The organism is Pseudomonas sp. D(2018) (genome assembly GCF_005502555.1).
GTDB classification, from domain to species: Bacteria; Pseudomonadota; Gammaproteobacteria; order Pseudomonadales; family Pseudomonadaceae; genus Metapseudomonas; species Metapseudomonas resinovorans.
On sequence record NZ_SCOK01000002.1, the window covers coordinates 110,561 to 222,107 of the forward strand.

At 63.8% G+C, this 111,547-nt stretch carries 107 protein-coding genes (2 of these 107 cut by a window edge); 68 read left to right on the forward strand and 39 right to left on the reverse strand.

Translation table 11 applies throughout. The annotated features are described in order from the left end of the window. The 11 genes from FFS60_RS02195 to FFS60_RS02245 form a co-directional block, all read left to right on the forward strand. Positions 1-167 carry the 3' portion of a class I SAM-dependent methyltransferase gene (locus FFS60_RS02195; RefSeq protein ID WP_256658025.1) on the forward strand. It extends 595 nt beyond the left edge of the window, so 167 of the gene's 762 nt are visible here — the last part of the coding sequence; its start codon lies off the left edge, out of view; its stop codon occupies positions 165-167. A gap of 114 nt (positions 168-281) precedes the next feature. Further along, positions 282-1,130 carry a bifunctional 2-polyprenyl-6-hydroxyphenol methylase/3-demethylubiquinol 3-O-methyltransferase UbiG gene (locus tag FFS60_RS02200; protein WP_137821003.1) on the forward strand — a complete coding sequence of 283 codons (849 nt, stop codon included), beginning with the start codon at positions 282-284 and terminating at the stop codon, positions 1,128-1,130. A 12-nt stretch (positions 1,131-1,142) separates the two neighbouring features. Beyond that, positions 1,143-2,345 (forward strand): acyltransferase, encoded by a 1,203-nt coding sequence (locus tag FFS60_RS02205; RefSeq protein WP_137821004.1) that lies wholly within the window; start codon positions 1,143-1,145, stop codon positions 2,343-2,345. Continuing rightward, complete coding sequence (locus FFS60_RS02210) at positions 2,338-3,252, forward strand: GDP-mannose 4,6-dehydratase (protein WP_137821005.1); 915 nt, start codon at positions 2,338-2,340, stop codon at positions 3,250-3,252. The genes FFS60_RS02205 and FFS60_RS02210 overlap by 8 nt, the downstream gene beginning before the upstream one ends. Continuing rightward, positions 3,249-4,220, forward strand: a complete 972-nt coding sequence (locus FFS60_RS02215; protein WP_137821006.1) for a GDP-mannose 4,6-dehydratase — start codon at positions 3,249-3,251, stop codon at positions 4,218-4,220. Before FFS60_RS02210 ends, FFS60_RS02215 begins: the two co-directional genes overlap by 4 nt. A 3-nt stretch (positions 4,221-4,223) precedes the next feature. After that, positions 4,224-5,660 (forward strand): mannose-1-phosphate guanylyltransferase/mannose-6-phosphate isomerase, encoded by a 1,437-nt coding sequence (locus tag FFS60_RS02220; protein ID WP_137821007.1) that lies wholly within the window; start codon positions 4,224-4,226, stop codon positions 5,658-5,660. Beyond that, positions 5,661-6,458, forward strand: a complete 798-nt coding sequence (locus tag FFS60_RS02225; RefSeq protein WP_137821008.1) for an ABC transporter permease — start codon at positions 5,661-5,663, stop codon at positions 6,456-6,458. Continuing rightward, positions 6,458-7,720 carry an ABC transporter ATP-binding protein gene (locus tag FFS60_RS02230; RefSeq protein ID WP_137821009.1) on the forward strand — a complete coding sequence of 421 codons (1,263 nt, stop codon included), beginning with the start codon at positions 6,458-6,460 and terminating at the stop codon, positions 7,718-7,720. Before FFS60_RS02225 ends, FFS60_RS02230 begins: the two co-directional genes overlap by 1 nt. Next, positions 7,717-9,105: a glycosyltransferase family 1 protein gene (locus tag FFS60_RS02235; RefSeq protein WP_137821010.1), complete on the forward strand. Its 1,389-nt coding sequence runs from the start codon at positions 7,717-7,719 to the stop codon at positions 9,103-9,105. The genes FFS60_RS02230 and FFS60_RS02235 overlap by 4 nt, the downstream gene beginning before the upstream one ends. Then, positions 9,089-10,225, forward strand: coding sequence for a glycosyltransferase family 1 protein (locus FFS60_RS02240; RefSeq protein WP_137821011.1), 1,137 nt, complete (start codon positions 9,089-9,091; stop codon positions 10,223-10,225). Before FFS60_RS02235 ends, FFS60_RS02240 begins: the two co-directional genes overlap by 17 nt. Beyond that, positions 10,226-11,377, forward strand: coding sequence for a glycosyltransferase family 4 protein (locus tag FFS60_RS02245; protein WP_137821012.1), 1,152 nt, complete (start codon positions 10,226-10,228; stop codon positions 11,375-11,377). Between the two features lie 43 nt (positions 11,378-11,420). Here the strand turns inward: FFS60_RS02245 and FFS60_RS02250 are convergent, their stop codons facing one another. Further along, complete coding sequence (locus FFS60_RS02250) at positions 11,421-12,506, reverse strand: endonuclease/exonuclease/phosphatase family protein (RefSeq protein WP_137821013.1); 1,086 nt, start codon at positions 12,504-12,506, stop codon at positions 11,421-11,423. 88 nt (positions 12,507-12,594) lie between these two features. Between FFS60_RS02250 and FFS60_RS02255 the strand changes: the two genes are divergently transcribed. Further along, positions 12,595-12,843 (forward strand): CDGSH iron-sulfur domain-containing protein, encoded by a 249-nt coding sequence (locus FFS60_RS02255; protein ID WP_081668109.1) that lies wholly within the window; start codon positions 12,595-12,597, stop codon positions 12,841-12,843. Positions 12,844-12,856: 13 nt separating this feature from the next. After that, entirely contained in the window at positions 12,857-13,660 is an 804-nt protein-coding gene (locus FFS60_RS02260; RefSeq protein ID WP_137821014.1) for an ABC transporter substrate-binding protein, read from the forward strand. Here FFS60_RS02260 and FFS60_RS02265 read toward each other — a convergent pair. From FFS60_RS02265 to FFS60_RS02285, 5 genes are all read right to left on the reverse strand, one after another. Then, complete coding sequence (locus FFS60_RS02265; protein WP_028629700.1) at positions 13,654-14,091, reverse strand: VOC family protein; 438 nt, start codon at positions 14,089-14,091, stop codon at positions 13,654-13,656. The genes FFS60_RS02260 and FFS60_RS02265 overlap by 7 nt on opposite strands. Before the next feature lie 123 nt (positions 14,092-14,214). Then, positions 14,215-14,877 (reverse strand): YciC family protein, encoded by a 663-nt coding sequence (locus FFS60_RS02270; RefSeq protein WP_028629699.1) that lies wholly within the window; start codon positions 14,875-14,877, stop codon positions 14,215-14,217. A 75-nt stretch (positions 14,878-14,952) separates the two neighbouring features. After that, positions 14,953-15,432, reverse strand: a complete 480-nt coding sequence (locus tag FFS60_RS02275) for a YbaK/EbsC family protein (protein WP_137821015.1) — start codon at positions 15,430-15,432, stop codon at positions 14,953-14,955. 43 nt (positions 15,433-15,475) lie between these two features. Next, positions 15,476-16,201 (reverse strand): ABC transporter substrate-binding protein, encoded by a 726-nt coding sequence (locus FFS60_RS02280; RefSeq protein WP_137821016.1) that lies wholly within the window; start codon positions 16,199-16,201, stop codon positions 15,476-15,478. A 163-nt stretch (positions 16,202-16,364) separates the two neighbouring features. After that, on the reverse strand, positions 16,365-16,937 hold the full coding sequence (locus FFS60_RS02285) for a cysteine hydrolase family protein (RefSeq protein ID WP_371926348.1): 573 nt from the start codon (positions 16,935-16,937) through the stop codon (positions 16,365-16,367). 78 nt (positions 16,938-17,015) lie between these two features. On the opposite strand from FFS60_RS02285, the gene FFS60_RS02290 reads away from it, so the two are divergent. Together FFS60_RS02290 and FFS60_RS02295 are read left to right on the forward strand one after the other, a co-directional pair. Beyond that, on the forward strand, positions 17,016-17,495 hold the full coding sequence (locus FFS60_RS02290; RefSeq protein ID WP_137821018.1) for an NYN domain-containing protein: 480 nt from the start codon (positions 17,016-17,018) through the stop codon (positions 17,493-17,495). A gap of 25 nt (positions 17,496-17,520) precedes the next feature. Next, a complete protein-coding gene (locus tag FFS60_RS02295; RefSeq protein ID WP_028629694.1) occupies positions 17,521-18,132 on the forward strand; it encodes a PolC-type DNA polymerase III in 612 nt (203 codons plus the stop codon). Between the two features lie 16 nt (positions 18,133-18,148). Here FFS60_RS02295 and FFS60_RS02300 read toward each other — a convergent pair whose 3' ends face one another. Further along, positions 18,149-18,625: an Lrp/AsnC family transcriptional regulator gene (locus FFS60_RS02300; RefSeq protein ID WP_028629693.1), complete on the reverse strand. Its 477-nt coding sequence runs from the start codon at positions 18,623-18,625 to the stop codon at positions 18,149-18,151. Positions 18,626-18,786: 161 nt separating this feature from the next. On the opposite strand from FFS60_RS02300, the gene yedA reads away from it, so the two are divergent. From yedA to FFS60_RS02340, 8 genes are all read left to right on the forward strand, one after another. Further along, entirely contained in the window at positions 18,787-19,704 is a 918-nt protein-coding gene (gene yedA / locus FFS60_RS02305; RefSeq protein WP_028629692.1) for a drug/metabolite exporter YedA, read from the forward strand. Positions 19,705-19,765: 61 nt separating this feature from the next. Next, positions 19,766-21,094 (forward strand): DEAD/DEAH box helicase, encoded by a 1,329-nt coding sequence (locus FFS60_RS02310; RefSeq protein ID WP_137821019.1) that lies wholly within the window; start codon positions 19,766-19,768, stop codon positions 21,092-21,094. 208 nt (positions 21,095-21,302) lie between these two features. After that, entirely contained in the window at positions 21,303-22,127 is an 825-nt protein-coding gene (locus tag FFS60_RS02315) for a response regulator transcription factor (protein ID WP_028629690.1), read from the forward strand. Between the two features lie 399 nt (positions 22,128-22,526). Continuing rightward, positions 22,527-23,645: an ABC transporter ATP-binding protein gene (locus FFS60_RS02320; RefSeq protein WP_137821020.1), complete on the forward strand. Its 1,119-nt coding sequence runs from the start codon at positions 22,527-22,529 to the stop codon at positions 23,643-23,645. A 55-nt stretch (positions 23,646-23,700) separates the two neighbouring features. Then, positions 23,701-24,846, forward strand: coding sequence for a PotD/PotF family extracellular solute-binding protein (locus FFS60_RS02325; RefSeq protein WP_028629688.1), 1,146 nt, complete (start codon positions 23,701-23,703; stop codon positions 24,844-24,846). 97 nt (positions 24,847-24,943) lie between these two features. Further along, positions 24,944-25,855, forward strand: a complete 912-nt coding sequence (locus tag FFS60_RS02330; protein ID WP_051246751.1) for an ABC transporter permease — start codon at positions 24,944-24,946, stop codon at positions 25,853-25,855. Continuing rightward, positions 25,855-26,667 carry an ABC transporter permease gene (locus FFS60_RS02335; RefSeq protein ID WP_137821021.1) on the forward strand — a complete coding sequence of 271 codons (813 nt, stop codon included), beginning with the start codon at positions 25,855-25,857 and terminating at the stop codon, positions 26,665-26,667. The genes FFS60_RS02330 and FFS60_RS02335 overlap by 1 nt, the downstream gene beginning before the upstream one ends. Positions 26,668-26,686: 19 nt before the next feature. After that, entirely contained in the window at positions 26,687-28,153 is a 1,467-nt protein-coding gene (locus FFS60_RS02340; RefSeq protein WP_137821022.1) for an aldehyde dehydrogenase family protein, read from the forward strand. A gap of 85 nt (positions 28,154-28,238) precedes the next feature. On the opposite strand, the gene FFS60_RS02345 is transcribed toward FFS60_RS02340, so the two are convergent. The 5 genes from FFS60_RS02345 to FFS60_RS02365 form a co-directional block, all read right to left on the reverse strand. Next, on the reverse strand, positions 28,239-28,700 hold the full coding sequence (locus tag FFS60_RS02345; RefSeq protein WP_137821023.1) for a PAS domain-containing protein: 462 nt from the start codon (positions 28,698-28,700) through the stop codon (positions 28,239-28,241). A gap of 4 nt (positions 28,701-28,704) precedes the next feature. Continuing rightward, complete coding sequence (locus FFS60_RS02350) at positions 28,705-29,712, reverse strand: response regulator (RefSeq protein WP_028629683.1); 1,008 nt, start codon at positions 29,710-29,712, stop codon at positions 28,705-28,707. A gap of 88 nt (positions 29,713-29,800) precedes the next feature. Next, complete coding sequence (locus FFS60_RS02355; protein ID WP_137821024.1) at positions 29,801-30,166, reverse strand: VOC family protein; 366 nt, start codon at positions 30,164-30,166, stop codon at positions 29,801-29,803. Positions 30,167-30,243: 77 nt separating this feature from the next. Then, entirely contained in the window at positions 30,244-31,482 is a 1,239-nt protein-coding gene (locus tag FFS60_RS02360) for a TIGR03862 family flavoprotein (protein WP_137821025.1), read from the reverse strand. 182 nt (positions 31,483-31,664) lie between these two features. After that, positions 31,665-32,588, reverse strand: coding sequence for a histone deacetylase (locus tag FFS60_RS02365; RefSeq protein WP_137821026.1), 924 nt, complete (start codon positions 32,586-32,588; stop codon positions 31,665-31,667). A 70-nt stretch (positions 32,589-32,658) separates the two neighbouring features. Between FFS60_RS02365 and FFS60_RS02370 the strand changes: the two genes are divergently transcribed. The 4 genes from FFS60_RS02370 to FFS60_RS02385 are packed head-to-tail and all read left to right on the forward strand — an operon-like array spanning position 32,659 to position 36,326. Further along, the gene (locus FFS60_RS02370) at positions 32,659-33,219 is read left to right on the forward strand and encodes a GNAT family N-acetyltransferase (RefSeq protein WP_137821027.1); all 561 of its coding nucleotides are present in this window, start codon (positions 32,659-32,661) and stop codon (positions 33,217-33,219) included. Beyond that, the gene (locus FFS60_RS02375; RefSeq protein ID WP_137821028.1) at positions 33,216-34,820 is read left to right on the forward strand and encodes a nitroreductase family protein; all 1,605 of its coding nucleotides are present in this window, start codon (positions 33,216-33,218) and stop codon (positions 34,818-34,820) included. Before FFS60_RS02370 ends, FFS60_RS02375 begins: the two co-directional genes overlap by 4 nt. Before the next feature lie 31 nt (positions 34,821-34,851). After that, positions 34,852-35,721, forward strand: coding sequence for an acyl-CoA thioesterase II (gene tesB / locus FFS60_RS02380; RefSeq protein ID WP_028629678.1), 870 nt, complete (start codon positions 34,852-34,854; stop codon positions 35,719-35,721). Next, positions 35,718-36,326, forward strand: a complete 609-nt coding sequence (locus tag FFS60_RS02385; protein WP_256658027.1) for an HAD family hydrolase — start codon at positions 35,718-35,720, stop codon at positions 36,324-36,326. Before tesB ends, FFS60_RS02385 begins: the two co-directional genes overlap by 4 nt. 169 nt (positions 36,327-36,495) lie before the next feature. Here FFS60_RS02385 and FFS60_RS02390 read toward each other — a convergent pair whose 3' ends face one another. From FFS60_RS02390 to FFS60_RS02400, 3 genes are all read right to left on the reverse strand, one after another. Further along, positions 36,496-37,365, reverse strand: coding sequence for a neutral zinc metallopeptidase (locus FFS60_RS02390; protein WP_137821029.1), 870 nt, complete (start codon positions 37,363-37,365; stop codon positions 36,496-36,498). A gap of 69 nt (positions 37,366-37,434) precedes the next feature. After that, positions 37,435-38,289: a PhzF family phenazine biosynthesis protein gene (locus FFS60_RS02395; RefSeq protein WP_137821030.1), complete on the reverse strand. Its 855-nt coding sequence runs from the start codon at positions 38,287-38,289 to the stop codon at positions 37,435-37,437. Positions 38,290-38,350: 61 nt separating this feature from the next. Then, positions 38,351-38,785: a DUF411 domain-containing protein gene (locus tag FFS60_RS02400; RefSeq protein ID WP_028629674.1), complete on the reverse strand. Its 435-nt coding sequence runs from the start codon at positions 38,783-38,785 to the stop codon at positions 38,351-38,353. Positions 38,786-38,925: 140 nt separating this feature from the next. On the opposite strand from FFS60_RS02400, the gene FFS60_RS02405 reads away from it, so the two are divergent. Beyond that, on the forward strand, positions 38,926-39,312 hold the full coding sequence (locus FFS60_RS02405; protein ID WP_137821031.1) for a DUF4345 domain-containing protein: 387 nt from the start codon (positions 38,926-38,928) through the stop codon (positions 39,310-39,312). Between the two features lie 128 nt (positions 39,313-39,440). Here FFS60_RS02405 and trmA read toward each other — a convergent pair whose 3' ends face one another. Further along, positions 39,441-40,535 carry a tRNA (uridine(54)-C5)-methyltransferase TrmA gene (gene trmA / locus FFS60_RS02410; protein ID WP_137821032.1) on the reverse strand — a complete coding sequence of 365 codons (1,095 nt, stop codon included), beginning with the start codon at positions 40,533-40,535 and terminating at the stop codon, positions 39,441-39,443. Next, positions 40,535-41,827 (reverse strand): NCS2 family permease, encoded by a 1,293-nt coding sequence (locus tag FFS60_RS02415; protein WP_137821033.1) that lies wholly within the window; start codon positions 41,825-41,827, stop codon positions 40,535-40,537. The genes trmA and FFS60_RS02415 overlap by 1 nt, the downstream gene beginning before the upstream one ends. A 195-nt stretch (positions 41,828-42,022) precedes the next feature. Here FFS60_RS02415 and FFS60_RS02420 point away from each other — a divergent pair, with 195 nt between their 5' ends. Further along, positions 42,023-42,589: a DJ-1 family glyoxalase III gene (locus FFS60_RS02420; RefSeq protein WP_137821034.1), complete on the forward strand. Its 567-nt coding sequence runs from the start codon at positions 42,023-42,025 to the stop codon at positions 42,587-42,589. A gap of 658 nt (positions 42,590-43,247) precedes the next feature. Here FFS60_RS02420 and FFS60_RS02425 read toward each other — a convergent pair. Next, the gene (locus tag FFS60_RS02425) at positions 43,248-44,456 is read right to left on the reverse strand and encodes an MFS transporter (protein ID WP_137821035.1); all 1,209 of its coding nucleotides are present in this window, start codon (positions 44,454-44,456) and stop codon (positions 43,248-43,250) included. 292 nt (positions 44,457-44,748) lie between these two features. On the opposite strand from FFS60_RS02425, the gene FFS60_RS02430 reads away from it, so the two are divergent. The 8 genes from FFS60_RS02430 to FFS60_RS02465 all read left to right on the forward strand — a co-directional run bounded on the left by FFS60_RS02430 (position 44,749) and on the right by FFS60_RS02465 (position 53,929). Continuing rightward, the gene (locus FFS60_RS02430) at positions 44,749-47,577 is read left to right on the forward strand and encodes a xanthine dehydrogenase family protein molybdopterin-binding subunit (RefSeq protein ID WP_137821036.1); all 2,829 of its coding nucleotides are present in this window, start codon (positions 44,749-44,751) and stop codon (positions 47,575-47,577) included. Next, the gene (locus FFS60_RS02435) at positions 47,570-48,109 is read left to right on the forward strand and encodes a (2Fe-2S)-binding protein (RefSeq protein WP_137821037.1); all 540 of its coding nucleotides are present in this window, start codon (positions 47,570-47,572) and stop codon (positions 48,107-48,109) included. Before FFS60_RS02430 ends, FFS60_RS02435 begins: the two co-directional genes overlap by 8 nt. Before the next feature lie 2 nt (positions 48,110-48,111). Continuing rightward, positions 48,112-49,335 carry a cytochrome c gene (locus FFS60_RS02440; RefSeq protein ID WP_137821038.1) on the forward strand — a complete coding sequence of 408 codons (1,224 nt, stop codon included), beginning with the start codon at positions 48,112-48,114 and terminating at the stop codon, positions 49,333-49,335. Positions 49,336-49,352: 17 nt separating this feature from the next. Further along, the gene (locus FFS60_RS02445; protein WP_137821039.1) at positions 49,353-50,324 is read left to right on the forward strand and encodes an XdhC family protein; all 972 of its coding nucleotides are present in this window, start codon (positions 49,353-49,355) and stop codon (positions 50,322-50,324) included. 152 nt (positions 50,325-50,476) lie between these two features. Next, complete coding sequence (locus FFS60_RS02450) at positions 50,477-51,058, forward strand: NTP transferase domain-containing protein (RefSeq protein WP_028629664.1); 582 nt, start codon at positions 50,477-50,479, stop codon at positions 51,056-51,058. A 273-nt stretch (positions 51,059-51,331) separates the two neighbouring features. Further along, positions 51,332-52,768, forward strand: a complete 1,437-nt coding sequence (locus tag FFS60_RS02455; RefSeq protein ID WP_028629663.1) for a cytochrome ubiquinol oxidase subunit I — start codon at positions 51,332-51,334, stop codon at positions 52,766-52,768. 3 nt (positions 52,769-52,771) lie between these two features. After that, the gene (gene cydB / locus FFS60_RS02460; RefSeq protein ID WP_028629662.1) at positions 52,772-53,779 is read left to right on the forward strand and encodes a cytochrome d ubiquinol oxidase subunit II; all 1,008 of its coding nucleotides are present in this window, start codon (positions 52,772-52,774) and stop codon (positions 53,777-53,779) included. A gap of 9 nt (positions 53,780-53,788) precedes the next feature. Then, complete coding sequence (locus tag FFS60_RS02465) at positions 53,789-53,929, forward strand: DUF2474 domain-containing protein (protein ID WP_036997560.1); 141 nt, start codon at positions 53,789-53,791, stop codon at positions 53,927-53,929. Between the two features lie 130 nt (positions 53,930-54,059). Here FFS60_RS02465 and FFS60_RS02470 read toward each other — a convergent pair whose 3' ends face one another. Beyond that, on the reverse strand, positions 54,060-55,184 hold the full coding sequence (locus tag FFS60_RS02470) for a class I SAM-dependent methyltransferase (RefSeq protein WP_137821040.1): 1,125 nt from the start codon (positions 55,182-55,184) through the stop codon (positions 54,060-54,062). A gap of 83 nt (positions 55,185-55,267) precedes the next feature. On the opposite strand from FFS60_RS02470, the gene FFS60_RS02475 reads away from it, so the two are divergent. Further along, positions 55,268-56,044, forward strand: coding sequence for a ferredoxin--NADP reductase (locus FFS60_RS02475; RefSeq protein WP_028629660.1), 777 nt, complete (start codon positions 55,268-55,270; stop codon positions 56,042-56,044). 117 nt (positions 56,045-56,161) lie between these two features. On the opposite strand, the gene FFS60_RS02480 is transcribed toward FFS60_RS02475, so the two are convergent. Both FFS60_RS02480 and ccoN read right to left on the reverse strand, forming a co-directional pair. Then, on the reverse strand, positions 56,162-56,407 hold the full coding sequence (locus FFS60_RS02480; RefSeq protein WP_028629659.1) for a hypothetical protein: 246 nt from the start codon (positions 56,405-56,407) through the stop codon (positions 56,162-56,164). Beyond that, positions 56,400-57,836 carry a cytochrome-c oxidase, cbb3-type subunit I gene (gene ccoN / locus FFS60_RS02485; protein WP_137821041.1) on the reverse strand — a complete coding sequence of 479 codons (1,437 nt, stop codon included), beginning with the start codon at positions 57,834-57,836 and terminating at the stop codon, positions 56,400-56,402. The genes FFS60_RS02480 and ccoN overlap by 8 nt, the downstream gene beginning before the upstream one ends. A 292-nt stretch (positions 57,837-58,128) precedes the next feature. Between ccoN and FFS60_RS02490 the strand changes: the two genes are divergently transcribed. The 3 genes from FFS60_RS02490 to FFS60_RS02500 all read left to right on the forward strand — a co-directional run bounded on the left by FFS60_RS02490 (position 58,129) and on the right by FFS60_RS02500 (position 62,100). Beyond that, on the forward strand, positions 58,129-59,799 hold the full coding sequence (locus FFS60_RS02490; RefSeq protein ID WP_137821042.1) for a nitrite/sulfite reductase: 1,671 nt from the start codon (positions 58,129-58,131) through the stop codon (positions 59,797-59,799). After that, entirely contained in the window at positions 59,796-60,272 is a 477-nt protein-coding gene (locus tag FFS60_RS02495) for a DUF934 domain-containing protein (RefSeq protein WP_137821043.1), read from the forward strand. The genes FFS60_RS02490 and FFS60_RS02495 overlap by 4 nt, the downstream gene beginning before the upstream one ends. 274 nt (positions 60,273-60,546) lie before the next feature. After that, positions 60,547-62,100: a TerC family protein gene (locus tag FFS60_RS02500; protein ID WP_137821044.1), complete on the forward strand. Its 1,554-nt coding sequence runs from the start codon at positions 60,547-60,549 to the stop codon at positions 62,098-62,100. A gap of 254 nt (positions 62,101-62,354) precedes the next feature. Here the strand turns inward: FFS60_RS02500 and mscL are convergent, their stop codons facing one another. Beyond that, on the reverse strand, positions 62,355-62,765 hold the full coding sequence (gene mscL, locus FFS60_RS02505; RefSeq protein WP_028629654.1) for a large-conductance mechanosensitive channel protein MscL: 411 nt from the start codon (positions 62,763-62,765) through the stop codon (positions 62,355-62,357). A gap of 210 nt (positions 62,766-62,975) precedes the next feature. On the opposite strand from mscL, the gene FFS60_RS02510 reads away from it, so the two are divergent. The 3 genes from FFS60_RS02510 (at position 62,976) to radA (ending at position 64,987) form a co-directional block, all read left to right on the forward strand. Continuing rightward, positions 62,976-63,221, forward strand: a complete 246-nt coding sequence (locus FFS60_RS02510) for a YdcH family protein (protein ID WP_028629653.1) — start codon at positions 62,976-62,978, stop codon at positions 63,219-63,221. A 79-nt stretch (positions 63,222-63,300) separates the two neighbouring features. After that, positions 63,301-63,579: a hypothetical protein gene (locus FFS60_RS02515; protein WP_028629652.1), complete on the forward strand. Its 279-nt coding sequence runs from the start codon at positions 63,301-63,303 to the stop codon at positions 63,577-63,579. Between the two features lie 43 nt (positions 63,580-63,622). Next, a complete protein-coding gene (gene radA, locus FFS60_RS02520; RefSeq protein ID WP_028629651.1) occupies positions 63,623-64,987 on the forward strand; it encodes a DNA repair protein RadA in 1,365 nt (454 codons plus the stop codon). Positions 64,988-65,033: 46 nt separating this feature from the next. Here radA and FFS60_RS02525 read toward each other — a convergent pair whose 3' ends face one another. Beyond that, positions 65,034-65,402 (reverse strand): PilZ domain-containing protein, encoded by a 369-nt coding sequence (locus tag FFS60_RS02525; protein ID WP_028629650.1) that lies wholly within the window; start codon positions 65,400-65,402, stop codon positions 65,034-65,036. A 199-nt stretch (positions 65,403-65,601) separates the two neighbouring features. Between FFS60_RS02525 and FFS60_RS02530 the strand changes: the two genes are divergently transcribed. From FFS60_RS02530 to FFS60_RS02540, 3 genes are all read left to right on the forward strand, one after another. After that, entirely contained in the window at positions 65,602-66,108 is a 507-nt protein-coding gene (locus FFS60_RS02530; protein ID WP_028629649.1) for a DUF3015 domain-containing protein, read from the forward strand. 154 nt (positions 66,109-66,262) lie between these two features. Further along, positions 66,263-68,329 (forward strand): carbon starvation CstA family protein, encoded by a 2,067-nt coding sequence (locus FFS60_RS02535; RefSeq protein WP_028629648.1) that lies wholly within the window; start codon positions 66,263-66,265, stop codon positions 68,327-68,329. Positions 68,330-68,342: 13 nt separating this feature from the next. After that, complete coding sequence (locus FFS60_RS02540; protein WP_028629647.1) at positions 68,343-68,546, forward strand: YbdD/YjiX family protein; 204 nt, start codon at positions 68,343-68,345, stop codon at positions 68,544-68,546. Between the two features lie 162 nt (positions 68,547-68,708). On the opposite strand, the gene glyA is transcribed toward FFS60_RS02540, so the two are convergent. Together glyA and FFS60_RS02550 are read right to left on the reverse strand one after the other, a co-directional pair. Next, positions 68,709-69,962 (reverse strand): serine hydroxymethyltransferase, encoded by a 1,254-nt coding sequence (glyA, locus tag FFS60_RS02545; RefSeq protein WP_028629646.1) that lies wholly within the window; start codon positions 69,960-69,962, stop codon positions 68,709-68,711. Between the two features lie 124 nt (positions 69,963-70,086). Continuing rightward, positions 70,087-74,226, reverse strand: a complete 4,140-nt coding sequence (locus FFS60_RS02550; protein ID WP_036997568.1) for an EAL domain-containing protein — start codon at positions 74,224-74,226, stop codon at positions 70,087-70,089. A 340-nt stretch (positions 74,227-74,566) separates the two neighbouring features. On the opposite strand from FFS60_RS02550, the gene ettA reads away from it, so the two are divergent. The 3 genes from ettA to gdhA all read left to right on the forward strand — a co-directional run bounded on the left by ettA (position 74,567) and on the right by gdhA (position 78,407). Next, complete coding sequence (ettA, locus tag FFS60_RS02555) at positions 74,567-76,234, forward strand: energy-dependent translational throttle protein EttA (protein WP_028629644.1); 1,668 nt, start codon at positions 74,567-74,569, stop codon at positions 76,232-76,234. Positions 76,235-76,287: 53 nt separating this feature from the next. After that, positions 76,288-76,818, forward strand: a complete 531-nt coding sequence (locus tag FFS60_RS02560) for a hypothetical protein (protein ID WP_028629643.1) — start codon at positions 76,288-76,290, stop codon at positions 76,816-76,818. Between the two features lie 254 nt (positions 76,819-77,072). Further along, positions 77,073-78,407 carry an NADP-specific glutamate dehydrogenase gene (gene gdhA / locus FFS60_RS02565; protein WP_028629642.1) on the forward strand — a complete coding sequence of 445 codons (1,335 nt, stop codon included), beginning with the start codon at positions 77,073-77,075 and terminating at the stop codon, positions 78,405-78,407. A 102-nt stretch (positions 78,408-78,509) separates the two neighbouring features. Here gdhA and FFS60_RS02570 read toward each other — a convergent pair whose 3' ends face one another. Beyond that, entirely contained in the window at positions 78,510-79,730 is a 1,221-nt protein-coding gene (locus tag FFS60_RS02570; protein WP_137821045.1) for an RtcB family protein, read from the reverse strand. A 172-nt stretch (positions 79,731-79,902) separates the two neighbouring features. After that, positions 79,903-81,756 carry a DUF4105 domain-containing protein gene (locus FFS60_RS02575; protein WP_137821046.1) on the reverse strand — a complete coding sequence of 618 codons (1,854 nt, stop codon included), beginning with the start codon at positions 81,754-81,756 and terminating at the stop codon, positions 79,903-79,905. Between the two features lie 164 nt (positions 81,757-81,920). On the opposite strand from FFS60_RS02575, the gene FFS60_RS02580 reads away from it, so the two are divergent. The 6 genes from FFS60_RS02580 to FFS60_RS02605 all read left to right on the forward strand — a co-directional run bounded on the left by FFS60_RS02580 (position 81,921) and on the right by FFS60_RS02605 (position 87,218). Further along, positions 81,921-82,244: a TraR/DksA family transcriptional regulator gene (locus FFS60_RS02580; protein WP_028629639.1), complete on the forward strand. Its 324-nt coding sequence runs from the start codon at positions 81,921-81,923 to the stop codon at positions 82,242-82,244. Between the two features lie 88 nt (positions 82,245-82,332). Then, positions 82,333-84,843, forward strand: coding sequence for a Lon protease family protein (locus FFS60_RS02585; protein WP_137821047.1), 2,511 nt, complete (start codon positions 82,333-82,335; stop codon positions 84,841-84,843). Between the two features lie 211 nt (positions 84,844-85,054). Further along, on the forward strand, positions 85,055-85,396 hold the full coding sequence (locus FFS60_RS02590) for a hypothetical protein (protein WP_137821048.1): 342 nt from the start codon (positions 85,055-85,057) through the stop codon (positions 85,394-85,396). A gap of 194 nt (positions 85,397-85,590) precedes the next feature. Next, a complete protein-coding gene (locus FFS60_RS02595; RefSeq protein WP_137821049.1) occupies positions 85,591-86,085 on the forward strand; it encodes a TIGR00645 family protein in 495 nt (164 codons plus the stop codon). A gap of 123 nt (positions 86,086-86,208) precedes the next feature. After that, the gene (locus tag FFS60_RS02600) at positions 86,209-86,514 is read left to right on the forward strand and encodes a DUF6482 family protein (RefSeq protein WP_028629635.1); all 306 of its coding nucleotides are present in this window, start codon (positions 86,209-86,211) and stop codon (positions 86,512-86,514) included. A gap of 86 nt (positions 86,515-86,600) precedes the next feature. Continuing rightward, positions 86,601-87,218 carry an FKBP-type peptidyl-prolyl cis-trans isomerase gene (locus FFS60_RS02605; RefSeq protein WP_028629634.1) on the forward strand — a complete coding sequence of 206 codons (618 nt, stop codon included), beginning with the start codon at positions 86,601-86,603 and terminating at the stop codon, positions 87,216-87,218. Positions 87,219-87,359: 141 nt separating this feature from the next. Here FFS60_RS02605 and FFS60_RS02610 read toward each other — a convergent pair whose 3' ends face one another. Together FFS60_RS02610 and FFS60_RS02615 are read right to left on the reverse strand one after the other, a co-directional pair. Beyond that, positions 87,360-87,602 carry a hypothetical protein gene (locus FFS60_RS02610; protein ID WP_028629633.1) on the reverse strand — a complete coding sequence of 81 codons (243 nt, stop codon included), beginning with the start codon at positions 87,600-87,602 and terminating at the stop codon, positions 87,360-87,362. A 128-nt stretch (positions 87,603-87,730) separates the two neighbouring features. Next, positions 87,731-88,699: a polyprenyl synthetase family protein gene (locus FFS60_RS02615; RefSeq protein ID WP_137821050.1), complete on the reverse strand. Its 969-nt coding sequence runs from the start codon at positions 88,697-88,699 to the stop codon at positions 87,731-87,733. A 244-nt stretch (positions 88,700-88,943) separates the two neighbouring features. Between FFS60_RS02615 and rplU the strand changes: the two genes are divergently transcribed. The 5 genes from rplU to FFS60_RS02640 all read left to right on the forward strand — a co-directional run bounded on the left by rplU (position 88,944) and on the right by FFS60_RS02640 (position 92,574). Then, positions 88,944-89,255 (forward strand): 50S ribosomal protein L21, encoded by a 312-nt coding sequence (gene rplU / locus FFS60_RS02620; protein ID WP_016490856.1) that lies wholly within the window; start codon positions 88,944-88,946, stop codon positions 89,253-89,255. Between the two features lie 24 nt (positions 89,256-89,279). Then, complete coding sequence (rpmA, locus tag FFS60_RS02625) at positions 89,280-89,537, forward strand: 50S ribosomal protein L27 (protein ID WP_028629631.1); 258 nt, start codon at positions 89,280-89,282, stop codon at positions 89,535-89,537. Positions 89,538-89,677: 140 nt separating this feature from the next. Next, positions 89,678-90,895 carry an Obg family GTPase CgtA gene (gene cgtA / locus FFS60_RS02630; RefSeq protein WP_137821051.1) on the forward strand — a complete coding sequence of 406 codons (1,218 nt, stop codon included), beginning with the start codon at positions 89,678-89,680 and terminating at the stop codon, positions 90,893-90,895. Positions 90,896-90,975: 80 nt separating this feature from the next. Then, positions 90,976-92,094 carry a glutamate 5-kinase gene (proB, locus tag FFS60_RS02635; RefSeq protein WP_028629629.1) on the forward strand — a complete coding sequence of 373 codons (1,119 nt, stop codon included), beginning with the start codon at positions 90,976-90,978 and terminating at the stop codon, positions 92,092-92,094. Positions 92,095-92,109: 15 nt separating this feature from the next. Further along, a complete protein-coding gene (locus FFS60_RS02640) occupies positions 92,110-92,574 on the forward strand; it encodes a CreA family protein (protein WP_028629628.1) in 465 nt (154 codons plus the stop codon). 114 nt (positions 92,575-92,688) lie between these two features. Here FFS60_RS02640 and rpsT read toward each other — a convergent pair whose 3' ends face one another. Next, the gene (rpsT, locus tag FFS60_RS02645; RefSeq protein ID WP_028629627.1) at positions 92,689-92,964 is read right to left on the reverse strand and encodes a 30S ribosomal protein S20; all 276 of its coding nucleotides are present in this window, start codon (positions 92,962-92,964) and stop codon (positions 92,689-92,691) included. Between the two features lie 215 nt (positions 92,965-93,179). Here rpsT and murJ point away from each other — a divergent pair, with 215 nt between their 5' ends. The 6 genes from murJ (at position 93,180) to ispH (ending at position 100,513) form a co-directional block, all read left to right on the forward strand. Continuing rightward, a complete protein-coding gene (murJ, locus tag FFS60_RS02650) occupies positions 93,180-94,715 on the forward strand; it encodes a murein biosynthesis integral membrane protein MurJ (RefSeq protein ID WP_028629626.1) in 1,536 nt (511 codons plus the stop codon). Positions 94,716-94,825: 110 nt separating this feature from the next. Then, positions 94,826-95,764, forward strand: a complete 939-nt coding sequence (gene ribF / locus FFS60_RS02655) for a bifunctional riboflavin kinase/FAD synthetase (RefSeq protein WP_028629625.1) — start codon at positions 94,826-94,828, stop codon at positions 95,762-95,764. Between the two features lie 15 nt (positions 95,765-95,779). Next, positions 95,780-98,614 carry an isoleucine--tRNA ligase gene (ileS, locus tag FFS60_RS02660; RefSeq protein WP_137821052.1) on the forward strand — a complete coding sequence of 945 codons (2,835 nt, stop codon included), beginning with the start codon at positions 95,780-95,782 and terminating at the stop codon, positions 98,612-98,614. Then, complete coding sequence (gene lspA, locus FFS60_RS02665) at positions 98,607-99,110, forward strand: signal peptidase II (RefSeq protein ID WP_137821053.1); 504 nt, start codon at positions 98,607-98,609, stop codon at positions 99,108-99,110. The genes ileS and lspA overlap by 8 nt, the downstream gene beginning before the upstream one ends. Then, a complete protein-coding gene (locus FFS60_RS02670) occupies positions 99,103-99,540 on the forward strand; it encodes a peptidylprolyl isomerase (RefSeq protein ID WP_028629622.1) in 438 nt (145 codons plus the stop codon). The genes lspA and FFS60_RS02670 overlap by 8 nt, the downstream gene beginning before the upstream one ends. Before the next feature lie 28 nt (positions 99,541-99,568). Further along, entirely contained in the window at positions 99,569-100,513 is a 945-nt protein-coding gene (ispH, locus tag FFS60_RS02675) for a 4-hydroxy-3-methylbut-2-enyl diphosphate reductase (RefSeq protein WP_137821054.1), read from the forward strand. Positions 100,514-100,574: 61 nt separating this feature from the next. On the opposite strand, the gene FFS60_RS02680 is transcribed toward ispH, so the two are convergent. The 7 genes from FFS60_RS02680 to FFS60_RS02710 form a co-directional block, all read right to left on the reverse strand. Continuing rightward, the gene (locus FFS60_RS02680) at positions 100,575-101,021 is read right to left on the reverse strand and encodes a type IV pilin protein (protein WP_137821055.1); all 447 of its coding nucleotides are present in this window, start codon (positions 101,019-101,021) and stop codon (positions 100,575-100,577) included. Positions 101,022-101,024: 3 nt separating this feature from the next. Beyond that, complete coding sequence (locus FFS60_RS02685; RefSeq protein ID WP_137821056.1) at positions 101,025-105,791, reverse strand: pilus assembly protein; 4,767 nt, start codon at positions 105,789-105,791, stop codon at positions 101,025-101,027. Between the two features lie 20 nt (positions 105,792-105,811). Further along, the gene (locus FFS60_RS02690; protein WP_137821057.1) at positions 105,812-106,285 is read right to left on the reverse strand and encodes a PilX N-terminal domain-containing pilus assembly protein; all 474 of its coding nucleotides are present in this window, start codon (positions 106,283-106,285) and stop codon (positions 105,812-105,814) included. Then, positions 106,276-107,250, reverse strand: coding sequence for a PilW family protein (locus FFS60_RS02695; RefSeq protein ID WP_137821058.1), 975 nt, complete (start codon positions 107,248-107,250; stop codon positions 106,276-106,278). The genes FFS60_RS02690 and FFS60_RS02695 overlap by 10 nt, the downstream gene beginning before the upstream one ends. Beyond that, positions 107,247-107,717: a type IV pilus modification protein PilV gene (pilV, locus tag FFS60_RS02700; protein WP_137821059.1), complete on the reverse strand. Its 471-nt coding sequence runs from the start codon at positions 107,715-107,717 to the stop codon at positions 107,247-107,249. The genes FFS60_RS02695 and pilV overlap by 4 nt, the downstream gene beginning before the upstream one ends. Next, positions 107,708-108,202, reverse strand: coding sequence for a GspH/FimT family pseudopilin (locus FFS60_RS02705; RefSeq protein ID WP_137821060.1), 495 nt, complete (start codon positions 108,200-108,202; stop codon positions 107,708-107,710). The genes pilV and FFS60_RS02705 overlap by 10 nt, the downstream gene beginning before the upstream one ends. Positions 108,203-108,303: 101 nt before the next feature. Beyond that, entirely contained in the window at positions 108,304-108,819 is a 516-nt protein-coding gene (locus tag FFS60_RS02710) for a GspH/FimT family pseudopilin (RefSeq protein ID WP_137821061.1), read from the reverse strand. Between the two features lie 54 nt (positions 108,820-108,873). Here FFS60_RS02710 and thiO point away from each other — a divergent pair, with 54 nt between their 5' ends. Then, on the forward strand, positions 108,874-109,983 hold the full coding sequence (gene thiO, locus FFS60_RS02715; protein ID WP_137821062.1) for a glycine oxidase ThiO: 1,110 nt from the start codon (positions 108,874-108,876) through the stop codon (positions 109,981-109,983). Positions 109,984-110,074: 91 nt separating this feature from the next. Here the strand turns inward: thiO and FFS60_RS02720 are convergent, their stop codons facing one another. Together FFS60_RS02720 and FFS60_RS02725 are read right to left on the reverse strand one after the other, a co-directional pair. Next, positions 110,075-111,412: a sigma-54 dependent transcriptional regulator gene (locus FFS60_RS02720; RefSeq protein WP_137821063.1), complete on the reverse strand. Its 1,338-nt coding sequence runs from the start codon at positions 111,410-111,412 to the stop codon at positions 110,075-110,077. A 2-nt stretch (positions 111,413-111,414) separates the two neighbouring features. Then, positions 111,415-111,547, reverse strand: the 3' end of a protein-coding gene (locus FFS60_RS02725) for a PAS domain-containing sensor histidine kinase (protein ID WP_137821064.1). The gene runs 1,469 nt beyond the window's last position; only the last 133 of its 1,602 coding nucleotides appear in the window; its start codon lies beyond the right edge, outside the window; its stop codon occupies positions 111,415-111,417.

A 111,547-nucleotide genomic window follows, 5' to 3' on the forward strand; every position in this document is an offset into this window, starting at 1 on the left:
ATGACCAGCTGGCGCCGCCGCACCATGCGCTGCTCGATGACTGGGCGACCCTGTGGCATCGCGCGATCCATCTGCCCGGCGGCGATGTGCTGCGCGAAGGACTCGACCGGATGCTGCCCAAGACCCAGATCATCCTGGCACGCAAGCCGCTCGACGCTTGTCCATGAACGCAGCCCGAGCCGGAATGACGATGCATGGAGAGCGCCGCTGGCGCGCACACCTGATGGCGGGTGGCCTGCGCGCCGTTCGCTCAACTCGAAAGCAGTTATCCAGGAGCTGAGATGCTGGAGATCCTCAAGCGCTTGTCAGGACGTGCGGCGGCACCCGTGGCGGAGCCCGTTGCTCAACCCGTTGCGGAGGCCGTCCCCCCCGCCAATGCCGACAACGTCGAGTTGTCGACGCTTGCCGATACCTCACTGAGCGGGTGGTTCCGTCAGGAGAGCAACGAGCTGTTCGAAGGCTTCCCTATCTGTGCGGAAGACTCTGTGCTGGACATCGGTTGCGGCGATGGTCCCTTCGTACAGTTCTGCGCCCATCGCGGCGCTGAAGTGATCTTTGCCGATATCGACGCCGATAAGGTCGCGGCAGTGGAGCGCGCGCTCCAAGGTTCTCCAGCGCGCGCGATGACGCCGCTGGTCACCGATGCCAATCCGATCCCGCTACCCGATGGGCGGGTCAGCAAGATCGTCGCGATGGAGGTGCTTGAACATGTCGAAGATCCCCGCCAGTTCATGAGCGAATTGGTGCGGGTCGGCCGTCCCGGCGCGCAGTACCTGATCACGGTTCCCGATCCGCTGGGCGAGAGTGTCCAGAAAGACCTGGCCCCGCCCGCCTACTTCGAGCACCCGAATCACATCCGGGTATTCCAGCGGGATGAGTTCGAGCGCCTGATCGAGGAAGCCGGCCTGGTGATCGAGCGCAAGGCCCAGTACGGATTCTACTGGTCGGTCTGGTGGTTCTTTTTCTGGGCCTGCAAGCAGGACCTGTCGCCGCCCTGGCACCCGCTGCTGGATAGCTGGACCCGCACCTGGAACATGCTGCTGTCGATGGAGGACGGCCCCCGTATCAAACAAGCGCTTGATCGGGCTATGCCCAAGAGCCAAGCGATCATCGCCCGCAAGCCGGTCTGACAGGTAGTACGTATGAGTAACGGAAAAAACATCGAGATCGAGTACCTGCGTGCTCTCGCAGTGGGGTTGACGCTGCTCTCCCATTTGCCGGTCTTGTTGCCGTTCCACCAGACCTTCTTCAATTCGTTGTTCAGCGTTTACATGCCTTGGACCGGCGTCGATCTGTTCTTCTGCATTTCCGGTTACGTCGTGAGCAAGGCTTACCTCGACTATTTCGACCAGCACCGGCAGCAGGGCCATTTCGGCGTTGCCGCCCAGAGTTTCTGGCTACGCCGGCTCTATCGCCTGCTGCCGACGGCTTGGCTATGGATACTGATTCCCCTGGCGTTGTCGATCCTGTTCAACCAGACCGGCATCTTTGGCTCCTGGTTCGACAACCTGCGCAGCTTCACCGCGGTGGCGACCTTCAGCGGCAACCTGGCCAACCAGTACGGCGCGATTCTCGGGCCCAACTCGGTGTACTGGAGCCTGGCCCTGGAAGAGCAGTTCTATTTCCTCTTCCCTCTATTCCTGTTGCTGGTGACCTCGACACGCTGGCGGGTCATTGTCCTGCTGCTATTGATCACGGTGCAGTTCGGCCTGGATCGCAATCCCTTCGGCACGCCCATCAGTGCCATGCTCACCTCGTTCCGTCTCGACGCCATGATGTGGGGGGTGTTGCTCTGCCTGTTCAGCCGTACCCCGCTGTTCCGTCAATTCGAACCCAGCTTCCTAGGAGAGAGTGCCTGGTGGCGCCTGGGCCTGATGCTGGTGCTGTTCTACCTGCTGGGCGCCATTCCGGGGCAGATGATCGCCGTGCCCGTCGCGGTGGGGTTGGTCGCGCTGGTGTCGCTGGCACTGGTGTGGATAGCCAGCTACCAGCAGGGCTATCTGTTCTGCCCTCCGCTGCTGTCAAAGCCGCTCGAATGGCTCGGTTCGCGCTCCTATGCGCTCTACGTGATCCATGTCTGCGCCTACCACTTCAGTGTCGAGTTGTGGACCCGTTACGCCACGGCACAGGGCCTGACACTCGACAAGTCCTTCACCGTCGAGCTGGTCCTCACCTCCATCGTGTTCATGGTGGTCGGAAGCGAGCTGAACTACCGCCTGGTGGAACAGCCCCTGCGGCGCAAGGGGGCCGAAATCGCCCGCCGCCGCCTGCAACGCTTCACCGGGGAGCGGATCGTCGCCGTACCGTCGACCACCGAGACAGCATCGAGAGGTGAACTTGCCTAGGAAACTATTCGTCACCGGGGCCACTGGCTTCGTTGGCCAGCACCTCGCGCGCCGCCTGCAGGAAATGCAGGGCCTCTGGCAACTGCTTGAATGCGGCCGCGTCGATCTGCTCCAGCCGAATGACCTGGACGCGGCGCTTTCGGCAGGCGTGCCCGATGCCGTGATCCACCTCGCCGGGCAGACCTTCGTGCCGGAAGCCTTTCGCGATCCGGCGGCGACCTTGCAGGTCAACGTCCAAGGCACCCTGAACCTGTTACAGGCGCTCAAGCGCGCAGGTTTCAGTGGCAGCTTCCTTTATGTGAGTTCCGGCGATGTCTACGGCCAGGTCGCCGAGGAAGACTTGCCGATCCATGAGGGGCTGCCGCCCAGGCCGCGCAATCCGTACGCGGTGAGCAAGCTGTCCGCCGAACTGTTGTGCCAGCAATGGAGTTACACCGAAGGCTGGCACATTGTTCTGGCACGGCCTTTCAACCATGTGGGAGCCGGCCAGCGCGACGCCTTCGTTCTGGCCAGTGCGGCTCGCCAGATCGCACGTATGCGTCTGGGGCTCCAACCGCCGCGCCTTGTAGTCGGGGACGTGGATGTCACGCGCGACTTCCTGGATGTTCGCGATGTCATCGACGCCTATTTCGCGATTCTCGAAAAGGGCATCAGTGGTGAGGTTTACAACGTCTGTTCCGGGCAGGAGCAGAAGATTCGCGACTTGATCCAGCAACTCGCGGAACTTGCGGGAGTCGAGCTGGAACTGGTCGAGGACCCCGCGCGCATGAGGCGCGCGGAGCAACGTCGGGTCTGTGCCAGTAACGTCAAGCTGCAGCAGGCGACAGGCTGGAAGCCGACCATAACGATAAGACAAACCCTCGAGACGATCCTGTCTGATTGGGAAACACGGGTGTTGCAAGAATGACAAAAAATGCACTGATTACTGGGGTTACCGGCCAGGATGGCGCCTATCTCGCCAAACTGCTTCTGGAAAAGGGTTATCGCGTCCACGGCCTGGTCGCCCGGCGCAGCACCGATACACGCTGGCGTTTGCGCGAACTGGGAATCGAGGGGGAGCTGGCCTATCTCGACGGCGATCTGGCGGATGCCTGCTCCGTGCAGCGCGCCGTGATCAAGGCGAAACCCGACGAGGTCTACAACCTCGGGGCGCAGAGCTTCGTCGGTAGCTCCTGGGACCAGCCCGTCACCACTGGCATAGTCGACGGTCTGGGTGTGACGCACCTGCTCGAGGCGATCCGCCAGTTCAGCCCGGAGACCCGTTTCTACCAGGCGTCCACCAGCGAGATGTTCGGCCTGATCCAGGCAGAACGACAGGACGAAAGCACGCCGTTCTATCCGCGCAGCCCCTACGGTGTGGCCAAACTCTACGGCCACTGGATCACGGTTAACTACCGCGAGAGCTTCGGCCTGCACGCGTCCAGCGGCATCCTCTTCAACCACGAGTCACCGCTGCGCGGCATCGAGTTCGTGACCCGCAAGGTCACCGATGCCGTTGCCCGCATCAAACTGGGCAAACAGCGTGAACTCCGCCTGGGCAACATCGACGCCAAGCGCGACTGGGGTTTCGCCGGCGACTATGTCGAGGCCATGTGGCGAATGCTGCAGCAGGAAAAGCCCGACGACTACGTCGTGGCCACCGGCGTCACCACCACCGTGCGTGACATGTGCAGGATCGCCTTCGAGTACGTCGGACTGAAATACCAGGATCATGTCGTCATCGATCCTGCGTTCTTCCGCCCGGCTGAAGTCGAAGTTCTGCTGGGCAACCCCGGCAAGGCCGAGCGTGTATTGGGCTGGAGCCCGCAGACCAGCCTCGAGTCGCTGATCCACATGATGGTGGATGCCGACCTGCGTCGCGTGAGCAAGGAGTAGTTCATGCTGATTCCCGTCATTCTTTCCGGCGGCGCTGGCACGCGCCTGTGGCCGGTATCTCGCGAAGGTCAGCCGAAGCCCTTCATGGCGCTTCCGGATGGCCAGACGCTTCTGCACAAGACCTACCATCGAGCCGCCGGCCTGCTGGGGGAGGGCGGCGATATCGTCACGGTGACCAACCGTGACTACTACTTCCAGAGCAAGGATCACTACCAGGCGGCTCGGCTCAGCCAGCGTGGGCATTTCGTCCTCGAGCCTGTCGGACGCAACACCGCGCCGGCAATCGCCATGGCCGCGTTGACCCTTCGCGAGCGCCACGACGAAACGACAATCCTGGTGGTGATGCCAGCCGACCACCTGATCCGTGACACCAGCAGCTTTGGCCGCGCCGTGGAGCATGCAGCGGCGTTGGCGGCTGATGGCTACCTGGTCACCTTCGGCGTGGTACCGACCGCACCGGAAACCGGTTTCGGCTATATCGAAAAAGGCGAGGCCATCGACGAGCGGGGCGGTTCCATGGTCCAGCGTTTCGTCGAAAAACCCGACCTGGAAACGGCGAGGCATTTCCTCGAAAGCGGGCGCTTCCTGTGGAATTCCGGGATGTTCTGCTTCAGCGTCGGAACCCTGCTGGGTGAACTGGAGCGTCATGCACCAGAGCTGCTGGCCCGCGCGGTCGACTGCCTGCACGCCAGCGCCAGCGACGAGCTCGGCTGCATCCTCCAGCAGGAACTCAGTGCCGAGCATTTCGCGGCCTTACCGGATATTTCCATCGACTATGCCCTGATGGAGCGCTCCGACCGGGTGGCGGTCATCCCGGCAGCGTTCGACTGGAGCGACATCGGTTCCTGGGGCGCGCTCAGCGCCCTGGTTGAACCGGACGAACAGAACAACCGGGCGGCAGGCAACGCGATCTTCGTCGATTCACGCGGCACCTACGTGCAGAGCGACCAGCGGCTGGTGGCCACGGTCGGGGTCAGCGACCTGATCGTGATCGACACCGCTGACGCCATCCTGGTCGCCCATGCCGACCACGCTCAGGATGTTCGCAAGGTGGTCAAGCAGCTGAAGGACAGCGAGCACGAGGCCTACCGTCTGCATCGCACGGTCGCTCGGCCCTGGGGCACCTACACCGTGTTGGAGGAAGGCGCGCGCTTCAAGATCAAGCGGATCGTGGTCAAGCCGGGGGCCTCCCTGTCGCTGCAGATGCACCATCACCGCAGCGAGCACTGGATCGTGGTTCGGGGCATGGCCAAGGTCACCACGGGTGAAGACACGCACCTGGTCAATAGCAACGAGTCCACCTACATCCCGGCCGGGCACAAGCACCGCCTGGAGAATCCGGGCGTCATCGACCTCGTGATGATCGAAGTGCAGAGCGGTGAGTACCTGGGGGAGGACGACATCGTCCGCTTCGAGGATATGTATGGCAGGGCCCGCTAGATGATGCTCGAAGTGATCCGTTCAGTCTGGAACTATCGGGGATTTATCGTTGGCAGCGTCATGAGGGAGTTCCAGGCGCGCTACCGCAATTCATTGCTCGGCGCGTTGTGGACGGTACTCAACCCGCTGGCGATGATCGTCGTCTACACCGTGATCTTTTCCCAGGTCATGCGTGCGCGCCTGCCAGGACTGGACGACGGCTTGGCCTACAGCGTGTATCTCTGCGCCGGCCTGCTGACCTGGGGGCTGTTCGGCGAAATCACCACGCGCAGCCTGACGATGTTCCTGGACAACGCCAACCTGCTGAAGAAACTGAGCTTCCCGCGGATTTGCCTGCCACTGATCGTGCTGCTCAATGCCGGGGTGAACTTCGCCATCATCCTGGCGCTGTTCCTCGGCTTCCTGCTCGTCACTGGACGCTGGCCCGGCATCGCCCTGCTGGCGTTACCGGTGTTGCTGCTGCTCCAGCTGCTGTTCGCTGCCGGGCTGGGCATGGTGCTCGGCGTACTCAACGTGTTCTTCCGCGACGTTGGCCAGTTCTTCGGCATCGGCCTGCAGTTCTGGTTCTGGCTGACCCCCATCGTCTATCCGTTATCGATACTGCCGGAGTCGATCCAGGGGCTGGTGTTCCTCAACCCGATGACGGCGCTCATGCAGGCTTACCAGGAATTGTTCCTCAAGGGCACCTGGCCGAACTGGGCGAGCCTGATGCCGCTCTGTGTCATCAGTCTGCTGCTGTGTGCCGCTGGCCTCGCCTTGTTCCGCGGGCGATCCGGTGAAATGGTGGATGAACTCTGATGGGCAAGATCTGCGTCAATGGCCTGGGCAAGGCCTACAAGCACTACCCGACGCGCTGGTCGCGCCTGCGCGAATGGCTGTGGCCATTCTCGGGACCGCGGCACTCGCTTCACTGGATACTGCAAGGGGTGGAGTTCGAGATCAGCCCGGGGGAGGCCGTCGGCATTGTCGGCGTCAACGGTGCCGGCAAGAGCACCCTGCTGAAGATGATCGCCGGGACCACGCAACCGACCACCGGTGACATCCGGATCGAAGGCCGCGTGGCGGCCCTGCTCGAACTGGGCATGGGGTTCCACCCGGAATTCACCGGTCGGCAGAACGTCTTCATGGCTGGCCAGTTGCTGGGTCTGACCGTGGAGGAGATCCAGGCCATGATGCCGGAAGTCGAACAGTTCGCCGAGATCGGCGACGCCATCGACCAGCCGGTGCGCACCTACTCGAGCGGCATGCAGATGCGCCTCGCGTTCAGTGTCGCCACAGCGCGCCGCCCTGATGTGCTGATCGTTGACGAGGCGCTATCGGTAGGTGATGCCTACTTCCAGCACAAGAGCTTTGAACGCATTCGCAGCTTCCGCCGCGCCGGTACCACCTTGCTGATCGTTTCCCACGACCGCAGCGCGATCCAGTCGATCTGTGACCGCGCCGTGTTGCTCAATGAGGGGCGAGTCGCCATGCAGGGCCATCCGGAAGCGGTGATGGATTACTACAACGCACTGCTCGCCGAACGCGAGCGCGTCACGGTGCGCCAGGAAATGCTGGCCGACGGTAATGTCCGCACCATCTCCGGCAGCGGCGAGGCGGGTATCGCTGATGTTCGTCTGCTCGACGAGCAGGGCCGGCCACTGGAAGTGGTCGAGGTTGGGCAACTGGTCGAGCTGGAAGTGAAGGTAGAGATCCGCCAGCCGGTCGAGCGCCTGGTGCTCGGGTTCATGATCAAGGACCGTTTCGGCCAGCCGATGTACGGGATCAATACGCACCGGGTCGATCAGCCACTGGACGGCCTGGTGGCTGGCGAGCGGATCACCTACCGCTTCGCCTTCCCCATGCGGCTGGGCAAGGGCAACTACTCCGTGGCGTTCTGCCTGTCGCGCCTGGACTCGCACCTAGACCGGAACTACGAGTGGCGCGACTACGGCCTGGTGTTCCACGTCATCAACCTGCGCCAGGAGGATTTCGTCGGCTGTTCCTGGCTGGATGCGCGAACCAGTATCAGTCGTTCGGCCAGCGCTTCTCCTGTTTCCGTTCCAGAGGGCCTTTCATGACTCGTCTGCTCGTCGAATGCACTTATGTGTTCGAACACCCCCATATGAACTCGGGCATCCAACGGGTCGTGCGCAATGTGATCGGCCAGTTGGAACATATCGACAAGGATGCCGAGTGCATTCCGGTGGTGTTCCTTCAGGGGCGGATGCACCAGGTGCTCAGCTTGGCACCGTTGCCGGGCCAAGGTCTGCCCTGGCACACACGCATGAGCGTGTTCCTTGAACAAGCGCGGCTGGATTTCTGGATGTGGCATGCGCGCCTGGACCGCTGCTGGCCGATGACGCGCTCGCACAATGCGCGCCGTGTGCTTTTCGTGCTCAGCAAGCTGGCCAGCCTGGGGATTACCTTGCCGCTGCGCGTTGCCAATTTCTGTAGCCGCCGGCACGTGGCGCCCACGCGCTCGATTCCGCTGGAGGTGCAACCTGGTGATCAGCTGTTGTTGCTTGACTCCTCCTGGCACGCCGATTTTTTCCCCATTGCCGAGAGCCTGAAGGCGCAAGGCGTGGGCATCATCTCGGTGATCTACGACCTTATCCCGCTGACCCATCCGCAGTTCTGCGATAACCATCTGGTCAAGGTGTTCGACCACTGGTTTGACTGGATTGCCGAAACGGCCGACGGCTTCATCTGCATTTCCACCACGATTCGCGACCAGGTGCGCGCGGAGATCGAGCGCCGTCGTGGTACCGAGGCTGTGAGCAGGCTCTGGTTCGAATATTTCTACCTGGGGTCCGAACTGGACCTTGTCAGCGAGCGCTCCAGTCTTGATCCCGAACTGCTGCAAATGTTTGCTGACGGCGATCCGGCTTACCTGATGGTCAGTACTATCGAGCCGCGCAAGAACCACGCGTACCTGCTGGATGCCTTCGAACGGCTCTGGGAAAAAGGCTCCAGGGCGCGTCTGTGCATCATCGGCCGGGTTGGCTGGAAGTGCGATGACCTGATGGAGCGGATTCGCAAACACCCGGAGCTGAACGGCCGGTTATTCATGTTCAATCAGCTCAATGATCGCGGCCTGGAGCATGCCTACGCCCATGCTCGCGCACTGGTGTTCCCATCCTACGTCGAAGGCTTCGGGCTGCCGTTGGTGGAAGCCATGCAACGGCAGTTGCCGGTCATGGCCAGCGACATTCCGGTGTTTCGTGAGATCGGCGGGGATTTCGTCGCCTACTTCGATCTGGACCGGCCCGCAAGCTTGGCCGAACTGGTCGAGCGCTTCGAGAGCAGTGGCACCTTCCCGGCGCAGCGCAGTGTCACCGACTGGACCTGGATTGGCTGGCGAGAGGCCAGTGCGCAGCTGATCTCGCGCGTCGTCGCGGCATTGCGTCGTTCACCGAAAACCCAGCCGTCTGCTTTGGAAATCCACCATGCGGATTGCCCTTAACACCCGTGTCCTGCAGGCGCCGCGTACCGGGATCGGACAGTATGTTGCGGCGCTGGCCACAGCCCTTGGCGGACGGTCTGATCTCGATCTGGAGCTGTTTCACGGCTGGGGATGGGGTCAAACGCTGCCTCAGGCGGCCCTACCGGGTTATTCCCGCTGGACTGCAGCGGCTAAACGGATACCGGGCGCCTACCGAATCCGGCGTTGGCTGGAACAGGGGCGCTTCGATGCCGGCCTGAACCGGCAGCCGGCTGACCTGTATCACGAGCCAAGCCTGTGGCCGCTGGCGTTCGACGGTCCGATGGTCATGACCCTGCATGACCTTACGCACGTGCATTACCCTGAGACTCAGCCACGTGACCGCCTGGCGGAAATCGAACGCCTGGTCGGAGCGGGTGTTGAGCGCGCGCGCTGCATTCTCACGGACTCGGCCTTCGTTGCCGACGAGGTGTGCCGTCATTTCGGCCTGGCACCGGATCGGGTGGTGGTGGCGCCGCTGGGCCATGACTCGCAGCGCTTTTATCCGCGTCCTGAGGCCTCCTTGCTCCCCGAGTTGCTGCCATTGGGGCTGCAGGCTGGCCGCTACCTGCTCTGCGTGGGGACAATGGAGCCGCGCAAGAATCTTGAACTTGCGCTCAAGGCCCACGGGCTGCTGCCGGCCGCGCTGCGTGAACGGTACCCGCTGGTCATCGCCGGGATGCCGGGGTGGTGCAGCGGCCCGTTGGATAAGGCTCTGGCCGGAGCGGTGGCGTCGGGACATGTCCGATTGATGGGCTACCTCAATGATGAGGTGCTGGCGAGTCTGTTCGCAGGGGCACGCCTGCTCCTCTTCCCTTCGTTGTATGAAGGCTTCGGCCTGCCGGTGCTAGAGGCCATGGCCTGCGGAGTCCCGGTCGTACTGACGCGTACTTCGGCGCTCCCCGAAGTGGCCGGGGAGGCTGGAACCTATGTCGAGCTGGGCGATGCCGAGGGCATGAGCGAGGCGATCTCGTGGTTGCTCGAAGACCATATGCAATGGCAGCGATTGAGTGCCCTTGGCATTCGTCGGGCCGAGAATTTCACCTGGCAGCGTTGTGCGGACATCACCGTCGCGACCTACCATCAGGCCGTGAGGGGCTGAATGCGCGTACTGCATTTCTTCAAGACGTACCTGCCGGATTCGGTTGGCGGCATCGAACAGGTCATCTACCAGATGTGCCGCAGCGGTGCCGCGCACGGTATCGAGAATAATGTCCTGACCCTGAGCGCGGACCCGAATCCGGCCGTTGTCGAACTCGATGGTCATCACGTGCACCGCGCGCGCCTGGATTTGCAGGTGGCATCTACCGGATTCTCCTATAGCGTGCTGTCGCGTTTTCGCGAGCTGGCAGCCGAAGCGGATGTCATCAACTACCACTTTCCCTGGCCATTCATGGACCTCGTCCATTTTGTTTCCCGTGCCCGCAAGCCGATGGTGGTGACCTATCACTCGGACATCATCCGCCAGAAACGCCTGCTCCAGCTCTACCAGCCCCTGATGCACCGGTTTCTCGCGCAAGCCGACCGGATAGTCGCTGCATCGCCGAATTACCTCGGCACCAGCGAAGTATTACGTCGCTACCCGCACAAGACGGCCGTCATACCCTACGGGCTGGACAAGTCCAGCTATCCACAACCAGGTACCGAACGCCTGGAACACTGGCGGCAGATGGTGGGGGAGGGCTTCTTCCTGTTCGTGGGCGTAATGCGCTATTACAAGGGCTTGCACATCTTGCTGGAGGCTGTGCAAGGCACCGGCTATCCCGTGGTAATCGTGGGCGCTGGGCCGTTGGAACAGCAGCTGAAAGCCCAGGCGGCGGCCCTGGGGGTAGAACATCACGTGCGCTTCGTCGGGCGCGTGAACGAGGAAGACAAGGTTGCCCTGTTGCAGCTGTCGCGGGCGATCGTCTTCCCCTCTCATTTGCGCTCGGAAGCTTTCGGCATCTCATTGCTCGAAGGTGCGATGTACGGTAAGCCGATGATTTCCAGCGAAATAGGCACAGGAACCAGTTACATCAATGCCGCCGGCGTAACCGGTCTGGTCGTTCCACCCAGTGACCCTCAGGCGTTCCGCACAGCCATGACCCGGCTCTGGGAGAACCCTGCCGAGGTGGCTGCGATGGGTGCTCGGGCCGAGGCGCGTTATCGAGAGTTCTTCACGGCCGAGGAGATGGGCCGGCGCTGGGCAAAACTGTATCGTGAAGTGCTCGCCCGCGGGGCGTCAGCTTCTCCAGAGGGCTGCCTCGTAGAGTGATCACCGACCACTGGCGGCTTCGGTTGACGACCTCTGCACCACCTCATTGCACCGACGGCAGAAAGAACCTGGCCACCAGCGGCAAATGATCGGATATCCGCAGGGTATCGTCCTGGCGTACTCGCGCTTCGATGCGGGTCAAGCTGGGGCTGTGGAAGACGTAGTCCAGCGTACGGTCCGGCCCTTTCACCCCGGGGTCGTTGGGGTAATGGGTGTACCACTGCGTTTGCCATGCGCCGCCAGCTTCCTCGACGCTGGGAATCATCGGGTACTGATCCCATAGCGCCCTCAGTTCGCTGTCGCGGGTATAGCGGCGTCGCTGGGCTTCGGACAGGCGTTCGTACTGGCCTGGAGGCAGTTGATTGAAGTCACCTGTGAGGATCCAGGGCAGGCCCGTGCTCTGTAACTGGTCGAGCAAACCGCGGGTCATGGCGAGCTGACGTTTCAGGGTTTCCTGGTCCTCGGGCAGGGCATCCAGGTGCGTGTTGATCGCCGCCAGGCGGCCACCGCCACGTATCGGCAGGTAGCTCACCAGCAGGGCCCGTTTCTTGTCGAACTGGCGGCTGACCGGATCGTTCTCCTCCAGCGGCAGTTGCAGGCGTTCGGCGCTCTCGATGCGGAAGCGGCTGAGGGTCGCCAGCTTCATGCCGACACTGCCGAGTATGTGGGGATGCGGCACGAAGGCGGCCTTCCAGTAGAAGGCCTGGCTGGCGCAGGGGTAGAGGTCCGCCAGGCGCTCGTGGAGCAGGGCCAACTGATCCTGGTAGTCGGTGGCGCGGGCGCCCTCGTGCAGTTCCTGGAGATTGACGATATCCGGCTGCTCTTCGCGTATCACCCGTACGACCTCGTCCAGGCTGTAGGCCAGATCTTCGGGCGTGGGGCGCTCGTCCCGGCCTTCGTCGTCCGGGAGGTCGTAGTAGAAGACGTAGCGCTTGCCGGCCAGGTATTGCAGGTTCCAGGTCATCACCTTGAGTGCCTGGCCGGGCTGCAGTTGTGGCGCTTCGGCCAGGCAGGCCAGGGGCGCAGGCTCGCGGGCCGCGGGATGCCACGTCAGTGCAAAGATCAGGGCGACCAGGCCAACGACCAGGACCGACAGGCTGAGCAGGGCAAAACGCAGGACTCGGGGCATCGGCAAGAGCAGGCATCTATGCTGGAAGAGGGCGAGCATACCCGAGCCGCCGCTGCGGCCCAAGCCAGACACGCCCAGGAGGATTGCCGTGAGCAGCGAAGTGCGGATCGCCCAAAAGGGGCCTTACGAGGTGGAGGTGGTCGCTGGCCGGGATTACTTCTGGTGTCGCTGTGGTCGAAGCCAGCAACAGCCATTTTGCGATGGGTCTCACAAGGGCAGTGGCCTGGTGCCACTCAAATTCCATGCAGAGGTCAGCGAAACCCTGTATTTCTGTGGCTGCAAACACAGCCACACACCGCCTTGCTGCGATGGCACTCATAACGAACTGCAAGACTGATCCGGGAGCCGGCATGCAGCTGGGCGTAGTCCTCTGGTCATTCCTGGCCTTTATCTCCAAAGCGCGGCGTCGCTGGTTCTGGCTGGCGGGCGTGCTACTGCTTCCCGGCCTGGCAAACGCGGACGACCAGGCACCGTTGCGGGTGATGACCGACTACTGGCCTCCGTTTCGCATTGCTGGCGAAGGGGGGGCATTGCGCGGCCTGGACATGGACCTGCTGGCCGAACTGGAGCGCCGCACCGGGCTGCGCTTCGAAGTGCAGCGTGCGCCCTGGTCGCGTGGGCTGGCTGCCCTGGAGCGGGGGGCGGCGGATCTGATGACCGGGCTTGCCCGGACGCCAGAGCGCGAGCGCTATATCGATTATCTGGATCGCCCGTACTTCACCTGCGCGCCGCGCTTCTACAGCCTGCCGGAGTTGGCCCAGAGCGTTACCGGCTATCCGCAGCTGGGCCAGTACGACATCGGTTTCGTGCGGGGCTCGGCCTACTTCGAACCCTTCGACTCCGACCAGGCGTTGCGCAAGGTCGGAGTCGGCAGTGAAGGGCAGTTGCTGGACATGCTGCGCCACAAGCGGCTGCAGTTGGTGATCGGCACCGACTGCCAGGTGGACTATGAATTGCTGCGCGACCCGGCCCTGGCTGGGCGCATCGTCAAACTGGCGTATCGGCCACCGGCGCGCACCGAACTTTTCCTCGGCTTCTCGCGCCAGCGGTCGTTGCTGCCCCAGCGCCAGGCCATTGCCGAGGCCCTGGGGAAGATGATCGATGAAGGTTGGGTGCTGGGTGCCGCGCAACGCTATCGCCCCGGCGCTCAGTGAGCGTGGGGTTCGACGTACAGCTCATAGCCCTGATCCAGGTCCATGTCCCAGAAGGTCGCTTCGATCTTGTGGCCGTCCAGATCGCGGACGAAACAGCCATAGTAGGGATCGCCGTATTCCGGACGCGGGCCGGGTTCACCGTCGCCCTTGCCGCCGGCATCCAGCGCTGCTTCGAAGAAAGCCAGCACGGCCTCCTTGCTGGGGGCGAAGAAGCCGATGTGGGCGCCATTGCCAACGCTGGCCGGGCGGCCGTCCACGGGCGTCTGCACCCAGAACTCGGGGTACTCGCGGCCGTAGGCCACGGCGCCGGGGTGTTCCATGATGCGTCTGCAGCCCAGGGTGGCCAGCACCTTGTCGTAGAAGGCGACGGCGCGCTCGAAGTCGTTGGTGCCCACCGAGATGTGGGACAGGATGCTGGGATTTTCAGCCATGGGGGATCCTCCTTGAGTGGCTTGAAAAGACTAGCAGCCTGGCAAAAAACTACTGCACTCGGCCATGCGTTGTTGAAATCAGCCGACGCTCGCTACGCAATTCAATCGTATTCCGGGCAGCGATCACTGCTCGGTCGCCTGCTCCGTCACCAGCGTGAACATCCGGTACAGGGTGATGCTGACAAATAGCTGGAAGAAGCTATTGAAGCTTTCAAGCATCACGGTGCCCACCGGGTCCGGGTTGTCCCCGAGTTCGCGATAGGCGAACCAGTCCACCAGCCAGATCGGCCCCATCACCAGCAGCACGCAGGCGAGGATGCTCCAGAAATGGCCTCGGGTCAGGGCGAAGCTTTCCTTGATGGCGTCCAGTGGTGCCTTGCCCTCCAGTACCAGCAGGTATTCGGCGAACGCCAGTTTGATCATCACGTAGAGGCCGGGAATGATCAGCATCCAGGCCCCGACCATGATCAGCAGGGTGCTGATGGCGGCCAGCACGGCGAAGGAGGGCCAGCGGAACAGCGCCATCTCCAGCACCTGCCGGGGTTTGAGCCGGATGCGGTGGCTGCGGCTGTCGACGAAAATGATCAGCGCGCCGACGTAGAGCGGGTAGAACAGCATGCTGAGGATGATCGAGGCGCCCTGGGATTTGTCCGGGCCAAGCCAGGCGACCAGCCCTTGTTGGGCGATGGCTTCGATGAGGATGGTCGGCAGGCAGAGCAGGACGATCTCGCCGACATTGCGGGAGAAAAAGTACCAGGTGTCGCGCAGCAGCTCGAAAGGATTCATCAGCAGGCAGTCACATCTTGCGGCAGTCAGTCTTGGGCACTTTAGCCCAAGCTACGGCTGCCTCCAAAGGCATCCTCAGCTGGAGCGATAGTTCAGCACCCGATTGGGGAGGGTTGGCAGCAGGCGTGCAAGGTCGGCGGTGGAAACCTCCAGCGTGCGTTCTGGCGGGCCGGGTGAAAAGAGCAGGTATTCGTGCTGGAGGATCGCGTCGTCGAAGACCAGCGTAATCGCCGCGGCATGACCCAGCGGACAGGCGCACTGCGGCACGCAGCCGGTCAGGGCCACCAGCTCCTCGTCGCTGGCGACGCTCGGACGCGCACCCAGCACTGCCTTGAGCTGGACCCAGTCGGCCCGCGCGTTCTCCAGCGTTACCAGCATGGCGTAGCCGCCGCCTCTCAGGCGCAGGAACAGGCTCTTGCTCTCCACCCCACGCAGGCCGAAGCGCTGGCGCACCGCATGGGCGGTGGGGTAGTCGAGCACGGCTTCGTGACTGACTTCCCGGTAGGGGATGGCGAGATCGTCGAGCAGGGCCAGATTGCGGGCGTGAAGCGACATCGGAGTTCCGGGTGATGGGAAACAGGAGCGCCATGATAGTCGTTCAGGGTGGGCTCAGATCATCCAGCCCGGCCTCCTGCAGAACCTGCTGCTCGATCTGTTGCAGGCGACCTGTTTTCGCCATGTGCCGCAGCACTTCCTCCAGGCGAACTGCCAGGTCGCGATGGCGTGGGTTGAGATAGTGGTGCATGGAGAACCGCTCCAGCACCGGATGCAGCGGCTGGATACCGCGCATGCCGCTCTGGCGCAGGATGCACATGCCTGAATAGTAATCCTCGACATGCACGTCTACCCGCCCCCCGGCCAGCTTGCGCATGCCGTTTTCCACCCCGTTGGACGGTGACATGCGCACGCCTTTCAGTCGCAATTCCAGGGCCGCCTTGCCGCGTTCGAAACCCACCAGGTAGGGCTTGAGGCTGGACCAGCCGTGCAGTTGCAGCGGGCGATTGGCGAAGGCCACGGTGTAGGTCTCGAACAACGGAGTGCGGATCAGCAGCAGGTCGTTGCGCTGCTCGGCAACCAGGCTGGTGCGGCACAGTTCGCCATCGTTCAGGCCACGCTCGGCGTACTTCAAGGCGCGGGCGGCGGGTGCGGCGCGCGTCTCGATGCGGATACCAAGCTCCGCGTAGGCTTCCACCAATATGCGTTTGCAGATGTGAAACAGTGGCAGGCCCTGGTCGGGGAAGGCGCTGAACACCAGGCGCGCCTCGGCATGACAAGGGGCAGACAGGAGCAGCAGGGCAAGCAGGCAGCATCCATGAGCGCGCATTGCACAATCGCCTTTGGCACGGCCTGCGGCTGGAGTGACTGCCAGACGGCGCCGCCTGCCATGGCGGGCGCCTTGCTCCCTGCAACAGACCCATGCGGTGGGTCTCGGCGTCTTCCCCGTTCTCGAAGCTCGCGGGGGTAGGTGAAACTATAGACGCCCGCTCTCAAGGCGTCGGCCAGGTCGCCAGCAGTTCGTCAGCGAGCAGCACCTGGGCGTACTCGCCCTGCAGGTTGGCCATGGCCATGTCATGCACTTCTTCGGCGCTGCGCGGGCGGCCGGCGAAGTCAGACTTGGCGAAGGTGTAGCAGGCGTCTGTCACTACCCGTGTGGTGAAGCCCAGGTTGCCGGCGCTGCGGGCGGTGGCTTCTACCGAGTTCTCGCTGGCGACGCCGACGATCACCAGCGTATCGATGCCGCGTACTCGCAACCAGTGTTCCAGGCCGTTGTTGATAAAGGCGTCGGGGACGTTCTTTTCAAGCACCTGCTCGTGATCCAGAGGTGTGAACTCCGGCTGGAACAGGGCGCCGGATTGGCCGGGGGCAAAGACCGAATTCGGCTCGCGAGAGATGTGGCGGATGTGCACCAACGGCCAGCCGGCCTTGCGCCACTGTGCCAGCAAAGCAGCCATGTGGGTTTCCGCACCGGGGTTATTGCGTGGTTTGTCCAGGCGGCGAATACCCTGCTGTTGATCGATGATCAGCAGGGCACCTGGCGACTTCTGCGCAGTCATATCCACTTTCCATTCCCTGAGGCTGGCATACTGGCGGAAATCTACCCTTATCCAGCCGCCGCCAGCCAGCCGCGAGGAGCCGCGTTGAAGAAAATCGCAGTATTCGCCGACGTGCAGAACCTCTACTACACGGTGCGTCATGTCTACGGCTGCCACTTCCACTACAGCGCCTTCTGGCAGAGCGTCAGTGCCGAGGGGGCCATAGTCGAAGCCAGCGCCTACGCCATCGACCGGGGCGACCCCAAGCAACAGCAGTTCCAGCAAATCCTGCGCAACCTGGGCTTCAACGTGAAGCTCAAACCGTTCATCCAGCGCAGCGACGGTTCGGCAAAAGGCGACTGGGACGTCGGCATTACCATCGATGTGCTCGATGCCGCTCCCCGCGTGGATCTGGTGGTGCTGGCCTCGGGCGACGGCGATTTCGACCTGTTGCTGGAGCGAGTGGCCCAAGCCCATGGCGTGGAAACCCTGGTCTACGGCGTGCCCGGCCTCACTGCGCAATCGCTGATCCGTTCCGCGAGTCGCTACCAGCCCATCGAAGGCAACCTGCTGTTGCGGAACTGAAACCCGCCCCAAACTGGACATTCTTGTGGACCCCATCGCTGTCATCGACTTCGAGACCACCGGCATCACGCCGGGCAACGACTGCCGCGCCACCGAGATCGGCGTCGTCATCCTGGAGGGCGGACGTATCGTCGACCGCTACCAGAGCTTGATGAACGCAGGCATACCGGTGCCTGCCTTTATCCAGGGCCTGACCGGGATCACCACCGCCATGCTGCGCGACGCGCCGCCGGTGGAGCAGGTAATGGGCGAGGCCGCCGACTTCATCGGTGACCTGCCGCTGCTGGCGCACAACGCCTCTTTCGACCAGAAGTTCTGGGATTTCGAGTTGGCTCGCATCGGCCGTTCACGTCGGCAGGCGTTCGCCTGTTCCCTGCTGCTTGCGCGACGCCTGCTGCCCGAAGCACCCAACCACAAACTCGGCACGCTCAATACCTGGGCGGGCCTGCCCAACACCGGCAAGGCCCACCGTGCGCTGGCCGACGCCGAGATGGCCGCCAACCTGACCTTGCACCTGGCCGGGCGCCTGCGGGACAGGCACGGGATCAACGAGGTCTCGCACACGTTGTTCTGCAGCCTGCAGAAAGTGCCGGCGGCGAAAATTCCCGAAGCGCTCAGGCGGCATCGGGAGGGTTGAGAGCCCTTCAGGGCGCTCAGCCTTTCACCGTTCGCAGGGTTTCGACCTTGCCGCGCTCTTGCAGCACGCCGGGAATCCTCTGCTCGAAGGGCGTCGACAGGATCAGCGAAGTCTTGGTTGCGCCGAACTTGCCGATCTGGTCGATCAGGTCCTGCAGCTCCGGCATCGACGCCACGGCGGCCTTGATCAGCAGGCAGGCATCGCCAGTGACCCGGTGGCAGAGGTTCAGCTGGGGAATTTTCTCCAGGGCTTCCTGGGTGCGCTTGTAGTCGCGGTCCGTGATGCGCAGTTCGATCACGCATTCGATGGGCAGGCCCACCTTCGCCAGGTCGACACTGGCGTGGTAGCCGGTGATGACGCCGCTGGCTTCCAGCTTGGCAACCCGGTCCGCCACGGCCGGCGGCGACAGATTGACCCGGCGGGCCAGGTCGGCGAAGGACGCTCTGCCATTCTCGATGAGTGCCGCCAGCAGCAGTCGGTCGTACTTGTCCACGGGACCTCCGGATTCGGCTTCTGTCGAATCAACGGCAGAAGATTGTGAAATCAGTTCTTTCCAAGGTTTCGGGCGTCTTGAATAAGGCTTTCGTCCTTATTTCTCGCATATTGCCTTACTTAGAATAGACACCTCACTCCTGCCTTTGTCGAGTTCCGATCATGCCTGCGCGCCGTTTCCCGCTCTTGCTCATAGGGGCCTTCCTCGCTCTGTACCTGATCTGGGGCTCCACCTATCTCGCGATCCGCATCGGCGTCGAATCCTGGCCGCCGTTGCTGATGGCGGGCATCCGCTTCGTGGTCGCCGGCGCGTTGATGTACGGCTTCCTGCGATGGCGCGGAGTGCCCAACCCGAGCTGGCAGGAATGGAAGTCCGCTGCAGCGATCGGCTTCCTGTTGCTCAGCTGCGGCAACGGCGGCGTGACCCTGGCCGAGGATCTGGGCGTGGCGTCGGGCGTCGCTGCACTGGCCGTGGCCACGGTGCCGCTGTTCGCATTGCTGTTCGGCCTGATCTGGGGCCAGCGCACCACGCGCCTGGAGTGGGCCGGCATCTTCCTGGGGCTGATCGGCATCGGCCTGCTCAACCTCGGCTCCAACCTCCAGGCCAGCCCCCTCGGCGCCGTCCTGATCATCTTCGCGGCTGCGGCCTGGTCCTTCGGCTCCATGTGGAGCAAGAACCTCAAGCTGCCCGCCGGCCCCATGGCCAGCGCCGTGGAAATGCTCGCCGGCGGCGTCGCCCTGCTGGCCGGCAGCCTGCTCAGTGGCGAGCGCATGGTTGGTGCGCCCACTACCGCCGGTTGGGGGGCGCTGGCCTACCTGATCGTGTTCGGCTCCATCATCGCCTTCAGCTCCTACCTCTACCTGCTGAAGAACGTGCGCCCGGCAGCGGCTACCAGCTACGCCTATGTCAATCCGGTGGTGGCGGTGTTGCTGGGCATCGGCTTCGCGGGTGAAACCATCGGCATCGAGGAAGCCCTGGCCATGCTGGTGATCATCAGCGCGGTGGTGCTGATCGGGCTGCCGCAATGGCGCGAGCGCAAGGAGGAGAAGGCCGAAGGGCTGCAAGAGCAGACCAGTTGATCCCGAAGGGCTGGGGCGGCCTGCTAGAATTGCGCCTTTTCCGCACACTATGGCTGCCCCAATGACCTTCGCTTCCCTCGGCCTGATCGAACCCTTGCTGCGCGCCACCGAGGCGCTCGGCTACCAGACCCCATCGCCGGTGCAGGCCGAGGCGATTCCCGCCGTCCTCAAAGGTCGCGACCTGATGGCCGCGGCCCAGACCGGCACCGGCAAGACCGCCGGCTTCGCCTTGCCGCTACTGCAAAAGCTGACCCAGGAAGGCCCACAGGTGGCCAGCAACTCGGTGCGCGCCCTGGTGCTGGTGCCCACCCGCGAGCTGGCGGAGCAGGTCAACGAAAGCTTCCGCGTCTACGGCCAGCACCTGCCGCTGCGCAACTACGCGGTCTACGGCGGCGTCAGCATCAATCCGCAGATGATGAAGCTGCGCAAGGGCATCGACGTCCTCGTCGCCACCCCCGGTCGACTGCTCGACCTCTATCGGCAGAACGCGGTGAAGTTCAACCAGCTCCAGGTGCTGGTGCTGGACGAGGCCGACCGTATGCTCGACCTCGGCTTCGCCCGTGAGCTGGACGAGCTTTTCGTCGCGCTGCCCAAACGCCGCCAGACCCTGCTGTTCTCTGCCACCTTCTCCGATGCCATCCGCCAGATGGCCCGCGAGCTGCTGCGCGACCCGCTATCCGTCGAAGTCAGCCCACGCAATGCTGCCGCCAAGAGCGTGCGCCAGTGGCTGATCCCGGTGGACAAGAAGCGCAAGAGTGAACTGTTCCTGCACCTGCTCGAGGATCGTCGCTGGGGGCAGGTGCTGGTCTTCGCCAAGACCCGCAAGGGGGTCGATCAACTGGTGGACGAACTCCAGGCGCATGGCGTCTCTGCCGACGCCATCCACGGCGACAAGCCGCAGCCCTCTCGACTGCGCGCGCTGCAGCGGTTCAAGGACAGCGAAGTGCAGGTGCTGGTGGCTACCGACGTGGCGGCCCGTGGCCTGGACATCGACGATCTGCCGCTGGTGGTCAACTTCGACCTGCCCATCGTCGCCGAGGATTATGTGCATCGCATCGGCCGTACCGGTCGCGCTGGCGCCACCGGCGAGGCGGTGTCCCTGGTCTGCGCCGACGAGGTGCAACTGCTGGCGGCCATCGAAGTGCTGACCCGCCAGACCCTGCAGCGCCGCGATGAGCCGGATTTCATCCCCGATCACCGGGTACCGATGACTGACGCCACCGGCCAGGTCGTGAAGAAGCCAAAGAAACCGAAGAAGCCCAAGGAACCTCAGGCAGGCGCTGGCAAGGCGGTCAAGGGCGCATCCCTGGGCCGCTGGATCGACAGCGACAAACCCAAGGTCAAATCGGTGCGCAAGTCACCGGGCTTCGGTAAGGCCAAGAAGGGCTGAACGCCACCCCGAGCGTCACTCGAATGTGGTGAAGGGTGACGCCTTGTGGCGCTGCGGGAACCGGAATGGGGCAGGGCGATGAACGTCCAGTCCCGTACCAGAGGGCCTGGTTGGGCTTTCAGGATATTGGCTCACTTCCTGCATTTCTGTGCGAAATGCTGAACGCCTATAGTGATTGAAGCGCAGCCCAACCTCAGGCATTTCCCACATGCGCCACAAGGAACTCAAACACTGGACCACCGGTGTCGCCCACCTGCTGGCCCAACCGGCAGGTAGAACCCGTTTGCTCGGCCTCAGCCAATGGCTGCAGCAGGTCTGCCACGTCGATCATTTCGTGCTCTTCGTCTACGAAGGCAATCACCGGCCGCTGGCGCTATTCGACACCTTCCCGCCGGACAAGCGCCATGTGTACGTCGAGGACTACCAGGTCGGCCCCTACCTGCTCGATCCTTTTTACCTCGCCTGCACCCGCAACCAGGCACCCGGCCTCTGGCGTCTGCGCCAGTTCGCCCCGGACCACTTCTATCTCGGCGAGTACTACGTCACCTACTACCAGCAGACGGGCCTGACCGAGGAGATCGCCTTCTTCGTCGACCTGGCCGACGGTGCCAAGGCGGTGCTCTCGCTGATGCGCAGCACCTGCAGCCCGGCCTACAGCCGTGACGAGATGCAACTGCTGGACTGCGCCCAGCCCGTGGTCGAACAGGTGGTCAACGAAGCCTGGGAACTGGCCCGTGCCCATGCGCCGCGCCCCGCACAGGACCTGGACTACAAGATCCGCGAAGCTTTCGACCAGTTCGGCGCCCATGTCCTCACGGCCCGTGAGCAGGAAGTGGTGCAGATGCTCCTGCGCGGCCACTCCAGCGCGTCGGTGGCCGAGCATTTGTGCATAAGCCCGGGGACGGTGAAGATCCACCGCAAGAACATCTACGCCAAGCTCGGCATTGGTAGCCAGTCGGAGCTGCTGGGCCTGTTCGTGCGTGATCTCGCCGGCCAGCAGGATGAGCCAGAAGCGCTGCAAAAGGCGGTTTAGGCTTATCGCTGTTGGCAATTAACAGGGGCTGGTCAATAACCGAACAGCCTGCGCGAAACCAGCCGCTACGGGCCTCCGCCGCGGCTACCCACGACTTATCCACAATTATTTGCACAGAATTTGTGGGCAGCGAGATGGATATCCAGGCCGCTGCGACTGGACATTCTGCGTAGGGGCGAATGAATTGGCCCCTTCGGATCAAGCGCTGCTCAAAAACCAAGCACTTGCTTCAAGCCCTTGCGGCAAGCGAGCTGCAGCCGGTCATCCATAACTTATCCACATGCTGCTCCACAGATTCTGTGGAGGGCGCGCCTATCCCCGGAGGGATATATACAGCCGAAAACCGCCATTGCTAGCGTGTGGCCATATGCCAAGAACACCTGCAAAAAGGGGCCGGCCGTGAGTGATGCAAGCGAGTGCTTCGATATCGAGTTCCGCCATGTGGTCAAGCGCTATGGCGCGGTCGCGGCGGTGAACGGCCTGAACTTCAAGGTGCGGCGTGGTTCCTTTCATTCCTTCCTCGGCAGTTCCGGCTGCGGCAAGACCACCACCCTGCGGATGATCGCTGGCTTCGAGCAGCCCAGTGAAGGCGAGGTGCTGCTGGCCGGGCGTTCGGTGGCCGGGGTGCCGGCCCACCTGCGGCCGGTGAACATGGTGTTCCAGAGTTATGCACTGTTCCCGCACCTCTCGGTGGCGGAAAACATTGCCTACGGCCTGCGCTACCACCAGCCGCGCCCGGACCGTGCCGAGCAACGCCGCCTGGCCGATGAAGCATTGGAAATGGTGCGTCTCTCCGGCTTCGGCCAGCGCAAGCCCCATGAACTGTCTGGCGGCCAGCAGCAGCGGGTCGCCCTGGCCCGCGCCCTGGTGAACAAACCCACGGTGCTGTTGCTGGACGAACCCCTGGCCGCGCTGGACCGCAAGCTGCGCAAGGAAATGCAGTCCGAATTGCTGCGCCTGCAGCGCGAGGTGGGCATCACCTTCGTGCTGGTCACCCATGACCAGGAAGAGGCGTTGTCGATGAGCGACAGCATCAGCGTCATGCAGGACGGCCAGATCCTCCAGAGCGCCAGCCCCGAGCAGCTCTACGAATCGCCGGCGAGCCGCTACGTGGCCGACTTCATCGGCGAATCCAACCTGTTCGACGGCACCGTGCGGCGCATCGAGGATGGCCGCGTGCTGCTGGAAACCACCCATGGCCTGCAACTGGCCAGCCCGCCGACGCCTACCGGGCCGGTCCTCAAGGCGTCCGAGCCTGGCTGTATCGCGGTGCGCCCTGAACTGATCGCCATCGGCGCTGGCGAAGAGGCGCTGCCCCGGGAGATCAGCCTGCCCGGCGAGGTGGTGGATCGCATCTACCTCGGCAATCTCACCGAGTACCGCGTGCGTACCGAGCCGTTCGGCATCATCTGTGTGCGCGTGCCACGCCATGGGCAGCACGAGCGCTCGGCCTTCGAACATGGATCGCCGGTACGCATCGGCTGGGATCAGGCCGCAGGTCTCGCAATGACCCTGTAACGACGCATTACGGAACGGACAAGAACAACCAACCACTCACAGGCAGGTAGCAGCAATGGATCGGAAAGACTTCATCAAGCAACTGCGCAGTTGGCAGAACGGCTCCATTAGCCGTCGCGAGTTCCTCGGCCGTACCGGCCTGGGCCTGGCCATGGCGGTCATGGCCGCCAACATGCCGGGGCTGCTCACCAGCAACCGGGCCTTCGCCGCCGAGAAAGGCTCCCTCGGCGACCGCGTGGTTCTCGCTACCTGGCCGAACTATCACAATGCCGAGAACTTCGCCGCCTTCGCCGAAAAGACCGGCGCCCAGGTTCAGATGAACGTCTTCGGCTCCAACGAAGAAATGCTCGCCAAGCTCCAGGCGGGCGGCAGCGGCTGGGACGTCTTCGTGCCCACCAACTACACCATCAGCACCTACGCCGAGTTGGGTCTGATCGAACCCCTGGATCTGTCGCGCATCCCCAACTTCGACCCGGCCGCCTATGAGAAGCGCTTCATGGAGCAGGGCGTGATCAACGGCAAGACCTACGCCGTGCCGAAGAACTGGGGCACCACCGGATTCGTCTACGACGGCGGGAAGATCAAGGCCAGGCCCACCACCTGGAAGGAGTTCTGGGAGCTGAGCAAAGGCGAGGCGACTGGCCGGGTGATGGTCCACGACTACCAGCTCACGGTCATCGGCAACGCGCTGAAGTCCTTCGGCTACAGCTTCAACTCCATCGATCCGAAGGAGCTGGCCGACGCCGAGAAGCTGCTGCTGGAGGTCAAGCCGCACCTCTTCGCCATCAACTCCGACTACCAGCCCTCCATGCGCAACGGCGATGCCTGGATGTCCATGTGCTGGACCGGCGACGCCTCCCAGCTGCACCGCGACATGCCGCAGATGACCTACGTGCTGGGGCGCGAGGGCGGCGAGCTGTGGAGCGACTTCTTCGCCATTCCGAAGAGCGCCGAGCGGCCGGATGCGGCCTATGCGCTGATCAACTACCTGCTCGACCCGCAGGTGAACAAGCTCGAAGTGGAAGCCCACGGCTACCCAACCGGCGACAAACGGGTGGATGCGCTGTTGCCCAAGTCCATGCTCGAAGACCCGATCATGTATCCGGCCGCCGACCTGCTCAGTGCCTTGGAATTCGGCGCCGCAGCCACCCTGACCAGCCCGGCACGGGCGGAGCTGATGGCGCGCTTCAAGGCAGCCTGATGCATGACGTTGTAGGAGCGAGCTTGCTCGCGAACCTGCGTTCGCGAGCCAGCTCGATCCTACGGTGGTCGTCTCCATGAATCGCAAGGAATCCTCCATGAATGTCGCCCTTGGCGCTCCAGCGCTGGCCGATACGGGCCGGGCCGCGCCAGTCGAAAGCCGCAGCCTCGGCCGACGCGTCACACTGCTGCTGTTGCTGCCGTCCACCCTCTGGTTCCTGCTGCTGCTCCTGCTGCCGCTGGTGATCATCCTGGTCTTCAGCCTGGGTGAGCGCAGCCCGGTGGGTGGCTACAGCGCGGCGCTGACCCTGGACAACTACCTGAACCTGGGGGCGCGCGCGAAGGCCTTCTACAACACCCTGCTGCTGGCGCCATTGGGCACCCTGGTGTGCCTGGTGGCGGCTTACCCGCTGGCCTACTTCCTGGCCGTGAAGGTGCAGCGCAACCGCTCGCTGTTGCTGACCCTGGTGATCGTGCCGTTCTGGACCAGCTTCCTGATCCGCACCTATGCCTGGATCTTCATCCTTGGCGGCAAGGGCATCCCGGCGCTGCTGGCGATGGTCGGGCTGGAGGATGTGCGACTGATCAATTCGCCGACCGCGGTGCTGATCGGCATCGTCTACGGCTACCTGCCGCTGATGGTGTTCCCCATCTACGTCAGCCTGGAGAAGCTCGACAAACGCCTGCTGGAAGCGTCGTCCGATCTCGGCGCCAGCGCCTTCGAAACCTTCCGGCGGGTGACCCTGCCGCTGTCCGCCCCCGGCGTCATCACCGGCGCGATGCTGGTGTTCATCCTGCTCATGGGCGAGTTCCTGATTCCGGCCATCCTCGGCGGTGGCAAGGTGTTTTTCGTCGGCAACGCCCTGGTCGACCTCTTCCTGCAATCGCGCAACTGGCCGTTCGGCAGCGCGGTGGCCATGACCCTGGTGGCGATGATGCTGGCGATCATCGCCCTCTACCTGAAGCTGGTGGCGCGCTACGGCAAGCGCGGCACGGAGGGGATGCTCTGATGTGGCTGCGCAGCTATTCGACCTCGCTGTACCTGTTCCTCTACGCGCCGATTGCGCTGATCGTGCTGTTCTCCTTCAACGCCGGGCGCAGCGGGCTGGCCTTCGAGTGTTGCTCGGCGCAGTGGTTCGGCCGTGCCTTCGGTAACCCCTTCATCATGGAGGCCCTGGGCACCAGCGCGCTGATCGCCTTCTGCTCGGCGCTGATCGCCACAGTGTTCGGCACCCTCGCGGTCTTCGGCCTGCAGCGGGTGGGTAGACGCGTGCGGCTGTTTTTCGATGCACTGACCTACTGCGCGATCATCATCCCTGGCATCGTCATCGGCATCGCCACCCTGATCGCCTTCATCAGCCTGTTCGAGGTGGTCAATCCGCTGCTCGACCTGCTGCTGGGCACCGGCTTGCCGCGCCTGCGCATGGGATTGTTCACGGTGATTGCGGCGCACTCGCTGTTCACCATGGCGCTGGTGATGGTGATCGTCCGCACCCGCGTCGAAGCCCTGGACAAGGCCCTGCTGGAAGCCTCCGCGGACCTCTATGCGCCGCCCTTGGAGACCTTCCGCCGGGTGACCCTGCCGCAGATCGCCCCGGCCATCCTTGCCGGCTTCCTGCTGGCGTTCACCTTCAGCTTCGACGATTTCATCATCGCCTTCTTCGTCGCCGGCTCGGAAACCACCCTGCCGATCTACATCTTCTCGTCGATCCGCCGGGGCATCACCCCGGAGATCAATGCCATTTCGACGGTGATCATCTGCGTCTCCCTGGCGCTGCTGTTCACCTCCCGCTACCTGCAGAACCGTCGCAGCGGCGCCTGAGCGCCCATGGAGCAAAGCCATGCGTGACCAGCTGTACATCAACGGGCAATGGGTCCGTCCCGATCTGGGCGGCTATTTCGAAGTGCTCGACCCCAGCAATGGCGACCTGATCCAGCGGGTGCCGGCCGCCACCGAGGAAGACATCGACCATGCCGTGCGTGCCGCTCGCCAGGCCTTCAATCGGGGCTGGGGGCAGAGCAGCGGGGCAGAGCGTGCCGGTTGGCTGGAAGCCCTGGCCGATGAGCTGGAATGTCGCCAGGACGCCTTGGCGGTTCTGGAAGTACGCGACAACGGCAAGCCGCTGCCCGAGGCGCAATGGGACATCGCCGACGCCATTGGCTGCTTCCGCTACTACGCCGAACTGGCGCGGGAACTGGATGGCCGCCAGGACCAACCGCTGGCGCTGCCGGATGACCGCTTCAGCTGCCGCATCCGTTACGAACCGGTGGGCGTTGCCGGGCAGATCATCCCCTGGAACTACCCGCTGCTGATGGCCGCCTGGAAGGTGGCCCCGGCCCTGGCGGCGGGCGCCACCTGCGTGCTCAAACCGTCGGAGATGACGCCGCTGACCGCGCTGGAACTGGCCGGCGCCGCCGAGCGTATCGGCCTGCCCTCCGGTGTGCTCAATGTGGTCACGGGCCTTGGCAGCGAAGCTGGCGGGCCCCTCAGCCAGCATCCGGGTGTGGACAAGTTGGCCTTCACCGGTAGCGTGCCGACGGGGTCGAAAATCATGTCGGCGGCCGCCGCCGACATCAAGAACATCAGCCTGGAACTGGGGGGCAAGTCGGCCTTCATCGTCTTCGACGACGCCGACGTGGACGCGGCGGTGGAGTGGATCATGTTCGGCATTTTCTGGAACCAGGGGCAGGTGTGCAGCGCCACCTCGCGCTTGCTGGTGCAGGAGGGCATCGCCGCTCGACTGATCGAGCGTCTGGTGGATGAAACCCGGCGCATCGCCATCGGCCCCGGCCTGGAACGCGGCGTGCTGCTGGGGCCGCTGGTGAGTGCCGGGCAGTACCAGAAGGTCATGGGCATGATCGAACAGGGCAAGCAGGAGGCCAGTCTGCTGACCGGTGGCAAGCGCCCCTCGCACCTGTCCCACGGCTACTTCGTCGAGCCGGCGGTGTTCGATGAGCCGGCGGACAACGGCCGAATCTGGCGTGAGGAAATCTTCGGCCCGGTGCTCTGCGTGAAGCGCTTCAAGACCGAGGCGGACGCCTTGCGCATGGCCAACGACAGCCGCTTCGGCCTGGCCGCTGCGGTCATGAGCACCGACCTGGACCGCGCCGCACGGGTGGCTAACGGCCTGCGTGCCGGCATCGTCTGGGTCAACTGCTCGCAACCCACCTTCACCCAGGCGCCCTGGGGCGGCATGAAGCAGAGTGGCATCGGCCGCGAGCTGGGCCGCTGGGGGCTGGACAACTACCTGGAGGTCAAGCAGGTCACCGAGTACAGAAGCGCCGAGCCGTGGGGGTGGTACCTGTAGGGGCGATTCCAATCGCCAAGAGGCCGAAGGTCTGCCTTGCTGATTGCCGGGGCTGCTGTGCAGCCCTTGGCCAATGAGTTCGCCCCTACAGGAGCCGTGGACGATTCGTCTCCGCCAACTGCCGCGTCAACCGCGCCACCTCGGTCATGTCGGTGATCACCAGGCAGACCCGCTCGACTTGTCCACCGGCCGCCGCCAGGGGCAGGACCGTGAGGTTCTGGTACATGAAATCTTCCTCGCCGGTGATCGGGCGGTAATTCTCGAAGCGAATCAGGTAGGGCCGTTGTTCCCACAGGCTGAAAGCGCGGGTCCCGAGTTGCAGCACAGTGTCCACCTTGCGGCGCAACCAGCTGCGGTCGATCTCCGGGAACACGTCGAAGAGGTTCTTGCCATGCACCCGGTCGGGATCGAGGCCTGAATGGTTCTCCATGAAGCTGTTCCACACCTCGATTCGGTACTGGCGGTCCAGGACCACCACCCCGACGTCCAGGCACTGGACGATATCGAGCAGCCAGTGGAGTTCCTTGAAGTCGATCTGTGCCGGCATGGGGTCAGTCCATCAGGTAGTGGATCTTCTGGGTCAGGCGCGCGATGGAGGTTTCGGTGAAGAGCAGCAGCAGGTCGAAGTGCAGGTTGTGGTCTTCGATGGCGTAGCTGATCTCCACCGCCAGCGTCTTGCGCCAGCGCCGATTATTGAGCTGGAACAGTCGTTCGATGGAGCTGTGCTGGCCGAGCAGTTGCGGGTGGCCCTGGGAGAAACGCACATCGATCTGCTCGGCGATACCGGCCAGGCAGGCGCCAATCAGGATGCTCGCCAGGTCCAGCAGCATCTCCGCCTCATCGGCATCGCCCTGGGGCTGCCAGCCGAGCAGGCGCGCCACCTCGGCGCTCTCGGCGTCGTGGAACAGCAGCAGCGCCTCGCCGGCGATGGATTCGCCGATAAAGCCCTGGCACACCGCCGACAACCGCTCGCCGCGCTGGGCGTCGGCCAGGGCCATGTGCAGTTCGCTGACTTCGAAGAGGTTGACGTTGGGCACCGGTAGTTGCACGAACACGCCGAGCACACGCGCCAGCAAGGCAGCGGCGCGGCCCATGGCGACGTTGCTGACTTCGCGCAGGGCGTCGCGGAAATTCACCCGCAGGTCCGGGTCGATGCGGCCGGGGACGCCGATGACCGGACTGGTGGACGGCGCCGGGCGCAGCAATCCGAGACGGATCAGGGTTTCGCGCAGTTCGTCGGGGTCGGCTGGCTTGCGGATAAAGGCGAGCGCCCCCAGCTCCTGGACACGGCGCTGGGCCTCTTCCTGGACATCGCCGGACACCACCACCACGCGGGCCTTCAGGCCTTCGGTGCGGATTCGGCTGAGGACCTGGTAGCCGTCCATCACCGGCATGGTCAGGTCCAGCAGGACCACGTGGCCGTGGCCCTGGCGGATGGCATCAAGGGCTTCTTCGCCGTTGCCGGCCTGTGTGATATGCACCGGCCAATCCAGCGGTAGCGCGCGGATCAACTGCTTGCGCGCCATCATCGAGTCGTCGCAGACGAGGAGGGGAATCACCTTGGGGGCACCGCATGGAAAAAGCTGGGCTCAGGGGAAGCATAGACGCTGGCCGCGTGCGAGCGGACACCTCGCGGCCAGCTTCCGATCAGATGTTCTGCCCGATGCGCCAAAGGACACCGCTGGGGTCGACGAGGATGAAGTCGCGCATCTTCCAAGGCTGGTCCTGGGGGGGCACAACGCGCACGCCGTAGCGCTCGATCACCCCGCTGGCCTGCACCTGCTGCCACCAGGACTCAACGTCCTTCACTAGCAGGTGCATCATCAGATTTTCCGCAAACTCCTTGGTGTAGAAGCTTTGCAGCAGGAAGGCGCAGTGGCCGTGGCGGAAGTAGCTGACCTCGTCCGACGTGCTGCACATTTCAAAGCCGAGGTCATGGTAGAAGGCCTTGCTTTGCGCGTAATCCTTCGCCGGGACGAAGGCTTTGATTTCAATGGAGTCCAGTGTGCTCATGGGGCGTTCCCTGATGGTTGCAGTGGACAGGCGATCACGGTGGCGGTCGGCCCTCTGCCGGGGCCTGGTGCGGGATGCTACGTGAGCGCGCGGGGCTGCGAAAGCCAGCGCAGTGCCCCCTGTGCGGCAACGCGGCCGCTGGCGAAACAGGCGGTGAGCAGGTAGCCGCCCGTGGGTGCTTCCCAGTCGAGCATCTCGCCGGCGCAGAACACCCCCGGCAATTGCTTGAGCATCAAACCTTCGTCCATGGCCTCGAAGGGCACGCCACCGGCCGAGCTGATGGCTTCGTCCAGCGGTCGCGCCCGCACCAGGGTCAGCGGCAGGTTTTTGAGGGTGGCCGCCAGGCGGGCGGTATCAAGGAAGTCGTCCTTGGCCGACAACTCCCGCAAAAGGCCGGCGCGGGCGCCGTCGATGCCCAACTGGCTGTGCAGGTGTTTGGCCATGGAGCGTGACCCGCGTGGTCGGGCCAGGGCCTTGGTGATCTTCTCCACGCTCTGGTTGGGCAGCAGGTCGAGGTACAGGGTGGCGCTGCCGGTGGTAGTGATGCGCTCGCGGATGGTGGCGGACAGGGCGTAGATCAGGCTGCCTTCGACACCGGTGCTGGTGAGCACGAACTCGCCTTGTCGCGGTGCCGTGTCGTCCAGCCGAATGGTGACCGACTTGATCGGCGCACCGGCGAACTTCTCTTGCAGCAGAGGGCTCCAGCCAGCCACTTCGAAGCCGCAGTTGCTCGATTGCAGCGGCGCGATGTGGACGCCGCGCGTTTCCAGCAGCGGCACCCAGGCGCCATCCGAGCCCAACCGCGCCCAGCTGCCGCCGCCGAGCGCCAGAAGGCAGGCATCGGCTTGCACACGGGTTTCGCCGCTTGGTGTGGTAATGCGCAGGGCGCCCTGGTCATCCCAGCCCAGCCAGCGGTGACGGTTGTGGATAACCACGCCTTGCTCACGCAGGCGCTTGAGCCAGGCGCGCAGCAAGGGCGCCGCCTTCATGTCAGTGGGGAAGACCCGGCCCGAGCTGCCGACGAAGGTGTCGATGCCGAGATCGTGAATCCATGCCCGCAGCTCCTCGGCGCCGAAGTCCTGTAACAGCGCGGCGACCTGATCGCGGCGTGCGCCGTAGCGGCCGAGAAAGGGTCCCTTCGCTTCCGAGTGAGTGATGTTCATCCCGCCCACGCCGGCCAGCAGGAACTTGCGACCGACCGAGGGCATGGCATCGAACAACTCCACCCGTGCGCCGCCCTGGGCCAGGACTTCGGCGGCCATCAGGCCAGCGGGGCCACCGCCGATGACGGCGACGAAGGGGGAGGAGTCGTTCATGGGGATAACAATGCAGGAGTGGGGAAGAGGCGCATTCTACTGCACCAGAGGGCAGGCCTGCGGCCTGCTTGGCGATTGAAATCGCCCCTACAGCAAAGCCCCGGACTGGGCACCAATCACCTTCGTAGGATGGGTAGAGCTGGCGAAACCCATCAATCCAACGGCATGGGCATCGCTCTAATTCACTGCCCCAGTCCCATCTCCCGCCAGACCCGATCCGCGCTGTGATGGAGGATGCCGTGACGGCGGGCGAGGGCGGCACGGTCCTTGTCGTAGCCGCCGCCGATCACACCCACCACAGGAATGTCCCGACCCAGGCAATGGCGGATCACCCGCTCGTCGCGATTGGCGAGGCCTGCGTCGGTGAGCTGGAGGTAGCCCAGGGCATCGTCCTTGTGCACGTCCACGCCGGCGTCGTAGAGCACGATGTCTGGCTGATACAGGGGCAGCAGGTAGTTGAGTGCGTCGTCCACCACGTGCAGGTAGTCGGCGTCTCCCATGCCCATGGGCAGGGGGATGTCCCAGTCACTTTCGGCCTTGCGCGCGGGGAAGTTCTTCTCGCAATGCAGCGATACGGTGATGGCTTCCGGCGTATCGGCCAGCAACCGGGCGGTGCCGTCGCCCTGGTGCACGTCGCAGTCGAAGATCAGCACCCGTTGCGCCTTGCCTGTTTCCAGCAGGTAGCGGCTGATCACCGCCAGGTCGTTGAAGATGCAGAAGCCCGCCGCGTGGTCGAAGTGCGCGTGGTGGGTGCCGCCGGCCAGGTGGCAGGCCAGGCCGTGCTTCAGGGCCAGGTCGGCGGTCAGCAGCGAGCCGCCTACCGCGCGCACGGTGCGTCGGGCCAAGGGTTCGCTCCAGGGCAGGCCGAGGCGGCGCTGCTCCTCGCGGCCCAGCTCGCCGCTGAGGAAGCGCTGGATGTAGTCCGGACAGTGGGCCAGGGCCAGCACCTCGGGCGGGCACATGTCTGGTCGATGCAAGCGCGCGTCGGTGGTCAGGCCGCAGTCCAGCAAATGCGCGTAGAGCAGCCGGAACTTCTCCATCGGGAAGCGGTGCTCCGCCGGAAACGGCGGGCTGTAGTCATCGTGGTAGACCAGCGGCAGGAACATCGATCGGCACTCGGGGCGGTACGCAGGGCAGTATTATGGGGCCTTCGAGCCAGGTTCAAGAGTAAGTCCCATGCCCCCGATCGAACTGCTTACCCCGCGCCTGCATCTGCGTGACTGGCGCGACGACGACCTGCCAGCCTTTGCCGAACTGAATGCCGATGTCGAGGTGATGCGCCACTTCCCCGCCTGCCTGAGCCGGGAGGAAAGCGATGCCCTGGCGGCGCGCATCCGTGCCCACTTCCGTGACCACGGCTTTGGCCAGTGGATCGTCACGCACCGCTCGGACGGTGCTTTCGTCGGTGTGCTCGGCCTGCAGAACGTGAACTTCGAGGCCCACTTCACGCCCGCGGTGGAAATCGGCTGGCGACTGATGCCGAGCTATTGGGGACAGGGCCTGGCCAGCGAAGCGGCGCAGGCCGCCCTGGCCTTTGCCTTCGAGCCGCTGCAACTGGTCGAAGTGGTGGCCTTTACCGTGCCGGCCAACCTGCGTTCCCAGGCGGTGATGGCGCGTATCGGCATGCAGCGCGACGCGGACGGGGACTTCGACCATCCGCGCCTGCCCGACGGCGATCCGCTGCGACCCCATTGGCTTTACCGACTGGGCCGCGCCGAATGGGAGGCGCTGCGATGAGCGACGCCGTGCGCGCTTACCACGAACTCAGCAAGCACCGTCCGGAGCGCTTCGCCCCCGGCCCCGGCCAACTGGACTGGGCGACCCAGCCGGCACCTTTCCGTCGTTATGCCGGGGCGCGCCTGCTGGAGCTCTGGCACCGGCCGCTGGAAGAGACGCCACCCTACGACGCGGTGTTCGCGGCCCCGGTCGGTCGTCCGGCGCCGCTCGATCGGGAAAGCCTGTCCCAACTGCTCTATGACAGTCTGGCGATTTCCGCGTGGAAGGAAGCTGGTGCCAGCAAGTGGGCCCTGCGAGTCAATCCGTCCTCGGGCAACCTGCACCCCACCGAGGCCTACCTGCTGCTGCCGCCGGGGGCGGTGGAGGAGGGCGGCTTGCTCGCGCACTACGCGCCGGATGCCCACGCCCTTGAGGTGCGCGCTGAACTGCCGGTACCCCTGGCTGCGCCGCTGGCCGCGTCGCTACCGCCGGGTGGCTTCCTGCTCGGCCTGGCCAGCATTCCCTGGCGGGAGGCCTGGAAATACGGTGAGCGCGCCTACCGTTATTGCCAGCACGACCTGGGCCATGCCTTGGCGGCCCTGGCCATCGCCGCCAGCGCGCTGGGCTGGCAGGTGCGCGTCATGGGCGGGGTTGCCGAAGAAACACTGGACTCGCTGCTGGGGCTGGACCGCCCCGGCTTCGTCGAGCGCGAATTTGCCGATGTGCTGCTGTGGATAGGCCCGGCCCAGGCTGTGGCGTTTGCTCTGGATCAATCGCTGTTGGCGGGGATGGCAGCCCTGGAAATGCAAGGTGCGCCCAATCGGCTGTCCCGCGAGCAGCGCCATTGGCCGGAACTGGAGCGCATCCACGGCCTGTGCCGCGCACCGCGCCTGCCGCTGGCGGACTGGCGTGCCCCGATTGCCAGTGTCACTGTGGATAACCCCGGCCTGCCTTTGCGGCCGTTGCTGCATCGTCGGCGCAGCGCCCAGTCGATGGATGGCCGCAGCGGCATTCATGCCGACCTGCTGCTGGCCTGGTTGCGCCGCCTCATGCCGGAAAATTCGCCCGTCCCCTTCGCCAGTCTCGGCGCGCCCCGGGTAGACCTGCTGCTTTTCGTCCACCGCGTCCAGGGCCTGGCGCCCGGCCTCTATTGGCTGGCCCGTGGCGCCGTACCCGACGGCGAGCTGGCCAGCGGTTTGCGCGAGGACTTCCTCTGGCAGCGCGCCAGCGACGAGCTGCCGTTGTACCGTCTGCTGGAGGGCGACGCCCGTGGCCTGGCGGGATTCCTCTCTTGCGGTCAGGACATCGCCGCCGACGGCTGCGTTGCCCTGGCGATGCTCGCGCGCTTCGACGACGCCCTGGAGCAGGGCGCCTGGCACTACCCGCGGCTGTACTGGGAATGCGGCCAGATCGGTCAACTGCTTTACCTGGAAGCCGAGGCCGCTGGGATATCCGGCACCGGTATCGGCTGCTACTTCGACGATTCGGTACATGAATTGCTGGAAATGGCCGACAGTCGCTGGCAAAGCCTTTACCATTTCACCATCGGTCGCGCGCTGTGGGACGAGCGCCTGACGACACTTCCGGCCTACCCCGAACTACGACGACCGCCCCGGCCATGACCGGGGCGGCAGCCTTGCAGAGGAGATCCCCATGACCCAGGTGCTCGACGAACTGGTCGCGCTGCTGAGCCTCGAATCCATCGAAGAAAACCTGTTCCGTGGCGTCAGCCAGGACCTCGGTTTCCGTCAACTGTTCGGCGGCCAGGTGCTGGGCCAGTCCCTCTCCGCCGCCAGCCAGACGGTAGAGCCCGAGCGCCATGTGCATTCGCTCCACGGTTACTTCCTGCGTCCGGGCGATGCCACCTTGCCGGTGGTGTATTCGGTCGAGCGCGTCCGCGACGGTGGCAGTTTCAGCACCCGTCGGGTCACCGCCATCCAGAAGGGCCAGCAGATATTCACCTGCAGTGCGTCCTTCCAGCAGGACGAGGAAGGTTTCGAGCACCAGTTGCCCATGCCCCAGGTGCCGGGGCCGGAGAGCTTGCCCAGTGAGCTGGAAATCGCCCGGCAGAACGCCCATCTGCTTTCCGAGCGGGTGCGCGACAAGTTCCTCTGCGCCAAGCCCATCGAGATTCGTCCGGTCACTGCCGACAACCCCTACGACCCCAAGCCGGGCGAGCCGATCAAGCACCTCTGGTTCCGCGCCGATGGCAGCCTGCCGGACATCCGCGCGATCCATAAATACATCCTGGCCTACGCTTCGGACTTCGGTCTGCTGACTACTTCCATGCTCCCCCATGGCGTGTCGGTGTGGCAGAAGTTCATGCAGGTGGCCAGCCTTGACCACGCCCTGTGGTTCCACCGCGACCTGCGTGCGGACGACTGGCTGCTGTATTCCATGGACAGCCCCTGGGCCGGCAATGCCCGCGGCTTCTCCCGTGGCAGCATCTTCAACCGCTCCGGCCAATTGGTGGCCTCGGTGGCCCAGGAGGGCCTGACCCGCCTGCGCGAGGATTGGAAGTGACGCTTGCGGGTACCGATCTTGGGCGATACCGCCACTGGGTGTTCGACATGGACGGCACCCTGACCATCGCCGTGCATGATTTCGCCGCCATTCGCGTGGCCCTGGACATCCCGCCGGAGGATGACATCCTCCACCATCTGGCGGCCTTGCCCGAAGATGAAGCCGCCGCCAAGCACGCCTGGCTGCTGGAACACGAACGGGAGCTGGCGCTGAATGCGAACCCTGCTGACGGCGCCCTCGAACTGGTGCGTGAGCTTCACCGGCGCGGCTACCAGCTCGGCATCCTCACCCGCAACGCCCACGAACTGGCGCTGCTGACCCTGGAGGCCATCGGCCTGGGCGACTGCTTCGCCACCGATGACATCCTGGGGCGCGGCGAAGCCCCGCCCAAACCCCACCCCGGCGGCCTGCTGCACCTGGCCGAACGCTGGCAGGTCGACCCTCGTGAACTGGTGATGGTGGGTGACTACCGCTTCGACCTCGATTGCGGCCGCGCCGCTGGCGCCGGCACCGTGCTGGTGAACCTGCCGGAGAACCCCTGGCCGGAGCTGGCGGACTGGTTCGCGCGCGATTGTGGGGAGTTGCTGGGGATGGTGAGGGACTGAGTGAATCAGCGGTTATCCACGGTGGGATGACTCATGCAGAAGACAAAGCTTGTCGTGGTCAGAGTTGTCCGAGCTCGGCTGAACCTGGCACTCCGCCGCCGGCGCGAGTCACCCCTCTCCCCCAGGGAGAGGGGACGGGGGTGAGGGATGCATCAGCCCGCTCGTCCCTTCAGAGCCGCGCCGTCGAAAAGGTATCGCACCGTCCCACTTCGCCCTTATCGAAGCCCATCTTGAACCAGCGCACCCGCTGCTCCGACGTCCCGTGGGTGAAGGAGTCCGGCACCACCTGGCCGCGGGCCTGGCGTTGCAGGCGGTCATCGCCGATGGCGTTGGCGGCGTTGAGGGCTTCTTCCAGATCGCCAGGTTCCAGCCAGTTCAGGCGCTTCTGTGCGTGGAAGGCCCAGACACCGGCCAGGCAGTCGGCCTGGAGTTCCTGGCGTACCAGCAGGCCGTTGTCGCCCTCCACCCGTTCTCCGCGTTGGCGGGCGGCGTTGACCTTGGCGGAAACGCCCAGCAGGGTCTGCACGTGGTGGCCCACTTCATGGGCGATCACATAGGCCTGGGCAAAGTCGCCAGCGGCCTGGAAGCGGCTGGCCATTTCCTCGAAGAAGTCCAGGTCCAGGTAGACCTTGCCGTCTCCCGGGCAATAGAAGGGGCCGACCGCCGACGAGGCGAAGCCGCAGGCCGATTGCACGCCACCGTTGAACAGCACCAGGGTCGGGTCCTGATACTGGCGGCCGGCGGCCTGGAATATGGCGCGCCAGGTGTCCTCGGTGTCACCGAGGATGGCGCTGACGAACTCGCGCTCTTCCGGCGTACCACTGGGCATGGCTGATTGCTGTTGGGGATTGACCGAGGCGTTCTGCTGGGTGATCTGGCCGAGGATCTCCAGCGGGTCCTCGCCCATCAGCAGCGCCACCACGACCACGATCGCGATTCCACCCAGGCCCAATCCCTTGCCACCGCCCAGGCGCATGCCGCCCCCTGCGCCTCCGGCGTCTTGTACGTTGTCGCTACGACGCGCACGTTGCCAGCGCATGACCACTCTCCGTTCGAAAGGCGAGTTAATCAGTGTTGACGCTGGAGGCGGGCACCGCCAGCCCGGTCGTCAGCCCAGCTCGGCCGGGGCCGGCAACAGGCGGGCATGGGCCAGCAGTTGAACCTCACCGCCCACCAGCACATTTCCGGCTGTGGTCACGCATACATCAAGCCGGCTCGAGCGGCCGAGGAAGCGGCCCTGGGCCAGGGCGAACGGCTGGTCGGCGCGCTCCAGCCCCTGTGCCACGCGCCAGGCGGCCACCGGCCCGGCAGCGCTGCCAGTAGCGATGTCCTCGACCACGCCCAGCGGGTCCCAGGTGCGACCTTCGCGGGCGTCCACGTCCATCAGGAAGACGAAGGCGGCGCCGATGCCGGCCAGGGCGTCATCCAGCAGCTCGCGCTGTTTCGCCGCCTCCAGGCCGGCAGCGGTTACTGGCAACAGCAGGTAGGGTAGGCCGGTGCTTACCACCTGGGCCGTGTAGCGGCCGTCACGCTCGCTACCAAAGGCGGCGGCGAAGGCATCGGCGGTGGAGTCGTCCAGCACCTGGCCGAACGCGGCAACGCCCTGGTCCATTTCTGCGTAAAAGCCCTTACCCTGACGGCGGGTGGCGATACGCACCTGCTTCTCCGGCAGCTGGAGCAGCCAGTTGGCGTCTGACTTGCCGCCATGCAGGTGATGCAGCAGGGCAGCGGCGCCCAGGATCGGATGGCCGGCGAAGGGTAGTTCCTCTTCCACGGTGAACACGCGGGCGGAGAAGGCGTTCGGGGCCTCCAGCGGCGCCAGGAAGATCGACTCGAACTGCCGCAGCTCGCGGGTCAGTTCCTGCATGGCGGTGGGGGAGAGCCCGCTGCAATCGGGGAAGACTGCCAGGCCGTTGCCAGCCAGGACCCGTTCAGCAAACACATCGACTTGCCAGTATTCCATTTCAGGCTCCAGGGAAAAGAAAACGGCCGCTTCAAGCGGCCGTCCGAGGGGATGCTCGGGTTCAGCGGGCAGGATACTCGCTGAGCACGCTCAGCTTGCCACCCTGGGCAACGCCGATCACCTGGTAGGCGTCCTGCCGGTCGCCCATTTCCATGCCGGGGGAACCCACCGGCATGCCCGGTACGGCAGCGCCCAGCAGGTCGGGGCGCTCGCGCAGCTTGAGTACATCGCTGGCCGGCACATGGCCTTCGACGAATTTACCGTCCACCACGCCGGTGTGGCAGGAGCCGAGCTGGTAGGGCACGCCGACGCGCATCTTCACCGCGGCCATGTCGCTTTCCTCGTGGTCGCGGACCTGGATGCCGTTGTCCCGCAGGTGACTGATCCAGGCCTTGCAGCAGCCACAGTTCGGGTCACGGTAGACGTCCATGGTGATGGGCTCGGCAGCCTGGGCGATGCCGGCCAGCAGGGTGGTGAGCAGGAGGAGGGAACGCATGGGGGCTCCTTGCGGCCAGGCAGGCCGGAAACAAAGAAAAGTAGGATAGCGCCGCACCTTTCCATGCCCAAGCAAAGCTCTGTATCAGACTATTCCCGAGCGGCCTATGCTTTTTTCTGACCTCGTTGCGAGACCAGACGATGCTCTTCACCCGCATCCTGCTGGGCCTGCAGGCCCTCATTCTTGCTGGCTTCGGGCTGGCGTACTTCATCCGCCCGGAAGAAATGGCCAGCCTCAGCGGCATGCTGCTGATGGACCCTTCGGCGGTGACCGATGTGCGTGCTTACTACGGCTGTCTGCAGCTGGGCATCGCGGCCTTCCTGCTGCTGGCCCAACTGCGCCTGCAACTGGCGCGGGCAGCGCTGGACCTGCTGGTGCTGATCTATGTCGCCCTCGCCTTGGGGCGGATCAGCGGCCTCTGGCTGGACGGCAGTCTGGGGCAGACCTTCAACCTCTACGCGCTGCTGTTCGAGGTGGTGTCGGCGGGACTGGCCTTTGCCGCGCTACGCAAGCTGGATGGGGCCTAGGCTTCCCAGCCCTCGTAGGATGGGTTGAGCCTGCGAAACCGATCAACCGTGGCTGCATGGGTTTCGTGCCTCACCCATCCTACGGTTCTGTAGTCAGGGGGGGACGTTTCATCGAGCCACCACCGAACTCAGCGCCGCTCCAGCAGCACGCCCGATTCCATGTGGTGCGTGTAGGGGAACTGATCGAACAGGGCGCAGCGCACCACCTTGTGGGTATCGCTCAACTGCTGGATGTTCGCCGCCAGCGTCTCCGGATTGCAGGAGATATAGAGGATGCGGTCGAAGCGGCGGGTCAGTTCGCAAGTGTCCGGGTCCATGCCGGCGCGGGGCGGGTCGACGAAGACGCTGCCGAACTCATAGCGCTTGAGGTCGATACCCGCCAGGCGGAGGAATGGGCGCACTTCGTTCAGCGCTTCGGTCAGTTCCTCCGCGGACAGGCGCACCAGGGTGACGTTATCCACAGCGTTATCGGCCAGGTTGGCCAGGGCGGCATTCACCGAGGTCTTGCTGATCTCGGTGGCCAGCACCTTGCGCACGCGGGTAGCCAGCGGCAGGGTGAAGTTGCCGTTGCCGCAATAGAGCTCGAGCAGGTCGTCCTGGCGATCGCCCAGCACGTCGAAGGCCCAGCCCAGCATCTTCTGGTTCACCTCGCCATTGGGCTGGGTGAAGGCCCCCTCCGGCTGGCGATAGCGGAACACCCGGCCAGAAACGGTCAGTGCTTCCTCGACATAGTCGCGGCCGATGACGATGCGCTTGCCCTTGGAACGACCTACCAGGCTCACACCCAGTTCGGCGGCCAGCGTCGCGGCTTCGGCCTGCCAGGCGTCGTCCAGCGGACGGTGGTAGCAAAGCGTGATCAGCGCATCGCCGGCCAGGGTGGTCAGGAACTCCACCTGGAACAGCTTGAAGGACAGCACCTTGCTCGCTTGCCAGCCGGCTTTCAGGCGCGGCATCAGTTCGTTGATGCGGCGGCTGGCGATGGGGAAGTCTTCGATCATCACCGGGGTGAACTTGTCGCCGGCTTCGAACATCGCGTAGTGGCGGTTTTCGCTGCCGGTCTCGCGCCACAGGCGGAATTCGGCGCGCAGGCGATAGTGCTCACGGGGGGATTCGAAGACGTCCGGTTCCGGGGCATCGAAGGGCGCCAGCAGCGCCTTCAGGCGCTGCGTCTTCTCGGCAAGCTGGGCGGTGTAGGCCGCCGGGTCGAACTGGGGACGACTCATCAGTGGAAGAAACCCATCTTGATAACAAAGAGTACCGCGAGGATCACCAGCGCCGGGCTCAGCTCTTTATAGCGGCCGGCGAGGGTCTTGATCGCGGCCCAGGCGATGAAACCGAAGGCGATGCCGTCGGCAATGGAATAGGTGAACGGCATGGCCAGGGTGGTGATCAGCACGGGAGCGGCAGTGGTCAGGTCGCTCCAATCTATCTCGGCCAGGCCCGAGGCCATCAGCACGGCAACGAAGAACAGTGCCGGCGCGGTGGCGAAGGCCGGCACGCTACCCGCCAGCGGCGAGAGGAACAGCGCCAGCAGGAACAGTACGGCGACTACCAGCGCGGTGAGGCCGGTACGGCCGCCGGCGCTGACGCCCGCGGCGGACTCGATGTAGCTGGTGGTGGTGGAAGTACCCAGCAGGGAACCGCCCATGGCGGCGGTGGAGTCGGCGATCAGGGCACGGCCCATCTTCGGCATGTAGCCATCGGCGCGCATCAGGCCAGCCTTCTTCGCCACGGCGATCAGGGTGCCGGAGTTGTCGAACAGGTCGACGAAGAGGAAGGCGAAGATCACGCTCACCAGGCCGATTTCCAGCGCCCCCTTGATGTCCAGCTGGAGGAAGGTGGGGGCCAGCGACGGCGGCATGGAGAAGATGCCACCGAACTGGGAGACGCCCAGCGCGATGCCGGCGATGGTCACCAGGAGGATGCCGATCAGCACGGCGCCGGTCACCTTGCGGGCTTCCAGGGCGACGATCAGGAAAAAGCCGAGCACGGCGAGGATCGGCTCGGGCTTGGTCAGGTCACCGACGGTCAGCATGGTCACCGGGTGGGCGGCAACGATGCCGGCCTTCTGCAGGGCGATCAACCCGAGGAACAGGCCGATGCCGGCGGCGATGGCCGAGCGCAGTTCCAGCGGGATGCTGTTGATGATCCACTCACGGATCTTGAACACCGAAAGCACGAAGAACATGCAGGCGGAGAGGAACACAGCGCCCAGGGCCACCTGCCAGGTGTGACCCATCTGCAGGACCACGGTGTAGGTAAAGAAGGCGTTCAGGCCCATGCCGGGGGCCAGGGCGATGGGGTAGTTGGCGATCAGCGCCATGGTGGCCGAGCCGATAGCGGCTGCAAGGCAGGTGGCGACGAAGATCGCACCCTTGTCCATGCCGGTCTCGCCGAGGATGGCCGGGTTGACGAAGAGGATGTAGGCCATCGTCAGGAAGGTCGTCAGACCGGCCAGGACCTCGGTGCGCACATTGGTGTCGTGCGCCTTGAGTTGGAACAGCTTTTCCAGCATGTGTGGGCTCCCCGTGACGCACTGCGTCGTTGTCATTCAGCTGGCGAAAAGCAAAGCACAAATGCACGGCGCACGCGGGCGCCATGGACTTTTCTCTGCCAGTCTGAAAAAAGGCGCGCATCATACCAGCTCGCCCCGGAGCGGTGAATTTATGACCGGACGGACAGCTTCGGTTTCCAGGAAAAGGAGAACACCATGCATACCCAACCTCATCTCCTGGCCCTGATCGCCGTTGCCGAAGGCGTTGAAGACCTGGAAACCGTGACCCTGATCGACGTGCTGCGGCGCGCCGACATCAAGACCGTGGTGGCCAGCATCGAAACCCGCCGGATGATCACACTGGCCCGCGGCACTCGCCTGACCGCCGACACCATGCTGCTGGACGTGCTGGCGCAGGAATACGACCTGATCGTCCTGCCCGGTGGCATGCCCGGCGCCCAGCGCCTGGGCGAGCACGAGCCGCTGGCCGAGAAGGTCCGCCAGCAGGCCAAGGCAGGCCGTTTCTTCGCTGCCATCTGCGCCTCCCCGGCTATGGCCCTGCAGCCCTACGGCGTGCTGCGCCAGCGCCGCATGACCTGCTACCCGACCTTCAGCGACCGGCTGTCCGGTTGCGCCTTCGTCGACCAGCCGGTGGTGGTCGACGGCAACTGCATCACCGCCCAAGGGCCGGGCTCTGCCCTGGCCTTCGCGCTGACCCTGGTGGAACAGCTGTGCGGCAAGGCCAAGCGCAACGAAATCGCCAAGGCGATGCTGGTGGAGTGACGGGAGAGTTGCAGGGGCTTGTCCTGTAGGAGCGAATTCATTCGCCAAGGGGGGGCGCTGCAGCCCCTTCCTCGTTCGCAAGGGCAGACCTTTGGTCTGCCTGGCGAATGAATTGGCTATGTCTGCGTTAGCTGTTGCAACGTTGATTTAAGCGCTCTAGCGCAGGCATTCCAGGCTTCCGGGCCAGCCTGACGCAGCCCTCATCCGAACGCGGCCCGCCCCGCCCCTCTCCCAGAGGGCGAGGGGTGACTCGCGCCGGCGAGGTACAAGCCATCCTGAAGCCCACATGGGCCTGAAACCGGGCTGACGAGGTGGGGCAGCGACTGCGCCCCTTCAGGAGGCCGAGCGGAATCGTTGTGCAGGGGGGCGAGCGGCATGGATGCCGCGAGAGGCGTGTGGGGCCATGGATGGCCCCTCTCGCCGGGCCCCCGGAGCAACGATGGAGTGAGGGAACCCCGGCGAAGCCGGGGCCGGATGCAGGGGCAAGCCCTTTGGTTCCTTTCGGCGCTTGAGAAAGGGACTCGTCCGGGGGGGACGAAACCAGAAACATCCGCAGAACTCGGCAAGCTGCTGGGCTCAGGACGTTCTAGCAACACTTAACGCAGACATAGCCAATAAATTCGCCCCTACAATTGGCTCATCCCCACGAAAAGCAGGCTCAGTGCAGCTTGTCCCGCTTGGCCAGGCTCGGGAACAGTTTCATCCACAGGCCGGTCACGATCAGCGTGCCGACACCGCCCATGACCACCGCCGGCACGGTGCCGAACCAGGCTGCGGTGACGCCGGACTCGAACTCACCCAACTGGTTGGAAGCGCCGATGAACAGCCCGTTCACCGCGCTGACCCGGCCGCGCATCTCGTCCGGGGTGTGCAGCTGCACGAAGGCGCCGCGGATCACCATGCTGATCATGTCCGCCGCGCCGAGCACCGCCAGCACCGCCAGGGAGAACCAGAAGGAAGTAGACAGGCCGAAGGCAATGGTCGCCACGCCGAAGATCCCTACCGAGGTGAACATGATTCGCCCGACATTGCGCTCGATGGGGAAGCGCGCCAGCCAGAAGGACATCAGCAATGCGCCGACCGCCGGAGCCGAGCGCAACAGGCCCAGGCCCCAGGGGCCGGTGAGCAGGATGTCCTTGGCGAACACCGGGAGCAGGGCGGTGGCGCCACCCAGCAGCACAGCGAAGAGGTCCAGGGAGATCGCGCCGAGGATGTCCGGCCGGCTGCGGATGAAGCGGATGCCCGCCAGCAGGTTCTCCAGGTTGGCCGGCGCCTTGTTGGCCTGCTGCTGGCTGCTCGAAAGGCCCAGCATCAGGACGCAGGCGGCGATGTAGAGAACCGCCGTCGGGCCGTAGACCCACAGGCTGCCGAAGGCGTAGAGCAGGCCGCCGAGGGCCGGCGCGACGATGGTGGCTGCCTGCATCGCTGACGCAGAGGCGGCAACGGCGCGGGGGAACAGTTCCTTGGGCACCACATTGGGTAACAGTGCCTGGGTAGCCGGCATCTCGAAGGCGCGCGCGGCTCCGAGAACGAAGGCCATCAGGAAGATCAGCTCGCGGCTGGCGCTATCAGTGGCGCTGGCGAACACCAGCGCCCCAGCCACCAGGGCCTGCAGCACCTGGCAAAGGGCGGCAACGCGGCGGCGGTCGAAGCGGTCGGCCACATGCCCGGTATGCAGCATGAACATCACCCGTGGCAGGAACTCCACCAGGCCGACCAGGCCCAGGTCGAGCACGCTGCCGGTGAGTTCGTAGATATGCCAGCCGATGGCGACTGTGATCATCTGGAAACCGCTTGCCGTGCAGACGCGGGCGAACCAGAAAGCCAGGAAGGGACGGTGGTGGCGTAGGAGGAGGGCCTGAGACATATCCGGAAAAAGCTTAGGCTGCTAACGGTGGCGCAGCCTAGCACGACGGCGGAAACATGCGGTTGCATTTGCCGAAGAGAGCGTTCGATCAGCGCCTGCTCCTCGGAAATTTCTGACCAAAGAGACAGATTTCCCCTTTGTGTCTGTCAGTGATTTCGTTAGAATTTGACTTTAAAGTCAGGTTTATCCCTCCGACTACTCTCATATCTACGACCCTTCTCCCCGGAAGGGCCGACAACCGTGTTTTGCACAAAGAAAAGGGCCGGCCACCGCCGGTCGATGAGGAACGGGCATGTCCACTCCTGAGTTATCCCGTCGCGCCTTCCTGCAAGGCAGCGTCGTCGCCGGTATCGGCATCACCCTTGCCCCTTTGGGCAGCAAGGCCTTCGCCGCGCTGTTCGAAGAGCAGGTCACCCGCACGCCGGAGCCCTGGCACACCGTTGGTGGCCAGGCTCGTGGGCGGATCGACGGCGTCAGCAAGGTCTGCGGCGGCAAGGTGTTCGCTCGGGACATTCGCGCCAAGGACATGCCCGGCTGGCCGCAGCAGCAAGGCCATGCGCTGCTGCTCAAGGCCACCCGTGCCGATCATCTTTACCAAGGCATCGACCTGTCCATGCTTGGCGAAGAGCTCAAGCCCGATCGCGTGGTGACGGCTGCCGACCTCGCACGGGACGGCATCGCCTTCCCTGAAGGCCACAACCCCGACCCCTTCCTGCCCGAAGGCCAGGTGCCGATGTTCATCGGCCACCCGGTGGCGCTGCTGATCTGGAAAGACTTCGACCGTTACCGTCGGGCGAAGAACATCCTCAAGTTCAACGAGAAGGTGGTGCGCTACGGTGCCCAGGCTCCGCTGTACCAGCGTGACCCCTACGGCAGTTTCCGCTTCGTGCGCGTTGGCGGTGCCACGCCTTTCGAGCCGGATACCTTCTCCAGCCTGAAGGACAGCATGCTGTTCCCGCTGATCCGCGAGCGCAAACCCACCTGGGGCGCTGGCAACCCGGCTGGCGATCTGACCGCCCAGGGCCTCTACCACGCTGAGCAGATGCAGTCGAAGCTGGCCAATCCGCCAGAAGGCTGGATGGTCTTCGACGAACGCTTCAAGACCCAGTCCATCGAGCCGGCCGCCCTGGAAGCGGACAACGGCAACGGCTGGTACGACCCGGCCACCGGCACCCTGCATTTCGTCGTGGCCACCCAGTGCCCCTTCGAGGTGGCCGAGCAGACCGCGCACATGCTGGCGCCGTCGCGCTTCAAGGTGCAGAAGCTGAACATGCACCCCGGCTACACCGTCGGTTACGGCTCCAAGGACAACAACATCTTCGTGTTCTACGCCGCCCTGGCCGCCCTCTACGGCGACGGCGTGCCGGTGCGCCTGGCCAATGACCGCTACGAGCAGTTCCAGAGCGGCATCAAGCGCCACCCCTTCGACATGCATTACCAACTGGCGGTGAAGAAGGACGACCTGTCGTTCCAGATCTTCCGTGCCCACATGGATGTCGACGGCGGCGGTCGCATCAACTACAGCCCCTCGGTCGCCGCCGTGGGTGCTACTGCCGCGCAGTCCATCTACTACCTCCCGCAGAGCGATCTGGCGGCCACCGCCTACCACTCCCGTGGGGTCGAAGCCGGTTCCATGCGTGGATACGGCACCCTGCAGACCATGGCCGCCACCGAAATGATGGTGGATGAGGTCGCCGCGCGCCTGGGCGTCGACCCCATCGAGCTGCGCCGCAAGAACGTCTTCAAGTCCGGCATGAAGAACACCCAGGGCGCGATTCCCGCTGGTGCCCTGCGCCTGGACGAAATCCTCGACAAGGCTGCGCAGCACGAGGTCTGGAAGAATCGCGACACGCGCAAGCGCGAAGAAGAGGCGAAGGCCCCGGACAACTACTACGGCGTAGGCTTCGCCATCTGCCAGAAGGACTTCGGCACCGGCTCCGAGGCCCCCATGGCGAGCCTGGAGTTCACCGCCGACGGCCGCGTGACGCTGCACCAGATCGCCATCGACATGGGCACCGGCATGGCGACCTCCCAGGCGCTGCTGGTGGCGGACTACCTGGGCCGCCCGGCCCATGAGATCCGCACCGGCGTCACCGAATGGTCCGAGCTGGACCTGACCACCAGCGGCAACCCTTACCTGATCAGCCAGGCTGAACAGGATGCCGCGCTGAAGAACCCGCGCTGGGTCGGCAAGCTGGCGTCGCCGTCCTCGGCCACCAACTCGGCCTACTACTCCGGCCACGGCACCCGCGAGGCGGCACGTATCCTCTTCAACCACGGCCTGTGGCCGGCGGCGCTGAGCATCTGGGGGCGCGGCGAGTTTGGCGGCCTGGCCAACCCCTACGTGGTACGCCGCGAGGACGCCCATTGGGTGGAAGGCAAACTGACCGCCAATGGCCTGCCGCCGATCCCCTTCGAGGTGCTGGCGCACAAGGCCCACGAGCTGGGCCTGGTCACGGGTGTCAGCGTCCACGGTTTCAACCGCTGGGCCTGGGCCGAGGGCGAGTTCGACATCGACGGCAAGCGCGACACCTTCCCGCTGGACGCCGTGGCCGTTAAATACGGTGACGGTGCTGCCAAGGAGAAGAAGGCGAAGATGACCAGCCACGGCTACCACCTGCTGGACCGTACCGCCATCAGCTATCCGCCGACCCAGCTGAACAACGCCATGGTCACCTACTACAGCCCGGTGGCGACGCTGGTGGAAGTGAAGGTGAACAAGGGCAGTGGTGAGGCGCGGGTGATCAACCACCATTCCTGGCTGGAGTGTGGCCGGGTGATCGTGCCCGAACTGGTGCTCGGCCAGCTCGAAGGCGGCATCGCCATGGGCATCGGCCACGCGCTACTGGAAGACATGCCGCTGTACGAGGGCGGCCCCGGCGAAGGCACCTGGAACTTCAACCGTTACCAGTTGCCCCGCGCCAAGGACTGCGCGGTGTGGAAACAGACCGCTGAAATCCTCCCGCCGCTGTCGCCCAGCGACCCGGCCAAGGGCATTGCCGAAGTGGTGATGATCCCGGTGGTCGGCGCCATCGTGAACGCCGTGGCCCACGCCACCGGCAAGCGCCTGCGCGACCTTCCCCTGACTCCGGCCCGCATCAAGGAGGCCCTCCATGGCTAAGCGCGCCCTCAGCATGACCCTCAACGGCCAGGCCGTCGGTCCCTTCACCGTGGACGACGACCTGATGATGATCGAGTTCCTCCACGAACACCTGAACCTCACCGGCTCGCGCCTGGGTTGCGGCCAGGGCATCTGCCATGCCTGCGTGGCGATCCTCGACAAGCCCGACGGCACCAGCGAGGAGATCCGCACCTGCATCACCGGCGCGCACTTCTTCGACGGCAAGAAGGTGCGCACCATCGAAGGCCACGCCAAGCGTGATGCCAAGGGCGAAGTGACCGAGCTGAACCCGATCCAGCAGAAGTTCATCGACCAGTTCGCCTTCCAGTGCAGCTACTGCACCCCCGGCTACGTCAACGCCGCCACCGTGCTGGTGGAAAAGCTCCAGCGCCAGCCGGTCAAGCGCAGTGAACTGGAAGGGGAGATCGAACACGCCCTGGGCAACCACATCTGCCGCTGCACCGGCTACGTCCGCTACTACAACGCCGCGCGCGCAGTGGTAGAAGGTCTCGGCCTGGTCAAGGAGGGTTGAGGATGCGCTCGTTACTCCTCGCAGCCCTGCTGCTGCCCCTGGCCGCCCAAGCCGCTGAACAGCCGGCGGACAAGGCGCTGATCGAGCGTGGCAAGTACCTGTCCCGTGCCGCCGACTGCGTGGCCTGCCACAGCATCGAAGGCGGTGCCGAGTACGCTGGCGGCCTGCCGCTGGTGTCGCCGTTCGGCACCATCTACGGCACCAACATCACTCCGGACAAGGAGCATGGCATCGGCGACTACAGCGCTGAAGAGTTCTACAAGGCTGTGACCCAGGGCGAGCGCAAGGACGGCGGCAAGCTCTACCCGGCCATGCCCTACACCTCCTACCACCTGCTCAAGCGTGAAGACTCCGACGCCATCTACGCCTATCTGATGAGCCTGGAGCCCATCGCCAAGCCGAGCCCGAAGACCGACCTGGCCTTCCCCTTCAACGTGCGCTTCGGCATGACCTTCTGGAACATGCTCTACAAGAACCGCGTGCAGCTCGAGCCGGCCGACGGCAAGGGCGAGGAGTGGCAGCGCGGCCAGTACCTGGTGGAAGTGCTCGGCCACTGCGGCGAGTGCCACACCCCGCGTAACGCGCTGGGTGCCCTGCAGCAGGACCTGCGCATGACCGGCGGCGTGATCCTCGGCTACGAGGCCCCGAGCCTGCTGGCCAAGGACCTGGCCGAGCGCGGCTGGACCACGGACGACTTGTCCACCTTCCTCAAGCACGGCATCAGCGATCAGGGTTCGGTATTCAACGAGATGTACCCGGTGCTGCACCACAGCACCCAGTACCTGCCTCAGGATGATCACCGCGCCATGGCCACCTACCTGCTGGGCGAAGAGCCGCCGGCGCCGCGCAAGATAGCTGCCGTGGCCGAGGCTGAACTGGGCGAAAGCGCCGCTCGCGGGCGCCAGGACTACCTCAACGTCTGTGCCGGTTGCCACGGCGTGGCAGGAGAAGGCGTGCCGCACGTGGCAGTTGCCATGAACGGCAACACCACCCTGCGCCTGGCGGATTCCCGCAACCTGCTGCGGGTGATCGACGACGGCATCCGCGAGCAGCAGTTCACCGGTTTCGAACGGATGCAGCCAATGCCCTGCTTCAGGGATAAACTCGACGACGGCCAGATGCGCGACCTGCTCAACTACCTGCGTCAGACCTGGGGCGGCCTTGAGGCTGAGGTGAGCCCGGAGCGGGTGACGGAACTGCGCGGCGAGGTCCTGTCGTCTCACTGATTAGGGTATTTCCCACGATGCAACACCTCGATCTGCTGGTGGTGCGCAAGGCGCTGGAGTGGTCCGCTTCCGGCCAGCGCGTGTGGCTCTGCACCGTCCTCGCGACCTATGGCTCGGCGCCCCGTGCGCCGGGCTCCCTGCTGGCCGCCACCGCCGACGGGCACTGGATCGGCTCGCTGTCGGGCGGCTGCGTGGAAGATGACTTCCTCGAACGCCTGGTCGCCGGTGCCTTTGCCGAGCCGGTTCAACTGGTGCGCTATGGCGACGGCAGCGATACCCAGTCGTCGATCCGTCTGCCCTGCGGCGGCATTCTCGACGTGCTGGTGGAAAACCTGCCCGCCGACTGCGATGTCCAGGCGCACCTGCGAGAGCTGGAAACGGCCTTGGCCGGCCAGCGCCGCTTGATCCGCGAGGTCGCCCTGCCCGAGGGCGTGCGTCGGTTGTTGCCTGACCGCGACCACGGCCCGCGAGTGCAGCGTGAAGGCGACCTGCTGCATCTGCGCGTCGGCGCCGCCCAGCGCCTTTTGCTGGCGGGCTACTCCACGGTGGCCCAGGTATGCGCCGAGTTTGGCCAGAGCCTGGGCTTCGAGGTGGTGCTCTGCGACCCGCGTGATGAGGTGTTGCACGGCGTCGAGCTGCCGGGCGTGGAAATCCGCCGCGAGCTGCCTTCGGAGTTCATCCGCCAGGGCGGCTGTCACGCCGATACCGCCGTGGTTGCCCTGACCCATGATCCGAAGATCGACGACCTGGCGATGATCGAGGCGGTTCGCACCGAGGCCTTTTACATCGGCGTGATGGGCTCCATGGCCACCAGCGCCAAGCGCATGGAGCGCCTGCGCCGGGTCGGTGGCCTGAATGAGGCGGAGCTTGCGCGCATCATCGCGCCCATTGGCCTGAACCTTGGCAGCAAGACCCCGTCCGAAATCGCCCTGGCGGTGCTCGCGGACATCCTGCGGGTGCGCAATGGGATTGCGCGCGAGCGGGTGTGATCAGGCGAATTCAATCGCACGAATCCTTGTAGGGGCGAATTCATTCGCCAAGGGCAGCTATGCTGCCCCCCCTTCGGCCTTGCAGGGCAGACCTTCGGCCTGCTTGGCGATTGAAATCGCCCCTACAGTTTCATCGCCCCGGGAGTTGATGCATGCCCAATGTCCCCGCCCTGATCCTCGCCGCCGGTTTCGGCACCCGCTTTGGCAGCGACAAGCGCCGCGCCGCCCTGGCTGACGGCCGCACGCTGCTGGCAGCCAGCCTGGAGCGTGCCCGGACGGTGTTCGACGAGGTGCATGTAGTGCTGCGCCCGGAAGACGATTCGGCGGAGTTGGGGCTGCCGGAAAGCTGCAGCATCATCCTGTGCGAGGACGCCGGGCAGGGCATGGGCCATAGCCTCGCGGCCGGTGCGCGGGCGCTTGCTGGCGGCGGGGGAGAAGCCATCGCCGTACTGCTCGGGGACATGCCCTGGATCGCTGAATCCAGCCTGCGCACGCTGCTGGCCAAGGCCGCGTCGGACCGTATCGTGTTCCCTGTGCATCACGATGAGCGTGGTCATCCCGTGCTCTTCGGACGGGACTTCTGGCCGGAACTCCAGGCGCTCACCGGCGACGAAGGCGCGCGGCGGGTGCTGCGCGCCCATGCCGCCGCCTGGGTGGCGGTGGGGGTGGACGATCCGGGTGTGCTGCGGGATGTGGACAGCCCTGAGGCGCTCTATCCCTGTTCCGCGTCCTGAAACTCCATACCCCTGCATATTCCATGCGGCGGTCGGCCGCGCGGCAACCTGTCGCGCGGCAACGAACCACAGCTGCCTGAAAGCCTTGAACGGCTACTCTCTATGCATTGCTTGATCCGCGTCAAAACCCCTTGCGCGGGTTTGTGAAGGGCCAATCTGGCCCGCATCCAGTCGCAGCAGACCTCACAAGAACAATTCGGTCCGGCCTGGCTCCTCTATCCGGTGGAGTCGCGCGGGGCCTGCACCCGTATCAACCTGATTAGAGGATTCGCCATGTTCGGATTGGAGGCTCTCGATCTCGCCCGAATGCAGTTCGCCTTCACCGTGTCCTTCCACATCATCTTCCCGGCCATCACCATCGGCCTGGCGAGCTACCTCGCCGTCCTGGAAGGGTTGTGGCTGAAAACACGCGAGGAGGTCTACCGCGACCTCTATCACTTCTGGTCGAAGATATTCGCCGTGAACTTCGGCATGGGCGTGGTTTCCGGCCTGGTCATGGCCTACCAGTTCGGCACCAACTGGAGCGCCTTCTCCGACTTCGCCGGCGCGGTCACCGGGCCGTTGCTGACCTACGAGGTGCTCACCGCGTTCTTCCTCGAAGCCGGTTTCCTCGGCGTCATGCTGTTCGGCTGGAACCGCGTGGGCCCTGGCCTGCACTTCTTCTCCACGGTGATGGTGGCCATCGGCACCATCATTTCCACTTTCTGGATCCTCGCCTCCAACAGCTGGATGCAGACCCCGCAGGGCTTCGAGATCATCGACGGCCGCGTGGTACCGGTGGACTGGCTGGCGGTGATCTTCAACCCGTCCTTCCCCTACCGCCTGCTGCACATGGCCACCGCCGCCTTCCTCGCCACCGCCTTCTTCGTCGGCGCCTCGGCGGCCTGGCACCTGCTGCGCGGCCGCGACAACCCGGCGATCCGCAAGATGCTCTCCATGGCCATGTGGATGGCGCTGATCGTGGCCCCGGTACAGGCGTTCATCGGTGACCTGCACGGCCTCAATACCCTCAAGCACCAGCCGGCGAAGATCGCCGCGATGGAAGGCCACTGGGACAACAGCAGTGGTGAAGCCACCCCGCTGATCCTCTTCGGCTGGCCGGACATGGAGCGCGAGGAAACCCGCTTCAAGGTGGAGGTGCCCTACCTCGGCAGCTTGATCCTGACCCACAGCCTGGACAAGCAGGTACCGGCGCTGAAGGACTTCCCGAAGGAAGACCGCCCCAACTCCACCGTGGTGTTCTGGTCGTTCCGCATCATGGCTGGCCTGGGCATGCTGATGATCCTCACCGGCATGTGGAGCCTGTGGCTGCGCTGGCGCGGCGGGCTGTTCCAGTCCCGGCCGTTCCTCTACCTGTGCCTGTGGATGGGCCCGTCCGGGTTGATCGCAATCCTCGCCGGCTGGTTCACCACCGAGATGGGCCGCCAGCCCTGGGTGGTCTATGGGTTGATGCGCACGGCCGACGCGGTGTCCAACCACAGCGTGACGCAGATGAGCCTGACCCTGGTGAGCTTCGTGGTGGTGTACTTCGTGCTCTTCGGCGCGGGCCTGGGCTACATGATGCGCCTGGTGCGCAAGGGCCCGGTCACCCACGAAGGCAAGGAACAGGGTATCGGCGGCCCCGGCCAGCACCGCACCCCTGCGCGCCCGCTCTCGGCGACCGAAGAGGGCATGGACGATGACGACAACGCGACCGAGGTAAGGAGCTGAACCATGGGCGTCGATCTTTCACTGATCTGGGCGATCATCATCATCTTCGGCGTGATGATGTACGTGGTGATGGACGGTTTCGATCTCGGAATCGGCATCCTCTTCCCCTTCGTCAAGGATGACGGCGAGCGCGACGTGATGATGAACACTGTCGCGCCGGTCTGGGACGGCAACGAGACCTGGCTGATTCTGGGAGGCGCCGGCCTGTTCGGCGCTTTCCCGCTGGCCTACTCGGTGGTGCTGTCCGCGCTCTACCTACCGCTGATCCTGATGCTGCTGGGGCTGATCTTCCGTGGCGTGGCCTTCGAGTTCCGCTTCAAGGCCAAGCCGGCCAAGCGTCACCTGTGGGATAAGGCCTTCATCGGTGGCTCCATCGCCGCCACCTTCTTCCAGGGTGTGGCGCTCGGCGCCTATATCGAAGGCATCCCGGTGGTGAACCGCACCTTTGCCGGCGGCTCGCTGGACTGGCTGGCACCCTTCCCGATGTTCTGTGGCCTCGGCCTGATCGCGGCCTACGCGTTGCTGGGCTGCACCTGGCTGATCATGAAGACCGAAGGTCGCCTGCAGCAGCAGATGCACGACCTGGCGCGCCCGCTGGTGCTGGTGCTGCTGGCCATCACCGGCATCGTCAGCATCTGGACGCCGCTGGCCCATGAGGACATTGCCGCGCGCTGGTTCAGCCTGCCCAACCTGTTCTGGTTCATGCCGGTGCCAATCCTGGTGCTGGTGTGCACCTGGGCGTTGCTGCGCGCCGTGGCGAACAACGCCCACCACGCGCCCTTCGTGCTGACCCTGGTGCTGATTTTCCTCGGCTATAGCGGCCTGGGTATCAGCCTCTGGCCGAACGTGATCCCGCCGTCCATCTCCATCTGGGAGGCCGCCTCGCCGCCACAGAGCCAAGGCTTCATCCTGGTGGGCGCGCTGTTCATCATTCCCTTCATCCTGATGTACACCGCCTGGAGCTACTACGTGTTCCGCGGCAAGGTGACCCAGGAAGACGGCTACCACTAGGAGCGGCTTGTGGATAAGTCAGAGAAGAAACCGCTGTGGCAGCGCCTGGGCTGGCTGGTGGGCATCTGGGCCCTCAGCGTGCTGGCCTTGGGCGCGGTGGCCTACCTGCTGCGGATGTTCATGACGGCGGCGGGGTTGAGTACGCACTAGACCTTTTCTCCCCTCTCCCTCCGGGAGAGGGGCTGAGGGTGAGGGTGGTTGTAGCTGGCTCGCGTTAGGGGCAGTTGCGCTGCCCTTGGCGAATGAATTCGCCCCTACACGACTCAGTAGCCCGTTGTCGTCATTTGCTTGCCTTTAACACCACGAACTTAGGCGTAGCCGCCACCTGCTCCACACCCCGGAACAGGCGCTTGAGCTTGGCGTGGTAGCCCAGGTGGCGGTTGCCCACGATCCACAGCTCGCCCCCTGCCACCAGCGCATTGCGTGCCTGCACGAACATGCGCCAGGCGAGGAAGTCGCCCACCACCTGCTGCTGGTGGAAGGGTGGGTTGCACAGCACCAGATCCAGCGAGTCCGCAGGCTGTTCGGCCAGGCCGTCGCCCGCGCGGATATCCACAGGGCGTTCGCCGAGTGCCGCTTGCCAGTTTTCCCGAGCCGATTGCACCGCCATGTAGGACTCATCCACCAGGGTCATCTGCGCCTGCGGGTTGGCCAGGGCGTAGGCGATGCCGAGCACGCCATTGCCGCAGCCCAGGTCCGCCGCACGGACGTCCGCCAGGCTGCGCGGCAAGTGCGGGAGGAAGGCGCGGGTACCGATATCCAGGCCTTCGCGGCAGAACACGTTGGCATGGTTGATCAGGGTCAGGCGCGGTTGGTCCAGTTGGTAGTGGGTGGGGTAGGGCGAAGTGACGGCCGGCTTCTGTTCGGGCGTGGCGATCAGCAGGCGTGCCTTCTTCACGGCCAGTGACGGTTGCATCGGGCCGATGTATTTCGCCAGCAGGTCCCCCGCAGCGTGAGGCAGGTGCTTGACCATGCCGGCGGCGATCACGCTAGCGCCGGGGGCCAGTTGGCCGTGCAGACGGATCAGTTGTTCTTCCAGCAGTGCCAGGGTCTTGGGCACGCGGATCAGCACGCGGTCGAATGGCCCTTCGGCCACTTCACAGGCGGGTACGAAGCGCACGGCGGTGGTATCGAGGCCATTGCGCGCCAGGTTGCGTTGCAGGGCGATATGGCCCAGATGCGAGTCGCCGCTGCTGGTGACCCGCGCGTGAGGGGCAAGGCTGGCGGCCAGGGCGCCGAAGCTGTCGTTCAGCACCAGGATGCGCGCCTCGGCTGTCAGCCCCTGCCCATGCAGGTGACTGAGCAGGTACTCATCGGCGGCGTCGAAGGCCTGCAGCGGATCGTCCTGCTGTTCGGGCTGACGAACGAGGTCGAGCTGGGCAAAAGGCGTAGCAAATATAGGCATAAGAACCGGCGGTGTTTCTGAAGGCCGCTTTGCGAGACACTGGGGCGGCCTTCGAACGAATCGGAAAAGAGTGGGAGCGGAGTATGACCGCCAGCGAAGAGAAGTTCACCCGTCAGACCCTGCTGGATGTGCAGACCCTGACGCCTAACCTGTTCACCCTGCGCACCACCCGCGACGCGGGTTTCCGCTTTCGCGCCGGTCAGTTCGCCCGCCTGGGGGTGACCAAGGCCGATGGCAGCACCGTCTGGCGCGCTTATTCCATGGTTTCGGCGCCTCACGACGAGCATCTGGAGTTCTTCTCGATCGTCGTACCGGAAGGCGAGTTCACCAGCGAACTGTCGCGGCTTAAGGAAGGCGACACCCTGATGGTGGACAAGACAGCCTTCGGCTTCCTTACCCTCGATCGCTTCGTCGATGGTCGCGACCTCTGGCTGCTGGCCACCGGAACTGGCCTTGCGCCCTTCCTGTCGATCCTCCAGGACCTGGAAGTCTGGCAGCGCTTTGAGCGCATCATCCTGGTTTACAGCGTGCGCCAGGCGGCCGAGCTGGCCTACCAGCCGCTGATCGACGACCTGAAGAGTCGTGACTACCTGGAAGGCGTGGCCGACAAGCTGCTGTATATCCCCGTGGTGACCCGCGAGGAAGTCGCCGGTGCCTTGCATGGGCGCATCACCACCCTGATCGAGAACGGCGAGCTGGAGCGCGCCGCCGGCCTGGACCTGACCCCGGAGCACTCGCGCGTAATGCTCTGCGGCAACCCGCAGATGATCGAGGACACCCGCGCCGTGCTGAAGGCGCGTGACATGAACCTCAGCCTGACCCGCCGACCGGGGCAGGTGGCGGTGGAGAACTACTGGTAAAAGGCGGTCGCTGTTGCCGTTCAGCGACCGTAGGATGGGTAGAGCGGAGCGAAACCCATGCTGTCGGATCGATGGGGTTGCTGGCTCGCGGAACACCGCCCGCCCCATCCTGCCGGCTCAGGCATCCATCTCTATCCGGCTCGCACACCCCCCATTACACCGCCCCGGACAGCTACAACCCGTGCTGCTGCGCCCGGTCGCGCGTTCCATGCGCTGGGCTACGGGTTCGTCATCGGCGAAGGGCAGCATGGTGGCTTCGTCCAGTTGGCGCTGGCTCCTGCCACCCAGGCAGGCCTGGGTGGCGAGGTAGAAGAAGGTCACGGCGGCCAGACTGAGCAGGGCGAAGGCGCTTTCACTATCCATGGGCCACCGCCTGCGGAACTGTCTCTGACGTACGGGCATCGCCCACGCGCACCGTGCGCCAGGTGTTCCAGGCCATCAGCAACATGCCGGTCACGAAGAAGATGCCGCCCACCATACGCACCACGAAGCCGGGATGACTGGCTTCCAGGGCCTCCACGAAGGAGTAGGTCAGGGTGCCGTCTTCGTTGACTGCACGCCACATCAGCCCTTGGGTGATGCCGTTGACCCACATCGAGGCGATGTAGAGCACGGTGCCGATGGTGGCCAACCAGAAGTGGGCGTTGATCAGGCCGATGCTGTGCATCTGGGCGCGGCCGTAAAGGCGCGGAATCAGGTGGTACAGGGAGCCGATGGTGATCATCGCCACCCAGCCCAGCGCCCCGGCGTGAACGTGGCCGATGGTCCAGTCGGTGTAGTGGGAGAGGGCGTTGACGGTCTTGATCGCCATCATCGGGCCTTCGAAGGTACTCATGCCGTAGAAGGCTAGGGACACCACCAGGAAGCGCAGGATCGGGTCCTCGCGCAACTTATGCCAGGCCCCTGAGAGGGTCATCATGCCGTTGATCATGCCGCCCCAGCTGGGTGCCAGGAGGATGATCGACATCACCATGCCGAGGGACTGCGCCCAGTCGGGCAGGGCGGTGTAGTGCAGGTGGTGCGGACCGGCCCAGATGTACAGGGTGATCAGTGCCCAGAAGTGCACGATGGACAGCCGATAGGAATACACCGGACGCCCGGCCTGCTTGGGGATGAAGTAGTACATCATCCCGAGGAAGCCCGTGGTCAGGAAGAAGCCCACGGCGTTGTGCCCATACCACCACTGCACCATGGCATCGGTGGCCCCGGAGTAGACCGAGTAGGACTTGAACCAGCTCACCGGGATGGCCATGTGGTTGACGATGTGCAGCATCGCGGTGACCACGATGAACGCACCGAAGAACCAGTTGCCCACGTAGATGTGCCTGGTCTTGCGCTTCATCACCGTGCCGAAGAACACCACCGCGTAGGCGATCCAGACGATGCCCATCCATACCGCACCGGTGAATTCCACCTCGGCGTATTCCTTGGTGGTGGTCAGACCCTGGGGCAGGGTGACCAGCAGGATCACCACCAGCGCCTGCCAGCCCCAGAAGGTGAAGGCGGCCAGCGCGCCGCCGAACAGCCGCGCCTGGCAGGTGCGCTGCACTGTGTAGTAACTGGTGGCGAACAGCGCGCTGCCGCCGAAGGCGAAGATCACCAGGTTGGTGTGCAGCGGGCGCAGGCGGCCGAAGCTGGTCCAGGGCAGGTCGAGGTTCAGCGCCGGCCAGACGAGCTGGGCGGCAATGAACACACCCATGCCCATGCCGACGATGCCCCAGACGATGGTCATGAGGGCGAACTGGCGAACCACCTTGTAGTCGTAGGTCGGTTCCGGGATTGCGGTGTTCATGTGCGTGCCTTTCGGTTGGGAAGACTGAGCGGTCGCCACTCTAGAAAGCTCGCCGAAAAGGAAACAGACTCAGATCATTTAGCTTTTTAGTGATCAGATTGGCGGCATATGCAATACCTGTAGGAGCGAGCTTGCTCGCGAATGTATGCGCTTCGCGAGCAAGCTCGCTCCTACCGTTGGCGTCACGCGAAATTTCATCTGATATGGTTTTTCTAGCTATATCTGGCGCTGTTTCTTCGTTCTGCCGCTGGCCATAGTTACGGCTCCGCCCGCCTTGCTGGAGCCCGCTTGCATGTACCACTACGACGACTACGACCGCGCCCTGGTGCAGGAGCGCGTGGCGCAATTCCGCGACCAGGTGGCGCGGCGCATCAGTGGCGAGCTGACTGAGGAAGAGTTCCTGCCCCTGCGCCTGCAGAACGGTCTTTACCTGCAGAAGCACGCCTACATGCTGCGGGTTGCCATTCCCTACGGGACGCTGTCGTCGAACCAGTTGCGCTGCCTCGCACGCATCGCCCGCGAGCATGACCGCGGCTACGGCCACTTCACCACCCGGCAGAACATACAGTTCAACTGGATCGACCTCGCCGAGGTGCCGGATATCCTCCAGCAGTTGGCCGAAGTGGAGATGCACGCCATCCAGACCTCCGGCAACTGCGTGCGCAACATCACCACCGAGGCCTTCGCCGGGGTGGCGGCTGATGAAGTGCTGGACCCGCGTCCGCTGGCGGAAATCCTGCGCCAGTGGTCCACCATCAATCCGGAATTCCTCTTCTTGCCGCGCAAGTTCAAGATCGCCCTCTGCGCCGCCGAGCAGGACCGCGCCGCCGTGCAGATGCACGACATCGGCCTCTACCTGTACCGCGACGACGTGGGCGAGATGCGTTTTCGCGTGCTGGTGGGCGGTGGCCTTGGCCGCACGCCGATCCTCGGCCAGCAAATTCGCGACGGCTTGCACTGGCGCCATCTGTTGTCCTACGTCGAAGCCATCCTGCGGGTCTACAACCGCCATGGCAGGCGCGACAACAAGTACAAGGCGCGGATCAAGATCCTGGTCAAGGCCCTGGGTATCGAGGCATTCGCCCGCGAGGTGGAAGCCGAATGGCAGCACCTGAAGGACGGCCCAGCCGAGCTGACCGAGGCCGAGTACCAGCGGGTTGCGGCTAGCTTCGACGCCCCGGCTTACGCACATCTCGACGATACCGATCTGGGCCACGGCAGCCATCTGGCACGGGACCCGGCGTTCGCCCGCTGGTGCGCGCGCAACCTCCAGCCGCACAAGGTGCCGGGCTACGCCGCCGTGGTGCTGTCCACCAAACCCGGCCCAGACGCGCCGCCCGGCGATGTGACGGCGGCCCAGATGGAGGCAGTCGCCGAGTGGGCCGAGCGCTTCGGTTTCGGTGAAATCCGTATCGCCCATGAACAGAACCTGGTGCTGCCGGATGTACGCAAGGCCGATCTGCACGCGCTCTGGCAACTGGCCTGTCAACAGGGCCTGGCGACAGCGAACATTGGCTTGCTCACCGACATCATTGCCTGCCCGGGGGGCGACTACTGCTCCCTGGCCAACGCCAAGTCCATCCCCATCGCCCAGGCCATCCAGGCGCGCTTCGCCGATTCGGCGGCGTTGCAGGAGCTGGGTGACCTCAGCCTGAACATCTCCGGTTGCATGAACGCCTGTGGCCACCACCACATCGGCAATATCGGCATCCTCGGCGTGGATAAGGGCGGCAGCGAGTGGTACCAGATCACCTTGGGCGGCGCGCAGGGCATGGACAGCGAGCTGGGCAAGGTGATCGGCCCATCCTTCAGCGCTGAGGAGGTGCCGGATGTGATCGAACGGGTAGTGGAGACCTTCCGTGACCACCGCGAGCCGGAAGAGCGCTTCGTCGACACCGTGCGGCGCATCGGACTGGAGCCCTTCAAGGTACGGGTCTACGCCAAGGCGGAGGTGACGGCATGAACAACCTGATCAAGCTTGTAGATGGCCAGGCACGCCTGGTGGACGACCCCTGGACGCTGGTGCGCGAGGCGGGAGAATTCTTGCCTGACGGGCAACTGATCCTGCCGCTGGCGCTCTGGCGCGAGCGCGGCGGTCGCGATGGGCTGTTGCTGCAGCCGGATGATGAAGTGGAGCCACTGGCGCCGTTGGCCGACGATCTGCCGCTGATCGCGGTGGATTTCCCGAGCTTCCGCGATGGCCGCGGCTACAGCCAGGCCTACCTGCTGCGCACCCGCCTTGGCTGGCGCGGCGAACTGCGTGCGGTAGGTGATGTCTTGCGCGACCAGCTCAGCCATATGCGCCAATGCGGCTTCGATGCCTTTGCCGTGCGTGAGGACAAATCCGCCGAGGATGCGCTGAAGGGGCTGGCCGGTGTGAGCGTGCTTTATGGGCGTTCGGTGATAGAGCCGAGACCGCTATTCCGCAGGCGGTAAGAGATTTCGTACATGAATGGTAAAAATTCCTCGCTTAGAGTTGGTGGTTTTCTGACCTAGCATTCGCAGTTCGTTTATCCGAACCGGAAACCAATGGACAGCGATAGTTGTAAGCCGCCCCCTGCATCCCTGGGCGCGGCCCCCTTCCCAACGGCGTCCGCGCACGCCAATTCGAACGGCAGTTTCCTGCTGCCTACCCTTCGTGCATGTCGATGCAACGCCCACAGGCGTGGTTCGTGCCTGCCTGTGACCTTCTCCAGAGAGCCTGACCCCTATGGAATGGATAGTTGACCCTACGGCCTGGTTGGGCCTTTTGACCCTGATCGTTCTCGAAATCGTACTCGGCATCGACAACCTGGTGTTCATCGCCATCCTGGCGGACAAGCTGCCGCCCCATCAGCGGGACCGCGCGCGGCTGATCGGCCTGTCCCTGGCCCTGGTGATGCGCTTGGGCCTGCTGGCCAGCATCTCCTGGTTGGTGACCCTGACCTCGCCCTTGTTCGAGGTGTTCGACAAGAGCTTCTCCGGCCGTGACCTGATCATGCTGTTCGGTGGTGTGTTCCTGCTGTTCAAGGCCACCATGGAGCTGCACGAGCGCCTGGAAGGCCGGGTTCATAGCCAGGGCGGCAGCCGTACCTATGCGCTGTTCTGGCCGGTCGTGGCGCAGATCGTGGTGCTGGATGCGGTGTTCTCCCTGGACGCGGTGATCACTGCCGTGGGCATGGTTGAGCACCTGGAAGTGATGATGATCGCCGTGGTCGTTTCCATCGGCCTGATGATCATCGCCAGCAAGCCGCTGACCGCCTTCGTCAACGCCCACCCGACGGTGATCATGCTGTGTCTGGGCTTCTTGATGATGATCGGCTTCAGCCTGACGGCCGAGGGCCTGGGCTTCCACATTCCGAAAGGCTACCTGTACGCCGCCATTGGTTTCTCGCTGCTGATCGAGGCCGCCAACCAATTGGTGCGCTGGCGCCGCAAGCGCCAGTTGCACGGCGGCCGCGAGCTGCGCGAACGCACCGCCCACGCCGTGTTGCGCCTGCTCGGTGGGCGCGGCGTGGAGGCAGACGAAGTGGGTGAGGACATCGCCGACCTGCTGGACGGTGGCGACGCCGGCAAAGTGCCCTTCGATCGCCGTGAGCGGATCATGATCAGTGGCGTTCTGGGACTGGCCGAGCGTCCGATTCGTACCCTGATGACCAACCGCAGCGAGGTGGAACGTATCGACTTGCACGAGCCGCGCGAAAGCATTCGCGACGCCCTGCTGCGTTCGCCGCACTCGCGTCTGTTGGTGATCCGTGATGGTGATGTGGATGAGCCACTGGGCTACGTGCACAAGAAGGAGTTGCTGCGCGAGCTGCTCCAAGGCCAGCAGCCGGACTTCGAGCAAGTGCTTCGAGTCCCGCCGAACCTGCCGGAAAGTGCGTCGGTGCTGAGTGCCCTCGAGGAAATGCGCAGGGCGTCGACCCACGTGGCCTTTGTGGTCAACGAGTTCGGCGGCTTCGAAGGCCTGCTGACCATGACCGATATCCTCGAGTCCATCGCTGGCGAACTGCCCGATGCCAGCGAGGTGGACGGCCTGGACATCGAGCCCTGCGAGGGCGGCTGGAAAGTCAGCGGTGCGGTGAACCTGAGCCTCTTGGGTGAGCGCCTGGGCTTTTCCGCCAAGCCTGGCGAGGACTACCAGACCCTGGCCGGCCTGGCGATGAGCCTGCTGGACCGACTGCCGGTGACCGGCGACGCCCTGGAAGTGGAAGGTTGGCAGCTGGAGGTGGTCGAGGTGAAGGAGCGACGGGTGAACCGGTTGTTGCTCAAGCCCATCTCATAGATGGCCGGGGCGTAGAAGGGGCGAATTCATTGGCGCTGCCTGCATGACGTGTTGCAAGCAGCTGCATTGCCCCTGCAAGGCTCTTGCACCGATGGTCAATGTCTCGCAGCAGCTAACGCAGACATAGCGAATTCATTCGCCAAGCGGACCGCAGGTCCGCCCTGCAAGCCCAAAGTGGCCGCTTCGCGGTTCGCCCCACAACTAGCAACGGCGCCTATGAGGCGCCGTTGTCTTTTGCGGCCCTGCCGTCAGGACTACTTGTCCTGCTGCGCTTTGAGCAGGTCGCGAATCTCGGTCAGCAGTTCCTGCTCCTTGGTCGGTGCCGGCGGGGCTTCCGGTGCGGCGGCTTCTTCGCGCTTGAGCCGGTTGATCGCTTTCACCCCCATGAAGATCGCGAAAGCCACGATCACGAAGTCCAGAATGGTCTGGATGAACTTGCCGTAGCTCAGTACCACAGCCGGGATGTCGCCCTCGGCCGCCTTCAGGGTGACGGCCAGGTCGGAGAAGTCCACACCGCCGATCAACAGACCAATGGGAGGCATGATCACATCGCCCACGAAGGACGAGACGATCTTGCCGAAGGCGGCGCCGATGATGATACCCACGGCCATGTCGACCACGTTGCCCTTGACGGCGAAGGCTTTGAATTCACTGATCAGACTCATGTTTCACTCCCTGAGGTTCTGGTTTTAGCGCTGAAGTGTAATTCAGCAAGTCGAGGCTGCCAGCGACGGCCACCTCCTTGTGCGGGCGCACATGCTAGGGCCCCGGCACCGGCCGTGCCAAGCTCGGGAGGAGATTCCGTCAGGTGGCGCTTTCCAGCGGCGGTGCCTGGTCTAGCCTGAGAGGGAGGCTGCAAGAGGAGGGTCGCTGCCATGCCACTAGAACATCATCCGCTCAACCGTGAATTCCCGGAGTTCAAGGACACCATGCGCTCGCTGCTGCAGAGCGATGCGCACTTTGCCCGGTTGGCGGGGGAGTACCAGAGCCTGGATTCGCAAATCTACGAAGTCGAGGACGGCAACAAAGCCCTCGACGACAACGCTTTGCACGGACTTAAGGTCCAGCGAGTTGCACTCAAGGACGAAATTGCCCGAATGCTCAAGAGCGCCAAGGGCTGATGCCTTGATTTGATCGGGGTCAACAGGGTGCGGAAGGTGGACGGATAGGCTGGGGCATCCACTATCCGGAGCCTGTTCCATGCCTGCCACCACTCAAATGCCCGGCGCGGACTTTTCGTCTGCGTTGTCCGTTTCGCCTGAACGTCAGGAAGCCGTCGAACGCCTGGAACGCCTGCAACAGCAGTACGAGCTGCTGCAACGACGTATCGCGCGTGTCGAGGAAGGTAGCGAGCCACTGGACGGCTCCAGCCTGACCGCGCTGCGCATGCGCCTGGACGGCCTGCGTGAGGATCTGGAGCGCCAGCGTCGGCGGGCCAGCGGTCAGTGCTGCAACTGTGGGGGCGGCTGCCGAGGCTGATCCGCTATCATGCGGGCTTTCGTGTTTCTGACGGAGTCCGCTGATGGCCAAGGCCAAGCGCATGTACGGCTGCACCGAGTGCGGCGCCACCTTCCCCAAATGGGCCGGCCAGTGTGCCGACTGTGGGGCTTGGAACACCCTGGTGGAAACCGTGCTGGAGGGCACTGCTGCCAGCTCGAACGGGCGTACCGGCTGGACCGGCCAGCAGGCTCAGATCAAGACCCTGGCCGAGGTCAGCGTCGAGGAGATGCCGCGCTTCTCCACCGCCTCCACCGAGCTGGATCGCGTCCTTGGCGGCGGCTTGGTGGACGGTTCTGTGGTGTTGATCGGTGGCGATCCCGGCATCGGCAAGTCCACCATCCTCCTGCAGACCCTCTGCAACATCGCTGCGCGCTTCCCCGCGCTCTACGTCACGGGTGAAGAGTCCCAGCAGCAGGTCGCCATGCGCGCCCGTCGTCTGGGTTTGCCGGAAGACAAGCTCAAGGTGATGACCGAAACCTGCATCGAAAGCATCATCGCCACCGCGCGGCTAGAGAAGCCGAAGGTGATGGTGATCGACTCCATCCAGACCATCTTCACTGAACAACTGCAGTCGGCGCCCGGCGGCGTTTCCCAGGTCCGCGAGAGTGCGGCCTTGCTGGTGCGCTTCGCCAAACAGAGCGGCACGGCGATCTTCCTGGTCGGCCACGTGACCAAGGAAGGTGCCCTGGCCGGTCCGCGCGTGCTGGAGCACATGGTGGACACGGTGCTGTATTTCGAGGGCGAGTCAGACGGCCGCCTGCGCCTGCTGCGGGCGGTGAAGAATCGCTTCGGTGCGGTCAACGAACTGGGCGTGTTCGGCATGACCGACAAGGGCCTGAAAGAAGTTTCCAACCCTTCGGCGATCTTCCTCACCCGGGCTCAGGAATCCGTGCCCGGCAGTGTGGTGATGGCCACGTGGGAAGGCTCCCGGCCCATGCTGGTGGAGGTCCAGGCCCTGGTGGACACCAGCCACCTGGCCAACCCCCGCCGCGTGACCCTGGGCCTGGACCAGAACCGCTTGGCCATGCTGCTCGCGGTGCTGCATCGCCATGGCGGCATCCCCACGTATGACCAGGACGTGTTCCTCAACGTGGTGGGTGGTGTGAAGGTGCTGGAAACCGCGTCCGACCTGGCGCTGATCGCCGCAATCATCTCCAGCCTGCGCAATCGCCCGCTGGCTCATGACGTGCTGGTGTTCGGTGAGGTGGGCCTGTCCGGCGAGGTTCGTCCGGTACCCAGCGGTCAGGAGCGCTTGAAAGAAGCGGCCAAGCACGGCTTCAAACGCGCGATCGTGCCCAGGGGCAATGCGCCCAAGGAAGACCCGCCCGGCCTGAGCGTGGTGGCGGTGACGCGTCTGGAGCAGGCATTGGATGCGTTGTTCGAGTAGCGGGAAGCCGGACATTCGCCCCTACAAGGAGCGTTTGCCCGGAGGGCTATTCTTCGCCCAGCGCATGCAGCTCGCGCTCCAGCAGCTCTTCACTGCCCAGGTTGAGCTCCACCAGGCGGCGTAGATGACTGATGGAGTCCAGGTCGATATGGCAGCAGATGAAACCGAGCTGGTCGTCCTGGGCGCGGGTCAGCTCCACTTCCATCGCGACCTGGACGTCGGCGCCCAGGTCAATGCACACATCGAATGGTTTCGCCGGGTCGCCATCCCAATCCGCCGGACGAATCACAAGCAGGCCCTTGAGGGAAATATCGTGCAGCTCCGCCGTCCAGCGCTTATCGCCCTGGGATATTTCGGTGGCGGCGTCGAAGTTGATGCGCTGGAAGCGCCGACGTTCGCTGGCGGTTTCACTCATGTCCATGCTCCTGCGAGATTTCAACCACTATAGCCAAGGCTGGTGGTGGGGGAGCCGAGTTTCAGGTCAAAAGGTGGTGCCTGTCGCGCCGGACAGCGCTGGAACCCGGCAAGGCGTGCCGGGGCCAGTTTGACAGTTCCCTGTCTGTCGCCAAAGCTGCTTAGGCGGTTTTTCTATAAATCCATGCGGAGCGCAAATAATGGATAAGCGACTGCTTAGCAAGGGGTTGATCGTGGGGCTGCTGGGCGCAGCCAGCTTGGCGGCGCAGGCCGACCAGGCCGGTGGCGGCGGCTGCGGTTGGGGCAACATGCTGTTCGAAGGGCAGCGCGGTCTGGTCCCGCACCTGCTGGCAACCACCACCAACGGTACTTCCGGCAACGCCACCTTCGGCCTCACATCGGGCACCAACGGTTGCGATTCCAGCGTTCGACTCGGTTACGGCGGCCGCTCGCTCCTGGCGATGAACGGCATGCTGGACAACATCGCTGAGGATATGGCCCAGGGCCAAGGCGAGGCGCTGGATGCCTATGCCACCCTGCTGGGCATCGAGCAGGCCGACCGTGCTCACTTCGCACAGGTTACCCAGGCCAACTTCTCCACCATCTTCTCTTCCCCCGACGCGACCGGTGAGCAAGTACTGGCAGCTACCCTTGACGTGATGAGCCGCGACCAGCAGTTGGCTCGCTACGCGAAGCTGCCGAGCTAAGTTCTGCAAGGCATAAGGAAGCCGGGCGATGCCCGGCTTTTTTCTAGTACTCAGTCGTTGAAAAGGCCATTCCAGAGCCTGCACGGGCAACGGCTGCGTCCAGGGGAACTAAGCTTGTGCGGCAGCTTGTCTGTTCACCCATTCGGAGCTCCCTATGAACAACAACAACAGCGTCCTGCGCCACCTGCCCTGGGCAGTACTGGCTGTGGTCGGCGCCTGTGCCCTGGGTGTCGTCGCATTGCGCCGTGGCGAAGCGATCAACGCCCTGTGGATAGTGGTCGCCGCGGTTGCCCTCTACCTGGTTGCCTATCGCTACTACAGCCTGTTCATCGCAACCCGAGTGATGCAGCTGGACCCCGCTCGCGCCACGCCCGCGATCATCCACAACGACGGTCTCGACTACGTCCCGACCAACAAGCACGTGCTCTTCGGGCACCACTTCGCCGCCATCGCCGGCGCTGGTCCGCTAGTGGGGCCGGTGCTCGCCGCGCAGATGGGCTACCTGCCCGGTACGCTCTGGCTGATCGCCGGTGTGGTCCTGGCCGGTGCGGTGCAGGACTTCATGGTGCTGTTCATTTCCAGCCGCCGCGATGGCCGTTCCCTGGGCGAACTGGTGCGCGAGGAAATGGGTCAGGTGCCCGGTACCATCGCACTGTTCGGCGCTTTCCTGATCATGGTCATCATCCTCGCGGTGCTTTCGCTGATCGTGGTGAAGGCCCTGGCTGAGAGCCCCTGGGGCATGTTCACGGTGATGGCGACCATCCCCATCGCGATGTTGATGGGAATCTACATGCGCTACATCCGCCCCGGCCGCATCGGTGAAATCTCGGTGGTGGGCGTGGCGTTGCTGCTGGCCTCCATCTGGCTCGGTGGCCAGGTGGCCGCCGACCCGGTCTGGGGCCCGGCCTTCACCTTTACCGGCGTGCAGATCACCTGGATGCTCATCGGCTACGGCTTCGTCGCCGCCGTGCTGCCGGTGTGGCTGGTGCTGGCACCGCGCGACTACCTGTCGACCTTCCTGAAAATCGGCACCATCGTGGCGCTCGCCATCGGCATCCTGATCACCATGCCAGACCTGAAGATGCCGGCCCTGACCCAGTTCGTCGACGGCACCGGTCCGGTGTGGAAGGGCGCCCTGTTCCCCTTCCTGTTCATCACCATCGCCTGTGGTGCCGTGTCTGGCTTCCATGCGCTGATCTCCTCGGGCACCACGCCCAAGCTGCTGGCCAGCGAGTCTCATGCCCGCTACATCGGCTACGGCGGCATGCTGATGGAGTCCTTCGTTGCCATCATGGCCATGGTTGCTGCTTCGGTGATCGAGCCGGGCGTGTACTTCGCAATGAATAGCCCGCCGGCCGTGGTGGGTGCGGATGTCGCCAGTGTCGCCGCGACGGTTAGCAGCTGGGGCTTCGCCATCACGCCCGAGCAGTTGGAGGCCACCGCCAAGGACATTGGTGAGCACACTATCCTGGCCCGCGCCGGTGGTGCGCCGACGTTGGCCGTGGGTATCGCGCAGATCCTCCACCAGCTGCTGCCGGGTGAGAACACCATGGCTTTCTGGTACCACTTCGCGATCCTCTTCGAGGCGCTGTTCATCCTCACCGCGGTGGATGCCGGGACCCGTGCCGGTCGCTTCATGCTGCAGGACCTGCTGGGTGAGTTCGTTCCGGCACTCAGCAACACCGAGTCCTGGACCGCCAACGTCATCGCCACCGCTGGTTGCGTGGCCCTTTGGGGCTGGTTGCTGTACCAGGGCGTGATTGACCCGTTGGGTGGCATCAACACCCTGTGGCCGCTGTTCGGCATCTCCAATCAGATGCTCGCCGGTATCGCCCTGATGCTGGGCTGCGTGGTGCTGATCAAGATGAAACGTCAGCGTTATGTGTGGGTGACGCTGATTCCGGCCACCTGGCTGTTGATCTGCACCATTACGGCAGGTGTGATCAAGCTGGTGGACCCGAACCCGGCCGTCGGTTTCCTGGCCTTGGCCCAGAAGTACAGCGATGCTGCCGCCGCTGGCCAGATCCTGGCCCCGGCCAAGGACATGGGTCAGATGCAGCACGTGATCTTCAACGCCTACACCAATGCCGGGCTGACCGTGCTGTTTCTCTTCGTGGTGCTGAGCATCCTGTTCTACGCCATCAAGGTAGGGCGCGGCGCCTGGATGAAGCCGGAGCGCACGGACAAGGAATCGCCCTTCCAGACGATTCCGGAAGCATGAGGAGGACCCGGGTATGTTCAATGACCTGAACCGCATGGGGAAGTACCTGGGCCAGGCCGCGCGCATGCTGGTCGGTATGCCCGACTACGACAACTACGTCGAGCACACGCGCAGCAAGCACCCGGACAAGCCGGTGATGACCTATGAGGAGTTCTTCCGCGAACGGCAGGAAGCCCGCTACGGCGGCGGCAAGGGGCGGCCGGTGCGATGCTGCTGAGCTGACCGGCTGCTGGTCGAAGCGCCACGCATTGTCGTGGCGCTTCTTTTTGGGCGCGGCTGTTTCGCCGGCCATGCGATATCCAGGTTCGCCTGCCCAACGAATCCACCGCCCATGAAAAAGCCCGGCATGTGCCGGGCTCCTTCGTCGCGGGTCTGTCGCTTACTTGCCGTAAACCGGCAGCTTGGCGCAGATCGCCTTGACCTGTTCGCGAACGCGGTCGACCACGGACTCGTCGCCCATGTTTTCCAGGATGTCGCAGATCCAGGTGGCCAGCTCGCGGCACTCGACTTCCTTGAAGCCACGCGTGGTCACGGCCGGGGTGCCGATGCGCAGGCCGGAGGTCACGAAGGGCGAGCGCGGGTCGTTCGGTACGGAGTTCTTGTTCACGGTGATGAAGGCACGACCCAGGGCGGCATCGGCGTCTTTACCGGTGATGTCCTGCTTGATCAGGCTGAGCAGGAACAGGTGGTTCTGGGTACCGCCGGACACTACGTCGAAGCCACGGTCGATGAACACCTGGGCCATGGCTTGGGCGTTCTTCACCACTTGCTGCTGGTACGCCTTGAACTCGGGCTGCAGGGCTTCCTTGAAGCACACGGCCTTGGCGGCGATGACGTGCTCCAGCGGGCCACCCTGGGCGCCCGGGAATACGGCGGAGTTCAGCTTCTTCTCGATCTCTTCGTTCTTGCGAGCGAGGATCAGGCCGCCGCGCGGGCCGCGCAGGGTCTTGTGGGTGGTGGTGGTGACCACGTCAGCGAACGGTACCGGGTTCGGGTACACGCCAGCGGCAACCAGGCCGGCCACGTGGGCCATGTCGACGAACAGGTAGGCGCCTACCTTGTCGGCGATGGCGCGGAAGCGCGGGAAGTCGAGGATCTGCGAGTAGGCGGAGAAGCCGGCGACGATCATCTTCGGCTTGTGCTCGACGGCCAGGCGCTCGACTTCGTCGTAGTCGATCAGGCCGTTGGCGTCGATGCCGTACTGCACGGCGTTGTACAGCTTGCCGGAGGAGGAGACGCTGGCGCCGTGGGTCAGGTGACCGCCGTGGGCCAGGCTCATGCCGAGGATGGTGTCACCGGCCGACAGCAGGGCCAGGTAGACGGCCGAGTTGGCCTGGGAGCCGGCGTGGGGCTGGACGTTGGCATAGTCGGCGCCGAATAGCTCTTTGGCGCGATCGATGGCCAGTTGCTCGACAACGTCGACGTACTCGCAACCACCGTAGTAGCGCTTGCCCGGGTAGCCTTCGGCGTACTTGTTGGTCAGCACCGAGCCCTGGGCTTCCATCACCGCCGGGCTGGTGTAGTTCTCGGAGGCGATCAGCTCGATGTGCTCTTCCTGGCGCTGGGCTTCTTGCTCCATGGCAGCAAACAGGTCGGCATCGTAGCGGGCGAGGGTCAAATCACGGCTGAACATGGCGGTCCTCTTAGGGAACGGTGCAGGGGAAAGGCGCGCATTCTAACCGATCGGTCGCTGGCTGGCATATGAAGGTCGATCATGTGACAGACAAGTGGCCTTCATCTCGTCCGTGGCGCGCGATTCAGCTGAGGATGAAGTTGGCGCTGGTGCCAAACAGGCGCTCGAACTGGGCGGCCGGCACGGGGTGGCCGAACAGGTAGCCTTGAACTTCGTCGCAGCCGTGTTCGCGGAGGAAGTTGAGCTGGGCATGGGTTTCCACGCCTTCGGCGATGACCGCCAGGTTCAGGCTGTGGGCCATGGCGATGATTGCGCGGGCAATCTGCGCGTCGCGCTCGCCGTCGGGCAGGCCGTCAACGAAGCTGCGGTCGATCTTCAGTACGTCGATGGGGAACTGCTTGAGGTAGTTGAGCGAGGAGTAACCCGTGCCGAAGTCGTCTACCGCGATGCACAGGCCGAGGCGTTTGAGGTTTTCCAGGATGGCCATGGCCTGTCCCACGTCGCGCATCAGGATGCTCTCGGTCAGTTCCAGCTCCAGGCAGGCCGGCGGCAGGCCACTGTCTTCGATGATGTCGGCGATGCGTTCGGCCAGTTGGCCATCGGCGAACTGGCGGGCGGAAATGTTCACCGAGATCTTCGGCAGGCGCATCTTGGCCCGGTGCCAGGCCTTGAGCTGGCGGCAGGCCTCGTTCAGTACCCATTCGCCCACCTGCACCACCAGGCCGAGTTCTTCCAATACCGGGACAAACTCCCCTGGCGGTACCAGGCCGCGCGTGGGATGGCGCCAGCGCAGCAGGGCCTCTACGCCGGTCAGGCGCTTGCCATCGCCGGAGAACTGCGGTTGGTAGTACAGCAGGAACTCGCCCTGTTCCAGCGCGTGGCGCAGGTCGCTTTCCAGTTCCAGGCGCTCCAGGGCACGGGCGTTCATGTCCGCCTGGTAGAACTGGAAGTTGTTCTTGCCGCGTTCCTTGGCGTGATACATGGCGGTGTCGGCGTTCTTCATCAGTTGGCTCAGCTCGCGGCCATCCTGGGGCGAGAGGGCAATGCCAATACTGGCCGTGACGAAGAACTCGCGACCTTCGAGGACGAAAGGACGGGCCAGGCTGTCGAGGATCTGCTCGGCGACGTGGATGGCCCGGTTCAGTGCGCCTTCGCGGGTGGCGCGGGGTTGCAGCAGCAGGGTGAACTCGTCCCCACCCATGCGCGCCACGGTGTCGTCTTCGAGGACGCACGCCGCCAGGCGCACGGCCACGTCCTTGAGCATGCGGTCGCCTGCGGCATGGCCGAGGGAGTCGTTGATCGGCTTGAAGCGGTCCAGGTCGAGGAACATCAGCACCACCCATTCCTGGTGCCGTTCGGCGTACTGCAGGGCGGTGTGGAGACGGTCCTGGAACAGGGTGCGGTTGGGCAGGTGGGTCAGACCGTCGTAGTAGGCGAGGCGATGGATGCGCTGTTCGCTGGCCTTGCGCTCGCTGATGTCGCTGAAGAAGCAGACATAGCTGACCAGGTCGCCGTCTTCATCATGCACGGCGGTGATGCCGACCCAGGCTGGGTAGTTGTCGCCCATGCGTCGCTTGAGCCAGATCTCGCCTTCCCAGCTGCCGCGCAGGTTGAGCTGGCCAATGATGTAGTTGAGCTGCTCGGCCTGCTGGCGGTCGGCGGTGAGCGTCGCGGGCAACTGGTCCAGCACCTCGCGGGCGGAGTAGCCGGTGATTCGGCTGAAGGCTTCGTTGACCTGGACGATGTAGCCGGCCGGGTCGGTGACGAGGATGGCCGAGGTGGAATGCTCGAATACCGTGGCGGCCATGCGCATCTCTTTCTCGGCGCGGCGCTGCTGGCTGATGTCGCGGCCGACGCCGAGCATGCCCTCGAAGCGTCCGTACTCGTCCCACATCAGCATGGTGCGCAGTTCCACCGGGATCTTCTGCCCGTCGGCGCGCATGCAGTCGAAGAGGAACAGCCGCGCGGGCATCTGGCTGCGCAGCTCGGTCAGGCGCTGCGGATTGCCCAGGGCGTTGCGAATCTGCTCCAGCTGATCGAACAGATTCATCATCTGTCGCGGGTCGGCGGCCAGGCCGTTGAAGCCGTTGGCCAGGGTCCAGTCAACGCTGTAGCCGAGTACCGGCATCACCGAGGGGCTGACGTAGTTGAGCCGCAGTTCGCTATCGGTGGTGAAGATCACGTCGCTGATGCTTTCGGCCAACATGCGGTAGCGGCGTCCACTCTCGCGCATGGATTCGGTGGCCTCGATCTGTTCGGTGATGTCCTTGGCCACGCCGATCAGGCGGCTGACCCGACCTTTCTCGTCACGGGCCAGGGCCTGCTCACGCACGTCGAACCAGTGCCAACTGCCATCCTTGTGGCGCCAGCGCAGCTGGCACTGCAGCAGCATGCCGTCGCCCACTACCTGTTGCAGGCTGCGCACGCGCCAGTACTGCTCGGTATCGTCCGGATGCAGCAGCTCTTCCCAGAAGCGTTCGCCCATCTTGCGGACATCGTCACGGCCATAGCCCAACTGCTGGGCGAGACGGTTGTTGGTGAGCATCACCCGCTTGCTGATGATGTCGTGGACGTAGAGGGTGTCGGGCACCGCCAGCACCACATCGGACCAGAAGCGCTCGCGCTCGATCAGCGAGAGCTCCACCTGCTTGCGGCTGGTGATGTCGTTGATGCTGAGGGTGACGGCTTCCAGGTCCTGGATCATGCTCGGCAGGTGCAGCACCAGCCAGATGTGCCGCATCTGGCCCTGGGCAGTGACGATCTGGCTCTCCATCTCCAGGTGCTTGTTGCCGCCCAGCAGGGCCGCCATCAGTTGGAAGCGGATGCCACCTTCGCGCAGCGGATGGGAGCCGATCAGTTGTCGCCAGGCCTGCTCGCTGCTGCTGACTTCCAGCAGGTGCATGGCGACCTGGTTGACTTCGGTGATGCGCAGCAGGCGCAGCAGCTCTGCGTGGCGCTGCGGATTGTCCTTGATCCACGTGGCCAGGCTGGTGCGGTCACGCATGCCGTTCTGGATGAGGTACTTGCGCAGGTCGGCAAGGTCGAGCACGCAGAGGGCGATACCGCCCCCTTCGAAAATGTCCTGGTAGCGCCGCCGGGTTTCCTGCAGGACGCGCAGGGCGCGTTGCTCTTCGGTGACGTCGCGCAACACCCAGACATAGCCGAGCAGTTGGGCGCCGTCGTTGAGGTCGTTGCGGGTGACGGCCAGCAGGCGCTGTTCGCCGCTTCGCTGGAACTGCACCAGGTCCGAACCCAGATCCTGGTCCAGGCCGGGGGCGTTGAGCAGTAGCGGGTCCAGGCCCGGCAGCAGCGCCAGCAGGTGATGCTCCTGGGCGGCGTCTGCGCTGATGCCGAACAGGGCTTCGGCCTGCGGGTTGAGGTAGCTCAGGCGGCCATCCACCTGGGTCACCAGTACGCGCTCCTCGATCACGCCGAGGGCGCTGGCGGCCTGGCGAAGGGAGCGACGCGAGGCGTCGTTGAGTTCGCGCAGGCCGCGTTGTTCACGTTGCAGGTAGTAGAGAGCGATCAGCGCCAGGCTGGCGCTGATGAGGAACAGCAGCAGCTTGCTGAGCAGCTCTGGCAGCAGGCTGGCGCGTACCTGGCGTTCGTCGTGCAAGGCGCGGAGCTGCCAGTCACTGTGGTCGAGTGGCGAGACGAGGATGGTCTGCACTTCCTGCTCTGCGGTTACCGGCATCACGATGGAGGTGTCGCGTCGCGGTTTGCCGCTCTGCGCCAGGACCCGCTGGAGGACGCGATCCTCCAGCAGCCATCGATAATCGCGGTCCTGATGCTTGAGCAGCCAGGTACGGATGGCATCGGCGTCGAGACGCAGCGCCCAGTAGCCGCTGGGCTCGGGCAGGGGAGATTGGCGCAGGATCAGGTAGACCTCGCCACGGCCCTGGGGACTGAAAGCGTAGTGGTAGATCTCGCCTTCGCCTCGCTGGACCAGGCTGGCCAGGAACAGGGCGTCGTCGTTGCCGGCCTGGGTATCGGCCAGCACGCCGCCGTTGGGGTTGAGCCACACCAGGCTGTTGATCGACGGCAGGATGGGGCGCAGCAGGTCCAGTTCGACCAGCTCCTGGTCTTTATTCCGGGGATTGGGGGGCTGCTGGCGAAGCAGGGCGAGAACGGCGTCCGCCTTCATCTGCATGACCAGTTCAAGGTGACTGGCCAGCTCGCGGGTCAGGGTGTAATTGCGGTCCCGCGCACCGTCCTGCAACTGTCGGTATTCCTGGTGCAACTGCCAGAGCAGCAGGGCCAGCATCAGGAGCACAAGGCCTACCAGCAGGCCCTTGACCGAACCGCGCGCGGGGACGCTGGCCAGAGGGAGTCCTGGCTCGTGCTGGGCTGGCGGGCGTGGGTTGGCTGGCACGGATGGCGTTCCTGCTACTGCTCGATTGGCAGGTGACGGGGTGTCCCGGAGCCTGGGGCCCGCGGACCGGCTAGCATGCCTTGAAGGCCTGCAAAGTGCCAGTACGAACGACGAGCGTCGTTTGCCCTCCCCGGTGCATTCCGGTAGCTTTGCCGCACGCGCGCGGGAGCGCCTGTTCCCAAATTGTCGCTCCCCGCCTTATCCACTATTTGTCACAGCACCAAGGTCAGCCATGGCTCAATACGTCTACACCATGCACCGGGTCGGCAAGGTCGTGCCCCCGAAGCGTGAGATTCTCAAAGACATTTCCCTGTCCTTCTTCCCGGGCGCCAAGATCGGCGTGCTCGGCCTGAACGGCGCAGGTAAGTCGACCCTCCTGCGCATCATGGCCGGGGTGGATACCGAGATCGATGGTGAAGCCCGCCCGATGCCCGGCATCAAGGTCGGCTATCTGCCCCAGGAACCCAAGCTGGACCCGACCAAGAGCGTGCGTGACATCGTCGAAGAGGCGGTGGGCGAGATCAAGCAGGCCCAGGCCCGCCTGGACGAGGTCTACGCTGCCTACGCCGAGCCGGACGCCGACTTCGACGCCCTGGCCGCCGAGCAGGCCAAGCTGGAAGCCATTCTCCAGGCTTCCGACGGCCACAACCTGGAGCGCCAGCTGGAAGTCGCCGCCGACGCCCTGCGCCTGCCCGCCTGGGACGCGAAGATCGAACACCTCTCCGGCGGTGAGAAGCGCCGAGTGGCCCTGTGCCGTCTGTTGCTGTCGGCCCCCGACATGCTGCTGCTGGACGAACCGACCAACCACCTGGACGCCGACTCCGTGGCCTGGCTGGAGCACTTCCTCCACGACTTCCCCGGCACCGTGGTAGCCATTACCCACGACCGTTACTTCCTCGACAACGTCGCTGGCTGGATCCTCGAACTGGACCGTGGCCACGGCATCCCCTTCGAGGGCAACTACTCCGGCTGGCTGGAATCCAAGGCCAACCGCCTGGCCCAGGAGGCCAAGCAGGAAGCCTCCCACGCCAAGGCCATGAAGGCCGAACTGGAGTGGGTGCGCCAGGGCGCCAAGGCTCGTCAGTCCAAGTCCAAGGCCCGTCTGCAACGCTTCGAGGAAATGCAATCGCAGGAATTCCAGAAGCGCAGCGAAACCAACGAGATCTACATCCCGGCTGGTCCGCGCCTGGGCGACAAAGTCATCGAACTGCACAACGTCACCAAGGGCTATGGCGATCGCGTACTGATCGAAAACCTGTCCCTGAGCATTCCGAAAGGCGCCATCGTTGGCGTGATCGGCGGCAACGGTGCTGGCAAGTCCACCCTGTTCCGCATGCTGACCGGCAAGGAGCAGCCGGATTCCGGCACCATCGAGATCGGTGAAACCGTGCAGATCGCCAGCGTCGACCAGAGCCGCGACAGCCTGGAAGGCACCAAAACCGTGTGGGAGCAGGTTTCCGACGGTTTCGAGCAGATCAAGATCGGCAGCTACGAAGTCCCATCGCGCAGCTACGTCGGCCGCTTCAACTTCAAGGGCGCCGACCAGCAGAAGTTCGTCAAGGACCTCTCCGGTGGTGAGCGTGGCCGCCTGCACCTGGCCCTGACCCTAAAGCAGGGCGGCAACGTGCTGCTGCTCGACGAACCGTCCAACGACCTCGACGTGGAAACCCTGCGTGCGCTGGAAGAAGCGCTGCTGGACTTCCCCGGCGCCGCCATCGTGATTTCCCACGATCGCTGGTTCCTGGACCGTATCGCCACCCACATCCTCTCCTACGAGGACGACGGCAAGGTGAGCTTCTTCGAAGGCAACTACACCGAGTTCGAAGCGGACCGCAAGAAGCGCCTGGGCGACGCGGCATCCCAGCCGCACCGTGTGCGTTACAAGAAGCTGGCGCAGTAAGCGCCAACGCGACAACGGAGCCGCAAGGCTCCGTTTTCGTTTCTGGAGGTTCGATGAAAGGATTCAACCACTATCTGTTCTGGCTCTCGACCCTGGCGCTGTTTGGCGTCTGCGGCTTGTACTTCTCCTTCTATCCCTCTCCGGCCTGGAAGCTGGGCGCCGTGCCCTGTTCCCTGGTGCTGGGGGGCGGGCTCTATGCCTGGCTCGCGCGGCGTGAGCGTTTCAGCACCCTGTTCGGCCTGGAAACCGATGCCGCCCGCTGGTCATTGCACCTGATGCTGGGGTCGCTACTGGTGCTGGTGGTCTGGGGCGCCTTGCAGGTTCCAGCAGCCGCGCTCTACACCCAGTGGTTGGGGCAGGACGCCGAATTCGCCGCGCGGGTGCTGGACAAGGACGATGGCGGCCTGGGCTGCCAGTTCCGCGTTGAGCTGGTGCTGGACGATGCGGCCGTTGGCGTCGGCGTCTGCGTGCCTGAGGATACCTGGTACTCCCTGCCGGATCGCGGCGCGGTGGTGATGCGTGGCAAGCGCAGCGGACTGGGTATCAATCCCCGTCAGGTGTTGCGGCAATCTGCGGGGCGCTGATTCTCCCCGCTGTCTTGAGAGTCGGCATGGTGCGCTGAGCGCACATCGCTGGTGCGAACTTTCGTTGGAGTAACCGGACGCCGGCACCCTCGAATAGCAGGATTTCTAGGGAGATTCCGCTTTTCAGGATGCGGATTTATAGGTATTGCACCAAAAAGATTCAAATATGCGTCATTTTGCCCTATCGAGGTGCTGGTCAGATTGATAGAGTCTCGCGCCATAAATTGTTCATAAAAGAAAAATTGGTGAGAGTCATGACGCAATCTGTCGACGCCTTCCTGCTGCGCCTGAAGCAACGCGACCCCGACCAGCCTGAGTTCCATCAGGCTGTGGAAGAGGTGCTGCGCAGCCTGTGGCCATTCCTTGAGGCCAACCCGCAGTACCTGGAGGCCGGCATCATCGAACGGATCGTCGAGCCGGAGCGTGCCGTCCTGTTCCGGGTGCCTTGGGTCGACGATCAGGGGCGGGTCCGGGTCAACCGCGGATTCCGCGTGCAGATGAGCAGTGCCATCGGCCCCTACAAGGGCGGCCTGCGCTTCCATCCGTCGGTGAACCTCGGCGTCCTGAAGTTTCTCGCCTTCGAACAGGTGTTCAAGAATTCCCTGACTTCGCTGCCCATGGGCGGTGGCAAGGGCGGCTCGGACTTTGACCCCAAGGGCAAGAGCGACGCCGAAGTCATGCGCTTCTGCCAGTCCTTCATGAGTGAGCTGTACCGCCACATCGGTGCCGATCTCGACGTGCCGGCCGGTGATATCGGCGTTGGCGCCCGTGAGATCGGTTTCCTGTTCGGCCAATACAAGCGCCTCTCCAACGAATTCACTTCGGTGTTCACCGGCAAGGGGCTGGCCTACGGCGGTAGCCTGATTCGCCCGGAGGCCACCGGTTACGGCTGTGTCTACTTCGCTCAGGAAATGCTCAAGGGTATCGGTCGCGACGTCGACGGTCAGCGTGTGGCCATTTCCGGCTCCGGCAATGTGGCCCAGTACGCAGCGCAGAAGGTGATGGAGCTAGGCGGCAAGGTGATTTCCCTGTCCGACTCGGAAGGTACCCTGTTTGCCGAGGCCGGCCTGACCCAGGAGCAGTGGTCGGCGCTGATGGAGCTGAAGAACGTTCGCCGTGGTCGACTCAGCGAGCTGAGCGGCACAGGCCTGCGCTTCCTGCCGGGCCAGCGTCCCTGGGCACTGCCCTGCGACATCGCGCTGCCCTGCGCGACCCAGAACGAGCTGGATGCCGAAGACGCCCGGGCGCTGTTGGCCAATGGCTGCGTCTGCGTTGCCGAGGGCGCCAACATGCCGTCCACCCTGCAGGCTGTGGATATCTTCACTGAGGCGGGGATCCTCTTTGCACCTGGCAAGGCGTCCAACGCCGGCGGCGTGGCCACCAGCGGCCTGGAAATGAGCCAGAACGCCATGCGTCTGCACTGGACCGCTGGCGAAGTGGACCAGCGCCTGCACGGCATCATGCAGAACATCCACCACGCCTGCGTGAGCTACGGTGAGGAAAACGGGCGGGTGAACTACGTCAAGGGCGCCAACATTGCCGGCTTCGTGAAAGTGGCCGACGCAATGCTGGCGCAGGGCGTGGTGTAACTACCGCGCTCTGCCGGGTGCAGCGAAGTCCCTTGTTGGGCTTCGCTGCGCTCTGCCACACCCTGCACGTGCAATCGCGAGAGGCCTTGCGCCCGCGCCACGTCAGCCCTTGACGCAGACCACCTGGCGCAGGGTATGCACCACTTCCACCAGGTCGCGCTGAGCCGCCATCACGGCATCGATATCCTTGTAGGCCATGGGGATCTCGTCGATCACATCCTTGTCCTTGCGGCACTCCACGTGGGCGGTGGCGCGGACCTGGTCTTCCACGGTGAACAGCTTCTTCGCCCGCCCTCGGCTCATCGTGCGACCGGCACCGTGGCTGCAGGAGCAGAAGGCGTCCTCGTTACCCAGTCCGCGGACGATGAAGCTCTTGGCGCCCATGGAGCCGGGGATGATGCCCAGCTCGCCTTTCTGCGCCGACACCGCGCCCTTGCGCGTCACCAGCACTTCGCGGCCGAAGTGCTGTTCCCTCTGCACGTAGTTGTGGTGGCAGTTCACCGCTTCCAGGCTGGCCTCGAAGGGTTTGCCGATGGCCTTGCGCGCGGCAGCAATCACCGCCTGCATCATCAAGGCGCGGTTCTGCCGGGCGAAGTCCTGGGCCCAGCCCACCGCTTCCACGTAGTCGTCGAAGTGCTTGCTGCCTTCTTCGAAGTACGCGAGGTCGCGATCCGGCAAGTTGGCCAGGTGCTGGCGCATATCGGCCTGCGCCAGCTCGATGAACAGGCTGCCAATGGCATTGCCCACCCCGCGCGAGCCGCTGTGCAACATGAACCAGACCCGGTCGGCCTCGTCCAGGCAGACCTCGATGAAGTGGTTGCCGGTCCCCAGGGTGCCGAGGTGATGGCGGTTGTTGGTCTTTTCCAGTCGCGGGTACTTGGCGGTGATCGCCTTGAAACGCCTGGAGAGCGAGCGCCAGGCCTGGTCGGTGGCATCCGGTACGTCATCCCAGGCGCCCTGGTCGCGTTTGCCGAAGGTCTTGCCGTGGGGGACGGCACGCTCGATGGCGCTGCGCAGACCGCGGAGGTTGTCCGGCAGGTCGGCGGCGCGCAGGGAGGTAAGGGCGGCAATCATCCCGCAGCCGATGTCCACGCCGACGGCGGCAGGAATGATGGCGCCTACGGTGGGGATCACGCTGCCGATGGTCGACCCCTTGCCCAGGTGCACGTCGGGCATCACCGCGAGGTGCTTGAAGATGAAGGGCATCTTCGCGGTATTGATCAGTTGCTGGCGGGCTTCCTCTTCCACTGGAACGCCTTGGGTCCAGAGCTTGATCGGCTTGCCGTTGGATACTTCCAGCAATTGGGGGCCGTTGGTGTTCATCTGCGTCGCCTGACGAGGGGGTAGATAACCATTCTGGGCCCGTTGTGATGGGGCAGGCGCGCATCTTACCGACGGAACTCGGGGTTTCGTACCTCAACCCATCCTGCAGATCAGGCCAGACCTACCACGCAGGATGGCGTAGAGCGAAGCGAAACCCATCATCCAGCGCCAATCAGTAGTGGTACCACTTCAGCTCCAGCATCACCTCGTTGACCGGCGCGGCGAGCTGGCTGAACTCCCGCTGGGCTGTCAGGCGCAGCCCGAGGTTGCGGGAAATGTCCCATTGCTGATTGAGGGACAGGCGGCGGCGGACTTCGCCATTGTGGAAGTAGTCGGCGGAGGCTTCCAGGCTGAGGCTGCCCAGTGGGTTGTGCCAGAGCAGGCCGGTATTGAAGCCTGCGGCAGTGGCGATGAAGGGTGCGAAGTCTTCGTTGTGCTCGATGCGTGCGGTGGCCAGGGCGAAACCCAATGCATCTTCGGCAAGCTGCCAGGAGCCGCCGACACCGCCGTTGAGGTGGCTGACCAGGCGCTCGTCGCCGTCTTCTCCGAGCACGCGTTCCAGCCCCCCGGCCACCTGCCAGGACCAGGGTTTGAGTAGCTCGCCGCGCGGCGTCAGCGAGCGGATGGTCGCCAGGTCCAGGCGTTGCAGCTGCCAGTGGTTGTCCTCGTACTGGCGCAGCTTGAGCTGGAGGATTTCGATCTGCGCGCCCAGCGGGAAGCCGGAGAGGTTGTCGTTGAGGTCGTGGTAGGCCATGCGCAGGCCATACTCGGCGAAGGCGCGGTCTTCACGTGTGCCGGCCCCTAGCTGCCAGGTTCGCGACTCGTGACCTTCCTCGGGCAGGCTGGGGCGTTCGATGTCCAGTTCCGGTGGTGGGTTGCGGTTGATGCCTTGCAGCAACTTGTAGCTGCGCATGGCGTTCTCGCGGGTGCGCTCCTCACCGGTGGAGTGGTAGCGCACCAGACGGAACGCCGCGTCCTGGATCAGCGCGCGCCGCGGCGCGGGGAGGGCGAGGAAAGCCGGGTCGTCCAGCAGTTTCTCGTCGTCGGTCAGACGCAGCACCCACTGCTGTTCGGCGTCATCCAGGGGGGCGGCGCGGGCCAGCAGTTCCTTCTCCCGCGAGGGTCGGTAGTCGATGGACTCCACCAGGCCGGCCTGCTTCACCGCGCGTACGGTGTCGGTCGGGATGGCGGTGATCGGGAAATGGTCGGTGAGTTCGATGCCGGGGCGGGCGATTTCCAGCAGTTCCAGCAGACGATAGGAGCAGTTCTCATCGAAGAAGTAGTAATCGAAACGGATCTGCTTCAGCTCCCAGACATGCTCAACCATGCGCCCTGTTTCCTCGGCAGTGAGGTTCAGGCGGTATTCCCAGAGGTCACGGTTCTCCAGGCGGCTGTATTCCTTGAGCTTGTCGCGGTAGGGCACCAGGGCGAACAGTCCGGGGTAGCCACCCATCAGGCCTTTCCAGGCGTAGAGGATGCTGTTGTCGGCCCCCTCGATGAAGGCACCGAAGTTCAGCGCATAGCTGAGCATTACGGTGTTGTTTTCGTGGATGTCCGGCTGGTCGATGCGCAGCAGGGTGTGGCCGAACATGGACGAGGGGCTGTTCAGGTAGGCCGCGGGAAACACCAGGACCGTGCTGTGTGGGTTGACGTCGGCGTACCAGGCCTTGAACTCGCTGCAGGCCGGCTGCGGCAGGTCGGTGAGCTGGAGTTGCTCGCGCAGCCAGCGGGTGCGCGCCGGGTAGGTGCATTGCGGGTGCTTGTCGCCAAGATCAGCCGGGGCATAGAGCGCGTCCAGGGTGGCGCGCAGTTCGTCGGCCGGATTGTTCGGCCCACCCTCGGCGAGGAAGAAATCAGCGTCATCCACATAGCTGCGCCAGCCGCCCAGTTTGCCGGTCTCGTAATGACCCAGGGCGATCCAGTAAGGATCGTCCGCCAATGCCTGGAGGCGTTCGGCGGGGACTTCGGGAGCAGCGTGGGCGGTGATCCAGGTGCACAAGGCGAGGTACGGGAAAATCCGTTTCAAGGGCGCAGCTCTTCTTGGTGAGAGGTTCTTCGGCCGGAGCTTTGGGTAAGGCCGGGGCGGGTGTCAAGCAAGGCGATGGCCGGCATTTGCGCAAGTTTGCCGGAGTGGGATGCAGGCTGCGTTACAGCGTCCACACTTAGGGGGTGAACTGGGGAGATTCCAATATGACCGCTACTGACCCTATGGCCACACTCGATGCCCTGATTGCGGAGTACACCGCTCGCGCCAACGCCATTCGCGAGGACCTGGCCCGCAGCCACTCGCCGGATTTCGCCGAGCAGGCGATTCAGCGGGAGAACGACGAAGTGCTCGAGGCCATCCTTGCCGAGACTCAGGCGGCCCTGCGCCGCGTGGGTATGGCCAAGCTACGCCTGGCCGACGGCAGCTACGGTTATTGCCAGCGTTGCGGCGAGCTCATAGAGCCGGCGCGCCTGGCTGTGCTGCCGGCGGCCGAGTACTGCCTGGGCTGCGCTGACCTGGCCCATTGATCAGCTCTGGCGCAATGCCTTGCCAGTGATGTCAGGGCGGCGCCAGAATGCGGCCATTGCTTTCTTGCCGAGCCATTAAGGACACTCGATGCCTGACTCCTTCGCTGCCAGCCTGCGACTGACGCCCGATGCGCTGACCCGTCCCTTCGAGCCGGACCAGTTCAGCTTCAAGACCACTGACGACCTGGAGCCCTTCCGGGGCGTGCTCGGCCAGGAACGTGCGGTAGAGGCCCTGCAGTTCGGTGTGGCCATGCCTCGCCCCGGGTACAACGTCTATGTGATGGGCGAGCCGGGCACCGGCCGCTTTTCCTTCGTCCAGCGTTACCTCAAGGCCGAGGGCAAACGCCTGGACACGCCGGCGGACTGGGTTTACGTCAACCACTTCGACGAGCCGCGCGAACCCCGTGCCTTGCAGTTGCCAGCAGGCGAGGCGCAGGACTTCATCTGCGACATCGAACAGCTTGTGGATAACCTCCTGTCCACCTTCCCGGCGGTGTTCGAGACGCCCACTTTCCAGCAGAAGAAGAGCGCCATCGACCGCGCCTTCAATCAGCGCTATGACCGCGCCCTGGACGTGATCGAGCGCCTGGCCCTGGAGAAGGACGTCGCCCTCTATCGCGATAGCGCGAACATCGCATTCACCCCGATGAAGGACGGCAAGGCCCTGGACGAGGCGGACTTCGCCCAGTTGGAAGAGGCCGAGCGCGAGCGTTTTCACGACGACATCGCCATTCTGGAAGAGCGCCTGAACGAGGAGCTGTCCAGTCTGCCGCAGTGGAAGCGCGAGTCCAGCAACCAGTTGCGCCAGCTGAACGAGGAAACCATTACCCAGGCTCTGCAGCCGCTGCTTTCTCCCCTGTCGGAAAAGTATGCGGAGAACGCCGGTGTGGTGGCTTACCTGCAGGCCATGCAGGTCAACCTGCTGAAGACGGTGGTGGACCAACTGCTGGACGAAAAGCCGGATGCCCAGCGCAGAGAGCTGCTGGAAGAGCAGTACTGTCCCAGCCTGGTGGTGGGGCACCATGCCAACGGCGGTGCTCCCGTGGTGTTCGAGTCCCATCCCACTTACGACAACCTGTTCGGCCGTATCGAGTACGGCACCGACCAGGGCGCCCTCTACACCAGCTACCGCCAACTGCGTCCGGGAGCGATACACCGCGCCAATGGCGGCTTCCTGGTGCTGGAGGCTGAGAAACTGCTGGGCGAACCCTTCGTCTGGGATGCGTTGAAGCGAGCGCTGCATTCGCGTCAGCTGAAGATGGAGTCCCCTCTCGCGGAACTGGGCCGCCTGGCCACCGTGACCCTCACGCCGCAGGTGATTCCGCTTCAGGTGAAGGTGGTTATCATCGGCTCGCGCCAGCTCTACTACACGCTGCAGGACCTGGACCCGGACTTCCAGGAGATGTTCCGTGTGCTGGTGGACTTCGACGAAGAGATCGCCCTGTCCGACGACAGCCTGGAACAGTTCGCCCAGTTGCTGAAAACCCGCACCTCGGAAGAGGGCATGGCGCCGCTCAGCGCCGCTGCCGTCGCCCGTCTGGCAACCTACAGCGCCCGTCTGGCCGAGCACCAGGGACGTTTGTCGGCGCGTATCGGCGACCTGTTCCAACTGGTCAGCGAGGCTGACTTCATCCGCCAACTGGCCGGCGCACCGGTGACCGGTGCCGACCATATCGATCGGGCGCTCAAGGCCAAGGCCACCCGCACCGGCCGGGTTTCCGCGCGCATTCTCGATGACATGCTGGCAGGCGTCATCCTGATCGATACCGCCGGTGCGGCCGTAGGCAAGTGCAATGGCCTGACGGTGCTGGAAGTGGGCGATTCGGCCTTCGGTGTACCGGCGCGGATTTCCGCCACCGTCTACCCGGGCAGTTCGGGAATCGTCGACATCGAACGTGAGGTCAACCTCGGCCAGCCGATCCACTCCAAGGGCGTGATGATCCTCACGGGCTACCTCGGCAGTCGTTATGCCCAGGAGTTCCCGCTGGAGATTTCCGCGAGCATCGCCCTGGAGCAGTCCTACGGCTACGTGGACGGCGACAGCGCTTCCCTGGGTGAAGCCTGCACGCTGATCTCCGCGTTGTCGCGCACGCCGCTCAAGCAGTGCTTCGCCATCACCGGCTCGATCAACCAGTTCGGTGAAGTGCAGGCGGTGGGTGGGGTCAACGAGAAGATCGAGGGTTTCTTCCGTCTCTGCGAGGCTCGTGGCCTGACGGGCGAGCAGGGCGTGATCATCCCCCACGCCAACGTCACCACCCTGATGCTCGACGAGCGCGTACTGGACGCGGTGCGCAAAGGCCGCTTCCACGTCTATGCGGTTCGCCAGGCCGACGAGGCCCTCAGCCTGCTGGTAGGCGAACCGGCCGGTGTGCCGGACGACAAGGGCCAGTTCCCGGAAGGCAGTGTCAACGCCCGCGTGGTGGCGCGCCTGCGGGAAATCGCCGAGATGGGCCTGGAAGAAGAAGAGAAGGCCGCGCCGGCCCAGGAAATGGTGGAGACCGTTGCCAAGGCCGCCTCACCGCCCAAGCCGGCACGCAAGGGGCCGAAACAGGGGCCCGGCAAGGCGCCGGGTCCGGACAAGACCCAGGGCCCGGCCTGACCCTGCGCCGACCTGCTGCACCGGGTCGGGTTCCCGGTGTGGCTGGTCGGTCATTGATCGGTAGGGGCGAATGCTTGCGTAGTCTGCGTCCCGCCACTTTTCCCTCACGCTGTTCACAGGGTTATCCACAACTCCCGTGGATAAGCATCGTGCTTTCGCAGGTCCCAACTCGGGTGTAGGCTGAAAACAGGCCTCTGCGAGGAAAGCCGCTATGACGCGCAACCTCTGCCTTACCCGCCAGTGCCTGGGACTGGTGACTCGGATCGAGTGCGTGATCCGTCCGTTGGCGGGAGAGAATGGACTCTGGACGCTGCTCTGTGCGGCAGGAATGTCGGGGGAGCAGCCCTCGGCGATCAAAGCCCAGGGCCCATTCCACGGGCCTCTCGTGGCAGAGTCGGTATTGTCCGCGATAGCGGATTGCCTGGCCGAGCAGGGCTACACCGAAGCCCATGACCCGCCAATCTGGCGCCTGCACCTGCAAGGGGAGCTTCGCCGAATCAACGGCACAGGTTGCCGTAACCTCGGTGACTATCAGTTCCGCCCCGAAACCTGACGGTTTCCTGGTTGGACAGCTTATGAGCAACTGTCGCGGGCCAGCGGGGGATGGGGCGTCTATTGGACACTCCAGTGCTCATGCACAGACTTATCCACAGTGTTTGGGGATATGCCTTTAGCGTTGCCATTATTTTTCTGTAGGAAGCACACCGTTATACTCGCGGCCGGTTTATTTGCTGACTACGAGAAGCCATGGAACGCCTACTAGAAAATTCGATGTACGCCGCACGCTGGCTGCTGGCCCCAATCTACTTCGGTCTGTCCCTGGCGTTGCTGGCGCTGACCCTGAAATTCTTCCAAGAGGTGTGGCACATCCTGCCCCATGTGTTCGAGAAGACCGAGGCGGACCTGATCCTGGTGCTGCTCTCGCTGATCGACATGTCCCTGGTGGGCGGTCTGCTGGTGATGGTGATGATCTCCGGCTATGAGAACTTCGTCTCGCAGCTGGATATCGATGATGGCAAGGAGAAGCTGAGCTGGCTCGGCAAGATGGATTCCGGCTCGCTGAAAATGAAGGTGGCCGCGTCCATCGTGGCGATTTCCTCCATCCACCTGCTGCGTATCTTCATGGACGCGCAGAACATCGATAACGACAAGATCATGTGGTACGTGGTCCTGCACATGACCTTCGTTATCTCTGCTTTCGCCATGGGCTACCTGGACAAGATGACCAAGCACGACCACTGATTCGCACTTCTTTGCCGTCCATGCCGCCCGGCCGCTGAAAAGCGGACGGGCGGTTGCGTTTCTGCCGTCGGTATTTGGCGCTGTGCATTAGATTTGAGGTGTACAGCGCGCGAGGGCGAAGCCATGAAATTGCACGACCTCACCAGCCATGCCCGTGCCGGGCACGTTGAAGAAATCAACCTTATCTCCCTGGAAGGCGGCATCTACCTGCTTGAAGCCAGGATCGATGGCCGTTCCCATCACCTGGACGATGGCCGCGGCCATGCCACTCAGCTGCGGTCGGTGGAGCATGCCCGAGAAGTGCTTCATGAGTTTCCGGATCTTCCTTTCCACCTGGTGCACAACGTGGTGCATGACGAGATGTGTGGGATGGCGGCGGACAGCCAGGACACCGTGCGCGTTCCCATTTCAACCCGCAGTTCCCACTGAGCGTGGAGTAGCGGACCGGACCCGCGCCGGGGAAAGGAAGCTGTGCTAGTCTGGCCGGCCTTTTTTTCCCTGAGCGGAGTTCCGCCATGTCCCAACTTGATCTTTCCACCGACGAAACCCGCGTCAGCTACGGCATTGGTCGTCAGCTCGGCGATCAGATCCGTGACAATCCCCCGCCCGGCGTGAGCCTGGACGCAGTGCTCGCTGGTCTCAGCGACGCTTTCCAGGGCCTGGAAAGCCGCGTTGATGGTGCTGCCCTGTCGGCCAGCTTCCGTGTGATCCGCGAGCGCATGCAGGCCGAAGCCGAGGCCAAGGCCGAAGCTGCTGCGGGTGCCGGTCGCGAATACCTGGTTGAAAACGCCAAGCGTGAAGGCGTGACCGTCCTGCCGTCCGGCTTGCAGTACGAAGTGCTGGTGGCGGGCGAGGGCGCCAAGCCGTCGGCAGAAGACACCGTGCGCACCCACTACCACGGCACCCTGATCAATGGCACCGTGTTCGACAGCTCCTACGATCGCGGCCAGCCGGCCGAATTCCCGGTGGGCGGCGTGATCGCTGGCTGGGTCGAGGCGCTGCAACTGATGAACGCCGGCAGCAAATGGCGCCTGCACGTCCCGAGCGAGCTGGCCTATGGTGGCCAGGCTGTCGGCAGCATTCCGCCGCACAGCGTGCTGGTGTTCGACGTGGAACTCCTGGAAATCCTCTGATCCAGGCTGACTCCTGGTCGAGCCTTCCCTGGCCCGGCCAGGAACCGGCGAGGGCGCCTTTGCCCTCGCTGCAGGACTGGCGCCCGGGCGCCTGTCCTGCGGATGACGCTTCTTGGCGTCATCCAGATTCCCGTTCTCCGCTCAGTGCACTTCGCCGTGGGGGCGTAATGCCCTGGCGTAGCAGAACAGGAAAAGGTTGCGCACCAGCTCCTTGAGCACCAAGGGCTCGCTGGAGTTCAGGCCGGCGAGGTCGAGGTCGCCCTGGTCGCGTAATTCGTCGAGGGCCTCCTCTTCCAATACGGCGCAGACTTCACCGGTTTCCCGATGCAGTATCCGCAGGTAGGGGTGGGGGCGATCCAGCCAGGCATCGATCAAGTAGGTCATGGCTCATCTCCTTGAAAAGCGTTGAGATGAGAATAATTCCTATTAGCAAAATAGCAAGCGCTAATCGAGACCTTTCGTCGAGGCAGAAAAAAGCCCGTCGCTTGGACGGGCTTTCGGCTGTTCGCTACTCAGTGAGTTCGCGCGACGGCGAACTCACTGAGCTCGACCAAGGCATCGCGGTAGGCATTGGACGGCAACGTGTCCAGGCAGGCGATGGCACGGGCGGCATAGTCGCGCGCCAGGCGAGCGGTGTAGTCCAGGGCGCCAGCAGCTTCTACGGCGGCACGGATGCCTTCCAGGTCCTGGCTGCCGCCTTGCTGAATGGCCTTGCGCACCACGCTGGCTTGTTCCGGGGTGCCGTCGCGCATGGTGGCGATCAGAGGCAGGGTGGGCTTGCCTTCGGCCAGATCGTCGCCGACGTTCTTGCCGAGGGTAGCGGCATCGCCACGGTAATCGAGCAGATCGTCCACCAGTTGGAAAGCGATACCCAGCGCGTCACCGAACTGGCGCAGGGCTTCTGCCTGCTCGGCGCTGGCGCCGGCCAGCACAGCAGCGCTGTGGGTGGAGGCTTCGAAGAGCATCGCGGTCTTGCCGCGGATGACTTCCATATAGGTTTCTTCGGTGGTGCTGGCGTCGCGGATCTTGGACAGCTGCAGCACTTCACCTTCGGCGATGACCCGGGTGGCCTGGGAGATGATGCGCATCACCGGCATGGAGCCGAGTTCCACCATCATTTCGAATGAGCGGGCATAGAGGAAGTCACCCACCAGTACGCTGGGTGCGTTGCCCCACAGGGCGTTGGCGGTGGAGCGACCGCGGCGCAGGCCGGAGGCATCCACCACGTCATCGTGGAGCAGGGTAGAGGTGTGCAGGAACTCGATGGTCGCCGCCAGCAGGCGCAGTTGATCGCCGCCGAACCCAAGGGCGTTGCCGCCCAACAGCACCAGGAGTGGGCGCAGGCGCTTGCCGCCGGCAGAGACGATGTAGTCACCGATCTTTTCCACCAGAGGAACGCGGGAGGTCAGCTGCCGACGGATGATGTCGTCGACTGCGGTGAAATCGTCCGCCACCACGCGGTAGAAAGCCTGGGGTTGCATCGGCCAGAGGTGCTCCAATTGGGTTGCGCGGCATGCTAGGGACCGGGCCGGGGCCTGTCAAGGCGAGTGCTGGCGGTGCTTGCGCGGCAATCGCGGCTTGCGTACAATCGCGGCCCCTGAACTTCCTTGGGCATTTTCCTGCCTTACGCAATTGCATGGGCGTCAGTTCCGGCGCCATGCAGCCATGCCGACCGATACCTCTTTTTATAAAGCGTCGGGTGAGCAGGTTTAACGGAGAAAATCCATGTACGCAGTTATCGTTACCGGCGGCAAGCAATACAAAGTCGCTGAAGGTGAATTCCTGAAGATCGAGAAGCTGGAAGTCGCCACTGGCGAATCCGTGACTTTCGATCGCGTCCTGCTGATCGGCAATGGCGAAGACGTGAAAATCGGTGCTCCGGTCGTTGATGGCGCCAAAGTAGTCGCTGAAGTGGTCTCTCAAGGCCGTCACGACAAAGTGCGCATCATCAAGTTCCGCCGTCGTAAGCACCACATGAAGCGCCAGGGCCACCGCCAGTGGTTCACTGAAATCAAGATCACCGGCATCCAGGCCTAATTTCCTTTTTGGAGGATTTGACTCATGGCACACAAAAAAGCTGGCGGTTCTACCCGCAACGGCCGCGACTCAGAAAGTAAACGCCTTGGCGTGAAGATGTACGGCGGCCAGGTCATCAAGGCCGGCAACATCATCGTGCGTCAGCGCGGCACCCAATTCCACGCCGGCGTCGGCGTTGGCCTGGGCAAGGACCACACCCTGTTCGCGAAAGTGGACGGCGTGGTCAAGTTCGAGGTTAAAGGTGCTTTCGGTCGCAGGTACGTAAGCATCGTCGCGGCCTGATCGCGACCTCGCTGTAAAAGCCCCGTCTTGCGACGGGGCTTTTTTGTTTCTGCTTTGTGGAAACTCTGCATTGAGCGGGGTTCCCTGTATCCTATGTGCTTTGTTTCTCTCAACCCGTCCCCGTGACGGGAGGCGTCCTGATGAAATTCGTCGATGAAGTATCGATCTTTGTAAAAGCGGGCGACGGCGGCAATGGCCTGATGAGTTTCCGTCGCGAAAAATTCATTGAAAAGGGCGGCCCCAACGGTGGTGACGGGGGCGATGGCGGCTCCGTGTACATGGAGGCCGATCCGAACCTCAATACCCTGGTGGACTACCGCTATACCCGTCGTTTTGACGCCCAGCGTGGCGAGAACGGCGGCAGCAAGGACTGCACCGGGCGCAAGGGTGAGGATCTGATCCTGCCGGTGCCGGTCGGTACTACTGTGATCGACGCTGCCACCCAGGAAATCATCGGCGACCTGACCAAGGCGGGTCAGCGCCTGTTGGTGGCGCAAGGTGGCTGGCACGGCCTGGGCAACACCCGTTTCAAGTCCAGCACTAACCGTGCGCCGCGTCAGACCACCAAGGGCAAGCCCGGTGAGTCTCGAGACCTCAAGCTGGAGCTGAAGGTGCTGGCCGACGTCGGTCTGCTGGGCCTGCCGAATGCCGGCAAGAGTACGTTCATTCGTGCGGTGTCCGCTGCCAAGCCGAAAGTGGCTGACTACCCCTTCACCACCCTGGTGCCGAATCTGGGTGTGGTCAGTGTCGGCCGCTTCAAGTCCTTCGTGGTGGCCGATATCCCGGGTCTGATCGAGGGTGCCGCCGAAGGCGCCGGCCTGGGTATTCGTTTCCTCAAGCACTTGGCGCGTACCCGTCTGCTGCTGCATATCGTCGATATGGCGCCTCTGGATGAAAGTGATCCGGCCGAAGCCGCCGCGACCATTATCGAGGAGCTGGGGCGTTTCAGTCCGGCCCTGACCGAACGTGATCGCTGGCTGGTGCTGAACAAGGCCGACCAGTTGCTCGATGAGGAGCGTGATTCGCGCATGAAGGCGGTGCTCGAGCATCTGGGCTGGTCCGGTCCGGTGTTCGTGATCTCTGCTCTGGAGCGCGAAGGTACTGAGGCGCTCTCCCAGGAGATCATGCGCTACCTCGACGAGCGCACGCTGCGCATGGAAGAAGAGCCGGAGTACGCCGAGCAGCTCGCCGAGCTGGATCAGCGCATCGAGGACGAGGCTCGCGCCCGTCTGCAGGCCATGGACGACCAGCGCGCCCTCCGCCGTGCCGGTCTGAAGAGTGCCGGTGCTGATGATGACGACGATTTCGATGACGATGAGGATGACGGCGACGGGCCGGAAATCTTCTACGTACCCTGACCCCGGCGCCACCCGGTGCTGTGGAGTGTTCGCATGGCCGCGCGCCTTGCCGCGCGGCCTTCTAGCTAAGGTTGGACGATATGCGGGACAAGGTGACTGGCGCGCAGCGCTGGGTGGTTAAGATCGGTAGTGCTTTGCTGACGGCTGATGGTCGTGGGCTGGATCGCTCGGCCATGGCGGTTTGGGTCGAGCAGATGGTGGCCCTGCGCAATGCAGGTGTGGAGCTGGTGCTGGTGTCCTCTGGTGCTGTGGCGGCCGGTATGAGTCGTCTGGGCTGGCAGAGTCGTCCAAGCGCCGTGCATGAACTGCAGGCCGCTGCCTCGGTAGGGCAAATGGGGCTGGTTCAGGCTTGGGAATCCAGCTTTGCCGAGCATGGTCGCCACACGGCGCAGATCCTGCTGACCCATGACGACCTGTCTGATCGCAAGCGTTACCTGAACGCTCGCAGCACGCTGCGTACTCTGGTGGAGCTGGGTGCGATCCCGGTGATCAACGAGAACGACACCGTGGTCACCGATGAAATCCGCTTCGGCGATAACGACACCTTGGCGGCCCTTGTGGCCAACCTGGTGGAAGCTGATCTGCTGGTGATCCTTACCGATCGCGACGGCATGTTCGATGCCGACCCGCGCCACAATCCTGATGCGCAGCTGATTTTCGAGGCTCGTGCCGATGACCCGGCGCTGGATGCTGTGGCGGGTGGCACAGGCGGTGCGTTGGGGCGGGGCGGCATGCAGACCAAGCTGCGTGCAGCGCGGCTGGCGGCTCGTTCCGGCGCCCATACGGTGATCGTCGGTGGGCGAATCGAGCGGGTGCTGGATCGCCTCAAGGCGGGAGAGCGTCTGGGAACTCTATTGGCACCTGAGCGCGGCATGCTGGCTGCGCGTAAGCAGTGGCTGGCTGGCCATCTACAGACTCGCGGCACCCTGGTGCTTGACGCAGGTGCGGTCAAGGCGCTGCGTGAGGACCGCAAGAGCTTGCTGCCTGTCGGCGTCAAGGCTGTCCAGGGCAGCTTCCGTCGGGGCGAGATGGTGGTCTGTGTCGGGCCTGATGGCGCCGAAATCGCTCGTGGCCTGGCTAACTACAGTGCCCTTGAGGCGCAGAAGATCATCGGTCAATCGTCCGACCTCATCGAAAAGCTGCTGGGGTATGTCGACGAGCCGGAACTGGTGCACCGGGACAATCTGGTTCTGGTCTGAGGTTGGGAGGAAAGGATGCGACTGATCAAGGGAATGGCGGCGGCTCTGCTGGCAATGCCGCTGTTGGCTGCCGCTGAGGAGGTCGGCTCGGTATCCACGGTGTTCAAGTGGATGGGGCCGAACGACAAGATCGTGGTCGAGGCCTTCGATGACCCTCGGGTGGAGGGTGTGACCTGCTATCTCTCGCGTGCCAAGACTGGCGGTGTAAAAGGCGGTTTGGGATTGGCTGAGGATCGTGCTGAAGCGTCCATTGCCTGTCGCCAGGTGGGGCCTATTCGCTTCAATGGTGAGCTCAAGGATGGCGAAGAGGTATTCAAGGAGCGTACCTCGCTGGTGTTCAAGACCATGCAGGTCGTGCGCTTCTTCGATCGCAAGCGCAATACCTTGGTCTATCTGGTCTACAGCGACCGGGTGATCGAGGGCAGCCCGCAGAACGCGGTCACCGCGATACCGATCCTGCCCTGGCCGAACCGGCCTTGAGGTGATGAAAAAGCCCGGAGATTCCGGGCTTTTTCATGGGTGGAGAGTATGAAATCAAAATACGCAGGCAATAAAAAACCGGCCAGAAGGCCGGTTTTTTACAAGAACTCAAGCTTAGGCAGCAGCTTGACCGAGCGCCTTGATGTGGGCGTTCAGGCGGCTCTTGTGACGAGCAGCTTTGTTCTTGTGGATGATGCCTTTGTCGGCCATGCGGTCAATCACCGGTACAGCAGCGGTGTAGGCGGCTTGGGCCTTGGGCAGGTCCTTGGCGTCGAGCGCCTTGACCACGTTTTTGATGTAGGTACGAACCATGGAGCGCAGGCTGGCGTTATGGCTACGACGCTTCTCAGCCTGTTTGGCGCGTTTTTTGGCAGAAGGTGTGTTGGCCACCGTCAAGCTCCTCGAAACTGGGGAATTGAATCAAATTAAGGCCGCGAATCATGCCCACGTGACTTGGTCTTGTCAAGGGTGATCACGTGAGTCGGGCGACGAGCGTAAGCTTTTCTCGCTGGATGATTTTATCCGGCCCGGACTCTACACTCGGCAGCCTTGATCGCCCTCCGGCAGCACCGGGCGGGCCGTGCCATTCCTGTCCGGACCCCTGAATGAACCTGCTCAAGTCGCTGGCGGCTGTCAGCTCCATCACCATGCTTTCCCGCGTATTGGGCTTCGTTCGCGACACCATCGTCGCGCGCTACTTTGGCGCCGGCGTGGCCACCGACGCCTTCTTCGTGGCTTTCAAGCTGCCCAACCTGCTGCGCCGGATCTTCGCCGAGGGCGCATTCTCCCAAGCCTTCGTACCCATCCTGGCCGAGTACAAGACCCAGCAGGGGGAAGAGGCGACCCGCACTTTCATTGCCTACATCTCCGGCCTGCTGAGCCTGGTGCTGGCGCTGGTGACCCTCGTGGGCATCCTGGCGGCGCCCTGGGTGATCTGGGCGACCGCACCGGGTTTCGCCGATACGCCAGAAAAGTTCGCCCTGACCACCGACCTGTTGCGGGTGACCTTTCCCTATATCTTCCTGATCTCGCTGTCGTCCCTGGCGGGGGCCATCCTCAACACCTGGAACCGCTATTCGGTGCCGGCCTTCGTGCCGACGCTGCTGAATGCCAGCATGATCATTTTCTCGTTGTTCCTGCTGCCCTATTTCGACCCACCCATCATGGCCCTTGGATGGGCGGTGCTGGTGGGCGGCCTCGCGCAGTTGCTTTGCCAGCTACCGTCCTTGAAGCGTATCGGCATGCTCGTGCTGCCGCGCCTGAACCTGCGCGATACCGGCGTCTGGCGCGTGCTCAAGCAGATGGTTCCGGCAATCTTCGGGGTGTCCGTGGGGCAGATCTCGCTGATCATCAACACCATCTTCGCGTCCTTCCTGGCGGCGGGTTCGGTGTCCTGGATGTACTACGCCGACCGCCTGATGGAGTTGCCCTCGGGCGTGCTCGGGGTTGCCCTGGGTACCATCCTGCTGCCGTCCCTGGCCAAGACCTATGCCAGTGACGACCGCCATGCCTACTCGCAGCTGCTCGACTGGGGGTTGCGCCTGTGTTTCCTGCTGGTACTGCCCTGCACCCTCGCCTTGGCGCTTCTGGCTGAGCCGTTGACGGTGGCGCTGTTCCAGTACGGCAAGTTCACCGCCAACGACGCGCTGATGACCCAGCGCGCGCTGATTGCCTACGCGGTGGGCCTGCTCGGGATCATCCTGGTGAAAGTGCTGGCGCCTGGTTTCTACGCGCGGCAGAACATCCGCACGCCGGTGAAGATTGCCGTCTTCACCCTGGTGGCGACTCAGCTGATGAACCTCGCTTTTGTCTTCCCGCTGCGTCACGCCGGTCTGGCGCTGGCCATCAGCCTGGCCGCCTGCATGAACGCGGGGCTGCTCTACTGGCAACTGCGCAAGCAGCAGTTGTTCCAGCCGCAGCCGGGCTGGGGCAAGTTCCTCGCCAAGCTGGTGCTGGCGGTGGTGGTGATGTGCGCCGTGTTGCTGGGTGTGATGTACCTGCTGCCGGCCTGGGATCAGGGCGGCATGGCCGAGCGCCTGCTGCGTCTGGGTGCGCTGGTAGGCGCCGGCGTGATCGCCTATTTCGGCGTGCTGGCACTACTGGGCTTCCGTCTGCGTGATTTCGCGCGGCGCGCCGTGTGATTCGCTGACTTCCAGCTCATCGCCACTTGTCGCGCTGGCAGGTCTGTAGCGCCTGTTGTCCAGCGCCGGCTGTGCGTATAATCGACCACTTTGTGAACAAGACTTGTGCTATGCAGCTGGTTCGAGGCCTACACAACCTGCGGCCCCAAGATCGGGGCTGCGTCGCCACCATCGGCAATTTCGACGGCGTGCACCGCGGCCACCAGGCCATTCTCAAGCGGTTGCGCGAGCGTGCGGCTGAGCTGGGTTTACCCACGTGCGTGGTGATCTTCGAGCCGCAACCGCGCGAGTATTTCGGTCCGGACACCGCCCCGGTACGCCTGACACGCCTGCGCGACAAGCTCGAATTGCTGGCCCGTGAGGGCGTGGATCGCGTGCTTTGCCTGTCCTTCAATCGCCGTTTGCGTGAGCTCAGCGCGGCCGAGTTCGTCCACGCGGTGCTGGTGGAAGGCCTGGGTGCCAAGCACCTGGAGATTGGCGACGATTTTCGCTTCGGCTGCGACCGCGCTGGCGACTTCGAATTTCTGCAGCAGGCCGGCGCCGCCGAAGGCTTCAGTGTCGAGGCTGCCGCCACCGTTGAGCTGGATGGCCTGCGGGTCAGCAGTACCCGGGTGCGCCAGGCGCTTGCTGACGGTGACTTTGCCCTCGCCGATCGCCTGCTGGGGCGTCCATTCACCATCACCGGCCGAGTGCTTCATGGGCAGAAACTCGGTCGTCAGTTGGGCACGCCGACTGCCAATGTGCAGCTCAAGCGTCGCCGGGTTCCGCTCAACGGCGTGTACCTGGTCAGCGTGGAGCTGGATGGCCGGCAACTGCCCGGCGTTGCCAACATCGGCGTGCGTCCCAGCGTGAAGGGTGACGGGCGCGCCCACCTGGAGGTCCACCTGCTGGACTATGCCGGCGATCTCTATGACCGGCGGATCAGCGTGACCTTCCACCACAAGCTGCGCGATGAGCAGCGTTTTGCCTCCCTGGAGGCGTTGAAGTCGGCGATCGATGCGGATGTCGCTGCCGCCCGTGCCTATTGGCAGGGTACTCAATCAAATTGAAGAGCCTGGACTGAAATGACCGATTACAAAGCGACCCTGAACCTGCCAGAGACGGCATTCCCGATGAAGGCCGGTCTGCCCCAGCGCGAACCGGAACTGCTGCAGCGCTGGAACAGCATCGACCTGTACGGCAAGCTGCGGCAGATCGGCGAAGGGCGCCCGAGGTTCGTCCTGCACGATGGCCCGCCCTACGCCAACGGCAGCATTCACATCGGTCACGCGGTCAACAAGATCCTCAAGGACATCATCGTCCGCTCCAAGACCCTGGCAGGCTATGACGCCCCCTATGTGCCCGGCTGGGATTGCCACGGCCTGCCCATCGAGCACAAGGTCGAGACCACCCACGGCAAGAACCTGCCTGCGGACAAGACCCGCGAGCTGTGCCGCGCCTACGCCTCCGAGCAGATCGAGGGCCAGAAGGCTGACTTCATCCGCCTCGGCGTCCTGGGTGACTGGGACAACCCCTACAAGACCATGGCCTTCTCCAACGAAGCGGGCGAGATCCGTGCCCTGGCCGAAATGGTCAAGCAAGGCTTCGTGTTCAAGGGCCTGAAACCAGTGAACTGGTGCTTCGACTGCGGTTCGGCACTGGCCGAAGCTGAAGTCGAATACGCCGACAAGAAGTCCGATGCCATCGACGTCGCCTTTCCGATCGAGGACGCCGACAAGTTGGCCGCCGCCTTCGGCCTGTCGAGCCTCGCCAAGCCCGCTGCCATCGTCATCTGGACCACCACCCCCTGGACCATCCCGGCCAACCAGGCGTTGAACGTCCATCCCGAATTCAACTACGCGTTGGTCGATACCGGCGCGCGCCTGCTGGTCCTCGCCGAAGAACTGGTGGAATCCTGCCTGCAACGCTACGGTCTGGAGGGCCAGGTTATCGCCACCGCCAAGGGCGAGGCGCTGGACCAGATCCGCTTCCGCCACCCGTTCTACGAGCGTCTTTCGCCCGTCTACCTGGCCGAGTACGTCGAGCTGGGCGCCGGTACCGGCATCGTCCACTCCGCGCCGGCCTACGGTGAGGACGACTTCCGTACCTGCAAGCAGTACGGCATGAGCAACGACGACATCCTCAGCCCGGTGCAGAGCAACGGTGTCTATGTCCAGGACCTGCCGTTCTTCGGCGGCCAGTTTATCTGGAAGGCCAACCCGGCGATCGTCGCCAAGCTGGAAGAAGTGGGCGCGCTGCTCAAGCACGAATCCATCAGCCACAGCTACATGCACTGCTGGCGTCACAAGACTCCGCTGATCTACCGCGCCACCGCGCAGTGGTTCGTCGGCATGGACAAGCAGCCGCAGCAGGGCGCCACCCTGCGCGAGCGCGCGCTGACTGCCATCGAACAGACCGAGTTCGTTCCGGGCTGGGGCCAGGCGCGCCTGCACGGCATGATCGCCGGCCGGCCGGACTGGTGCATCTCGCGCCAGCGCAACTGGGGCGTACCGATTCCCTTCTTCCTGCATAAAGCCACCGGCGACCTGCACCCGCGTACCGTCGAGCTGATGGAGCAGGTGGCACAGCGTGTCGAGCAGGAAGGCATCGAGGCCTGGTTCAAGCTGGACGCCGCCGAACTGCTCGGTGACGAGGCCGGCCAATACGACAAGATCAGCGACACCCTGGACGTCTGGTTCGACTCCGGTACCACGCACTGGCATGTCCTGCGCGGCTCTCACGCCGAATTGGGCCATACCAGCGGCCCTGCTGCCGACCTCTACCTGGAAGGCTCCGACCAGCATCGCGGCTGGTTCCACTCGTCGCTGCTGACCGGCTGCGCCATCGACGGCCATGCGCCGTACCGCCAGTTGCTGACCCACGGCTTCACCGTGGACGAGTCCGGTCGCAAGATGTCCAAGTCCCTGGGCAACGTGATCGCTCCGCAACAGGTCACCGACAGCCTGGGCGCCGACATCCTGCGCCTGTGGGTTTCGGCCACCGACTACTCCGGTGAGATGGCCGTTTCCCAGCAGATCCTCCAGCGCAGCGCTGATGCCTATCGCCGCATCCGCAATACCGCGCGTTTCCTGCTGGCCAACCTGAACGGTTTCGACCCGGCCAAGGACCTGCTGCCCGCCGAAGACATGCTGGCCCTGGACCGCTGGGCAGTAGACCGCGCTTTGCTGCTGCAGCGTGAGCTGGAAGAGGCCTACAGCGAATACCGCTTCTGGAACGTCTACTCCAAGGTCCACAACTTCTGCGTGCAGGAACTGGGCGGCTTCTACTTGGACATCATTAAAGACCGCCAGTACACCACCGCGCCCGACAGCGTGGCGCGCAAGTCCTGCCAGACCGCGCTGTTCCACATCGCCGAGGCGCTGGTGCGCTGGGTGGCGCCGATCCTGGCCTTTACCGCCGAGGAAATCTGGCAGTACCTGCCGGGCGAGCGCAACGAATCGGTCATGCTCAACACCTGGTACCAGGGCCTTGGCGAGATGCCGGAAGGCACCGAACTGGGCCGCGAGTTCTGGGAACAGGTCATGGCCGTCAAGGCCTCGGTCAACAAGGAGCTGGAAAACCTGCGCAGCAACAAGGCCATCGGCGGCAACCTGCAGGCCGAAGTGACCCTCTTCGCCGAGGACGCCCTGGCGGCCAGCCTGGCCAAGCTGGGCAATGAGCTGCGTTTCGTGCTGATCACCTCTGCCGCTGATGTGCAGCCGCTGACCAGCGCGCCGGCCGATGCCGTGGAAACCGAGGTCGCCGGCCTCAAGCTGAAGATCCACAAGTCCGCCCACACCAAGTGCGGCCGCTGCTGGCACCACCGCGCCGATGTCGGCCAGTTCGTGAAGCACCCGGACCTGTGCGGTCGCTGTGTGGACAACATCGATGGTGCCGGCGAGGTTCGTCACTATGCCTAAGGCATACGGTCGTCTCGGCTGGCTCTGGTTGACTGCCCTGGTGTTCGTGCTGGATCAGGCGAGCAAGTGGTTTTTCGAGAGCGAACTCAACCTTTACCAGCAGATCGTCGTCATCCCCGACTACTTCAGCTGGACTCTGGCCTACAACACCGGCGCTGCCTTCAGCTTCCTCGCTGACAGCTCCGGCTGGCAGCGCTGGCTGTTCGCCGTTATTGCCCTGGTGGTCAGCGGCGTCCTGGTGGTCTGGCTGAAGCGCCTGAAGCCCGAAGAGACTTGGCTGGCCGTTGCGTTGGCCCTGGTCCTGGGCGGCGCGCTGGGCAACCTCTATGACCGCGTGGTGCTTGGCCACGTGGTCGATTTCATCCTGGTGCATTGGCAGAACCGCTGGTACTTCCCGGCGTTCAATCTGGCCGATAGCGCCATCACCGTCGGCGCCGTGATGCTGGCGCTGGACATGTTCAAAGCGAAGAAGTCCGGAGAACCTGCCCATGACTGAACATCGCATAGGGCCGGACATGGAAGTCACCCTGCATTTCGCCATCAAGCTGGATAACGGCGACGTGGTGGACAGCACCTTCGAGAAGAATCCGGCCACTTTCAAAGTGGGCGACGGCAACCTGCTGCCGGGCTTCGAGAGCGTGCTCTTCGGCCTCAAGAGCGGCGACAAGCGCGTGCTGGCCATAGAGCCCGAGCAAGGTTTCGGTCAGCACAACCCGCAGAACGTACAGGTGATGCCACGCGGCAACTTCCAGGACATGGAGCTTTCCGAAGGCCTGCTGATCATCTTCAACGATGCGGCCAATGCCGAGCTGCCCGGGGTGGTCAAGCTGATCGACGACACCCATGTGACCATCGACTTCAACCACCCATTGGCCGGCAAGCCTCTCGCCTTCGAGGTGGAGATCCTGTCGGTCAAGCCGGCCTGATCGCCTGCGGCCGGACGAGGTAACCGCCATGCAAATCAAACTCGCCAACCCGCGTGGCTTCTGCGCCGGCGTCGATCGCGCCATCGAGATCGTCAACCGCGCCCTGGAAGTCTTCGGCCCGCCGATCTACGTGCGCCACGAAGTCGTGCACAACAAGTTCGTGGTCGAAGACCTGCGTGCCCGTGGCGCCGTGTTCGTCGAAGAACTGGACCAGGTGCCGGACAACGTCATCGTCATCTTTAGCGCCCACGGCGTCTCCCAGGCGGTGCGCCAGGAAGCTGACCGTCGCGGCCTCAAGGTGTTCGACGCCACCTGCCCGCTGGTGACCAAGGTGCACATGGAAGTTGCGCGCTACAGCCGCGACGGCCGCGAATGCATCCTCATCGGCCACGCCGGTCACCCGGAAGTGGAAGGCACCATGGGCCAGTACGACGCCCGCAACGGTGGCACCATCTACCTGGTGGAGGACGAAGCGGACGTGGAACGCTTGCAAGTCCGCAACCCCGATGCGCTGTCTTTCGTCACGCAGACCACCCTGTCCATGGATGACACCAGCCGCGTCATCGACGCGTTGCGCGCCAAGTTCCCCAACATAGGCGGTCCGCGCAAGGACGACATCTGCTACGCCACCCAGAACCGCCAGGACGCGGTCAAGCAGCTGGCCCACGAGAGCGACGTAGTTCTGGTCGTCGGTAGCCCCAACAGCTCCAACTCCAATCGCCTGCGCGAACTGGCGGAGCGTATGGATACCCCGGCCTACCTGATCGACGGTGCCGAAGACCTCAAGCGCGAATGGTTCGACAAGGCACAACGTGTCGGCATCACCGCCGGTGCTTCCGCACCTGAGGTGCTGGTGCAAGGCGTGATCGACCAGCTCCGGGAGTGGGGCGCGGAGGTCGCGGTTGAGCTGGATGGAAGGCCGGAGAACGTGACCTTCTCCATGCCGAAGGAATTGCGGGTTAAAGCGGTTTGAGTCTTTGCTGCTGAATGAATAACGGGGCCTTGAGGGCCCCGTTATTGTTTATACGTAGGCGTCAGTTGGATGGGCAGCGAGTCCAGGCATTGGCCAATGCACCACCACCCTGACGCAATCCAGCAGAGGTCAGTGTCAGGGTGTTGGCGTTTCCTGCCCAGAGTTGGCCTGCGATGGGCGTTGCAGAGATCGAGTAGGTGGTTGCGGTGGCTGCGCCGATCACCAGATTGAATTGAGCAGTACCCTGATCAGGGCTCTGGGTGACATAGATGCTCGGAGAGCCTGTGTTGCCTCCCCCCGCCGCGGCACCAAGGTAAGTTCCACGCTGGGCCCTGAAACGCTCCATGGCGTTGGCGAAGCCCATCAGCGAGGCCTTGGCATTCTCGCAGGCGGTGCGTCGCAGATATCCCTGATAGGAGGGGTAGGCGATGGCGGCCAATATGGCCACCACCGCTACGGTGATCATCAGCTCGATCAGAGTGAAGCCCTGTTGTTTTTTTCCAGTCATTCGTCAGATCTCGTTGATCCAGTAAGTTGGCCCCACCGTGATATCGTCTTCCAGGTCCTCACACTCCGTGCCAATGCAGGAGGCGGCTGTCGGCTTGCCCTCGGGGAAGAGTGTGATCAATTTGGGCGGAATACCGCCCGTCAATAGTGCCTTTGCTCGATCAACCCGGGTCGGCGTCCCGGAAATGCGCTGTTCGATAGGGGTCGCATCGTAGAGGTTGACGGCATAGGAGCGTCCGAGACCCGCCACGGCCCGGCATGAATCGCTGGCAGCAGTTGGTTCATAGGTATTGAAGAAGACCTTGCCGGCAAAGGTCGTGGCATCCGCCAGGACCTTTTCGCCGGCGTTGGTCAGCCTGATGTACCAGCCACCGGTAGAGGTTGCGAACTGGGAGGCCGCATTGGCCTTCTCCGACGTGCTGCCTTCCTGCACGAGGTTGAGCGTCGCGTCGTACAGCGAGCTCTCTGTGAGTACCGAGTGAGCCGAGTTGGTGCTCACCAGCGGAGTGCGGAACGAGTAGAAACGGTCTTCGGTTCCCTTGTCCAGCGGGTGTCCACGGTAGCCAGAGCCTATGTTGATCACCAGGGTCTTGGTGCCGTTGACATTCAGCAGGGCAGCATCCGGCTCGTTGTAGAAGCGACGCAGCTTGGATTTGAGTTGAGCGGCGTTCTCGCTGCCCGTGTCCGCGGGTACAACGCTGGCGAAAACGCCAGCATCCGCCGTGCTCGCGGCGCTGTTCACAGGGCTTACCAGGCTAGTCGGCGCAGAACCGTTGTTGATGAAGAACCGCCAGACCTGTCCCCCCATGTCGGCGACGAACATCTGGTCCGCCATGCCGTCGCGGTCCAGATCGATGACGCGAACGCCGCTTGGAATGCTGTAGAGCATCTTGTTCAGTTGGAGGTGGCCACTTGCGCCCGCATTGCTCGCGTCATTGCTGGCGGACCAGATCAACTCGCCGGTAACTGCGTTGACGATGTAGAGCGCATTGCCCTCCGAATCCGGGGTACGGACATTCACATTGTCCTGGTCAGGATCGTAGCCACCGGCAAAGATCAACACGGGTGTTGGAGTGCCCCCGACGTTCACTTTCGTGACGACCGGGGTCGACCAGGTCTGGCCCAGGCGCGAGAAGCCTGAAGAGTTCTTGGTCTTGTACCAAAGGAGCCCCGGGCTGCTGCGGTTTGTGACGTCAAGCGCGTAGAGACTGCGGCCACCTCGGCCCATGGTTGCGTACGCGTAGACGAACTCACCTTGGTTGAGGCCGGACAACTGCGCCGGTGGTGTAGAGGTCGAAGACGGGTCGCGTCCTCCGTAGATCACTCCATTGCGGTTCACGTCGTTGGCCCAGATGGTCACGGTGTTATCCATGCCGTACTTACGAGGGGCCAGCGAGCTGGAAGGGGCATTGGCCTTGAGGTCGCGAATGTTCGGTAGCAACTCTTCCGGCATGAAGCCGAATTGCTCATCACCGGTATCCGTGTTGAGTGCGTGAACAAAACCTTCGTTGGTGCCGAGAAATACGCTCTGGTCCTCGTTGGCACAGGACGTCAGGCTGGAGTCGGTGAACTGTTCGCACGCATAGGTCACCAAGCGGGGGACCGAGTGCAGCGGGTCGCCCATGGCGCGCCGCACGCTTCCATCCGCGTTAAGCCCGCGTATCCAGTTGATCAGCTCAGTGCGCTCAGTGGTATTTGCGGCGCCCAGCATATCCGCTGTAATCGCCGTGTTGGCGTCCCGCAGGCGATAAATGTCATTGGCCAGGCTGACCACGCTCGTCGGGGAGTTGCCGATGAAGGTGAACAGGTTGCGGGTTGTCGGGTCGGTCAGCCTGTTGGCCGCACCTCCTTTGGCCGTGTCGTTGCCATCCGGATCGGACACCGGCGTCCAGAAGCTGCGGGCGGTGTCTTCGAAGAAACCAGTGGAAGCATTGATGGCACCGACGCCATCGGCATCCAGGATGATGCTGCCGGCGCTGTCGTTCAGGGCGTAGCGTTTGACGTTGCCGACCCAGCGGTTGGTCTCCGATGGCTTGAACAGCGCAAAGTAGACTTCGTTCTTGTTGCTCTCCCGGTTGAACTGGTTGACGGTGGCCCCCGGGCTGACGAAGGTCGTGTCGGTATCCAGCACATCCTGGAGGATCTGGCTGAAGGCCGCGCTCAGTTCGCTGGCATTCTGGGCGGTGTAGCTCTTGCCTTTGCCGTTGGTCGCCAGGTCGGTCATGAAGTTCTGTGGCCCCAGATTCGGAGCCAGGGCGCCAAGCGCGAAGCCGATGGTATGGGTGGTGATGAAGTTATTGCCGTCAAAGTCGGACTGGTCGGTGTTGGCCATCCAGGTCGCCAGCGTTCGGCCGCATCTCTCACCGTCATCGGAGGCATCACCTGTACAGGACGCATTTGTCATGGTCCCGATGCCGCTCTTCGCCGAATCGGAGTTGCTGTTGGCCTGGCCATCAGTCAGCAGCACGATGTGGGTCGACTGGCAGGCGCTGGTAATGGGGCTGTTGAACCCGCTACGGTCTCCGGCCAGATACTGAGCGGCCTCGTAGTAGGTGGGGACGATCGGGGTGCTGTCGTCGGCATTCATTGCTTGAACCAAGGCATTGAGATGCTGACGGACGGTGTAGGTGTTGTTGCTGATGCCGCCGTAGGCCACCTTGATGCGCAATTTCACCGATTGCGCAGGGTTGCTTTCATAAGCCTGAACATTGAGGTCGGTGTCGTCGCTCTGCACCGACATCACGGAAATCGCGTTGCCAGGGGTCCATCCGCTGCGATTGACGATGCTCTGCAGGCCGGTGCGTAACTGGGGGCCCCTACAGATCACGGGAACGCCCGTGATCCAGCTGTTCAGCACGCAACTGCTGTCGTCGGTATCGTCCCGATCACTGATGTCGTCATCGCTCGAAGAGAACGCGGCAGAATTGTCGGCATCTTCGAATCTCACGGTGGTCGTGACATTGGCGCCGCTGACTGTGTTCGCCGGAGTGAGAATCACCTGGGCGTCCAGGATCGTCGCATTACGGTTGATCGGTATCTTGTCGTAACGGGCTGCGAATCTGCTTTCGTCCACACGCAGTGTGGTGCCGCCCAGGCTCATGTCGCCGTCATTGTCTTCGAAGGCGTCATCCTTCGGAGAGGCGACACTGGCTTCGAGAATCGGATTGAGGCAGCCCGAAGTGTCTCCGGTGTACTCCACCGTCAGCGTGGGCTGCAACCCTGGCGCGCCATCCAGGCTGTAGGCGGTTCTGGAACCGGTACCAGACGTGGGAGTCAGGTAAAAGGCCATGGCATTGTTGCCGCACCAGTCGCCGAGGTTGACAACCTCCTGAACCAGCGTCGTGACGTCCGGACCCTCGACATGCACCGGCGGGCTCACGTTGGCCCAATTCGGCGCTGCCCAGGTGGTCATTGCCGTGGTCTTGGGCGTACGGCCGGAGAGGCTGGAAGTGGACGCGAAGACGCTCGCGTCACCAACTTTCTCCGCCTTGACTTCGAACGACACCGGATCGGTATTGGTGGTGGCCGGTGCGAAGCTCAGGTGAGCACGCGTGATGGTCGCTCCACGGGGGATGCCGACATTCTGGAAGCGCAGTCCACCCATTCGTGTCTGGGCTTCAGTCGCCGGAGTGGTGTAGTCGATCACTACCCTGGGGGCATCCGCGTTGCTGGTGCCGCAGTTGCGTGCGCAAAACGTGTAGTCGCTGTTGGTCGTTGCGCGTAGGCGAATGAATAGGGAGTCGAGCGGGTTACTGGTTGGCGCTGCGGCCAGCACCTGCTTCACCAACGATGTGATCTCGATCCGGGCTACCTGGGACGAGTTCCAGCTGCTGGCTTTGATATTGGTGGTGTTCAGGTAGTCCCGTGAGTCGCCTATCTGGCTGCTGTCATTCAGGGCTGCGGGAGTCTTGGAGTCCTCGATCTGAACTTCGATCGTCGGCGCCGTGCTCTGGGTATTGGTCGGGCGTAGCTCCAAGTACGCACGCATGCCTGCATCATTGGCAGCGGAGGCTGGGAGCTGATTGCCGTTCAGGTCGCGGATCTCGCGGAAGTAGAGCAGCGCAGTGCCGCGCACCGGGTTGGAGGTGTCGGAGCTGTCGTTCCCGCGGATGTTGATATTGTTGGTGCTGGAGTTTTCGCAGACCGAGTTGCTCGACCGGTTGCTTGGTACGTTCAGGCGGCAGGCATATTCATCCCCGTCATCCCGTACTCTCAGGAAGGCATCGGTGTCTTCCAGTAACTTACCCGGCCTCAGCGGGGTGGCAGTGGTTGCGCCGACGTAACCCATCAACAGCACGTTCTCGTTGATCACGGCGTTGTTGGGGGTATCGATACGCTGAGTGGCGTCATCGCCGCTTACCAGGATCTCGGGCGTCGACGCGACCTGCTGGACAGAGCCCGGCAGAGGGGTGTCGATGTTGGTGACCGGGTAGACCATTCGCGTGTTGTTGTAGGCGCTTCGCGAGTTGAGCACCATGATGCCCGCGTTGATTGGCCCTGCGTTGTTGATAATCGTGGAAAATGATCGCTTGAGAATCTGCATGCGCGATTCTTCGCCACGCGACGGGTTGTTGTTGCTGTCCGTACGCCAAGCCATCGATCCGGAGTTATCGAGGATGAACAGGACATTGGGACGGACCCCGTCATCGATGGCCGGGCCACCGAAGAAAATCTCCGTGTCGTCCGCATAGCTCACCGAGGCGCCCAGCACCAGGAGGCTGGACAGGGTGCTAAGTGCCAAGCGATGAAAGAAGTTCATTTGGATGTTCATGGCCGTTCCCAAGTGAGGTCTCAGCGTATTTCGCGATCGCGATAGCCCCGCAAGTGGCGGGCGTTAGTGTTGTCGTCGTCAATATCGGCCGCAGCCGCCACATTCGGATCCAGCGTTGCACTGCTGGTGATGTCGTAGTTGATGAACACCGGGCAATTATTGACGCAGATACTGTTGCCGAACTCCTCGGAACCGATGACCTGAACCCGGGTGCGCGCGGTTCGGTCCGGCGTAGGGTCCGGGTTGTCGTAAGTGAGTTGATAAAGGCTGTCGGTCGCGGGAGTGACTTCCCTGTCCAGCTTGTCCACGGCGTCGGCGATACCGCTTTCCGCGGTCTGGAACGCCACGTTGTTCTCCTGGGAGTTCAGGGCCATCCGCTCCTGCAGTGATGACGTGTTCGAAGCGGCAATGGCCAGGAGCGTTAGCAGCAGCAACAGGACCAGGCTGACGACAAGAGCGACGCCGCGTTGCGCCGTGTAGCGGGTCATTGGCATTGACGGTTCCTCATATCGACCACGGTGTTGAAGACCCGTCTCAATCGCTGGTCATTAGCGGCGGCCAGAACAGTGTTGTTCCCCAGGTTGGCAATGTTGAACGCCTGATTGCTCGTGCCGCTTGCCGCGTTATCCGGGCTGGCGATGACCAGGCTGATTTGCAATTGATTCACTCGTGCGCGAAGCGTGTCGTTCAGACCGCCGGCGTTGACCCAGCGCGTCTGACCGCCCTCGCAAACCCCATAGAGCACCTGCATGTTCTCGACGTCGGCAACTGTCGCGTCATTGCCGCGGAACAGGGTTGGGCGGTTGTTGTTCGCGGCATCCGCCTGGACCCGGTAAGTAACCTGGGCCATCTGCAGGATGGACGAGCCGACCGAGAATCCCGTGGTGTTGGGCGAGCCGGCGGCGAGGGTGACGGTGTACCGGTGCTGGAGTGGCTCGACGTTGCTGGCGCTTCGCGCCGAGATGTTTCCGCGGAAGATGGCCACCTCGATGCAGTTGGTCAGTACCAGTTCGCGGTTGTCCCCCTCCAGGTCGTTCTCGTTGGTGATGAAGGTGATCGAGCCCCCCGAGATGGACGTTACTTGAGCGGGGGAGGGGCGGGCATAGAAGATCGCCAACGTGTCGCTGCCCGTATTCGCACCTTCCACTGACGCGGTGATCGGGGCTCCTATGGCATCTCGGGGGAAGGTTCGGGTGGAGTTATCGCGGGACTCCCGGAACGGGCTCACGCAACCTTGATAGCTGGTCCTGCGCAAGTCCTGCTTGATCAGGTCCAGCGCCACTCGACCATTCTCCTGAAGGCGTGCCAGTGCCGTATTGGCTCGGTCGCTGGCGGTGGAGTCGCTGAACATCTGCAGGACTCCCAGCAGCAGCAACGAACTCAACAGGATCGCCACCATCAGCTCGATCAGGGACAAACCCTTCTGATGCGCGATTCGCCCCGGGGCGCGGAACTTCATAGGTCGACTCTCAAGGTGAACGAACATTGGCTGTTCTGGCCGCAGGCCCGCGCACTGTCTTCCTGCCAGAGGACGGAGATGGTGTAGCGGTTGTTGTTTGCACGGGTGATGCTGCCGGAAAGTCCGACCTGTGCCAGTTGAGTCAACCATTCACGCAGGTCCAGGGTCGCCACCTGGGCCGGCGTGCAGCCATCGGTCTTGCAACTGGGGTCGGCAGGTATGTTGGTGCCGTCGGTTTCATAGGAGGTGGAGGTAACCGCGCGATCCCGGTTCAGCCGCAGGCGCTCGGCCATGTCATAGGCCAGCGTACTGGCCTGGCTACGGACGGAGGCGCTCTGGTTGGACTGGACACTGGCGACCATAAGGCTGGCCATCCCCAGAAGACCGATCGCCAGAACCAGTAGGGCGATCAGCACTTCGATCAGGGTAAAGCCTTGGGCTCGCCGGCATGACTTCACTACTCGCATGCGAGGTCTCCATTCTGAAAGGCGCGACTTCGTGCCTGCCCGACGCCATTGACCAGCAGGGTCCTGGAGTTTGCGTCACCCCGGTCGTCACAGATCCGCAGCTCGCCATTCGCAAGGCTGGTGCCGTCGATTTCGAAAACGATGCTGTCGGTCGCATCGTCCAGAATGGTCAAATCGGCCGAGGCGGGCAGAACACGCGCCACAGTGCCGTTGTCAAGAAGGACAATGATGGCACGTTGCCAATCGGCTGGGTCGTCTTCGCAAGTCGCTTGGTCTCGGCTTGGGCAGACAATGACTCTGCGTTTCTGGGTAACCGCTTCGCTGCGGGCATACTGCAGCGTTCCAAGCAGCGCATTCGTTTGGGCGGTCAGCCGATTGTTCAGGATCAACTCCCGAAAGCTCGGATAACCAATGCTGCTGAGGATCGCCACAATGGCGATCACCACCATCAGCTCGATCAGTGTGAATCCGTTTCGCACCGGCATCGCCTTATTCCGAAATACTACTGTCAAAGAAACCTACCTGATAGAAGAAGTATCTGCGCTTCGGAGAAGACAGGCGAGCATAATCAACGACGAGCTGTAAGTCAGTCACACTGCGCGTTTGCAGAGGGTGCGCGGGTTCTCACTCGGCCTGTTAAATTGATCACCAGTTGCCGTATTGCTTCACCTTCCCGGCAGAGAGTGAAGGTCCCGTTGAGCGCCAGAGTGGTTCCGTCCGGCTTGAATTGCAGATAGCGTTTCCGTCTGAAGTTTTTCCAGGTCCAGGATTGATCGGCGGGAAGCGGAAAGCCCCTCAACAGTTTCTCGTTGGTGTCCAGATGGCCATTTCTGTTGTCATCAATGAATACCAGTAACTGATCCACCCACCGGGCATCATCCGAGCAGGTGGACTCGCCTGCACATATCCCCACCACCTTGCGCTCCATCACCGCCGTGCTGCGTGCATAATGCAGCGCCCCGAGCAACTGGTTGACGGCTTCAGTCTGGCGACTGCGTTCGACTGTCGAGACGAATGAGGGAATCGCGAAGCTGAGCAGGATGCCCGCGATCAGCAAGCAGAAGAGCAACTCGACCAGCGTGTGGCCGTGGCGTGATTTCATGATCGGCGTCCTTGCCGGGGGATGTGTGCGGGCAGTCTAAGGTGGGGTTTTTTGATGCCAACCGATGTAGGAAAAAGAGTCGCCATCGTGGGAGGCGGTGCCATAGGTCTTCTGAGTGCCCTGGAGTTGGCGCGCAATGGGCAGCAGGTTTGCCTGCTGGAGCGCGGCGACACGGGGCGTGAGTCTTCCTGGGCGGGCGGCGGTATCGTTTCGCCCCTGTATCCGTGGCGATATGGCCGAGCGGTGACGGCGTTAGCGCATTGGTCCCAGGACTTTTACCCACAGCTTGGTCAGCGTTTACTCGCTGAAACCGGGATTGATCCCGAAGTCCATGAAACCGGCCTCTACTGGTTGGACCTGGACGACGAGGCCGACGCCCTGGCCTGGGCGGCTCGTGAGGGACGGCCGCTGACGCCGGTGGACATGGATAAGGTGCACGCGGCTGTGCCACCGCTCGGCGGGGGCTTCCAGCGAGCTATCTATATGTCCGGTGTGGCTAATGTGCGCAATCCGCGCCTGACCCGTGCCCTGCGTGAAGCGCTGCTGCGCATGCCCAATGTGTCGGTGAGGGAGAACTGCGCGGTGCGCGGTTTTGTCCGTGAGGACGGGCGTGTGCTCGGGGTGGATACGGTCGAGGGTGAAGTGCTGGCCGACCGCGTGGTGCTGGCCGCGGGCGCCTGGAGCGGCGAGTTGCTGGGGCAACTGGGAATGTCGCTGCCGGTGGAGCCGGTGAAGGGGCAGATGATTCTCTTCAAGTGCGCGGCGGACTTCCTGCCCGCCATGGTGCTGGCCAAGGGGCGTTACGCGATCCCGCGCCGGGACGGCCATATCCTGGTGGGCAGTACCTTGGAGCACGCCGGTTTTGACAAGACGCCCACTGACGAGGCCCTGGATAGCCTCAAGGCCTCGGCCTTCGAGCTGCTGCCGCAACTGGCGGACGCCGAATTGGTGGGGCATTGGGCGGGGTTGCGTCCCGGCTCGCCAGAGGGCATTCCCTTTATCGGCCCGGTGCCGGGAGCGGATGGCTTGTGGCTGAACTGCGGCCACTACCGCAATGGCCTGGTGCTGGCGCCGGCCTCCTGCCGACTGCTGGCGGACCTGATGTTGGGGCGCGAGGCGATTATCGACCCGGCGCCCTATGCGCCGGCAGGGCGTTTGGGCTAATCGAGCCGCGGTCTTTTCGCCAGCAAGCTGGCTCCTACGGGCGGGGTGGTGGCGTTTTCGTAGGAGCCAGCTTGCTGGCGAAGGGCGCGATTCAGTCGATGCCGAGCTTCTTCAGGCGATAGCGCATGGAGCGGAAGGTCAGTCCCAGGCGCTGGGCCGCAGCGGTGCGATTCCAGCGGGTTTCTTCGAGTGCCTGCATGATCAGCTTGCGCTCGATGTCTTCCAGGTAGTCTTCCAGGTTGTCGATCTGCGCCAGGCTGGCCTCGCCCCCCTCGGTCGCGCCGGTGGCGTCGGCCAGGCGCAGGTCGCGGGCCTGGATCTGGTCGTCTTCGCAGAGGGTGTAGGCCCGCTCGAGCATGTTCTCCAGCTCGCGCACGTTGCCGGGGAAGCGGTAGCACTTGAGCTTGTCCAGGGCTTCCGGCGCCAGGGTTGCGGCCGGCAACCCGCTCTGCTGGGCCAGGCGCTTGAGCATGGTTTCCGCCAGTAGCGGGATATCCTCACGGCGCTCACGCAGCGGCGGCACGCTGAGCTCGATGACGTTCAGGCGGTAATAGAGGTCCTGGCGGAAGCGGCCCGCAGCCACTTCCGCGGCCAGGTCCTTGTGGGTGGCGCTGAGGATGCGTACATCCACCACCACTTCCTGTTGTCCCCCCACGGCGCGCACGGCCTTTTCCTGGATGGCGCGCAGCAGTTTGACCTGCATCGCCAGTGGCAGGTCGGCTACCTCGTCAAGGAAGAGGGTGCCGCCATTCGCCGCCTGGAACAGGCCCTGCTTGTCTTCCACCGCGCCGGTGAAGCTGCCTTTCTTGTGGCCGAAGAATTCGCTTTCCATCAGCTCGGACGGGATGGCGCCGCAGTTGACCGGTACGAAGGGGCGGTCGATGCGCGGCCCCTGCTCATGGATCAGCCGTGCCACCAGTTCCTTGCCGCTGCCCGATTCACCGCTGATGTAAACCGGTGCCTGGCTACGGGCGAGCTTCTGGATTTGCTTGCGCAGGGCGCTCATGGGCGGCGAGGTGCCCAGCAAACGACCGTCCACCGGTGGCTCACCGTCTTCAGGGGCGCTCAGGCGCAAGGCGGTGTTGACCAGTTCGCGCAGCCGGCCAAGGTCTACCGGTTTGGTAAGGAAGTCGAAGGCGCCGGCCTTGAGGGCGTTCACCGCAGTGTCGAGGCTGCCGTAGGCGGTGATCATCGCCACCGGAACCATGGCGTGGCGCTGCTGAATGTACTGCACCAGTTCCAGGCCGGTGCCGTCGGGCAGGCGCATGTCGGTCAGGCACAGGTCGAAGGGCTCGCGCGCGAGCCATTCGCGGGCTTCCTTGAGGTTGCGGGCGCTGCGGGTGTCGAGCTTCATCCGCCCGAGGGTGATCTCCAGCAGTTCGCGGATATCGGGCTCGTCGTCGACGATCAGGGCTCTCTGTCGGGTCATGGTCAGCTCAGTTTGCGCGGGTGGGCGAAAGTGATGCGGAAGCAGCTGCCGCCTTGTTCGCGCGGTTTGTAGTCGAGGCGGGCCTGGTTGCTCTCGCAGAGTTCGCGGGAGATGTACAGGCCAAGGCCGGTGCCC

Excerpts from the sequence above, each read along its gene's own strand:
- FFS60_RS02455 (WP_028629663.1), top strand. The coding sequence starts at position 51,332 with ATGTTCGGATTGGAGGCTCTCGATCTCGCCCGAATGCAGTTCGCCTTC.
- FFS60_RS02475 (WP_028629660.1), top strand. The coding sequence starts at position 55,268 with ATGACCGCCAGCGAAGAGAAGTTCACCCGTCAGACCCTGCTGGATGTG.
- FFS60_RS02370 (WP_137821027.1), top strand. The coding sequence starts at position 32,659 with ATGCCCCCGATCGAACTGCTTACCCCGCGCCTGCATCTGCGTGACTGG.
- FFS60_RS02400 (WP_028629674.1), bottom strand. The coding sequence starts at position 38,785 with ATGCGTTCCCTCCTCCTGCTCACCACCCTGCTGGCCGGCATCGCCCAG.
- FFS60_RS02325 (WP_028629688.1), top strand. The coding sequence starts at position 23,701 with ATGGATCGGAAAGACTTCATCAAGCAACTGCGCAGTTGGCAGAACGGC.
- FFS60_RS02480 (WP_028629659.1), bottom strand. The coding sequence starts at position 56,407 with ATGGATAGTGAAAGCGCCTTCGCCCTGCTCAGTCTGGCCGCCGTGACC.
- FFS60_RS02430 (WP_137821036.1), top strand. The coding sequence starts at position 44,749 with ATGTCCACTCCTGAGTTATCCCGTCGCGCCTTCCTGCAAGGCAGCGTC.
- FFS60_RS02230 (WP_137821009.1), top strand. The coding sequence starts at position 6,458 with ATGGGCAAGATCTGCGTCAATGGCCTGGGCAAGGCCTACAAGCACTAC.
- FFS60_RS02585 (WP_137821047.1), top strand. The coding sequence starts at position 82,333 with ATGCCTGACTCCTTCGCTGCCAGCCTGCGACTGACGCCCGATGCGCTG.
- FFS60_RS02205 (WP_137821004.1), top strand. The coding sequence starts at position 1,143 with ATGAGTAACGGAAAAAACATCGAGATCGAGTACCTGCGTGCTCTCGCA.
- FFS60_RS02605 (WP_028629634.1), top strand. The coding sequence starts at position 86,601 with ATGTCCCAACTTGATCTTTCCACCGACGAAACCCGCGTCAGCTACGGC.
- FFS60_RS02310 (WP_137821019.1), top strand. The coding sequence starts at position 19,766 with ATGACCTTCGCTTCCCTCGGCCTGATCGAACCCTTGCTGCGCGCCACC.
- FFS60_RS02720 (WP_137821063.1), bottom strand. The coding sequence starts at position 111,412 with ATGACCCGACAGAGAGCCCTGATCGTCGACGACGAGCCCGATATCCGC.
- FFS60_RS02265 (WP_028629700.1), bottom strand. The coding sequence starts at position 14,091 with ATGGCTGAAAATCCCAGCATCCTGTCCCACATCTCGGTGGGCACCAAC.
- FFS60_RS02490 (WP_137821042.1), top strand. The coding sequence starts at position 58,129 with ATGTACCACTACGACGACTACGACCGCGCCCTGGTGCAGGAGCGCGTG.
- FFS60_RS02590 (WP_137821048.1), top strand. The coding sequence starts at position 85,055 with ATGACGCGCAACCTCTGCCTTACCCGCCAGTGCCTGGGACTGGTGACT.
- glyA (WP_028629646.1), bottom strand. The coding sequence starts at position 69,962 with ATGTTCAGCCGTGATTTGACCCTCGCCCGCTACGATGCCGACCTGTTT.
- gdhA (WP_028629642.1), top strand. The coding sequence starts at position 77,073 with ATGACGCAATCTGTCGACGCCTTCCTGCTGCGCCTGAAGCAACGCGAC.
- FFS60_RS02515 (WP_028629652.1), top strand. The coding sequence starts at position 63,301 with ATGCCTGCCACCACTCAAATGCCCGGCGCGGACTTTTCGTCTGCGTTG.
- FFS60_RS02600 (WP_028629635.1), top strand. The coding sequence starts at position 86,209 with ATGAAATTGCACGACCTCACCAGCCATGCCCGTGCCGGGCACGTTGAA.
- FFS60_RS02695 (WP_137821058.1), bottom strand. The coding sequence starts at position 107,250 with ATGAAGTTCCGCGCCCCGGGGCGAATCGCGCATCAGAAGGGTTTGTCC.
- proB (WP_028629629.1), top strand. The coding sequence starts at position 90,976 with ATGCGGGACAAGGTGACTGGCGCGCAGCGCTGGGTGGTTAAGATCGGT.
- FFS60_RS02640 (WP_028629628.1), top strand. The coding sequence starts at position 92,110 with ATGCGACTGATCAAGGGAATGGCGGCGGCTCTGCTGGCAATGCCGCTG.
- FFS60_RS02215 (WP_137821006.1), top strand. The coding sequence starts at position 3,249 with ATGACAAAAAATGCACTGATTACTGGGGTTACCGGCCAGGATGGCGCC.
- FFS60_RS02500 (WP_137821044.1), top strand. The coding sequence starts at position 60,547 with ATGGAATGGATAGTTGACCCTACGGCCTGGTTGGGCCTTTTGACCCTG.
- FFS60_RS02220 (WP_137821007.1), top strand. The coding sequence starts at position 4,224 with ATGCTGATTCCCGTCATTCTTTCCGGCGGCGCTGGCACGCGCCTGTGG.
- FFS60_RS02610 (WP_028629633.1), bottom strand. The coding sequence starts at position 87,602 with ATGACCTACTTGATCGATGCCTGGCTGGATCGCCCCCACCCCTACCTG.
- FFS60_RS02690 (WP_137821057.1), bottom strand. The coding sequence starts at position 106,285 with ATGCCAATGACCCGCTACACGGCGCAACGCGGCGTCGCTCTTGTCGTC.
- FFS60_RS02225 (WP_137821008.1), top strand. The coding sequence starts at position 5,661 with ATGATGCTCGAAGTGATCCGTTCAGTCTGGAACTATCGGGGATTTATC.
- FFS60_RS02510 (WP_028629653.1), top strand. The coding sequence starts at position 62,976 with ATGCCACTAGAACATCATCCGCTCAACCGTGAATTCCCGGAGTTCAAG.
- FFS60_RS02445 (WP_137821039.1), top strand. The coding sequence starts at position 49,353 with ATGCAACACCTCGATCTGCTGGTGGTGCGCAAGGCGCTGGAGTGGTCC.
- FFS60_RS02710 (WP_137821061.1), bottom strand. The coding sequence starts at position 108,819 with ATGAAATCACGCCACGGCCACACGCTGGTCGAGTTGCTCTTCTGCTTG.
- rpmA (WP_028629631.1), top strand. The coding sequence starts at position 89,280 with ATGGCACACAAAAAAGCTGGCGGTTCTACCCGCAACGGCCGCGACTCA.
- mscL (WP_028629654.1), bottom strand. The coding sequence starts at position 62,765 with ATGAGTCTGATCAGTGAATTCAAAGCCTTCGCCGTCAAGGGCAACGTG.
- FFS60_RS02365 (WP_137821026.1), bottom strand. The coding sequence starts at position 32,588 with ATGTTCCTGCCGCTGGTCTACCACGATGACTACAGCCCGCCGTTTCCG.
- FFS60_RS02580 (WP_028629639.1), top strand. The coding sequence starts at position 81,921 with ATGACCGCTACTGACCCTATGGCCACACTCGATGCCCTGATTGCGGAG.
- FFS60_RS02235 (WP_137821010.1), top strand. The coding sequence starts at position 7,717 with ATGACTCGTCTGCTCGTCGAATGCACTTATGTGTTCGAACACCCCCAT.
- FFS60_RS02405 (WP_137821031.1), top strand. The coding sequence starts at position 38,926 with ATGCTCTTCACCCGCATCCTGCTGGGCCTGCAGGCCCTCATTCTTGCT.
- FFS60_RS02685 (WP_137821056.1), bottom strand. The coding sequence starts at position 105,791 with ATGAACATCCAAATGAACTTCTTTCATCGCTTGGCACTTAGCACCCTG.
- FFS60_RS02275 (WP_137821015.1), bottom strand. The coding sequence starts at position 15,432 with ATGTCGCTTCACGCCCGCAATCTGGCCCTGCTCGACGATCTCGCCATC.
- cgtA (WP_137821051.1), top strand. The coding sequence starts at position 89,678 with ATGAAATTCGTCGATGAAGTATCGATCTTTGTAAAAGCGGGCGACGGC.
- FFS60_RS02375 (WP_137821028.1), top strand. The coding sequence starts at position 33,216 with ATGAGCGACGCCGTGCGCGCTTACCACGAACTCAGCAAGCACCGTCCG.
- yedA (WP_028629692.1), top strand. The coding sequence starts at position 18,787 with ATGCCTGCGCGCCGTTTCCCGCTCTTGCTCATAGGGGCCTTCCTCGCT.
- FFS60_RS02530 (WP_028629649.1), top strand. The coding sequence starts at position 65,602 with ATGGATAAGCGACTGCTTAGCAAGGGGTTGATCGTGGGGCTGCTGGGC.
- FFS60_RS02335 (WP_137821021.1), top strand. The coding sequence starts at position 25,855 with ATGTGGCTGCGCAGCTATTCGACCTCGCTGTACCTGTTCCTCTACGCG.
- FFS60_RS02270 (WP_028629699.1), bottom strand. The coding sequence starts at position 14,877 with ATGAATCCTTTCGAGCTGCTGCGCGACACCTGGTACTTTTTCTCCCGC.
- FFS60_RS02535 (WP_028629648.1), top strand. The coding sequence starts at position 66,263 with ATGAACAACAACAACAGCGTCCTGCGCCACCTGCCCTGGGCAGTACTG.
- trmA (WP_137821032.1), bottom strand. The coding sequence starts at position 40,535 with ATGAGTCGTCCCCAGTTCGACCCGGCGGCCTACACCGCCCAGCTTGCC.
- FFS60_RS02390 (WP_137821029.1), bottom strand. The coding sequence starts at position 37,365 with ATGCGCTGGCAACGTGCGCGTCGTAGCGACAACGTACAAGACGCCGGA.
- ribF (WP_028629625.1), top strand. The coding sequence starts at position 94,826 with ATGCAGCTGGTTCGAGGCCTACACAACCTGCGGCCCCAAGATCGGGGC.
- FFS60_RS02705 (WP_137821060.1), bottom strand. The coding sequence starts at position 108,202 with ATGCCGGTGCGAAACGGATTCACACTGATCGAGCTGATGGTGGTGATC.
- FFS60_RS02495 (WP_137821043.1), top strand. The coding sequence starts at position 59,796 with ATGAACAACCTGATCAAGCTTGTAGATGGCCAGGCACGCCTGGTGGAC.
- FFS60_RS02670 (WP_028629622.1), top strand. The coding sequence starts at position 99,103 with ATGACTGAACATCGCATAGGGCCGGACATGGAAGTCACCCTGCATTTC.
- FFS60_RS02435 (WP_137821037.1), top strand. The coding sequence starts at position 47,570 with ATGGCTAAGCGCGCCCTCAGCATGACCCTCAACGGCCAGGCCGTCGGT.
- FFS60_RS02280 (WP_137821016.1), bottom strand. The coding sequence starts at position 16,201 with ATGCGCGCTCATGGATGCTGCCTGCTTGCCCTGCTGCTCCTGTCTGCC.
- cydB (WP_028629662.1), top strand. The coding sequence starts at position 52,772 with ATGGGCGTCGATCTTTCACTGATCTGGGCGATCATCATCATCTTCGGC.
- FFS60_RS02200 (WP_137821003.1), top strand. The coding sequence starts at position 282 with ATGCTGGAGATCCTCAAGCGCTTGTCAGGACGTGCGGCGGCACCCGTG.
- FFS60_RS02420 (WP_137821034.1), top strand. The coding sequence starts at position 42,023 with ATGCATACCCAACCTCATCTCCTGGCCCTGATCGCCGTTGCCGAAGGC.
- FFS60_RS02240 (WP_137821011.1), top strand. The coding sequence starts at position 9,089 with ATGCGGATTGCCCTTAACACCCGTGTCCTGCAGGCGCCGCGTACCGGG.
- FFS60_RS02540 (WP_028629647.1), top strand. The coding sequence starts at position 68,343 with ATGTTCAATGACCTGAACCGCATGGGGAAGTACCTGGGCCAGGCCGCG.
- ccoN (WP_137821041.1), bottom strand. The coding sequence starts at position 57,836 with ATGAACACCGCAATCCCGGAACCGACCTACGACTACAAGGTGGTTCGC.
- FFS60_RS02470 (WP_137821040.1), bottom strand. The coding sequence starts at position 55,184 with ATGCCTATATTTGCTACGCCTTTTGCCCAGCTCGACCTCGTTCGTCAG.
- FFS60_RS02340 (WP_137821022.1), top strand. The coding sequence starts at position 26,687 with ATGCGTGACCAGCTGTACATCAACGGGCAATGGGTCCGTCCCGATCTG.
- FFS60_RS02395 (WP_137821030.1), bottom strand. The coding sequence starts at position 38,289 with ATGGAATACTGGCAAGTCGATGTGTTTGCTGAACGGGTCCTGGCTGGC.
- FFS60_RS02615 (WP_137821050.1), bottom strand. The coding sequence starts at position 88,699 with ATGCAACCCCAGGCTTTCTACCGCGTGGTGGCGGACGATTTCACCGCA.
- FFS60_RS02450 (WP_028629664.1), top strand. The coding sequence starts at position 50,477 with ATGCCCAATGTCCCCGCCCTGATCCTCGCCGCCGGTTTCGGCACCCGC.
- lspA (WP_137821053.1), top strand. The coding sequence starts at position 98,607 with ATGCCTAAGGCATACGGTCGTCTCGGCTGGCTCTGGTTGACTGCCCTG.
- FFS60_RS02570 (WP_137821045.1), bottom strand. The coding sequence starts at position 79,730 with ATGAACACCAACGGCCCCCAATTGCTGGAAGTATCCAACGGCAAGCCG.
- ettA (WP_028629644.1), top strand. The coding sequence starts at position 74,567 with ATGGCTCAATACGTCTACACCATGCACCGGGTCGGCAAGGTCGTGCCC.
- FFS60_RS02245 (WP_137821012.1), top strand. The coding sequence starts at position 10,226 with ATGCGCGTACTGCATTTCTTCAAGACGTACCTGCCGGATTCGGTTGGC.
- FFS60_RS02250 (WP_137821013.1), bottom strand. The coding sequence starts at position 12,506 with ATGCCCCGAGTCCTGCGTTTTGCCCTGCTCAGCCTGTCGGTCCTGGTC.
- murJ (WP_028629626.1), top strand. The coding sequence starts at position 93,180 with ATGAACCTGCTCAAGTCGCTGGCGGCTGTCAGCTCCATCACCATGCTT.
- radA (WP_028629651.1), top strand. The coding sequence starts at position 63,623 with ATGGCCAAGGCCAAGCGCATGTACGGCTGCACCGAGTGCGGCGCCACC.
- FFS60_RS02360 (WP_137821025.1), bottom strand. The coding sequence starts at position 31,482 with ATGAACGACTCCTCCCCCTTCGTCGCCGTCATCGGCGGTGGCCCCGCT.
- ileS (WP_137821052.1), top strand. The coding sequence starts at position 95,780 with ATGACCGATTACAAAGCGACCCTGAACCTGCCAGAGACGGCATTCCCG.
- FFS60_RS02260 (WP_137821014.1), top strand. The coding sequence starts at position 12,857 with ATGCAGCTGGGCGTAGTCCTCTGGTCATTCCTGGCCTTTATCTCCAAA.
- FFS60_RS02425 (WP_137821035.1), bottom strand. The coding sequence starts at position 44,456 with ATGTCTCAGGCCCTCCTCCTACGCCACCACCGTCCCTTCCTGGCTTTC.
- FFS60_RS02680 (WP_137821055.1), bottom strand. The coding sequence starts at position 101,021 with ATGACTGGAAAAAAACAACAGGGCTTCACTCTGATCGAGCTGATGATC.
- FFS60_RS02525 (WP_028629650.1), bottom strand. The coding sequence starts at position 65,402 with ATGAGTGAAACCGCCAGCGAACGTCGGCGCTTCCAGCGCATCAACTTC.
- FFS60_RS02315 (WP_028629690.1), top strand. The coding sequence starts at position 21,303 with ATGCGCCACAAGGAACTCAAACACTGGACCACCGGTGTCGCCCACCTG.
- rplU (WP_016490856.1), top strand. The coding sequence starts at position 88,944 with ATGTACGCAGTTATCGTTACCGGCGGCAAGCAATACAAAGTCGCTGAA.
- FFS60_RS02415 (WP_137821033.1), bottom strand. The coding sequence starts at position 41,827 with ATGCTGGAAAAGCTGTTCCAACTCAAGGCGCACGACACCAATGTGCGC.
- FFS60_RS02595 (WP_137821049.1), top strand. The coding sequence starts at position 85,591 with ATGGAACGCCTACTAGAAAATTCGATGTACGCCGCACGCTGGCTGCTG.
- pilV (WP_137821059.1), bottom strand. The coding sequence starts at position 107,717 with ATGCGAGTAGTGAAGTCATGCCGGCGAGCCCAAGGCTTTACCCTGATC.
- ispH (WP_137821054.1), top strand. The coding sequence starts at position 99,569 with ATGCAAATCAAACTCGCCAACCCGCGTGGCTTCTGCGCCGGCGTCGAT.
- FFS60_RS02330 (WP_051246751.1), top strand. The coding sequence starts at position 24,944 with ATGAATGTCGCCCTTGGCGCTCCAGCGCTGGCCGATACGGGCCGGGCC.
- FFS60_RS02550 (WP_036997568.1), bottom strand. The coding sequence starts at position 74,226 with ATGCTGGCCCTGCTGCTCTGGCAGTTGCACCAGGAATACCGACAGTTG.
- FFS60_RS02560 (WP_028629643.1), top strand. The coding sequence starts at position 76,288 with ATGAAAGGATTCAACCACTATCTGTTCTGGCTCTCGACCCTGGCGCTG.
- thiO (WP_137821062.1), top strand. The coding sequence starts at position 108,874 with ATGCCAACCGATGTAGGAAAAAGAGTCGCCATCGTGGGAGGCGGTGCC.
- tesB (WP_028629678.1), top strand. The coding sequence starts at position 34,852 with ATGACCCAGGTGCTCGACGAACTGGTCGCGCTGCTGAGCCTCGAATCC.
- FFS60_RS02345 (WP_137821023.1), bottom strand. The coding sequence starts at position 28,700 with ATGCCGGCACAGATCGACTTCAAGGAACTCCACTGGCTGCTCGATATC.
- FFS60_RS02355 (WP_137821024.1), bottom strand. The coding sequence starts at position 30,166 with ATGAGCACACTGGACTCCATTGAAATCAAAGCCTTCGTCCCGGCGAAG.
- FFS60_RS02440 (WP_137821038.1), top strand. The coding sequence starts at position 48,112 with ATGCGCTCGTTACTCCTCGCAGCCCTGCTGCTGCCCCTGGCCGCCCAA.